The organism is Ruegeria sp. AF7, from assembly GCF_056541885.1.
Genome location: NZ_JBQFYX010000011.1, coordinates 1 through 93,241, shown reverse-complemented (window position 1 = coordinate 93,241; position 93,241 = coordinate 1). Strand labels below are relative to the sequence as shown.

General features: G+C 56.8%; 89 protein-coding genes. 36 read left to right on the top strand and 53 right to left on the bottom strand.

Annotated elements, in window-relative coordinates; translation table 11 throughout:
- Window positions 1-254: 254 nt before the first annotated feature.
- Window positions 255-1,103: an HTH-type transcriptional regulator BhcR gene (gene bhcR, locus ACR0AP_RS15850; RefSeq protein WP_480507721.1), complete on the bottom strand. Its 849-nt coding sequence runs from the start codon at window positions 1,101-1,103 to the stop codon at window positions 255-257.
- Window positions 1,104-1,272: 169 nt separating this feature from the next.
- Here bhcR and bhcA point away from each other — a divergent pair, with 169 nt between their 5' ends.
- The 4 genes from bhcA (at window position 1,273) to bhcD (ending at window position 5,716) form a co-directional block, all read left to right on the top strand.
- Entirely contained in the window at window positions 1,273-2,463 is a 1,191-nt protein-coding gene (gene bhcA / locus ACR0AP_RS15845) for an L-aspartate--glyoxylate aminotransferase BhcA (protein WP_480507719.1), read from the top strand.
- A complete protein-coding gene (bhcB, locus tag ACR0AP_RS15840) occupies window positions 2,463-3,431 on the top strand; it encodes a beta-hydroxyaspartate dehydratase BhcB (RefSeq protein ID WP_480507727.1) in 969 nt (322 codons plus the stop codon). Before bhcA ends, bhcB begins: the two co-directional genes overlap by 1 nt.
- Window positions 3,432-3,473: 42 nt before the next feature.
- Window positions 3,474-4,637, top strand: a complete 1,164-nt coding sequence (bhcC, locus tag ACR0AP_RS15835; RefSeq protein WP_480507717.1) for a 3-hydroxy-D-aspartate aldolase BhcC — start codon at window positions 3,474-3,476, stop codon at window positions 4,635-4,637.
- Window positions 4,638-4,750: 113 nt separating this feature from the next.
- On the top strand, window positions 4,751-5,716 hold the full coding sequence (bhcD, locus tag ACR0AP_RS15830) for an iminosuccinate reductase BhcD (protein WP_480507715.1): 966 nt from the start codon (window positions 4,751-4,753) through the stop codon (window positions 5,714-5,716).
- A gap of 141 nt (window positions 5,717-5,857) precedes the next feature.
- On the opposite strand, the gene ACR0AP_RS15825 is transcribed toward bhcD, so the two are convergent.
- Genes ACR0AP_RS15825 through puuE form a run of 3 tightly spaced genes read right to left on the bottom strand, consistent with a single transcriptional unit; the run spans window position 5,858 to window position 9,233 of the window.
- Window positions 5,858-7,282 (bottom strand): uracil-xanthine permease family protein, encoded by a 1,425-nt coding sequence (locus ACR0AP_RS15825; protein WP_480507713.1) that lies wholly within the window; start codon window positions 7,280-7,282, stop codon window positions 5,858-5,860.
- Between the two features lie 56 nt (window positions 7,283-7,338).
- The gene (locus tag ACR0AP_RS15820; RefSeq protein ID WP_209507567.1) at window positions 7,339-7,824 is read right to left on the bottom strand and encodes an ureidoglycolate lyase; all 486 of its coding nucleotides are present in this window, start codon (window positions 7,822-7,824) and stop codon (window positions 7,339-7,341) included.
- Window positions 7,821-9,233: an allantoinase PuuE gene (puuE, locus tag ACR0AP_RS15815; protein ID WP_480507710.1), complete on the bottom strand. Its 1,413-nt coding sequence runs from the start codon at window positions 9,231-9,233 to the stop codon at window positions 7,821-7,823. Before puuE ends, ACR0AP_RS15820 begins: the two co-directional genes overlap by 4 nt.
- Before the next feature lie 147 nt (window positions 9,234-9,380).
- On the opposite strand from puuE, the gene uraH reads away from it, so the two are divergent.
- Entirely contained in the window at window positions 9,381-9,734 is a 354-nt protein-coding gene (gene uraH / locus ACR0AP_RS15810; RefSeq protein ID WP_480489200.1) for a hydroxyisourate hydrolase, read from the top strand.
- Window positions 9,735-9,867: 133 nt separating this feature from the next.
- Complete coding sequence (locus ACR0AP_RS15805) at window positions 9,868-11,100, top strand: urate hydroxylase PuuD (RefSeq protein WP_480507708.1); 1,233 nt, start codon at window positions 9,868-9,870, stop codon at window positions 11,098-11,100.
- A 112-nt stretch (window positions 11,101-11,212) separates the two neighbouring features.
- Here ACR0AP_RS15805 and ACR0AP_RS15800 read toward each other — a convergent pair whose 3' ends face one another.
- The 15 genes from ACR0AP_RS15800 to ACR0AP_RS15730 all read right to left on the bottom strand — a co-directional run bounded on the left by ACR0AP_RS15800 (window position 11,213) and on the right by ACR0AP_RS15730 (window position 27,858).
- Window positions 11,213-12,454, bottom strand: coding sequence for an acyl-CoA dehydrogenase family protein (locus ACR0AP_RS15800; RefSeq protein ID WP_480507706.1), 1,242 nt, complete (start codon window positions 12,452-12,454; stop codon window positions 11,213-11,215).
- 373 nt (window positions 12,455-12,827) lie between these two features.
- Complete coding sequence (locus ACR0AP_RS15795; RefSeq protein ID WP_480507704.1) at window positions 12,828-13,589, bottom strand: Phenylacetic acid catabolic protein; 762 nt, start codon at window positions 13,587-13,589, stop codon at window positions 12,828-12,830.
- 13 nt (window positions 13,590-13,602) lie between these two features.
- Window positions 13,603-14,676: a 2Fe-2S iron-sulfur cluster-binding protein gene (locus ACR0AP_RS15790; protein WP_209597434.1), complete on the bottom strand. Its 1,074-nt coding sequence runs from the start codon at window positions 14,674-14,676 to the stop codon at window positions 13,603-13,605.
- Between the two features lie 13 nt (window positions 14,677-14,689).
- On the bottom strand, window positions 14,690-15,148 hold the full coding sequence (gene paaD, locus ACR0AP_RS15785; RefSeq protein WP_480507702.1) for a 1,2-phenylacetyl-CoA epoxidase subunit PaaD: 459 nt from the start codon (window positions 15,146-15,148) through the stop codon (window positions 14,690-14,692).
- 6 nt (window positions 15,149-15,154) lie between these two features.
- Window positions 15,155-15,913: a 1,2-phenylacetyl-CoA epoxidase subunit PaaC gene (gene paaC, locus ACR0AP_RS15780; RefSeq protein WP_480507700.1), complete on the bottom strand. Its 759-nt coding sequence runs from the start codon at window positions 15,911-15,913 to the stop codon at window positions 15,155-15,157.
- On the bottom strand, window positions 15,913-16,197 hold the full coding sequence (paaB, locus tag ACR0AP_RS15775) for a 1,2-phenylacetyl-CoA epoxidase subunit PaaB (RefSeq protein ID WP_209507558.1): 285 nt from the start codon (window positions 16,195-16,197) through the stop codon (window positions 15,913-15,915). The genes paaC and paaB overlap by 1 nt, the downstream gene beginning before the upstream one ends.
- A gap of 23 nt (window positions 16,198-16,220) precedes the next feature.
- Window positions 16,221-17,198, bottom strand: a complete 978-nt coding sequence (paaA, locus tag ACR0AP_RS15770; protein WP_480507698.1) for a 1,2-phenylacetyl-CoA epoxidase subunit PaaA — start codon at window positions 17,196-17,198, stop codon at window positions 16,221-16,223.
- 15 nt (window positions 17,199-17,213) lie between these two features.
- Window positions 17,214-18,416 (bottom strand): 3-oxoadipyl-CoA thiolase, encoded by a 1,203-nt coding sequence (gene pcaF, locus ACR0AP_RS15765; protein ID WP_480507696.1) that lies wholly within the window; start codon window positions 18,414-18,416, stop codon window positions 17,214-17,216.
- A gap of 190 nt (window positions 18,417-18,606) precedes the next feature.
- The gene (locus ACR0AP_RS15760) at window positions 18,607-19,422 is read right to left on the bottom strand and encodes a PaaX family transcriptional regulator C-terminal domain-containing protein (protein ID WP_480507694.1); all 816 of its coding nucleotides are present in this window, start codon (window positions 19,420-19,422) and stop codon (window positions 18,607-18,609) included.
- A gap of 62 nt (window positions 19,423-19,484) precedes the next feature.
- Window positions 19,485-21,515: a phenylacetic acid degradation bifunctional protein PaaZ gene (gene paaZ / locus ACR0AP_RS15755; protein ID WP_480507692.1), complete on the bottom strand. Its 2,031-nt coding sequence runs from the start codon at window positions 21,513-21,515 to the stop codon at window positions 19,485-19,487.
- A gap of 119 nt (window positions 21,516-21,634) precedes the next feature.
- A complete protein-coding gene (locus tag ACR0AP_RS15750; RefSeq protein WP_480507690.1) occupies window positions 21,635-22,822 on the bottom strand; it encodes a cytochrome P450 in 1,188 nt (395 codons plus the stop codon).
- Complete coding sequence (locus ACR0AP_RS15745) at window positions 22,822-24,174, bottom strand: TRAP transporter large permease (RefSeq protein ID WP_480478172.1); 1,353 nt, start codon at window positions 24,172-24,174, stop codon at window positions 22,822-22,824. The genes ACR0AP_RS15750 and ACR0AP_RS15745 overlap by 1 nt, the downstream gene beginning before the upstream one ends.
- Window positions 24,171-24,677 carry a TRAP transporter small permease gene (locus tag ACR0AP_RS15740; protein WP_480507688.1) on the bottom strand — a complete coding sequence of 169 codons (507 nt, stop codon included), beginning with the start codon at window positions 24,675-24,677 and terminating at the stop codon, window positions 24,171-24,173. Before ACR0AP_RS15740 ends, ACR0AP_RS15745 begins: the two co-directional genes overlap by 4 nt.
- Before the next feature lie 57 nt (window positions 24,678-24,734).
- Entirely contained in the window at window positions 24,735-25,754 is a 1,020-nt protein-coding gene (locus tag ACR0AP_RS15735) for a TRAP transporter substrate-binding protein (RefSeq protein WP_480507686.1), read from the bottom strand.
- Window positions 25,755-25,824: 70 nt separating this feature from the next.
- Window positions 25,825-27,858, bottom strand: coding sequence for an FAD-dependent oxidoreductase (locus ACR0AP_RS15730; protein WP_480507684.1), 2,034 nt, complete (start codon window positions 27,856-27,858; stop codon window positions 25,825-25,827).
- A gap of 103 nt (window positions 27,859-27,961) precedes the next feature.
- On the opposite strand from ACR0AP_RS15730, the gene paaG reads away from it, so the two are divergent.
- The 4 genes from paaG to ACR0AP_RS15710 are packed head-to-tail and all read left to right on the top strand — an operon-like array spanning window position 27,962 to window position 31,113.
- Window positions 27,962-28,747: a 2-(1,2-epoxy-1,2-dihydrophenyl)acetyl-CoA isomerase PaaG gene (paaG, locus tag ACR0AP_RS15725; RefSeq protein WP_480507682.1), complete on the top strand. Its 786-nt coding sequence runs from the start codon at window positions 27,962-27,964 to the stop codon at window positions 28,745-28,747.
- A gap of 5 nt (window positions 28,748-28,752) precedes the next feature.
- Window positions 28,753-29,178 (top strand): hydroxyphenylacetyl-CoA thioesterase PaaI, encoded by a 426-nt coding sequence (paaI, locus tag ACR0AP_RS15720; RefSeq protein WP_480507725.1) that lies wholly within the window; start codon window positions 28,753-28,755, stop codon window positions 29,176-29,178.
- Window positions 29,179-29,202: 24 nt separating this feature from the next.
- Window positions 29,203-30,513: a phenylacetate--CoA ligase PaaK gene (gene paaK / locus ACR0AP_RS15715; RefSeq protein WP_480507680.1), complete on the top strand. Its 1,311-nt coding sequence runs from the start codon at window positions 29,203-29,205 to the stop codon at window positions 30,511-30,513.
- A gap of 3 nt (window positions 30,514-30,516) precedes the next feature.
- Complete coding sequence (locus ACR0AP_RS15710) at window positions 30,517-31,113, top strand: TetR/AcrR family transcriptional regulator (RefSeq protein WP_480507678.1); 597 nt, start codon at window positions 30,517-30,519, stop codon at window positions 31,111-31,113.
- Between the two features lie 145 nt (window positions 31,114-31,258).
- Here ACR0AP_RS15710 and hpaH read toward each other — a convergent pair whose 3' ends face one another.
- From hpaH to ACR0AP_RS15680, 6 genes are read right to left on the bottom strand one after another with little or no spacing between them, the layout of a single operon-like run.
- Window positions 31,259-32,059, bottom strand: coding sequence for a 2-oxo-hept-4-ene-1,7-dioate hydratase (gene hpaH, locus ACR0AP_RS15705; RefSeq protein WP_480507675.1), 801 nt, complete (start codon window positions 32,057-32,059; stop codon window positions 31,259-31,261).
- The gene (locus tag ACR0AP_RS15700) at window positions 32,056-32,910 is read right to left on the bottom strand and encodes a fumarylacetoacetate hydrolase family protein (RefSeq protein WP_480507673.1); all 855 of its coding nucleotides are present in this window, start codon (window positions 32,908-32,910) and stop codon (window positions 32,056-32,058) included. Before ACR0AP_RS15700 ends, hpaH begins: the two co-directional genes overlap by 4 nt.
- Window positions 32,907-34,304, bottom strand: a complete 1,398-nt coding sequence (locus ACR0AP_RS15695; RefSeq protein ID WP_480507671.1) for a pyridoxal phosphate-dependent decarboxylase family protein — start codon at window positions 34,302-34,304, stop codon at window positions 32,907-32,909. The genes ACR0AP_RS15700 and ACR0AP_RS15695 overlap by 4 nt, the downstream gene beginning before the upstream one ends.
- 58 nt (window positions 34,305-34,362) lie before the next feature.
- Entirely contained in the window at window positions 34,363-35,205 is an 843-nt protein-coding gene (hpaD, locus tag ACR0AP_RS15690; protein WP_209507542.1) for a 3,4-dihydroxyphenylacetate 2,3-dioxygenase, read from the bottom strand.
- A 54-nt stretch (window positions 35,206-35,259) separates the two neighbouring features.
- Window positions 35,260-36,768 carry a 5-carboxymethyl-2-hydroxymuconate semialdehyde dehydrogenase gene (gene hpaE / locus ACR0AP_RS15685; protein ID WP_480507669.1) on the bottom strand — a complete coding sequence of 503 codons (1,509 nt, stop codon included), beginning with the start codon at window positions 36,766-36,768 and terminating at the stop codon, window positions 35,260-35,262.
- Window positions 36,769-36,771: 3 nt separating this feature from the next.
- On the bottom strand, window positions 36,772-37,170 hold the full coding sequence (locus ACR0AP_RS15680; RefSeq protein ID WP_480507667.1) for a 5-carboxymethyl-2-hydroxymuconate Delta-isomerase: 399 nt from the start codon (window positions 37,168-37,170) through the stop codon (window positions 36,772-36,774).
- Window positions 37,171-37,282: 112 nt separating this feature from the next.
- Here ACR0AP_RS15680 and hpaR point away from each other — a divergent pair, with 112 nt between their 5' ends.
- The 14 genes from hpaR to ACR0AP_RS15610 all read left to right on the top strand — a co-directional run bounded on the left by hpaR (window position 37,283) and on the right by ACR0AP_RS15610 (window position 52,412).
- A complete protein-coding gene (gene hpaR, locus ACR0AP_RS15675; RefSeq protein WP_209507539.1) occupies window positions 37,283-37,723 on the top strand; it encodes a homoprotocatechuate degradation operon regulator HpaR in 441 nt (146 codons plus the stop codon).
- 276 nt (window positions 37,724-37,999) lie between these two features.
- Window positions 38,000-38,800 carry a transporter substrate-binding domain-containing protein gene (locus ACR0AP_RS15670; protein ID WP_480507665.1) on the top strand — a complete coding sequence of 267 codons (801 nt, stop codon included), beginning with the start codon at window positions 38,000-38,002 and terminating at the stop codon, window positions 38,798-38,800.
- A gap of 105 nt (window positions 38,801-38,905) precedes the next feature.
- Window positions 38,906-39,535 (top strand): amino acid ABC transporter permease, encoded by a 630-nt coding sequence (locus tag ACR0AP_RS15665; protein WP_480507723.1) that lies wholly within the window; start codon window positions 38,906-38,908, stop codon window positions 39,533-39,535.
- 11 nt (window positions 39,536-39,546) lie between these two features.
- A complete protein-coding gene (locus ACR0AP_RS15660) occupies window positions 39,547-40,209 on the top strand; it encodes an amino acid ABC transporter permease (RefSeq protein WP_209507536.1) in 663 nt (220 codons plus the stop codon).
- Window positions 40,206-40,928, top strand: coding sequence for an amino acid ABC transporter ATP-binding protein (locus ACR0AP_RS15655; RefSeq protein WP_480507663.1), 723 nt, complete (start codon window positions 40,206-40,208; stop codon window positions 40,926-40,928). Before ACR0AP_RS15660 ends, ACR0AP_RS15655 begins: the two co-directional genes overlap by 4 nt.
- 37 nt (window positions 40,929-40,965) lie before the next feature.
- Window positions 40,966-41,925, top strand: a complete 960-nt coding sequence (locus tag ACR0AP_RS15650) for a dihydrodipicolinate synthase family protein (protein ID WP_480507661.1) — start codon at window positions 40,966-40,968, stop codon at window positions 41,923-41,925.
- Window positions 41,916-42,848 (top strand): 4-hydroxyproline epimerase, encoded by a 933-nt coding sequence (locus ACR0AP_RS15645; RefSeq protein WP_480507659.1) that lies wholly within the window; start codon window positions 41,916-41,918, stop codon window positions 42,846-42,848. Before ACR0AP_RS15650 ends, ACR0AP_RS15645 begins: the two co-directional genes overlap by 10 nt.
- A 66-nt stretch (window positions 42,849-42,914) precedes the next feature.
- Window positions 42,915-44,165 carry an NAD(P)/FAD-dependent oxidoreductase gene (locus ACR0AP_RS15640; RefSeq protein WP_480507657.1) on the top strand — a complete coding sequence of 417 codons (1,251 nt, stop codon included), beginning with the start codon at window positions 42,915-42,917 and terminating at the stop codon, window positions 44,163-44,165.
- A gap of 15 nt (window positions 44,166-44,180) precedes the next feature.
- Window positions 44,181-45,281 carry a cis-3-hydroxy-L-proline dehydratase gene (locus tag ACR0AP_RS15635; RefSeq protein ID WP_480507655.1) on the top strand — a complete coding sequence of 367 codons (1,101 nt, stop codon included), beginning with the start codon at window positions 44,181-44,183 and terminating at the stop codon, window positions 45,279-45,281.
- A gap of 8 nt (window positions 45,282-45,289) precedes the next feature.
- Entirely contained in the window at window positions 45,290-46,315 is a 1,026-nt protein-coding gene (locus tag ACR0AP_RS15630; RefSeq protein ID WP_480507653.1) for a trans-3-hydroxy-L-proline dehydratase, read from the top strand.
- A 226-nt stretch (window positions 46,316-46,541) separates the two neighbouring features.
- Window positions 46,542-47,222 (top strand): GntR family transcriptional regulator, encoded by a 681-nt coding sequence (locus tag ACR0AP_RS15625; RefSeq protein WP_480488054.1) that lies wholly within the window; start codon window positions 46,542-46,544, stop codon window positions 47,220-47,222.
- 71 nt (window positions 47,223-47,293) lie between these two features.
- A complete protein-coding gene (locus ACR0AP_RS15620) occupies window positions 47,294-48,808 on the top strand; it encodes an aldehyde dehydrogenase (NADP(+)) (RefSeq protein WP_480507651.1) in 1,515 nt (504 codons plus the stop codon).
- Between the two features lie 397 nt (window positions 48,809-49,205).
- Window positions 49,206-50,147, top strand: a complete 942-nt coding sequence (locus ACR0AP_RS15615) for a FecR family protein (protein ID WP_480507649.1) — start codon at window positions 49,206-49,208, stop codon at window positions 50,145-50,147.
- A gap of 45 nt (window positions 50,148-50,192) precedes the next feature.
- Entirely contained in the window at window positions 50,193-52,412 is a 2,220-nt protein-coding gene (locus ACR0AP_RS15610; RefSeq protein ID WP_480507647.1) for a CHASE2 domain-containing protein, read from the top strand.
- A gap of 85 nt (window positions 52,413-52,497) precedes the next feature.
- Here the strand turns inward: ACR0AP_RS15610 and ACR0AP_RS15605 are convergent, their stop codons facing one another.
- The 6 genes from ACR0AP_RS15605 to ACR0AP_RS15580 all read right to left on the bottom strand — a co-directional run bounded on the left by ACR0AP_RS15605 (window position 52,498) and on the right by ACR0AP_RS15580 (window position 58,519).
- A complete protein-coding gene (locus ACR0AP_RS15605; protein WP_480507645.1) occupies window positions 52,498-53,493 on the bottom strand; it encodes an ABC transporter ATP-binding protein in 996 nt (331 codons plus the stop codon).
- Complete coding sequence (locus ACR0AP_RS15600; protein ID WP_480507643.1) at window positions 53,490-54,524, bottom strand: Gfo/Idh/MocA family protein; 1,035 nt, start codon at window positions 54,522-54,524, stop codon at window positions 53,490-53,492. Before ACR0AP_RS15600 ends, ACR0AP_RS15605 begins: the two co-directional genes overlap by 4 nt.
- Entirely contained in the window at window positions 54,521-55,360 is an 840-nt protein-coding gene (locus ACR0AP_RS15595; protein WP_267366204.1) for a carbohydrate ABC transporter permease, read from the bottom strand. Before ACR0AP_RS15595 ends, ACR0AP_RS15600 begins: the two co-directional genes overlap by 4 nt.
- Before the next feature lie 12 nt (window positions 55,361-55,372).
- Window positions 55,373-56,287 (bottom strand): carbohydrate ABC transporter permease, encoded by a 915-nt coding sequence (locus ACR0AP_RS15590; RefSeq protein ID WP_267366203.1) that lies wholly within the window; start codon window positions 56,285-56,287, stop codon window positions 55,373-55,375.
- Window positions 56,288-56,353: 66 nt separating this feature from the next.
- The gene (locus ACR0AP_RS15585; protein ID WP_267366202.1) at window positions 56,354-57,607 is read right to left on the bottom strand and encodes an ABC transporter substrate-binding protein; all 1,254 of its coding nucleotides are present in this window, start codon (window positions 57,605-57,607) and stop codon (window positions 56,354-56,356) included.
- Window positions 57,608-57,631: 24 nt separating this feature from the next.
- On the bottom strand, window positions 57,632-58,519 hold the full coding sequence (locus ACR0AP_RS15580; RefSeq protein WP_348540386.1) for an N-acetylmuramic acid 6-phosphate etherase: 888 nt from the start codon (window positions 58,517-58,519) through the stop codon (window positions 57,632-57,634).
- A 166-nt stretch (window positions 58,520-58,685) separates the two neighbouring features.
- Between ACR0AP_RS15580 and ACR0AP_RS15575 the strand changes: the two genes are divergently transcribed.
- The 4 genes from ACR0AP_RS15575 to nagA are packed head-to-tail and all read left to right on the top strand — an operon-like array spanning window position 58,686 to window position 62,504.
- On the top strand, window positions 58,686-59,564 hold the full coding sequence (locus ACR0AP_RS15575; protein WP_480507640.1) for a glucosamine kinase nucleotide-binding domain-containing protein: 879 nt from the start codon (window positions 58,686-58,688) through the stop codon (window positions 59,562-59,564).
- Window positions 59,561-60,316, top strand: coding sequence for a GntR family transcriptional regulator (locus ACR0AP_RS15570; protein WP_209507520.1), 756 nt, complete (start codon window positions 59,561-59,563; stop codon window positions 60,314-60,316). The genes ACR0AP_RS15575 and ACR0AP_RS15570 overlap by 4 nt, the downstream gene beginning before the upstream one ends.
- Before the next feature lie 29 nt (window positions 60,317-60,345).
- Window positions 60,346-61,374, top strand: coding sequence for an SIS domain-containing protein (locus ACR0AP_RS15565; protein WP_209507519.1), 1,029 nt, complete (start codon window positions 60,346-60,348; stop codon window positions 61,372-61,374).
- On the top strand, window positions 61,371-62,504 hold the full coding sequence (nagA, locus tag ACR0AP_RS15560; RefSeq protein WP_480507638.1) for an N-acetylglucosamine-6-phosphate deacetylase: 1,134 nt from the start codon (window positions 61,371-61,373) through the stop codon (window positions 62,502-62,504). The genes ACR0AP_RS15565 and nagA overlap by 4 nt, the downstream gene beginning before the upstream one ends.
- A 58-nt stretch (window positions 62,505-62,562) precedes the next feature.
- Here the strand turns inward: nagA and ACR0AP_RS15555 are convergent, their stop codons facing one another.
- Together ACR0AP_RS15555 and ACR0AP_RS15550 are read right to left on the bottom strand one after the other, a co-directional pair.
- Complete coding sequence (locus tag ACR0AP_RS15555; RefSeq protein WP_480483415.1) at window positions 62,563-63,450, bottom strand: c-type cytochrome; 888 nt, start codon at window positions 63,448-63,450, stop codon at window positions 62,563-62,565.
- A 14-nt stretch (window positions 63,451-63,464) separates the two neighbouring features.
- The gene (locus ACR0AP_RS15550; protein ID WP_209597499.1) at window positions 63,465-63,932 is read right to left on the bottom strand and encodes a c-type cytochrome; all 468 of its coding nucleotides are present in this window, start codon (window positions 63,930-63,932) and stop codon (window positions 63,465-63,467) included.
- Window positions 63,933-64,018: 86 nt separating this feature from the next.
- Here ACR0AP_RS15550 and ACR0AP_RS15545 point away from each other — a divergent pair, with 86 nt between their 5' ends.
- The 3 genes from ACR0AP_RS15545 to ACR0AP_RS15535 all read left to right on the top strand — a co-directional run bounded on the left by ACR0AP_RS15545 (window position 64,019) and on the right by ACR0AP_RS15535 (window position 67,035).
- A complete protein-coding gene (locus ACR0AP_RS15545; protein WP_480507636.1) occupies window positions 64,019-64,864 on the top strand; it encodes a LysR family transcriptional regulator in 846 nt (281 codons plus the stop codon).
- Window positions 64,865-65,164: 300 nt separating this feature from the next.
- A complete protein-coding gene (locus ACR0AP_RS15540; RefSeq protein WP_480507634.1) occupies window positions 65,165-66,094 on the top strand; it encodes an MBL fold metallo-hydrolase in 930 nt (309 codons plus the stop codon).
- Window positions 66,091-67,035 carry an MBL fold metallo-hydrolase gene (locus ACR0AP_RS15535; protein WP_480507631.1) on the top strand — a complete coding sequence of 315 codons (945 nt, stop codon included), beginning with the start codon at window positions 66,091-66,093 and terminating at the stop codon, window positions 67,033-67,035. The genes ACR0AP_RS15540 and ACR0AP_RS15535 overlap by 4 nt, the downstream gene beginning before the upstream one ends.
- Before the next feature lies 1 nt (window position 67,036).
- Here the strand turns inward: ACR0AP_RS15535 and ACR0AP_RS15530 are convergent, their stop codons facing one another.
- The 14 genes from ACR0AP_RS15530 to ACR0AP_RS15465 form a co-directional block, all read right to left on the bottom strand.
- On the bottom strand, window positions 67,037-68,095 hold the full coding sequence (locus ACR0AP_RS15530) for a YeeE/YedE family protein (protein WP_480507629.1): 1,059 nt from the start codon (window positions 68,093-68,095) through the stop codon (window positions 67,037-67,039).
- A gap of 52 nt (window positions 68,096-68,147) precedes the next feature.
- Window positions 68,148-69,371, bottom strand: a complete 1,224-nt coding sequence (gene hemA, locus ACR0AP_RS15525) for a 5-aminolevulinate synthase (RefSeq protein ID WP_480507627.1) — start codon at window positions 69,369-69,371, stop codon at window positions 68,148-68,150.
- A gap of 1 nt (window position 69,372) precedes the next feature.
- A complete protein-coding gene (locus tag ACR0AP_RS15520; protein WP_480507625.1) occupies window positions 69,373-69,807 on the bottom strand; it encodes a DUF302 domain-containing protein in 435 nt (144 codons plus the stop codon).
- 80 nt (window positions 69,808-69,887) lie between these two features.
- On the bottom strand, window positions 69,888-71,150 hold the full coding sequence (locus ACR0AP_RS15515; RefSeq protein ID WP_480507623.1) for an FCSD flavin-binding domain-containing protein: 1,263 nt from the start codon (window positions 71,148-71,150) through the stop codon (window positions 69,888-69,890).
- A 24-nt stretch (window positions 71,151-71,174) separates the two neighbouring features.
- Window positions 71,175-71,882: a c-type cytochrome gene (locus ACR0AP_RS15510; RefSeq protein ID WP_209507508.1), complete on the bottom strand. Its 708-nt coding sequence runs from the start codon at window positions 71,880-71,882 to the stop codon at window positions 71,175-71,177.
- Window positions 71,883-71,884: 2 nt separating this feature from the next.
- On the bottom strand, window positions 71,885-72,925 hold the full coding sequence (locus ACR0AP_RS15505; protein WP_480507621.1) for a c-type cytochrome: 1,041 nt from the start codon (window positions 72,923-72,925) through the stop codon (window positions 71,885-71,887).
- On the bottom strand, window positions 72,909-74,180 hold the full coding sequence (soxC, locus tag ACR0AP_RS15500; RefSeq protein WP_209507506.1) for a sulfite dehydrogenase: 1,272 nt from the start codon (window positions 74,178-74,180) through the stop codon (window positions 72,909-72,911). The genes ACR0AP_RS15505 and soxC overlap by 17 nt, the downstream gene beginning before the upstream one ends.
- 65 nt (window positions 74,181-74,245) lie before the next feature.
- A complete protein-coding gene (soxB, locus tag ACR0AP_RS15495; protein ID WP_480507619.1) occupies window positions 74,246-75,943 on the bottom strand; it encodes a thiosulfohydrolase SoxB in 1,698 nt (565 codons plus the stop codon).
- Window positions 75,944-76,030: 87 nt separating this feature from the next.
- Window positions 76,031-76,876, bottom strand: a complete 846-nt coding sequence (soxA, locus tag ACR0AP_RS15490) for a sulfur oxidation c-type cytochrome SoxA (RefSeq protein WP_209507504.1) — start codon at window positions 76,874-76,876, stop codon at window positions 76,031-76,033.
- Window positions 76,877-76,946: 70 nt separating this feature from the next.
- Entirely contained in the window at window positions 76,947-77,276 is a 330-nt protein-coding gene (gene soxZ, locus ACR0AP_RS15485; protein ID WP_209507503.1) for a thiosulfate oxidation carrier complex protein SoxZ, read from the bottom strand.
- A gap of 34 nt (window positions 77,277-77,310) precedes the next feature.
- Window positions 77,311-77,727 (bottom strand): thiosulfate oxidation carrier protein SoxY, encoded by a 417-nt coding sequence (soxY, locus tag ACR0AP_RS15480; RefSeq protein WP_480507616.1) that lies wholly within the window; start codon window positions 77,725-77,727, stop codon window positions 77,311-77,313.
- Between the two features lie 46 nt (window positions 77,728-77,773).
- Window positions 77,774-78,250: a sulfur oxidation c-type cytochrome SoxX gene (gene soxX / locus ACR0AP_RS15475; RefSeq protein WP_209507501.1), complete on the bottom strand. Its 477-nt coding sequence runs from the start codon at window positions 78,248-78,250 to the stop codon at window positions 77,774-77,776.
- A gap of 131 nt (window positions 78,251-78,381) precedes the next feature.
- Entirely contained in the window at window positions 78,382-78,960 is a 579-nt protein-coding gene (locus ACR0AP_RS15470) for a thioredoxin family protein (protein WP_480478083.1), read from the bottom strand.
- A gap of 14 nt (window positions 78,961-78,974) precedes the next feature.
- On the bottom strand, window positions 78,975-79,715 hold the full coding sequence (locus tag ACR0AP_RS15465) for a cytochrome c biogenesis CcdA family protein (protein ID WP_267366182.1): 741 nt from the start codon (window positions 79,713-79,715) through the stop codon (window positions 78,975-78,977).
- A gap of 80 nt (window positions 79,716-79,795) precedes the next feature.
- On the opposite strand from ACR0AP_RS15465, the gene ACR0AP_RS15460 reads away from it, so the two are divergent.
- The 3 genes from ACR0AP_RS15460 to ACR0AP_RS15450 are packed head-to-tail and all read left to right on the top strand — an operon-like array spanning window position 79,796 to window position 81,683.
- Window positions 79,796-80,170, top strand: a complete 375-nt coding sequence (locus ACR0AP_RS15460) for a thioredoxin domain-containing protein (protein ID WP_209507498.1) — start codon at window positions 79,796-79,798, stop codon at window positions 80,168-80,170.
- A gap of 52 nt (window positions 80,171-80,222) precedes the next feature.
- Window positions 80,223-80,579, top strand: a complete 357-nt coding sequence (locus ACR0AP_RS15455; protein ID WP_480483447.1) for a metalloregulator ArsR/SmtB family transcription factor — start codon at window positions 80,223-80,225, stop codon at window positions 80,577-80,579.
- Between the two features lie 42 nt (window positions 80,580-80,621).
- Window positions 80,622-81,683, top strand: coding sequence for a YeeE/YedE family protein (locus ACR0AP_RS15450; protein ID WP_480507614.1), 1,062 nt, complete (start codon window positions 80,622-80,624; stop codon window positions 81,681-81,683).
- 92 nt (window positions 81,684-81,775) lie between these two features.
- On the opposite strand, the gene ACR0AP_RS15445 is transcribed toward ACR0AP_RS15450, so the two are convergent.
- The 6 genes from ACR0AP_RS15445 to ACR0AP_RS15420 all read right to left on the bottom strand — a co-directional run bounded on the left by ACR0AP_RS15445 (window position 81,776) and on the right by ACR0AP_RS15420 (window position 89,531).
- Entirely contained in the window at window positions 81,776-83,581 is a 1,806-nt protein-coding gene (locus tag ACR0AP_RS15445) for an ABC transporter ATP-binding protein (RefSeq protein WP_480507612.1), read from the bottom strand.
- A gap of 1 nt (window position 83,582) precedes the next feature.
- Entirely contained in the window at window positions 83,583-84,512 is a 930-nt protein-coding gene (locus tag ACR0AP_RS15440; RefSeq protein WP_480507610.1) for an ABC transporter permease subunit, read from the bottom strand.
- A 10-nt stretch (window positions 84,513-84,522) separates the two neighbouring features.
- Window positions 84,523-85,446 carry an oligopeptide ABC transporter permease OppB gene (oppB, locus tag ACR0AP_RS15435; protein WP_209507493.1) on the bottom strand — a complete coding sequence of 308 codons (924 nt, stop codon included), beginning with the start codon at window positions 85,444-85,446 and terminating at the stop codon, window positions 84,523-84,525.
- A gap of 66 nt (window positions 85,447-85,512) precedes the next feature.
- Window positions 85,513-87,141: a peptide ABC transporter substrate-binding protein gene (locus ACR0AP_RS15430; RefSeq protein ID WP_480507608.1), complete on the bottom strand. Its 1,629-nt coding sequence runs from the start codon at window positions 87,139-87,141 to the stop codon at window positions 85,513-85,515.
- Window positions 87,142-87,586: 445 nt separating this feature from the next.
- A complete protein-coding gene (locus ACR0AP_RS15425; RefSeq protein WP_480507606.1) occupies window positions 87,587-88,726 on the bottom strand; it encodes an aminotransferase class I/II-fold pyridoxal phosphate-dependent enzyme in 1,140 nt (379 codons plus the stop codon).
- A gap of 121 nt (window positions 88,727-88,847) precedes the next feature.
- Window positions 88,848-89,531, bottom strand: coding sequence for a DnaA N-terminal domain-containing protein (locus ACR0AP_RS15420; protein ID WP_480507604.1), 684 nt, complete (start codon window positions 89,529-89,531; stop codon window positions 88,848-88,850).
- A 469-nt stretch (window positions 89,532-90,000) separates the two neighbouring features.
- Between ACR0AP_RS15420 and ACR0AP_RS15415 the strand changes: the two genes are divergently transcribed.
- Together ACR0AP_RS15415 and ACR0AP_RS15410 are read left to right on the top strand one after the other, a co-directional pair.
- Window positions 90,001-91,308: an AAA family ATPase gene (locus ACR0AP_RS15415; protein WP_480507602.1), complete on the top strand. Its 1,308-nt coding sequence runs from the start codon at window positions 90,001-90,003 to the stop codon at window positions 91,306-91,308.
- Entirely contained in the window at window positions 91,305-92,414 is a 1,110-nt protein-coding gene (locus ACR0AP_RS15410; RefSeq protein ID WP_480507600.1) for a ParB/RepB/Spo0J family partition protein, read from the top strand. Before ACR0AP_RS15415 ends, ACR0AP_RS15410 begins: the two co-directional genes overlap by 4 nt.
- The last annotated feature ends 827 nt before the right edge of the window (window positions 92,415-93,241 follow it).

The following is a 93,241-nucleotide window of genomic DNA, read 5'->3' as shown; positions in this document are numbered from 1 at the left end:
AACAGGGAAACCTCGACCAACTCATGCAGAAAAACGGCCCCTTCAAAAACCTCTTCGACCAACAGTTCAATAAACACAAACAAAAACAAAATGTCGCAGAATAATGTGGGGGATTGGAAGGCAGGCGGCCGGAATGGGTCACGCCTGTTCTGCTATTGAGCTTGTCTGTGCACAAGGCACGTCACTACGCGTTGGTGTTGTGGCGTGGCAGACGGACACGGGATCAGCATTCGCCGCAATTTGGCGGCAAAACCTTAGGGTTGCGGAGACACCACTGTCCCACCAATAGCCAGCGTCAACTGGCGCGCGGCTTCCATCACCGGGCGGCTCAGCCGTTCGATTTCGGTTACTCCGACGCGGCTGGTTGGCCCAGACACGGAAAGCCCTGCGACCGCCTCTCTGTTGATATCGAAAACGGGTGCTGCAATGCATCGCATACCCATAGTCTTTTCTTCATTATCCACGGAAAAACCCCGCAATCTGATGGTTGTAAGATCTTTTTTCAACGCCTCAGGGCTGGTAATCGACTGATCTGTAAAAGCCTGTAAATTCGCTGAGGCCAACCTTCGGTTCAATCTGTCTTCGTCCATATGGGCCAACAACGCTTTTCCGATGCCCGACGCGTGCATGGGTGACAATGTACCGGGGGGGAAAAACGCCCGGATACTCTCATGTGTTTCCACCTGACTCAGGAACAGCACCAGACCTTCTTTCTCAATTCCCAAATTGGCGGTCTCGCCTGTGGTTTCCATCAGCTTGCGCATGATCGGCCGTGCCCGCTCCACCAGACTGGTTCGGCGCAGAAACCGCGAGCCGATGACAAATGCCTGCGGGCCAATGTGCCAAACCTGTTCTTCATGGTCGAACTCGACCAGGCCCCTGCCCTGCAACGTCACGAGGATGCGATAAACGGTGGCTGGTGCCTGCCGCATTTCATCTGAAAGTTCAGTAAGAGCTTTGCCTTGCGCCTGGCTCAGATACTCGAAAACCTCCATCGCCCGATCCAGTGATTTGATCGTATTCTGCGCGGTTTTGTCGTACCACCCCCGCGGTCTTCCCCGGGCTTTGCGACGGAGTTTCGAGTCATTGTCTTGCGATTCCATAAAAACCCTCTGATCATTTATGAAAGACTATTTCAGGATATGAAAAATATAACTCACTGACAACTATAAGTTAAATCTCATTAAACAAATTCTGAAATGCGTTTTCAAAAAAATTTCCAATCGGGTTGATGAAACTTATTGTGCTGGCAAGGACGGAAGGAGACCATCCATGAGCTTTCAAAACCCCGTTTTCATCCCGGGCCCGACGAACATCCCGGAAAGCCTGCGCAAGGCGTGCGATATGCCCACGATCGACCACCGTTCGCCATTGTTCGGGCAAATCCTGCATCCTGCGCGCGCGGGCGTTCGGAAAATTCTGAAAGGCGACAGTGCCGAAGTCTTCATTTTCCCGTCGACCGGCACCGGGGGCTGGGAAACCGCCCTGACCAATACGCTGTCCGCAGGTGACAAGGTTCTGGCGGCCCGCAACGGCATGTTCAGCCATCGCTGGATCGATATGTGCCAACGCCATGGGCTGAATGTTGAGATCGTCGAAACCCCGTGGGGCGATGGGCTGCCGGCTGACCGGTACGAAGAAATCCTTGCCGCCGACAAAAGCCATGAGATCAAGGCGGTTCTAGCCACGCATAATGAAACGGCAACTGGCGTGAAGTCGGATATCGCTGCTGTGCGCAAGGCGCTGACCGCCGCGCAACACCCCGCCCTGCTGTTTGTTGATGGCGTTTCATCAATCGCGTCGATGGATTTCCGGTTTGATGAATGGGGCGTGGATGTTGCCGTTACAGGGTCGCAGAAGGGTTTCATGTTGCCCGCTGGCCTTGCCATCGTCGGTTTCAGCCAGAAAGCGATGGAAGCAACCAAAACCGGCACCCTGCCCCGCACATTTTTTGACGTCCGGGACATGACCAAGGGATACGCCAACAATGCTTACCCCTATACACCCGCTGTCGGGTTGATGAATGGCCTCAATCAAGCCTGCTCGATGCTGTTGAGTGAAGGTCTGGAGAACGTTTTCGCCCGACACCACCGGATTGCCGAAGGGGTCCGTGCCGCTGTGGGGGCGTGGGGGCTGGAGCTTTGTGCCAGCAGCCCGGCGGTCTATTCCGATACCGTAAGCGCAATCCGCACGCCGAACGGCTTCAACGCGACGGATATTGTCACGCACGCAGCTGAAAAATACGGCGTTGCCTTTGGCGTGGGCCTTGGTGAGGTCGCGGGCAAGGTGTTCCGGATCGGGCATCTGGGCAGCCTGACGGATGTCATGGCTCTGTCCGGGATCGCCACTGCGGAGATGTGCATGGTTGACCTGGGCCTGAACATCGACCTGGGGTCCGGAGTTGCTGCCGCACAGGAATACTATCGTGGCCATCCCGGTTCCGTTCAGAAGAACGCGGCATGATGAAGGATTGCACAATGTATATCCCAACCTATGAAGACATGCTTGCGGCACATGACCGGATCAAACCCCATATCCGCCGCACCCCGGTGCGAACCTCGGACTTTCTCAACGAACTGTCAGGCGCGCAGCTGTTCTTCAAATGCGAGAACTTTCAGGAACCGGGTGCTTTCAAAGTACGAGGTGCCACCAATGCGGTTTTTGGGCTGGATGAGAAACAGGCCGAAAAAGGTGTCGCCACCCATTCTTCGGGCAATCACGCCTCGTGCCTGTCTTATGCGGCGATGAAACGGGGCATTCCCTGCAACGTGGTCATGCCGCGGACAGCGCCGCAAGCAAAGAAGGACACGGTCCGCCGTTATGGAGGGAAGATTACAGAATGCGAACCTTCCACCTCGTCGCGCGAAGCGACATTTGCCGAGGTTCAGGCGGCTACGGGCGGTGACTTTGTTCACCCCTACAACGATCCTCGGGTCATCGCCGGGCAAGGCACCTGTTCGCGCGAGTTTATCGAGCAGACCGACGGTCTGGATGCAGTCGTCGCGCCAATCGGCGGCGGTGGCATGGTATCCGGAACCTGTTTGACCCTGTCGACGCTCGCCCCGGAAACCGCGATCATCGCGGCGGAACCGGAACAGGCCGACGATGCCTATCGTAGCTTCAAGGCCGGTCATATCATCGCGGATGATGCGCCAAAGACGATTGCTGACGGGTTGCTGGTGCCGCTGAAGGATCTCACCTGGCATTTCGTATCGAACCACGTCTCAGAGATTTACACAGCCTCCGAGCAAGAGATCATCGATGCGATGAAACTGACGTGGAAGCACCTGCGGATTGTAATGGAGCCATCTTCGGCCGTTCCGCTGGCCACGGTTCTCAAAAACCCGGACGCCTTCAAGGGCAAGCGTGTCGGACTGATTGTTACAGGTGGCAATGTCGATCTGGACCGGCTGCCCTGGATGAATGTCTGAATACACCCCAACAAAAAACTATCCCGGTATAGGATTACGGAGATGAAAGATATGAGCACTCTCGACCAGTTCGAAGTAGGTTACGACATTCCGGCCAAGCCCGGCATGGACGAAGCAGACATCCAGACACCCAGCCTGATTTTGGATCTCGACGCGCTTGAACGCAATATCAGGAAGATGGGCGATTATGCCAAGGCGCACGGGATGCGTCACCGCGTGCATGGTAAAATGCACAAGTCGGTCGACGTGGCCAAGCTGCAAGAGACAATCGGTGGTGCCGTCGGTGTCTGCTGCCAGAAAGTTTCCGAGGCCGAAGTTTTCGTTCGTGGTGGGATCAAGGACGTTCTGGTTTCAAACCAAGTGCGCGACCCGGCCAAAATTGACCGCCTCGCGCGCCTGCCAAAGCTGGGCAGCCGCATTATCGTGTGTGTCGACGATCTGGAAAATGTCGCCGACCTTTCGGCGGCGGCAGTCCGGCATGGAACACAGCTGGAAGTCTTCGTGGAAATCGATTGCGGCGCAGGGCGGTGCGGGGTCACAACGACGCCCGAAGTGATTGAAATCGCCAAGGCGGTTGAGGCTGCAGACAACTTGAAATTCAGCGGAATTCAGGCCTATCAGGGCGCCATGCAACACCTCGACAGCTATGAGGCACGCAAGGAAAAACTGGATACCGCCATCGCGATGGTCAAAGACGCGGTAGACGGCCTTAAAGCCGAGGGTATCGAGTGTGAGCTGGTTTCGGGCGGCGGTACGGGGTCTTACTACTTCGAATCCAACTCGGGCGTGTATAATGAGCTGCAATGCGGGTCTTATGCGTTCATGGATGCCGATTACGGTCGCATCCTGGATGAGAACGGCAACCGGATCGACCAGGGCGAGTGGGAGAACGCATTCTTCATCCTGACCAGCGTCATGAGCCATGCCAAGGCGGACAAGGCGATTGTCGATGCGGGTCTGAAGGCGCAGTCGGTGGATAGCGGTCTGCCTGTTGTTTTCGGGCGTGACGATGTCGAATACATCAAATGCTCGGATGAACATGGCGTCGTGATGGATCCGAGCGGGGCGCTCAAGGTCAATGACAAGCTGAAACTGGTGCCAGGGCACTGTGACCCAACTGCAAACGTGCACGATTGGTATGTGGGCGTCCGGAATGGCAAGGTCGAATGCGTTTGGCCGGTGTCAGCCCGCGGCCGCGCGTACTGAGCTTGAATGCTCAAAGAACAAACCGCCGGCCAAACATGGCCGGACAGTCGCCCGTGCGCGCCCGCTTTTGTCGGTGAATCGCACGGGCGCACGAATTCCAAGTGGAGAATGACATGCTGATCGTACCCGAGCGCGAAATCGCCAACCTCATGACCCGCGACGCGGCCTTTGAAGCCGTCGAACAGGTCTTTGCCTCTATGGCCGCAGGGGACGCCTATAACTTTCCTGTCGTGCGCGAAGCCATCGGACATGAGGACGCCCTGTACGGCTTTAAAGGCGGGTTTGACCGCGCCGGGCTGACACTGGGCCTGAAGGCCGGCGGGTATTGGCCAAATAACCTGGAAAAGCGCGGATTGATCAATCACCAGTCCACTGTTTTTCTTTTTGACCCTGACACCGGAAAACCGTCAGCGATGATTGGCGGCAACCTTTTGACGGCCTTGCGCACTGCGGCGGCCTCTTCTGTATCCATCAAGCACCTTGCCCGTGCGGACGCGCGGGTGCTCGGTATGATCGGGGCCGGGCATCAGGCAACCTTTCAGCTTCGGTCAGCGCTGGAGACCCACACCTTTGAAAAGGTCCTTGGCTGGAACTACCATCCCGAGATGTTGCCGAACATTGAAAAGGTCGCCAATGAAGCCGGTGTTCCGTTTGAAGCGGTCGAACTTGATGGCATGACCGAGGCGGATGTCATAATCTCGATCACCTCGGCTTTTGCACCATCGCTGATGGCAAACCATGTGAGCCCCGGAACGCATATCGCGTGCATGGGAACGGACACCAAGGGCAAGCAGGAAGTCGAGGCGGCGTTGTTGGCCAAAGCATCCGTATTCACAGATGAAATCGCACAGTCAATTTCGATTGGCGAGGCGCAACACGCCGTGGCACAGGGCCTGATCAGAGAAAGTGACCTGATCCAGTTGGGTGCGGTCATCAACGGAACGAATCCGGGCCGAACATCAGACGATCAGATCACCTTGTTCGATGGCACAGGCGTCGGTCTTCAGGATCTGGCGGTTGCTGCATCTGTTGTCGAGCTGGCCGTACAGAAAGGCATCGCGATTGAGGTCGATTTCTGACGACATCCCCTTGTGGTCGCCAAGGCGGGCGTCGAGTAACGCGTTACATATGTGAGCGATGGGCAAGCCTGCCAGACCTGAAATCAAAAAGCGGCGCGCTCAGTGCGCCGCTTATTCATTTACAAGTCCGGGCCGAACCGGTCAGACGTGATCGTCCTGTTCGATAGAGCCCAGCCCGTGGCCTGCCATTCCACCGGACACCTCTTCCGTCGCTTCATCCGAAAGCTCTTCGGGCAGAACCAGATTCAGGACAATGGCAATGATCGCAGCAGGCAAGATCCCGGATGTCGCCAGAACTTTGAGAGTTCCGGGCAGATGCTGTAAAGCGCCGGGCTCTAACTGCAAGCCCAGACCAAGGCTGAGTGAAATCGCAAAGATCACCATGTTGCGGCGATTCCACGTCACGTCCGACAGCATCGAGACACCGGCTGCAACCACCATACCGAACATCACGATCACACCACCGCCCAGAACCTCGATCGGAACGGATGAGATCACCGCGCCGATCTTGGGGATAAGCCCGCATATGATCAGGAACAGGGCACCTATGGTTACGACCGTGCGGCTCATGACACCGGTCATGGCGATCAGGCCAACGTTCTGACTGAACGACGTGTTCGGCAGGGCCCCAAAGACGCCTGATACCGCAGTTCCAAGACCATCGGCAAAAGTCGCGCCCTGAATTTCCTTGTCGGTTGCCTCGCGTCCCGCGCCCCCCTTGGTGATACCGGACACATCCCCGACCGTTTCTACAGCCGATACAAAGGACATCGCACAAAACCCGATGATCGCCGCGAATGAAAACTCGATACCGAAGTGAAATGGGTTCGGCATTGCAAACGGAGCCGCGCGCCCAACATTGCCCAAATTTACCTGACCCAGTGCGAATGCCACAACATATCCGACCAACAGGCCAATCAGAACCGCCGACACCGACAACATACCGCGGGCGAAAAACTTCAGGCCCAGCGTAACAACAATCACAGTTCCGGCCATGAGCCAGTTCAGACCAGAGCCGTATTCTTCGGTACCGATGGCGGGTACACCCCCTGCGGCGTACTGGACGCCGACCTTGACAAGCGCAAGCCCGATCATGGTCACGACAAGACCGGTAACCAAGGGCGGAAGCGCAAAGCGAATTCGGCCAATGAACAACCCAAGGCTGGCATGAAACAGGCCGCCTACGACTATACCACCCATCAATACAGCAATCGCGTCAACGCCCTTTCCAACCACCAACGGGATCATGATCGGAATAAAGGCAAACGACGTTCCCTGCACGATTGGCAGGCGGGCGCCAACAGGCCCCAGCCCAATGGTCTGGAACAGTGTCGCAACGCCCGCAAAGAACATCGACATCTGGATCATGTAAATCATCTGCGGGAAATCGGGGCTGTTTGAACCAAACCCGAAACCCGCCGCACCGCAAACGATGATGGCTGGCGTGACGTTGGAAACGAACATCGCCAGCACGTGTTGAATTCCCAAAGGGACCGCCTTCAGAATTGGCGGGGTGTAGTTCGGGTCGCGGAGCTGCTCCGGCGTCCCTAAAGTTGCATCTGACATCGCGTTTTTCCTCCCAAAAAAACTGCGTGGGCCGGCCCCTCTTCCGGCAATATCCCTTATTCAGTGATCGTGTAGGCGTTCTGGAACCAGTATTCCTCAAGGTTGGGCCCGTTTCCTATTCGGTCGACCACGGCGAACAACCCGGGGGGATGAAGCGGTGTCAGCACCCCGTGCCAGGTGTTCCGGTGATAATTCACGCCCTGTCCGGGCGCGGTAATGAATGCAACAGGTTCACCAGGCACACCCGCGTTGTCGGGCGCGACGACAACGACAAAGGGTTTATCTGAAAGCGGCAGAAAGGCTTGACTGCCGTCGGGATGACGCTCGACCATTTCAAGTTTGATGGGCAAGTCGAAGGCCTGGGATTGGAATATGCTGATCCCTACGCGCCCCTCATGGAAATCCAACTGGGCGCGATCATGGTAGCGCGCGCATTTTCCCTGATTGATGTATTTGTCCACCGCGCCAGACACTTCGATAACATCGCCGAACGGCGCAAAGGCCTCGGCGGTCAGTGGCCGGAGTTTCAGCGTGGATGTCATTGAGCGAATTTCTCGATCAGCCGCAACTCGGCAATCCGTTCGACCTGACGGCAGGCCTCGGTGAATTCGGTGTCTCGGTCACTGTCTATCCGACGGTGAAAAGCCTCAAGAATGCTTGCTTTGGTATTGTCCATGACCGCAATGATGAAAGGAAAACCGAACTTGGTCGTGTAAGCGTCGTTCAAGGCCGTGAAGGTCGCACGCTCATCATCCGTCAGCATGTCCAGACCTGCCCCGGCCTGTTCTGCCGTGCTTTCCTTGGTCAGACGACCCGCAGCAGCAAGTTTGCCTGCCAAATCCGGGTGGGCTGTCAGGACGCCAAGCCGCTGGTCGGCTGTGGCAGAACGGAATACGCGCGCCAGTGCATTGTGAACCCCTGCGGCATTGTCATGTGTGGGGCCCAGCTCCAGATCAAAGGCCGCTTGGGCAATCCACGGGCTGTGTTCGAACACGCCGCCAAACTCGGCGACAAAGGTTGGCTCGTCCATTTCCGACGGTGTCAGCCGTTGACTTGGCGGATGCATTTGCGCCCAGTGATCAGCGATTTGTTCACGCGTGGCAAACCAGACCCCGTCATGTTTCTTGAAGTGGTCGAGTGCGCGTTTCAGGGCCATGGCACGACCAGGGCGGCCGATGAGGCGGCAATGCAGTCCGATCGAAAGCATCTTCGGCTCGCCCGCTTGGCCTTCGGCATAAAGCATGTCGAAGCTGTCCTTGAGATAGCTTTCAAACTGTTCGCCATTGGTATAGCCCGCCTGAATAGCAAACCGCATATCGTTGCAATCCATCGTGTAGGGCACGATCAACTGGTCCTTGCCACCGGCCTTGACCCAATAGGGCAAGTCGTCGGCATAGCTGTCGGCAATATAGGCCAGCTCGCCTTCGGCGGCGGCCAGATCGACCGTGTTCATCGAACAGCGACCCGTGTACCAGCCACGCGGGGGCTTGCCGACAACCTCGGTATGAAGCCGGATCGCTTCACGGATCTGGGCGCGTTCTTCTTCCGCGTCCATGTCCTTGTGCTCAACCCATTTCAGGCCATGGCTGGCAATCTCCCAGCCTGCGGCCTTCATCGCCGCAACCTGCGCCGGTGCACGGGCCAATGCTGTGGCAACGCCATAAACCGTGACAGGAAGGTCCTGCAAAAGCCGATGCACCCGCCAGAACCCTGTGCGGCTGCCGTATTCGTAAATGGATTCCATGTTCCAGTGCCTTTGCCCCGGCCAAGGGGCCGCACCGGTGATTTCGGAAAGAAACGCCTCGGATGCGGCATCCCCGTGCAAAACGTTGTTCTCGCCGCCTTCCTCATAGTTCAGGACAATCTGAACTGCGATTTTGGCCCCGTTTGGCCAGTTTGCGTTTGGCACTTGCCGGCCATAGCCGGTCATGTCTCGTGGATACCGCGTCACATCAATTTCCCTCTTGCTGAAAAGACGAATAACCCAAACAATCACCTATGTTTTTCAAAAAATACTGTAAGCAGTCTTTTGACAGACTGCCTTTGCCTGCCGCGAAGGTATTGCAATAGTAACAGCAATGCTTAGCGAGAGGTGCAAATGGCCGGTTACCTTACAACACATGTCCTGGATACGGCGCGGGGCTGCCCTGCCAGTGGGATGAAGATCGAGTTGTTCCGGATCAACGGAACAGACCGCACGTTGCTGAAAACTCTGCTCACCAACGAGGACGGCCGCACCAATGAACAAATTCTTCCCGAGGCCGAGTTCTCGACGGGCGAATACGAGTTGATGTTTCATGCGGGCGAATACCTCGACACCACTGGCGTGCCACCTGAAAGCCCGCGTTTTCTGGACTTGATCCCGATCCGGTTCGGGATGTCCGAACACGCCCACTATCATGTTCCGCTGCTACTTTCGCCTTTCAGCTACGCGACCTATCGCGGCAGCTGAGCGTTGCACCGCGTGATCCTGTAGACTGACATTGTATTGTTATTTTTGATACTGCTTGATCTTTCGTAGCAATACCCGATGAAACCTCTGTCGCCTAGAGTGCCAAAGAACTTGGATATGTAGGAGCAACGCCATGTATGACCTGGCTGTTTTGTGGGAGTGGATGGCCTTTTCCGTCCGCTGGCTGCATGTGATCACGGCGATGGCGTGGATCGGCGCGTCATTCTATTTTATCGCGCTCGACCTGATGCTTAAGCCGAACCCTGCCTTGCCAGAAGGGGCCTATGGCGAAGAGTGGGAGGTGCACGGGGGCGGGTTCTATCACACCGTCAAATATCTTGTCGCACCCGCGCGTATGCCCGAGCACCTGACCTGGCACAAATGGCAGAGCTATACGACGTGGCTTTCGGGTGCGGCCTTGCTCATGATCGTATATTGGGTCGGGGGCGAGTTGTTCCTGCTTGATCCGACCAAAGCGGATCTGGCGTTGTGGCAGGGGATATTGATTTCAGGCGGGTCACTGACCATCGGCTGGCTGCTTTACGACCAGATGTGCAAGTCGCGCCTGAGTGAGCAACCCACCGCGCTGATGCTGTTGTTGTTCTTGATTCTGGTGGCCATGTCCTGGGGTTACAATCAGATTTTTACCGGTCGTGCCGCGCTTTTGCACCTGGGTGCGTTCACCGCAACCATCATGACGGCCAACGTGTTCTTCCAGATCATGCCCAACCAGCGGATCGTGGTGGAAGACCTCAAGGCCGGTCGGACGCCGGATGCCAAATATGGGAAAATCGCCAAGGTGCGTTCGACGCACAACAACTACCTGACCTTGCCTGTCGTGTTCCTGATGCTGTCGAACCACTATCCTCTGGCCTTTGGCACCCAGTATTCATGGATCATCGCCAGCCTGATCTTTCTGACCGGCGTGACCATCCGTCACTACTTCAACACGATGCACGCAACCGGGAAAGGGCCGCACTGGACCTGGGGTGTTACTGTCATCCTCATGATCGTGATCGCATGGCTGTCTTCTGTCAGAACCGGCGAGACATGGGAGGACGCCGAAGCAAGGGCATTGACACCTTACGAAGAAAAATTTGCGTCGGCTGCTGGGTTTGAAGAAGCCTATGACACCGTGCTGGGCAATTGTTCGATGTGTCATGCCCGCGAGCCGGTTTATGGCACCATGAAATGGGCCCCGAAGAAAGTTTATTTGGAAACGCCGGGCGATGTAGCCCGGCACGCCGACCAGATTTACCTGCAGGCCGGGATCAGCCATGCCATGCCACCGCCTTCAGCGGTTCAAATGGACGTGGAAGCGCGCCAAACCATCATCGCATGGGTGCGCGAGGTCAGAGGGCAGTAGGATTTTCGCAGGACGTCCTGTCCTTCGCTTCCTACCCCCTGCCGCGGGACAAATACCCAGTTTCTAACGCTCAAACAAAGCAGGTCGCGCAAGACCTGATGCCGCCCCGGGCCTAGCGCGATGGCGGGGTCAGCCATTGGGCCGACATGCCAAAATTCGAGTTCTTCAACTCTTGCTTGGCAATCGCCTGCAAATGCACCTCGTCCGGACCATCCGCATATCGCAGCGCGCGTGCCCAGGTATAGCTGTCGGCCAGCGGTGTATCCGGGGTCATGCCCATCGCCCCAAAGACCTGCATCGCACGATCCGTGACAGCAGCATGCACATTGGGTGCCACCACCTTGATCAATGAAATCTCTCGGAACGCTTCTTTGGCGCCCACCTGATCAATCTTCCAGGCTGCTTTCAGGGTCAGCAACCGCGCCTGTTCGATCTCTAACCGGGATTTGGCGATCCACTCGCGGATCACGCCCTGTTCTGCAAGCTGCTTGCCAAACGCTTTCCGTTCCTGCGCGCGTTCGACCATCAGGTTAAGCGCCATTTCCGCCGCACCGATCGAACGCATGCAATGGTGGATGCGACCGGGACCAAGCCGGGCCTGCGCCAGAGCGAACCCGCTGCCTTCCTCGCCCAAAAGATTGCTGACCGGAACGCGCACATCCTTGAAGACCAGCTCGGCATGGCCTTCGGGGTCGTGCATGTTCAGAATGGTGGGGTTGCGAACAATCTCAAAACCGGGCGTGTCCTTCGGGACAATGACCATGCTTTGTTGTTTGTGCCGATCCGCATTGGGATCCGTTTTACCCATGACGATAAACAATCTGGTGTTCGGGTGACAGGCGTTCGTGATGAACCACTTGCGGCCATTGATGACGTATTCGTCCCCCTCACGCCGTATCGAAGTGGTAATATTGGTCGCGTCCGAACTGGCCACATCCGGTTCAGTCATCGCAAAAGAGGATCGGATTTCACCGTTCAACAGCGGCACCAGCCATGTCTCGCGCTGTTCCGGGGTGGCGAACATGTGCAACAGTTCCATATTGCCGGTATCCGGCGCACTGCAATTGAACACTTCCGAAGACCAGGCCACCTGCCCCATAAGTTCGGCCAGCGGCGCGTATTCCAGATTGCTCAGCCGGGTGCCGGGTTCATCGTCGCGCAGGCTGGGCAGGAACAAGTTCCACAACCCTTCGGCCCGGGCCAACGCCTTGAGATCTTCCATAAACGAAACCGGGAAACCGCCTGCCGCCATTTCTTCTTTGTGATCGCGTATGCGCGGGTAGATATGCGCCTCCATAAACGCTTTCAGGTGGTCATACATTTCCGTGGCGCGCGGCGATGGGGCAAAATCCATGGCGGTTCCTTCCGGTGCGTTGTGGCGGTGATGTCCTCAAACTCTGCTCGCGCCAGAACGGCCGCCAAGGCACTATCTTCTGGTGAGTTTTATCTGGCGCTTGATTACGCTCAGTTTGCGCAATCAATCCGATATGAAAAGAGGAAAAAACCAATACCGCAGTCTGCCGGCGTGAAACGTCAGGTCATTGCACGTCAGCCTTATGACCCGGGCTCAGTCATAAGGCTCATTTGTCTTTGCTCTCAGAACCGGGTGGACCAACAAAACGCAAGGGCTTGATCGAGCCCCACTCGGAGATTTGCTCCGCGGGGCGAAATTCACATCGCCCGCCCCCGAAAGCGCCTCTCAACCTGCCTTTGGCGTTCACACAGAACTAGGCCGGTGGTTTCAGGCCCAGCTGTTTCACGGCGGTGCCTGCTGTCTGAACCCAACGCTCTTTTAGGGCGTTGTTACCATTGTGGCGCAAGCCCAGCGATTCCAGAAGCTCAAACCGTTTCAAATCATCGCCACCAAAGGACACAGCGACACGCGGCCACCAATAGTTAACCGCATCCTGCATCTGCTCTGTCTCTCCGCTCTTGGCAAGCTTCACAGCACCTTCCAGCGCCAACGCACCATGATGGGCTTCGACCGGGGCGATGCTGCGGAACGCTTCGGCCAACGGTTGATAGGAAACCATTGAAAACTCGGCCAGTTGTTCCATGACCGCACGGCTCATCAGCAGGTTCATGATGACGGCGTCGGTCCAGCCCGAGATCGGATAATTGAATACGGCAAGGCGCATGTCATGCGCGCTGCGGGTCGCGCCGATATCTGCGTCTCGATCCAGGCGCGCCGTCCACGGATGATGTGTGGCATATCTCTCGGTATCGGCCCCGAACTCACCCATTATCCTGAGAACCTGATCGGCGTGATCCGTTTTCTCAAGAACAATCCTGGCGGCTGCGATCCGTTCCTTGATGCCCGGACCCTGATTGATGATGTCCGCAAAACCGGCGGCACCGGCAAGTTCGCTGTCCACGAACGTGGCCATCAGCTTCATGAGTTCGGCGCGGTAGCGCGGCGGAACATTGGTCGGGTTGGTCAGCACACCGCCTGCGGCCAGATAGCTGTCGAGTGTCATGGTGTCAGTCATCGGTCTTCTCCCTTTACTGGTCGTAGTCCACGACCACACGGTCGGTGACCGGATAGGCCTGACAGCTCAGCACATAGCCTTTTTCAACCTCGTAATCCTCAAGCGCGTGATTGGCGAGCATTTCAACTTCGCCTTCCAGAACGCGGCAGCGGCAGGTTGAACAGACACCGGCCTTGCAGGCGTAAGGGGCGTCCATGGCATTTTCCAAGGCTGCGTCCAGAATGGATTGGTCCTTGGGCAGAGTTATCGTCTGAGTGGACCCATCAAGAGTGATTGATGCGCTGGTTTGGTTCGCCTGCGTACCCGCATCTGCCGCACCTTCCTTGCGTTTGGCCCGGCCCGGCTGAGCGCTGGCAAAGAGTTCAAACTTGATCTGCCTGTCGTCAAGACCATGCGCGCGCAGCGCGGCAGCAATCCCCAGCATCATCGGCTCGGGGCCGCAGATAAAGGCTGTGTCCACGTTCTGGATATCGACCCAATGTTCGAACAGGTCAGCGCATTTTTCCTGCGTCACCAGACCGGTGAACAGGTCTATCTCCTGCGCATCCGCCTCAAGAATATGGATTACGTTCAGGCGGCCCATATAGAGGTTCTTCAGGTCTTCCAGCTCCTCGCGGAACATGATCGTGTTGATGCCCTTGTTGGCGTAGATCAGCGTAAAGCGGGATTTGGGTTCGCGGGTCAGTGTCGTCTTCAGGATCGACAGAACCGGCGTGATGCCAGAGCCGCCAGCGAAACCGAGATACTGCTTTTCCGCATCAGCATCGATCGGAGTGTGAAAGCTGCCCATCGGTGGCATCGCCTGCACAACGTCCCCGACGTTAAGCTCGGAATTGGCCCAACTGGAGAACGCGCCGCCGTCGACACGTTTGATCCCGACTTGCAGTACCCCGTCATCCTTGCCCGCACAAATGGAGTAGGACCGGCGCAGCTCTTCTCCGTCAAAGTCGCGGCGAAACGTCAGGTACTGGCCTGCGGTGAAATCGAATTGATCCGCCGCGCCGTTGACGGGTTCAAGCGTCACGACAACCGCATCGCGGATGGTTTTGTGGATGTCGGTGACTTTCAGGTCATGAAAACGTGCCATCCGGTGCTCCTCCTCAGATGCACTTGAAATAGTCAAAGGGTTCCAGGCAGTCAGTGCAGCGCCAATGGGCCTTGCACGGGGTCGAGCCGAATTGGCTGACCTTTTCAACCGCTTTACTGCCGCAATGTGGGCAACGCTCTGGCCCACCCGCCGGTTGTGGCGGGGCGATGCCAAACTCTTCCAGCTTGGCGCGACCTTTTTCGCTCAGCCAATCGGTTGTCCAGGCTGGTGAGATGCAGGTTTCTATGCGCAGATCTCCGATGCCGTGATCGCGCAGGGCGGTTTCGATATCCATACTGATGATGGATGTCGCCGGGCAACCGGAATAGGTTGGCGTGACGGTTACGACCAGAGTGTCAGCGTCCCAGCGCACATCGCGCACAATGCCCAAATCCACGACGGAAATAACCGGGATTTCGGGATCGGGCACGGTATCCAGCCAGCTCCATATCTGGTCAGTCGAGACCCGCATCCGCTTTTACCAACTTGCACCGGGATAGGCGCGCTGCAGCCACTGCATCTGCGACAGCAGATGGCCCAGATGTTCGGTATGCATGCGCCCGTCCCGCCCGCCTTTATGGGCAAATCGGCTTTCCGGAAGGATCAATGTCGCCTTGGCCAGAACCCGTTTGACCAACGCATCATATTCGTCGCGCAGGTCGGCTGGGTTCGGCGCAATCCCGGCCGCAGCAATCTGAGCGTCGATGTCGTCGCTGACAAACATCTCGCCTACATATGGCCAGAGGTAATCCAGCGCCGCCTGCATCCGGGTGTGACTTTCTTCGGTTCCATCACCCAGACCTACGACCGTTTCTGCCGAACGCTCCAGATGATAGGCGACTTCCTTGCTGGCTTTGGCAGCAATCGCGGCGACACGATCATCAGAAGATGTCAGAAGACGACCGAGCATGATCGAATGCCAGGCATCGAACAGGAACTGGCGCATCAGGGTGCGGCCGAAATCACCGTTCGGAACCTCGACCAACAACACATTGCGGAAATCCCACGCGTCGCGCAGAAATGCCAGATCATCGGCGGTTTTGCCGCCGCCTATCTCTCCGGCAAGGCCAAGCCACATCTGGGTCTGCCCAATCAGGTCCAGCGCCGTGTTGGCCAGTGCAATATCCTCCTCCAACACTGGCGCGTGGCCGCACCATTCGCTGACGCGATGGCCCAGGATCAGGGTATTGTCCCCCATCCGCAGCAGGAACTGCTGAAACGCTTCGTCGCGGGTCATCACATCGCCCCCACTTCTTCGGGGATGTCGAAAAAGGTCGGGTGTCGGTACACTTTGCTTTCGCTGGGCTCATACAACGGACCTTTGTCACTGGGCGACGAGGCCGAGATGTTGTTGGCTTCTACCACCCAAATCGAGACGCCTTCGTTGCGGCGGGTATAGACGTCGCGTGCGTTCTTGATCGCCATTTCCGCGTCCGGGGCATGCAGCGAGCCGACATGTCGGTGGCTCATCCCATGTTGACCGCGGATGAAGATTTCCCACAGGGGCCATTCGGTATTCATCGGGTTTCCTCCTCAGGGTAAGCTTATTCGGCAGCCAGATTGCCGGCCTGTTTCTTGCGGGCGTGGGCCAACAGCCCGTCACGCACCCATTTGCCGTCATCCCAAGCCTTGTTGCGCGCCGCCAGACGGTCGACGTTGCAGGGGCCGTTTCCCTTGATCACATCGAAGAATTCCGACCAATCCGGCTCTGAGAAATCGTAATGCCCACGCTCTTCGTTCCACTTCAGGTTCGGGTCAGGGATTGTCAGACCCAGATATTTGGCTTGTGGGACGGTCTGGTCGACGAATTTCTGGCGCAGCTCATCATTGGTGTTGATCTTGATCTTCCAGGCCATCGACTGCGCGGAGTGGACAGAATCCTTATCGGACGGTCCAAACATCATCAGAGACGGGTACCAGAAGCGATTCATCGCGTCCTGCGCCATCTTGCGCTGCTCGGGCGTGCCTTCGGCCATCTTGCGGATCGCGTCATAGCCTTGGCGCTGATGGAAGCTTTCTTCCTTGCAGATGCGGATCATGGCGCGCGAATACGGCCCGTAAGACGTTCTTTGCAGCGGCACCTGATTCATGATTGCAGCGCCATCGACCAGCCATCCGACCGCGCCGATATCCGCCCAGTTCAGCGTCGGGTAATTGAAGATCGACGAGTATTTCATGCGACCGTCCAGTAGCATCTCGGTGATCTCATCGCGGCTGACACCCAGTGTTTCGGCCGCACAATACAGGTAGAGCCCATGGCCGGCTTCATCCTGCACCTTGGCCAGAAGGATCGCCTTGCGTTGCAGCGTCGGTGCACGTGTGATCCAGTTCCCTTCGGGCAATTGCCCGACGATCTCGGAATGCGCGTGCTGTCCGATCTGGCGGATCAGCGTCTTGCGATACCCCTGAGGCATCCAGTCCTTGGGTTCAATCTTTATATCCGCGTCGATCCGCGCCTGAAATTCAGCAAGCTTTTCAGGATCATCGTTTGACGCCTCGGATTCTACCATCTGAGCATACATGTCCCGCCTCCTCCGTTACACGCGTTCAAGAATAAGTGCAGCGCCTTGCCCGACGCCGACGCACATTGTGCAAAGCGCATAGCGCCCTTTGGTGCGTTTCAGTTGGTACGCTGCGGTCAACACAAGTCGAGCGCCGCTCATTCCCAATGGATGACCAAGGGCGATTGCACCGCCATTCGGGTTCACATGGGCGGCGTCATCGGGCAGGCCCAACTCTCGCAGTGTAGCCAGACCTTGCGACGCGAAAGCTTCGTTCAACTCGATCACATCCATCTGGTCGATGCTCAGCCCGGCGCGTGCCAAAACCTTTCGGCTGGCAGGAACCGGACCAATACCCATGACCCGCGGCTCGACGCCCGCGAGGGACATGCCAACCACACGGGCAATCGGGGTCAGGCCGTTTTTTGTCGCTGCCGCTTCGTTCGCCATCAGGATCGCGGCTGCACCATCATTCACACCCGAGGCGTTCCCTGCGGTCACTGTTTTCTCCGGCCCGTTCACACCCACGAGGCCCGAGAGTTTTTCCGCTGTGGTTCCCGGGCGAGGATGTTCATCCGTATCGACAACAATCGGATCGCCCTTGCGCTGTGGAATCGTAACCGGTGTGATTTCCTCGTGGAACACGCCTGCCGCGTGGGCCGCAGCCCATCTCGCCTGGCTGCGCGCGGCAAAGGCGTCCTGGTCTTCACGGCTGATCCCAAAATCTTCGGCGACATTGTCAGCAGTTTGCGGCATGGAGTCGACGCCATACTGCTGCTTTAGCTTTGGGTTCACAAAGCGCCAGCCAATCGTGGTGTCGTAAACCGCATTGCTGCGCGTAAACGCCGCCGTCGCTTTGGGCATCACAAACGGTGCGCGCGACATGCTTTCCACGCCACCTGCGACAGCAAGATCATAATCGCCTGCCTTGATGCCCCGCGCCGCCATTCCGACAGCATCCATGCCACTGGCACACAATCGGTTTATCGTTGTTCCCGGCACGTCCGTCGGCAATCCGGCCAGCAGGGCTGCCATCCGGGCAACGTTGCGATTGCTCTCTCCTGCCTGGTTGGCATCGCCAAAAATGACGTCATCCACACTGGTCCAGTCGACTTGCGGGTTGCGCGCCATCAGGGCCGCTAGCGGGATAGCCGCCAGATCATCCGTGCGAACCGATGAAAGCGCACCACCATACCGCCCAATCGGGGTGCGGGTTGCGTCGCAGATGAAGGCATCCATCAATTGGGTCTCCCATTGGAACACAAGTCATTAACCGTCTGGTCGGTTAATAAATGTTCAATCGATTCGGCGCAAGCATTATGTTACCATGTAATCGCTCAAATAAGTTTTCTGTAACATAAAATGGCACTTCTTTCACATCCGTCTTCCAATCCCCAACAGCGCCATCCCGGACACGGCAAGAAAAGAGCTAACCACCCACCGCAGATTCCAGCGTCGCAAGATCTGGTTTGGGCAATTGCCCCAGCAGTCGGGACACCGCCGCGCGACACTCCGCGCCTTTCCAATCAGCTGGCAAAAAGGCCGGAGGCAGGGATGGATGGCGTAGAACCAAACGACGCCACCCATGCACAATCAATACGCGCAGCACCGCTATTTTCAGCGGATCGCCGACGCCATCAACAGGCAACAGTTGCTCGGTGATCTGAATGGAGTGCAAGAACTGATCATAGGCAGACTTCAGCGGTTCAGGGCCACAAAGGTCGCGCAGCCAGCCTGGAACCGAAATGGCGCTGCTTTCAACACCCAGCAGTTCTTCAAGGTTCTCGGGGACGGGGCCTGCCGACATGGCTGTTGTGAGGTTAACTGAAATATAATCTCCGGTCAGCATCAGATCTGCCAGCTCTTTTCGCGAACATTCCGAGTTGCTGGCGATAAGCATATGCCAGATTTCTGGCGTATTCGTCTCGCGGGAATAGATGCGCGGGGCGGCGGCTGCGCTTTGACGGCGGCCATATTCGGTCAGTCTGTGAACGCTGTTTCGCCCGACCCGCGTACTTTCGATCCAGCCTTCCTTGCGCAGCCTGTGCAGCGCAACACGCGTGGCTTCGGCCTTGATCCCCGCAAGGTTGGTCAGTGCTGTGATCAACGCGCCGCTAACCTGGTCAGACCCGCTCTGGGCCAGATCACCGAATATCGTGACCAGAACTGACCACACACGTTGCGTGCCAGTTGTGGTCAACTGGCTGACGCAGGTTTCGAACCATTCTGGAGCCGTATCTTTCATAAGCACAGTATAATCGGGCCGGAGGGAAATGCCATCCAGCCCCTGCGCACCTGCACTTGTGCCTAGTAGGCAACCATGGTCAGCAACTCGTATTCTGCGACCAGCTCATCATCCTGCTGTGTCAGGGTAACGTGCCAGCGAACCTCGCCGTAGTCATCATTGCGCTTGGTCTTGTGCTTGACCGTCAAACGCACCTTGATGGTGTCACCTGCCTCGACCGGTTTCATGAAACGCAGCCCGTCAAGACCGGTATTTGCCAAAACCGGCCCCTCGTTCGGTTCGACGAACAATCCGGCTGCGAAAGACAACAGCAAGTATCCATGTGCAACGCGACCCGGGAAGAACGGGTTACGTTCCGCCGCCGCCTGATCCATATGCGCATAGAAGGTATCACCGGTGAAGTTGGCGAAGTGTTCAATGTCCTCCATGGTGATGGTTCTTGGCGCCGTGTAAAGGGTCTCACCAATCGACAGATCGTGAAACCGGCGGGTAAAGGGATGAGCAGGAACTTCGATTTCGGTCGCGCCAGGCACCCATTTCCGGCCAATCGCTGTCAGCAGATCGGGCGAACCCTGAATGGCGGTGCGCTGCATATAGTGTTTCACACCCCGTACCCCGCCCATTTCTTCGCCGCCACCGGCGCGTCCCGGACCGCCATGAACCATGTGCGGCAGAGGTGAGCCATGACCGGTGGATTCCTTCATCGAGTCGCGGTTGTTGAAATACAGACGCCCGTGATAAGCCCCTGATCCCATGGCAACCTGTCGCGCAACCTCGGGATCATGGGTGATCACCGACGCCACCAAAGAGCCCTGCCCACGGTTCGCCAGCTCGATGGCATGGTCAAGATCGCGATACCCCATCACTGTGCTGACCGGACCAAAGGCTTCGGTGTCGTGCACGCGCTGCGCCGCGTCAGGATTGGCGCAGTGGAAGAGCATGGGCGGCAGGAACGCCCCCTTTTCGGCATCAGCGCCCTCAACCGCGAAATCATCGGGGTTGCCGAAGACACACTCGGCCTCTTGCCCGAGGATAGCAGCCTTTTCCAGAACATCACGCTTCTGACCGTTCGAAACCAACGCACCCATACGGGTGGCTTCCAGCTTTGGGTCGCCAATGGTCGTTTTCGCCAGTCGCGCCGACAACGCGTCAATTACCGCCTGTACCTGCGGTTCGGGCGCGATGATCCGACGGATTGCGGTGCATTTCTGCCCTGCCTTCGTGGTCATCTCGCGCTGGACTTCCTTCACGAAGAGGTCAAATTCCGGCGTGCCCGGCGCGGCATCGGGGCCAAGGATCGAACAGTTCAGGCTGTCCTGTTCCGCAACAAACCGTACCGAGTTCTCAAGGATCACCGGGTTGGAGCGCAGTTTCAGGGCCGTATCGGCGGATCCGGTAAAGCTGACCACGTCCTGCATGGTCAGACGGTCCAGCATGTCACCCAAACCACCCGAGACCAACTGCAATGCACCCGCTGGCAAGATGCCGGACTCAAGCATCAACCGAACACACAGCTCGGTCACATAACACGAGCTCGTGGCGGGTTTTACAATCGCCGGAACGCCCGCCAGAAGGGTTGGGGCAAGCTTTTCCAGCATCCCCCAAACCGGAAAATTGAACGCGTTGATGTGAATTGCCACGCCTTGTAGCGGGATGCAGATGTGCTGCCCCAGGAAAGTACCGTTGCGCGAAAGCTGCTCGACATCGCCATCCAGATAGACATGACCGTCCGGCATTTCACGACGGCCTTTTGCGGCAAAGACAAACATCGTTCCGATGCCGCCGTCGATATCAATCATATGATCCGATTGCGTGGCACCGGTGTTGAAAGACAAGTCATACATCGCCTGCTTGTGCTGACCCAAATGGACGGACAGCGCCTTGAGCATTTTGGCCCGTTCATGGAACGTCATATTGCGCAGTGCCGGCCCCCCGACATTGCGCGCATAGTCCAACATCCCCTGTACATCCAAAGCATTGTTACCCGCTGTGGCGATAACCTCGCCGGTCACAGCGCTAGCTATCGCGCGGGCACCCTCGCCGGGCAAAACCCACTCACCGGCTGCAAAGCTGGAAATCTGTTGGATAGTCATGAGTGTCTCCTCATCTAAGTCGCGATCCCCGCGCTGCCACAAGCCGGTCTCGTGAAATCATATTTTAAACCGTACGGTCGGTCAATAAATTACCGAGCAAATTTCCCTCGCCGGATTTCTCAGACCCGCGCGGGTAAACGTGCAAACCCCCGAAACCGGATGCGCCCGCCCCGTTCGGCGCCGTCGGTGATGCGATAGTCTGGAAAACGGGCCAGAAACCGGCCCACGGCCACCCGGCCCTCCAGACGCGCGAGGGTCAGACCAACGCAGGTATGAGGCCCTCCGGCAAAGGCGTGATGCTTGTTGGGGCGTCTGTCCAAGATCATCTCGTCGTGCCGGTCAAACTGCCGTGGGTCACGGTTGGCCGCACCGATACACAGATGAACATCAGTACCTGCCGGAATGGTCTGACCGTGGATCGTTACATCAACGGTGGTCAGGCGATTGCCGAACTGGTTCGGGCTTTCCAGCCGCAGAAACTCGTCCACGGCCGAACCGATCAGATCCGGGTCGGCCAGCAACTCCGCCCGCTTGTCGCGGTGCCGGTCCAACAACTCCAATGCGTTGCCGATCAGGTTCGTTGTGGTCTCATGCCCAGCATTCAGGATGAAAATGCAGTTCTGATACAGCTCGACCTCGGTCAGGCCACCATCCGTGTCGTCCTGGATCAGCCGGGTCAGGACATCCGTTGCCGGATCTCCGGGGTTGGCGCGACGATCCTCGATGATATGCCGCAGGAAGTCTTTGAAGTCCGAGACCGATCTGTTACCCCACTCTTCCTGCTCCGGCGTCAATTGCGGCTCCAACGCACCAAGAATGGCCAGAGACCAATCGCGCAATGGCCCGCGTTCGGATCGTGATATACCCAGCAGATTGCCGATGATCTCGATCGGGATTGCCCCGGCAAAATCCTCGATCAGTTCGACGTTGCCCTTGACCTGCATCTCGTCCAGCAGCCCATCGACAAGCTGGATCAGACCCGGTTCCATTTGCGCCAACGCGCGCGGGTTCATCGCGCCGACCATTACCTTGCGAACACGGGTATGCAGCGGCGGGTCATTAAACACCAAACTGGTGGTGTGGTGTTCATACAAGGGGCTGTCGACCCCGTATTTGGGGCCAAATACCGCTTTCTTGTCCGATATGAATCGCGAGGTGTCCCGGTAAACAAGGTCCAGATCCTCGTATCGGGACAGGATAACCGATCCGTCACGTTGCCAGCAGACGGGCGTATCTTCGCGCATAACGGCGTAGGCAGGATAGGGGTCTGTGTGAAACCCGTCCGGAAGCGCGGTCAGAGAGAACATCAGTGCCCCATCGCCCCCATTTGTTCAGGCAGAACCAACACTAACCATGGCACCAGAACGATCAGGGCCAGCCGGAAGATATCCGCTACCCAGAACGGAGTAACACCCTTGAAGATTGTTCCTGTTGACACATCTCCGACCACGCCTTTCAGAATGAAAACGTTCAATCCGACGGGTGGAGTGATCAGGCTGATTTCGGTCACGACAACCACAACAATGCCGAACCAGATCGGGTCATACCCCAACGACGTGACCAGCGGGAAAAAGATCGGCACTGTCAGCAGCAGCATCGACAGGGATTCAAAGACGCAACCCAAAATGATGTAGATCCCAAGGATCATCAGGATCACCACAAAAGGTTCAACGTCATAGGCCGTAACCAACGCGATGAGCGCTTCGGGCAGACCGGCAAGGTTGATGAAATTCGAAAAGATCTGTGCCCCGATCAGAACCGAGAACAATGCCGCGGCGGTATAGGTGGTTTCCTTCAGCACCTCAAAAGTCGACCCCAAAGTAAGCCCGCCTCGTGACAGCGCGATCAGGAAAGCGCCCATTGCGCCCATGCCTGCCGCCTCGGTCGGGCTGAAGGTCAGGTTCAGTGGATGAAAATCGAATGCACCGTACAATCCGCCAATCACCAGAAAGAACAGCAGCAATACGGCCCAGACTGAGCGCACCGCCGACAGACGCTCGGCCCAGCCGTGACGTTCACCCGCCGGTCCCGACTCGGGCTTGCGTGCGACGGTCCAGCGCACGGCGAGCAGGTAGAACAGAATGCCAAGCAGGCCGGGAATGATACCCGCAACGAAAAGTTTCCCAATCGAGGTTTCGGTCAGTAGTCCGTAGATAACCAGGATCACCGACGGCGGAATAAGGATACCAAGTGTGCCGCCCGCTGCAATCGATGCCGTCGACAGCTCGTCGGAATAGCCATAGCGGCGCATTTCCGGCATTGCGACCTTGGACATGGTGGCCGCCGTTGCCAGAGACGAGCCGCAAATGGCTGAAAAGCCTCCGCATGCCGCAACCGTCGCCATGGCGATACCGCCCCGGAAATGGCCCAGAAAAGCGTTTGAAACTGCGTAAAGCTCGCGCGCAAGCCCACCTTTATTCACGAACAAGCCCATGAGGATAAACAGCGGGACGACCGACAGGCCGTAATCCTGCGCGGTGTCGGTGATCTGACGACCCACCATCGACATCGCGGCCTTCAACCCACGCTCGGACAGGATGCTGCCGCCGCGTTCATAGGCAAAGCCAAGAGTTCCGACCAATCCCATTGCAAACACGATGGGCAAGCGCACCAGCACAAGAACAAGAACAAGAACAAAACCGATCAGCGCAGCGGTCATTGGGGGTGCTCCGACAATGTGTGGGGGGCAAAGAAGTGCAAGATGCCGGTGATGATCATTGCAACAGCGGTGATCGCTATGAACCCCGAGATGAACCAGCCTACATAGAAGACTGGGATCGAAAGATATTCCGTGACGTCCCCGTAGTCCCGCGCACGTTCAGCCAATACCCAGACACGCTGAATTGGCCAAAAAAGCATGATGCCAGAGAACAGATATACAATCGCATCACGTACCCGACTTAACCGCAGGCGTGAAAACAGCCCATCCGTCAGATCCACAGCGATTTGACCCTTGCCTGCTGAGATCATCGGCAAGACCGAGAACACGAGGACGGCCATCAGGATCCGGGTCAGTTCCGTGGCCGCCTCGATCGGGGCATTGAAAACAGATCGCAGGATGACATCAAAGAAGGTCATCACCATCAGGATGAACAGCGCGGCACAGGCCAGCAGCGTAGGCACGATACTGACGCGACGCGCAAAGGTCACGAGAGATTGCATAACGGGTCCCCAGCGAGTGAAATCGGCTGGCGGATCGCGTCCGCCAGCCAGACTGCGTTATTGCGCAGCCATTTCATTTACGATCATGTCATAGGCTGCTTGGGCGTCGATGCCTGTGCCATTGACTTCGTCGATAACTTTGGCACGTACATCCGCAGCAATCGCATTGAACTTTTCCAGATCTTCAGCGGATGCGGCATGGATCGCGTTGCCTTCGGTGCCTTCGGTTTCTTCCCGGCCGATCGCATCGATCTCATCCCAGATCTTGCCAATCTCGCGGCTCAGCGGTTCTCCGAAAACGTTTTCTTCCAGCGCTGCCTGCAGATCGGCGTGCAAGTCAGCGAAGGTGTCCTCGTTCATGATAAAGGCAAAAGAACCGCGATACAGGCCGCCAGGGACCTCATAAACGTTCTGGGCCACTTCCGTCAGCTTGAAACCTTTGCGGGATTCAAAGGGCATGACGACGCCGTCTGCGGCCTTGGAGGCCAGAGTTTCATACACTTTCGGTGCAGGAACCTGGATACCGGTTGCACCCAACGCCGTGCCCACGTCACCGCCAACACCGCCGGGGATGCGAACCTTGAGGCCCGAGACTTCGTCCAGCGACGTCACCGGGCTGCTGGAATGCAGCTGAGCCGGACCATGCGTGTGCAAGGCGATCACTTTCACACCACGGTGTTCGTCCGCCGCCTTCAAATGTGCGTCATATGCGCGCCAATATGCGACCGACGCAGCCTCGGCCGAGCCTTCATATCCGGGCAGTTCGATCATCTTGGTGGTGACAAACCGACCCGGCTGATAGCCGTGGAATATGATCGAGGCATCTGCAGCACCATCCATAATCAAGTCCATCTGCGCGGGGGGCGGGGCAAGGCCCAACTTCAGCTCGGCGGTGACCTGACCACCGGTGGCCTCTTCGATCATCTCGACGAATTTCGGCCACATCTTGGCATTGATGCCATGGGTCGGCGGGGCCCAGCTGGAAATGGTCAGCGTATAGTCTGCTGCAAGCGCCACTGTACCTGAAACGGCCAGTGCAGCTGAGGCAAGAAGTGTGCTCAACCTTGTGAATTTCATAGTTCTGTCTCCTCCCTGTGAAACATGAGTCAAGAATGCGTTAATGGTCACTTTTGTAACCATCAACTTGTTAATTGTCTCCAAGACAGCCCGCGACGCGCCATGAACCGGGGCTTTCCTTGGCTACGGTTTCCATCATTGCGTGCGACGTGTTGGCTCCGATTTCCTTGCAATAGTTCATCGGCCCGCCGCGCCAGCGCGGAAAGCCGTAGCCGTGAATTTGAACCATATCGACTGCTTCCGCGGACTCGGCGATCCCCTGCTGAATGATCAACGCGCCCTCGTTGGCCAGCACCGCCAAGATGCGCGACACGATTTCGTCCTGCGCGTATGCCCGCCGCGTTATGCCCTGTTCAGCCGAGTAGGACTCGATCAACGCCTCCACTTCGGGATCGCGGATCGGTTCGCGATGATCCACTTCATAGCGATACCATCCTTTGCCTGTGCGTTGGCCAAGACGACCCATCTCGCAAAGTTGGTCAGCGATCGTCACATAGCGTTCGTTCGGGTCGCGGGTTGCGGCATTGCGTTTTCGGTTGGCCCAGGCGATTTGGAGGCCTGTCAGATCTTGCAGCTCGTAAGGCCCCATGGGCATCCCGAAAGCTCGCATTGCCTGGTCCACCTGATAAGGCAACGCCCCATCCGCCAGCAAATAATCAGCCTCGCGCCGATACGCAGCCAACATCCGGTTGCCAATAAAACCATCGCAGATGCCCGACAGGACAGAAACCTTGCGAAGCCTTTTTCCAAGCGCAAATCCGGTGGCGACAACTTCGGGCGAAGTTTGCGGTGTATGCACGACTTCCAACAGCTTCATGACATGGGCAGGGCTGAAGAAGTGCAGACCAATGCACCGCGATTGATTTTCGATACCTGCGAAGATCTCGACCGGGCTCAAGTACGACGTGTTCGTGGCCAGAATCGCGTCACGCTGCATATGGCTGGCCAATTCTGCAAAAACCTGTTGCTTGACCGACAAGTCTTCAAACACAGCCTCGATAGCCAGCTGAGCGTTCGCAGCTTCGGAGTAGCTGTCCACGGCGCAAAACGCGGCAAGGCGTTCCTGCAGCTGTGCTTCGGACATCTTGCCCCGCTTGACTGCCCCCTTTAACAGCCCCTCAACCCGATCATGGGCTGCGGCCGCTGCTTCCATATCCCTCTCGATCAGAGTGACCGAAAGACCGCCATTCAGGGCAGCGGTCGCGATCCCTGCCCCCATCAACCCGCCACCGACAACTGCGATCCGGCTGATATCGCGCGGGGTGACACCTGCGATCATCGAAGGTCTGACCACCTGGCGCTCGGCAAAAAAGGCGTATCGCAGGGCGCGGCTTTCAGGGCTTTGACGCAGTGCCAGATGGCGCGCACGCTCTTTCGGCTGTGCGACAGCAAAGGGTTCGGACGACCAGCTGAGCGCAGTTAGGTTTTCCAGCGGTGATTGCTGACCCCTGGCGCGTTTTTTCAAAACCTGAAGGCTCGTCTCCAGAAGGTCAGACGCGACTTCACCGACGGGCCATTGACTGACAGGTGCCGGGCGCTTTGGCAGGTTGGCGACAAAATCCAGAACAGCCGACATTGGGTTATCGGCAATCAGGTCAATTCCCCCGAGAATGGCCATTTCTTCGGCTTTCAGGATTTTACCCGAACAGGCGATGTCGACCGCCGCTTCCATTCCAACAAGGCGCGGCAATCGCTGCGTGCCCCCCGCCCCCGGGATCAGGCCCACATTGACTTCCGGCAGCCCAAAGCAGGTGCCCGGCGCTGCGATCCGCCACGCGCAGGCCATGGCAATTTCAAACCCGCCACCCAACACGTTGCCGCGCATACAGGCGATAAACGGCACATTACTGTCTTCGATTTTCTGAACAACATCAGGCAAATGCGGCTCAACCGGAGCCGCGTCAAACTCGGACATATCACCGCCCGCGATGAATGTCCGACCGGCGCAGCACAGGACGGCAACCCGAGCTTTCTGAACTGCATCGACCGCGTCGGCCAGACCCTGCCGAACGCCCGTCGAGGTTGCGTTCACCGGCGGGTTGTCGACCGTGACCCAAGCCACGTCGCCCTTAAAGTCAACACTCACCAGCGACGGTTGCGGCATTTGCAATCCCTTTGATCAGTCCAGATTCGGTTCGGGTTTATATATTGACCAACCGTTCGGTTAATGCAATGATTAAGTTGTCACGGGAACAGATGAGACTGCCATGAGCGATACGATCCTTGTACATGATCACGGAAACTGGGTTGAAATAACCCTGAACCGCCCCGACAAGCTGAACTCGTTCAATGAGGAGATGCATCTTGCCCTTCACGACGCGCTGAAGAGCGCGCGCGAAAATGGTGCCCGCGCGATTTTGCTGACCGGCGCAGGGCGCGGTTTTTGTGCGGGTCAGGACCTTGGAGACCGCGATCCCTCGAAAATGGATGGCCCGCCCGACCTGGGCAAAACTGTACGCACTTTCTATGCCCCTTTGGTTCGACTGATCCGGTCTTTGAATTTCCCGGTCGTTTGTGCCGTCAACGGCGTGGCCGCGGGCGCGGGTGCGAACCTTGCACTGGCCTGCGACATGGTTCTGGCCGGGGAAAGCGCGAAGTTCATCCAGAGTTTTTCCAAGGTCGGGTTGATTCCGGACACAGGCGGCAGCTGGCACCTGCCCCGATTGTTGGGCGAGGCGCGCGCAAAGGGGCTGGCCCTGACAGCATTGCCCCTAACCGCCAAGCAGGCCGAAGACTGGGGGTTGATCTGGAAGGCGTTGCCCGATGATCAGCTGATGACCGAAGCACGCGCTCTTGCCGCGCAACTTGCCAACGGCCCCACCCTTGGGTTGGGCCTGACCAAGCAGTGCATTCAAACAGCAGCCACCACATCCTTGTCCGATCAGCTTGAAATTGAAGCGGACGCAATGAAAACCTGCGGGGAAAGTGCTGATTACGCCGAAGGCGTGTCCAGTTTCCTCGAAAAACGCGTACCGCATTTTCAGGGAAGATGATGATGATGACCCCAAAAGAACGCGCCCAAAAATCCGCAGCGGCGATGTGGGCCAGTGACGAAGCCAGTAAATGGTTCGGGATGGAGCTTGTCGAGGTCGATGAAGGGCACGCAGTCCTGTCCCTGACTGTTGCGCCGCATCACTGCAACGGACATGGTATTTGCCATGGCGGAGTCACGCACGCTCTTGCTGACAGTGCTTTCGCCTTTGCCTGCAACAGCCGGAATGTTGCAACTGTAGCGCAGCATACGATGGTCAGCTATCTTGCACCGGGACGGAAAGATGACTGCCTGACTGCTACCGCGACAGAAGTCAACCTGTCCGGTCGCAGCGGCATCTACGACGTCCGCGTCATCAATCAAGACAATACTCTGATCGCTGAGTTTCGCGGCATGTCCCGCACCATTGGCGGCCAGAATTTTCAAGAATAGTTTCGTGACTGGAGGAGTTACGCGATGAAAGACCTTTCCCCCAACAAAGCGGACCTTGACCCGATCGAAATCGCCTCGATCGACGAAATTCGCGCCACACAGCTTGAGCGTCTGAAGTGGTCCTTGCGTCATGCTTATGAAAACGTTCCGATGTACAAACAGCGCTTTGACGAGGCTGGCGTGCATCCTGACGATCTTCAGCAGCTTTCAGATCTGTCGAAATTTCCGTTCACGTACAAAAACGATCTGCGCGACAACTATCCGTTTGGCTTGTTTGCAGTCCCGCGCAGCGAGATAATTCGTCTGCATGCTTCCTCCGGCACGACAGGCAAACCGACGGTGGTTGGCTACACAAAGAATGACATCGACAATTGGGCTGATCTTGGCGCGCGGTCTCTTCGCGCGTCTGGGCTGCGCAAGGGCGACATGGTGCACAATGCCTACGGCTATGGGCTGTTCACCGGTGGGCTAGGTGCCCATTACGGGATCGAACGCCTTGGCGCGACCGTCGTCCCGATGTCGGGCGGGCAAACCGAAAAGCAGGTCAACCTGATCAACGATTTCCGGCCTGACGGGATCATGGTTACACCCTCCTACATGCTCAATATCCTTGAACAGTTCCACAAGGCGGGTCTCGACCCACGTGAGAGCTCGTTGAAGGTTGGCGTTTTTGGTGCGGAACCCTGGACTGACGCGATGAGGGCCGAGGTCGAGGCAGCCTTCGACATGCACGCCGTCGATATCTATGGCCTGTCCGAGATCATGGGCCCCGGAGTAGCCAATGAATGCGTTGAAACCAAAGACGGGCCTGTAATCTGGGAGGATCACTTCCTGCCGGAAATCATCGACCCGGCGACCGGAGAAGTCCTGCCCGATGGCGAAACCGGAGAATTGGTGTTCACGACACTGACCAAAGAAGGGCTGCCGATGATCCGCTACCGCACACGCGATCTGACATGCCTGCTGCCAGGGACGGCCCGGTCCATGCGCCGGATGGCAAAGATCACCGGTCGCAGTGACGACATGATGATCCTGCGCGGCGTCAACGTTTTCCCCAGCCAGATCGAGGAACAGGTCATGGCAACGGGCGGTCTTGCCCCCTATTACCAGATCGAGCTCTACAAATCCGGTCGCATGGATGCCATGCGGGTCTTTGTTGAATCCTCCCCCGATTCCACCGACGAGCTGTCAAAAACGGCCGCTGCACGGATGCTGACCAAACGCATCAAGGACGTCGTTGGCGTTTCAACCGAAATTGTAGTAGGTGACCCCGGCGACGTCGAACGCTCTCAGGGCAAGGCGAAGCGCGTTGTAGACAATCGCGATAAGGACTGAGCCGTGGCCCGGACAATTGCCAAAGACCACGACCAAAAGCGGGAACAGATCCTGAAGATGGCGGCAAAAGTATTTGCCGACCAGGGGTTTGACCGTGCTTCGATGACCCTTTTGGCCAAAGAATGCGGCATCTCGAAAGCAAACATATACCACTACTATGACAGCAAGGATGCCATCCTGTATGACATCCTTGAAACGTACCTGCGTGAGTTGCGGGACCGGATTTGCAATGTTGATCTGGACGGCCTTAACCCCGAACAAAAATTGCGCAAAGCAGTGCGCGAGATCCTTTTTGCCTATCAAGGTGCAGATGACGAGCACCGGGTTCAGATCAGCGGCATGAGCGCATTGACCGAAGAACAGCAAAAACGTCTGCGGGGCTATCAGCTTGATCTGGTGAACTTTGTACGCGACATACTTCTGGAAATGTCGCCCGGATCCTTTGACGGCGCCAAGGACAAGCTTCGCGGCGCGACGATGTCAGTCTTTGGCATGTTGAACTGGTATTACATGTGGAACACCGGCGCAGGCGCCAAAGCCCGCGAGGATTATGCCGATCTGGTGTGCACCCTGACCATGCATGGTGTGCAAAAGCTTTAGGTTGTCCCTTCTGGCAAAACGACACCCGGGCTTTGTCAGGCGCGATATTCAAGATCTCGGGACAGGCCGGCAGGGTCACACAACATCCGACCAGCAGGCTTCCAGCCTTCAATGCTGCCCTGATGGCTTTCCCAGAGACAGCCTTTCAGGCAAAGTTGATATCGACCGCGCCGAACGGCCCGAAATCCGTGTGAATTTCTGTGCCCGGGGGGCACTCGACAGGGCGGATAAAACTGCCGGACAAAATAACCTGCCCCGGTTCTACGCTTTGTCCATATTGCGCCATGCGCCGGGCCAGCCAGACAACACTTTCGACAGGATCATTTAATACGCCGGCCCCTAGGCCGGTTTCCTCAATCTCACCGTTGCGGAAGGTCAAGGCGCCAACCCAGCGCAGGTCGAACGCGTCGATCGCATGACGCTCGGAGCCCAGCACAATGCCCGCATTGGCGGCATTGTCGCTGATCGTGTCAAAGACGGTTCGGACCTTGCCAGTCTCGGGGTCCTGACGCTGAATACGTGTGTCCAGAATTTCAATCGCTGGCGCGACGTAATCGGTGGCGGATATGATAACGTCGCGGCTCACATTCTCGCCACCGACGGCGGATTTCATGACAAAGGCGATTTCAGCCTCGATCCGGGGCTGGATGAATCGGCCCGCAGGGACCGTACCACCGTTTTCAAACGCCATATCATCAAACAGGATGCCGCTGTCGGGAATATCGATGTTCAGCGCATATTGCATCGCTTTCGATGTCAGACCGATTTTCCACCCGATGACCCTGCGACCCTCAGCCAGCTTCTGGCGATAGATGGCGTTCTGCACCTCATAGGCGTCGTCCATACCCATCTGGGGGTGGCGCAGGCTCAGCAGACCGATCTGGTCGCCGGTGCGTTCGGCCTGAAGCAGGTCGGCTGCTGCGCGGGCATGCTCTTCGGGTGTCATGCCTTCTCATCCTCGACTGTGTTGCGCAGGGTGCCGATACCTCCGACAGAAACCTCGACCACGTCACCCGGTGCAAGATATTTTGGCGGGTCAAAGCGCGCGCCCGCACCGGTGGGGGTGCCGGTTACGATAACGTCACCCGGCTTCAGGGTCATGAAGGTCGAGATATACTCGATCTCGCGCCGGATCGGGAACATCATGCGGTCGAGGGTGTCGTCCTGACGCAACTCACCATTGACGTGGGTTTGAATGCGGGCGTCATCCAATTGCGCCGGGTCGGTGAAGGGCACCAGCCAAGGGCCGATCGACCCTGAATTGTCCCAGTTCTTGCCCTGAGTTACGTTGAACTTGGCATGGCGCACCCAATCGCGGATCGTGCCTTCGTTGCACAGCGTCAACGCGGCGATGTGCTCATAGGCTTCGTCCTGCGATATCCGGCGACCCGCCTTGCCGATTACAATGGCCACTTCGCCCTCGTAATCCAGCGTGTGGTTTTCCGGCGGACGGATCAGCGGGCGGTTGTGGCCGGTAAAGCCGCTGGCAAAGCGGGGGAACAGCGACATATATTCCGGTTGCGCGCTGCCATCCTTGTATTCCGCATTTCTGTCCGGAAAGTTCACGCCGACGCACAGAATGCGACGTGCATCCGGCATCACCATTTCATAGGTGAAATCGGAATGGGTCACAGGCTTACCCTCGGCCGCCGCAGCCAACCGGCCAAACGCACCAGCAGCGATGACCTCATACAGGCTGGAAAACTCGGGGAAATCACCATTCAGAGCGATCGCGCCATCATCGGTGATCGCGCCAAAGAAGGTATCCCCTGCAGCACTGAACGTCGCGAACTTCATAGCAGGCTCTCCCAGACATCTCGGATGACATCCGCCGCCATCAGCACGTCATCGCGCGTTGTATCGAATTGCCCGACCTGAAAGCGGATGATCTTGCGGCCATCGAACATGCCTTGCGTCAGGTAAATTCGGCCATCGTCATTCAACGCATCCACCAGCCGCTGCTGCGCGGCGTCATCCCCCGGACAGCGAAAGGAAAACAGGCTTAGGATCGGGCCGGTGGTGATCTCAAACCCCTCGATCGCACCGATCTTTTCTGCAACTTCATTGGCCCAAAGTACATGGTTGCGAATACGGTCCCGCAACCCGTCGAGACCATAAGAGCGCAACAAGAACCAGATCTTTAGTGCCCGGAACCGTCGACCCAAGGGGATGGTCCATTCCGAATAATTCGTCACCTCTGCCCCGGTGGTCTTGAGGTATTCCGGTTCGATCTTAAGCGTGTTGAGCTGTGGCGCGGCGTCCCGCAGAAACTGGATCGCGCAATCGAACTGCGCCCCCATCCATTTATGTGGGTTGAAGACAATGCTGTCGTAAAGGTTGGCACCCGGCCAATGGGCCTCTCTAAATTCAGGGCAGATCATCGCCGACCCCGCCCAGGCCGCGTCAAGATGTGTGTAGAGGTCATATTTTTGCGCAATCTCAGCGACCGCTACCAGATCATCGCAGGCCCCGACACCAGTACCGCCCGTGATTGCAATGATACCGGCGGGAATATGTCCGGCGGCGATGTCACCCTGAATTGCGGTATCAAGAGCCCCAGTATCAATCGCAAAGGTCGGACCACCTGTAGGAAGTTTCACCAGATTGTCCTGACCGATCCCCGCAACCCAGCAAGCCCGATCAATCGATGAATGCACCTGATCCGAGCAGTAGATGCGCAGTGCGCCCTTGGCGTTCAGGCCTTCGCGGTTACCGGTAAACCCTGTGGCCCGTTCCCGCATGGTCAGAACGGCCGACAACGTGGCGGATGATGCACTGTCCTGAAAAACTCCGGTCATACCTTCGGGCAACCCAAGCGCCTGCCGCAGCCAATCGACCATGACACCTTCGACCTCGGTCGCAGCTGGCGAGGTCTGCCACAACATGCATTGCGCCGCGATTGTGGTCACCAGCATTTCAGCCAGCATCGACGGGGGCGCTGCGTTGGCCGGAAAATAGGCAAAGAACCGGGGATGTTGCCAATGTGTAATACCCGGCATCACAATCCGTTCGAAATCGGCCATGATGGCTTCCATCGGCTCGCCACTCTCGGGGGGCGATACCATTAGCTGGGCAGCGATTTGTCCTGGTTTTGTCTGTGCGCGAACAGGGCGCTCGGCAAGAGTTCTGTGATAGTCGGCCGCCCATTTCGAGATGTGCTGACCCCAATGCGAAAACGCGTCCCAGTTCATTTATTGACTTTCCTTTGTGACGGGATCGCCACTGAATCTTAGTGTTCGATTGTCCGGTTCAAACCGAAAAGCTGACATTTGCTTGACCAGTGCCAGAGCTGCCGAAATACGGGGTGTAGATGTCGATCTCACCCTTGTAGCTGCCCCAACCCAGTGCTCCAAACAGCAAAGCAGTGTCATTCATTGCACATTCGCCTGTACATTTCTTTGCATAGTCCGGAAGCATCTCAAGAAATTCTTCAAACCTTCCCTGTTCCCAAAGCTCCAGAACACGCATATCCATCTGGCGATTAAATTCACCGTTCACCGCATTGAGCCCTTCAACTGAGCGTTCATTCGGTGTGAAATCATGGCTGAGTGAGCCGGATGCCAGTATGGAAACGTTCCGGTCGGAACGCCGGATACCTTCGGCAATGGCCTCACCCCAGACGCGGTTTTCCTGGATCGACGAGAACTGGTTGACTGCAACGGGCAAAACCCTGGCATTCAATCCATCGTTAATGAAATGCATAGGCAGAAGTGTGCCGTACTCCATTCCCATATCGGGGTGCGAATGGCCAAGTGCCCGCTCGCCGCGCTCGCGCAAAACATCAAGAATGGTTTCGCCCAAAGCATGATCGCCGCGATAATCAAACTCCATATCCGCCAGCATGTGCGGCAGTTCATGACTGATGAAGCGACCTTTGTGGTGCTCTTTGGTATTCAGGTGAAATCCCTGATTAGTGATCCAATGGGTGTCGAACACAAGAAAGGTCTCGACCTCGCGATCTATCGCGTCCTGGCGCAGGCGCGCATACCCATCAATGGCAGACTGCCGGATGCCCTTATATTTCGGCATCGTGTGGGACATCCAGATACTTGGCACATGCGTGATCTTTGCGGCTTGTACGATCTTTCCCATGACAGTTCCTCCTCGTGTGTACCGACTTCAGCGTACCGCGGCCTCCTTCCGGTTTCACTTGCCCAATTGCATGATTTTGTGTTGGCCAGTTGCGAAGCCGACGTGTTTTTGTTCCATGTAGAACTCGAAACTCCAATCGCCGCCGTCGCGGCCGATACCGGATGCCTTGACGCCACCGAACGGCGTGGGCAGGTGGCGGACGTTTTCCGAGTTCACCCAGATCATCCCGGCTTCAAGCTTGTCGGTGAACCGCAAGGCGCGGGTCAGGTCATTGGTCCAGACATAGCCGGTCAGACCGTATGGTGTGTCGTTGGCGATCTGCAGCGCCTCGTCCTCGGTCGAGAACGGGATCGAAGTCAGAACCGGGCCGAATATCTCTTCGCGCGCGATACGCATCTGGTTATTGGCATCGGTAAACAGGGTTGGGCGAATGAAATACCCTGTGTCGCCGACCTTGACACCTCCGGCGGCGACAGTCGCACCGTCTTCTTTGGCGATGTCAAAATAGGAAGTCACTTTGTTATAATGCTCCTCGGTCACCAGTGGCCCGATCTCGGTCTCAGGATCCAGCGGATGGCCGACCTTGATGGTGTTGACCCGTTCGATCAGCTTTGCCTCGAACGCGTCCTTGATGGTGTCCTGCACCAGCAGGCGCGAGGATGACGTGCAGCGCTCGCCATTGATCGAGTAGATCATGAAGATCACCGCATCCAGCGCCCGGTCGAGATCGGCGTCGTCGAACACAACAACCGGGTTCTTGCCGCCCAGTTCCAGATGCATCCGCTTGAGCGTATCGGCACCTTGTTTGGTGATGATGCTGCCGGTGCGGCTTTCACCGACAAAGGCGATCGCCTTGATCAACGGATGCTCCGTCAACGCCTTACCCGCATCGGGGCCGAACCCGTTCACGGTGTTCAGCACACCCTTGGGCAGCCCGGCCTCTTCGGCGATCTCCACCAGCAGGCGAGCGGACAGCGGAGAATCTTCGGCCGGTTTGTGAACCACAGTGCACCCGGCAGCCAAAGCAGGTGCGATCTTCCATGTCGACAGCATGAACGGCGTGTTCCACGGCGTGATCACCCCCACCGGACCAATCGGAACGCGCGTGGTGATGTTCATCAGGGTCGGCGACTTAAGGTGCTGACCGTCCCGCGCCTGGACCACCTGATCCGCGAAATACCGGAAATTCTCGGCCCCCCGCAGCGCGGCCTTGGACATAAAGCGCAGGGTCTGGCCGGTGTCCCAGCATTCACACAGCGCAATTTCCTCGGCACGGGCCTCGATCGCATCGGCAACGTTCAGCAAGATGCGGCGCCGCTCGGTGGCAGGCATGTCGCGCCAATCGGCAAATGCGGCGTGGGCGGCATTGGCGGCAGCGTCGATATCATCGGCTGTGCCATGGGCGACATCGCAGATCACCGACCTGTCAACCGGGGAGGTGGATTGGAACACCCCTGCGGAACCGTCGCGATCTTCGCCCGCGATCCGGTTCTTGATGCCGGTTTCCTTAAACCGGGCCAGAAAGCCCGCCAGCTTCTCGATATTCGTATCCAGTGCGCTCATGGATCAGGTCTCCTGGTTGGTCGCGCCCAAATGGTCCCGGATCGTGCCGGTCTTGGGCGAAAGGTCTGGGTCAATGTCACGCATCTCAAGCGAGAGCGCGATGGAATGTCCGGCGAAGGCGGGGGACAGATAGGCCTCAACCGCCTCAAAAATGCGTTGCGTGGCGTCCCGTTTGACATTCTTAGGCCGGCCCGCTCTCAGGCGGATCGAGATATCGACAAACCCGTGCGCCGGGTTGCCGTCAGCGATGGCATAGTGATCAACCCGCGTAGCCCGAACACGAATTCCGGCCATAGGAAACGCCTCAACCCCTGCAGCGGCGGCCCGTATGCATTCGCACAGACCGTCCATGTCGATCTTGTCTTCCAGATTGCCGGAATACTCGACGTGGAAATGCGGCATAGCCTTCCCTTTCTGCGTATTTAGTTAACATGTTTATTATTTTCAAAGCCGCACGTCAAGAGATTGCCTTGTTAATCTTTGCAATTGCCATTGCAGCATTCTAGAAAACCGCATGACCACGCAAAGCCATATCAAAAGCACCGCCCGCTCCCTTCCAATCGCACTGTTGCGCGCGCGGGAAACCGTCATGTCCCCGATCCGGGATATGCTGCAAAGCATTCATCTGACCGAACAGAAATGGCGCGTCTTGCGTGTGCTAGATGAGCTTGGTGAAGTGGAGCAAAGCACAATCGCTCACGAGGCATGTCTGCTTCTTCCTAGTGTGACGCGCATCCTGCGAACGATGGAGGCCGAAGGTCAGATTTCACGCCGTCGGGATAGTGATGACAAACGTCGCACCATGGTCACGATCACCAATGCAGGCCGATCTATTCTTACGGACAACCTAGCGGCTTCGCTTGCGATCACCGGCAACATCGAGGCACAAATGGGACAGGAAAAGTTGGATCAACTTCTGGATCTGCTCGAAGAATTGCAGGCCGTCAGAACCTGAACCAGCGCACTTGACCTCAGTGGTTGCCAATGCGGTTCTCTGTAGGGAACCCAATTACCGCTTGATTGGAAGTGTCAGGCGGTCTTACTGGCTGAAATTCGCCTCACGACGATAACGCACCCCTTACGGGCGCGGTAAGTCAGTCTTTTCAACCCCATCACCACTCCAAGATGTCCTTGTCACCACAAGAAGGTTGTCGAGGTCAAAACAAAATACTGGATGTTGGATACATTATCCGTTACTTCTCCGCGTATCGATTGATTCAGGGAGGATCACATGCTCAACAAACTCGCCACACTGGCGGCCCTCACCACTATCTCCACGGTTCCTGCGATGGCGGACACGCTGGACGATGTCGTAGATCGCGGGACATTGCGCTGCGGTGTAGTGTTGGACTTTCCGCCGATCGGCTATCGCGACGCCAACAACGAACCGGCGGGTTTTGACGTGGAATATTGCAATGATCTGGCCGCCGCCCTTGAAGTTGACGCCGAAATCCTGCCGCTGACCTGGGCAGAACGCCTGCCAGTGATCGTCACCGGACGCGCAGACGTTGTATTCGGAGCAACCTCGGACAGCCTCGAACGGGCGCGGACCGTGGGCTTTACCATTCCTTACGCCATCTATTATGCGCAGGGTGTGGTGAACGCGGAAAGCGGCATTGAAACCTTCGAGGATATCCGCGGCAAGCGCGTGGCTGCCGCAATCGGCACGGTACCCGAGCAGGAATGGCTGAAGATCGCCGCCGAATGGGGTGAAGAAGGCAATTACCAGGGCTATCAATCCGAGAATGAGGTGTTCCTGGCGGTGGCTCAGGGCAAGGCCGATATCGGCATTACCACAAATACTGCCGTGCTGCCGATTACCCAGCAATATGACACTGTTGTTGCCGGTCCTCGTATGCCATGGACCACCGACTACACTTCGGTTGTCGGCAAGCGTGAAGATGTCACCTGGCTGAACTTCCTGAACCTGTTCGTGACCCACCAGGTGCGTTCGGGCCGCTATCAGGAGCATTGGGGTAAATATGTCGGTGGCGAAGCCCCCGAGCTGCGCATTCCCGGCGTAATGTACTGATCCTTTACCCTACCAACCTTTCGCCCGGTTCTCTTCGGGCGAAAGGACCGGTAGATTGTGCGAGGAACACCCGTGTTCGACTATAACTTCCATTGGCGGCCGGTGATGAAAAGCCTGCCGGACCTGCTTGAAGCATCGCTGCTGACGATACAGGTTGCCGTGCTGGCAATGGTCCTCGGCATTGTCATCGGGCTTTGTCTGGCGCTGACGCGGCTACACGTGAAAGGACCGCTTTACTGGTTCGCCTCAGCCTGGGTCGAACTGGCGCGTAATACTCCGGCGTTGTTCCAGCTATTTTTTTTCGGCTTCGGGCTTGGTGCCTTTGGCCTGCATCTGTCGCCGTACTTCATCGTGCTGGCCGGACTGACATTCAATTGCGCCGGTTATCTGGCTGAAAACTTTCGCGGCGGCTTTCAGGCCGTCCCCGAGACACAGTTACGCGCGTCGCGATCGCTGGGCATGACCGCGTGGCAGGCCTACACACGCGTCGTGATCCCACAGGTGTTTCGCATTGTCTATCATCCGATCACGAACCAGATGGTCTGGGCTGTTTTGATGTCCTCGCTGGGCATGCTGGTCGGCTTCCGGGAGCTGTCGGGCGAGACGCAGTTCTTTGCCTCGCGCACTTTCCGCATCTTTGAATATTTTGCCGTCACCGCGTTCATTTATTACGTGATCGTCAAAATCATCCTGCTTGCCTCGCGCCTGCTGGCGTCCCGGCTTTTCCGCTATTGAAGGAGGCACAGATGCAACCCACTGTCAGCTTTTTCAGCGGCTTCAACATCAACGATCTGTGGTTTCTGGGCGAAGCCGCGCTACGAACGCTCTGGATTTCAGTACTTTCGATTTCCATAGGAACGGTCATTGGCGTGGTGTGCGGATGGCTTCTGTACGAGGGCAAACTGGCAGCGACCCTGACGTTGGCTCCGGTTCTGGATATTTTCCGGTCGGTCCCTCTGATCATCCAACTGGTGCTGTTTTACAACTTTGCACCAATTGTCGGACTCAATCTGGACCCGTTCGCCTCGGGCGTGGTGATCCTATCCATCTACACAGCAGCACTGGTTGCGAATGTGGCGCGCGGCGGGATTGAGGCCGTCGGCGATCCGATGCGCCGCGCGGCGCGCAGTCTGGGCATGACCTATTGGCAGGATCTGCGCTATGTCGTCTTCCCGATCGGTGGGCGCGCGGTGTTCCCGGCATGGGTCGGGGTCGCGCTGGGTGTGATGAAAGACAGCGCGCTGGTCTCGGTTCTGGGCTATGTTGAACTGCTGAAAGCCAGCCAGATCCTGATCACCCGCACGCAGGAACCATTCCTGATTCTGACAATCGCTGGCGCGTTCTATTTCGCGCTCAGCTATCCGATTTCGCGGTATTCCGCGTCGCTAGAAAAAAGGTGGGCCCAATGATCGAAATACGCGACCTGCACAAGTATTTTGGATCGCTGCATGTGCTGAAAGGCATTGATCTGGATGTGCAGAAAGGAGAAGTTTTGTCGGTGATTGGCGCGTCAGGCTCCGGAAAATCGACCCTTCTCTATTGCATCAACGGGCTGGAACCGATCCAGCAGGGATCGGTCCGGGTTGATGGCATTGATGTTCATGCAAGAGGCACCGACATCAACAAGCTGCGCACAAAGCTGGGGATGGTGTTCCAGCAATGGAACAGCTTTCCGCATCTGACAGCACTGGAAAACGTTGCATTGGCCCCGAAGATTGTCAAAGGCAAGTCGAGGGACGAGGCGCGTGACATTGCCGCAAAGCAGTTGACCCATGTAGGCTTGGGCGAGAAGCTGAACGTCTTCCCCTCGTCCTTATCGGGTGGTCAGCAGCAGCGACTTGCCATTGCCCGCGCGCTGGCGATGGAGCCGGAATACATGCTGTTTGACGAAGCAACCTCGGCGCTGGATCCTGAACTGGTGGGCGAAGTTCTCGACACGATGCGGCTTTTGGCCGAAGAAGGGATGACGATGATTTGTGTCACGCATGAGATGGGTTTCGCTCGTGATGTATCAGACCGGGTTGCTTTTTTTCATCAGGGCGTGATGGAAGAGATCGGCCCGCCCGCCCAGATTTTTAGCGAAGCCCAATCCGAACACACCCGCAAATTCCTGGCGAATGTGCGATAAAAGCCCCCGCCCCAAAACAACTAGGAAGGTCACCTTCATGTCCCAGAATATCTTCACCGGCACCATGCCAGCCCTGATGACCCCCTGCAAACCGGACCGGACACCGGATTTCGACGCGCTGGTGAAAAAGGGCAAGGAAATGATCGCAGCGGGTATGTCTGCCGTGGTCTATTGCGGCTCGATGGGCGACTGGCCTCTCTTGTCGGATGCCGAACGGATGGAAGGTGTCGAACGTCTGATCACGGCCGGACTGCCCGTTGTCGTCGGCACCGGTGCTATTAATTCGAAATCAGCCGTGGCGCTTGCCGCGCATGCGCAAAAGGTTGGTGCGGCAGGGCTTATGGTGATCCCACGTGTATTGTCGCGTGGATCGTCCATCGCGGCGCAGCGTAACCATTTCAAAGCGATCCTGTCGGCTGCACCTGATATCCCGGCAATCATCTATAACAGCCCGGTTTACGGCTTTGCGACGCGCGCCGATCTGTTCCTGGAATTGCGTGCAGATCATCCGAACCTTGTTGGGTTCAAGGAATTCGGCGGCAAAAGCGATCTGCGCTATGCGGCGGAACACATTACCTCGAAAGATGATCAGGTTACACTGATGGTTGGTGTGGACACCGAGGTCTACCATGGTTTCGTCAATTGCGGCGCCACCGGCTCGATCACAGGGATCGGCACTGCCCTGCCTAAGGAGGCACTTCTGCTGGCGGCCCTGTGTCAGAAAGCAGCTGCCGGTCATGCCGAGGCCCGCCTTCGCGCGCGGGAACTGGAAGAAGCCTTTGGTGTGCTGGCCAGCTTTGACGAGGGCACCGATCTGGTACTGTATTACAAACACCTGCTGGTCCTGAACGGCGAAGAGGAATACCGTTTGCACTTCAACGAAACCGACGAGTTGACGGATGCCCAGCGCAACTATTGCGAACAGCAATACCACCTGTTCCGCACTTGGTTTACCGATTGGTCCGGCCAGGGCGGGGTCATTGCTGAATGCATGTGATTGACAGTCACACCGGAGGAATGCCTACGCGGGTGATCCTCGACGGCGGCCCCGATCTGGGGTCCGGCCCACTGGCCGAGCGTGCACGACGCTTGGCCACCGAGCATGAGGCGTTCTACAAATCCATCTTGTTGGAACCGCGTGGGCAGCCCGGTATGGTGGGGGCGCTTCTGGTCGCGCCCGAAGATTCTGGATGTGAGACTGGCGTGATCTATTTCGATGCGGATACCGTTCTGGGCATGTGCGGGCATGGCACCATCGGTTTGAGTGTCACTCTGGCCCATATGGGTCGGATCCGGCCCGGCACGCACCGGGTGGAAACGCCGGTCGGGGTCATCTCGGTGGAGTTGCTGGACGCCAATACCGTGCGCGTCACAAATGTCGAGAGCCGTCGCGTGCGGGCAGCTGTGCAGATTGAGGTTGACGGCCATGGGTCAATCACCGGCGATCTTGCCTACGGTGGGAATTGGTTCTTCATTGTCGACCCCAGCCCGATCCCGGTGAACCCGGGAAACATTCGTGCGTTGACCGATTTGACCATCGCCATACGTGAAGCCTGCATCGCACAGGGGGTGCGTGGTGAAAACGGGGAACTGGTCGACCACGTGATCCTACAGGATCAATCCCCCAACAAGGATGTTCACAGCCGTAACTTTGTACTGTGCCCGGACAATCAATATGACCGGTCGCCCTGCGGTACCGGCAGTTCGGCGCGCCTCGCCTGTCTGGCGGCAAACAGGGCGCTGGCCGCCGGGGAAAAGATTGTGCAGGAAAGCGTGATCGGCAGCCCCTATGTGCTGAGCTACCAACCCGGCCCGAACGGAGGTGTCATTCCCACCCTGACCGGGCAGGCGCATATCATGTCGGAAGCCAGGTTGATTTTCGCGCCGAATGATCCGTTCCGAGATGGCATCGCGTTTTGAAATCAAGTTCGGGGACAGACGCTGTTCGATCCCCGACCCCGCACCACGATTTGAGAACCTGTAACCATGCAGCATGATACCAAGACGGACATAGTTGTGATCGGTGCTGGCATCATTGGCATCAGCGCTGCGCTGGAACTGCAAAAGCGCGGCAGGAACGTGCTGGTGCTGGACCGTGAAGGCGTCGCAGCCGGGGCGTCAAAGGGCAATGCCGGGGCCTTTGCCTTTACAGATATCGTGCCGCTTGCAACCCCGGGGATCATGCGCAAAGCGCCGAAATGGCTGCTTGATCCGCTGGGGCCTTTGTCGATCCCGCCCGCTTATGCGCTGAGTATTGCGCCGTGGATGCTCCGGTTCTGGCGGGCCAGTTGGCGGGATCGTTATGCTACCTCACTGTCCGCACAGGCCGCGCTGATGAACCACAGCCGCGCCGCGCTAGAGCGCCAGATCGCGTATGTTGACGGCGAGGCGCTGATGCAGCGCCAAGGCCAATTGCAGTTGTTCGAGAGTGAGGGAGAATTCCGTGCCAGCCTGCCCACCTGGAACTTGCGCAAGGACCATGGCATCCCGTTTTATCTTCTGGACAGTCCGGATGCTATTGCCGAGATTCAACCCGGACTGAACCGGCGATTTACCCATGCGGGTTTTACCCCGACATGGATGAATACCGTCGACCCTGCCGGCTGGACCGAGCATCTGGCGGCACAGTTCATCGCGCGCGGTGGGCAGATAAAGATCGCAGGGATCACAGCACTGAATCCAACCGATGACGGCGTGCGCCTTGACACGGACAACGGCGACATTTCGGCAGGTCAGGTGATTGTTGCCGCCGGAGCCTGGTCACACCAACTGGCCAAGACCCTGGGGGATCATATCCCGCTTGAGACCGAGCGGGGTTATAACACGACCCTTCCCGAAGGCGCTTTTGACCTGCGCACTCATCTGACCTTTGGGGGGCATGGGTTTGTGGTAACCCGGATCAACGGCGGCGTGCGCATCGGCGGTGCAGTCGAACTGGGTGGATTGAAGCTGGCCCCGAATTACCGGCGCGCTGACACGTTGCTGGCCAAGGCCGGGCGCTTCATGCCAGACCTGAACCTGGAAGGCGGCACGCAATGGATGGGCTTTCGCCCTTCACTGCCTGACAGCCTGCCAGTGATTGACCGATCTTCGCGCGCACCACAGGTACTTTATGCCTTTGGCCATGGTCATCTGGGGCTGACCCAATCCGCAGGCACGGCCGAACTGGTGGCCGATCTGGTCACTGACGCCAAGCCGGTGCTCGATATGTCACCTTTCGCATCCACACGCTTCTAATCTGGAGAACACCTTATGAAAATCACCGGGCTGAACGTATATCAGGTGAATCTGCCGCTGAAAGAAGGCCGCTATAGCTGGTCCAACGGCAATTTTGTCGAAGTGTTTGACAGCACCGTTTTGGAAATCATCACGGATGAGGGGTTGAAAGGCTATGCCGAATGCTGCCCGCTTGGCTCGGCCTATCTGCCGTCTTTCGCGCTCGGCGTCCGGGCCGGGCTGGCAGAGCTGGCCCCGCATTTGATCGGGCAGGACCCACTGAATATCGGTCAGATCAACCGCACGATGGATGCGGCCTTGCGGGGTCATCCTTATGCCAAGGCCCCGGTGGATATTGCCTGCTGGGATCTGCTGGGCAAGGCCACGGAACAGCCGCTTTACACCTTGCTGGGGGGCGCGGCGCAGGACGATGTGGTGCTTTATCGCGCGATCAGTCAGGAAGCACCCGAGATCATGGCCAAAAAGATCGAAGGCTATGCCGCCGAAGGCTACACCAAGTTTCAGCTCAAGGTGGGTGGCGAGGCCAATGACGACATCGACCGTATCCACGCCACCCGCGCCGTTCTGAAAAAGTCGGACCTGCTTGTAGCAGACGCCAATACCGGCTGGACCCGGCACGAGGCCGCACGCGTGGTGGGCGCGATTTCGGGTCTGGATGTCTATGTGGAACAGCCTTGCCTGACCTATGAGGAATGCGTGTCGATCCGCCGCCGCACCGCGTTGCCCTTCGTGATGGACGAGGTGATCGACACCCCCAACACGCTGGTCCGCGGCATTGCCGAAGACGCGATGGATGTGATCAACCTGAAGATCTCGAAAGTCGGAGGGTTGACCAAAGCCCGTCTTATGCGTGACCTCTGCGTGGCGCACGGCATCCCCATGACGATCGAAGACACCTGGGGCGGTGACATCACCACGGCGGCCATCGCACATCTGGCCCGTTCAACGCCGTCCGAGTTCACATTCTCTGCCACGGATTTCAACTCTTACGGCACGGTGGACATTGCCGAGGGTGCGCCAAAGCGTGTCAACGGCCGGATGACCGCACCCGCCCATCCGGGTCTGGGCGTTACACCGATTTTTGACGCTCTGGGCGAGCCTGTCGCACAATATTGAGAGATCCGATGCGGAGCAGCAAAACCGTTCATATCATTTCAGCCCATGCAGAAGGCGAAGTAGGGGATGTTATCGTTGGGGGCGTCGCCCCGCCACCGGGCGACACCTTGTGGGAACAGCGCAGCTTTGTCGCGGGCGACCAGACGCTGCGCAACTTCGTTCTGAACGAACCCCGGGGCGGTGTTTTCCGTCATGTCAATCTTCTGGTGCCCCCAAAACACCCCAAGGCCGACGCGGCCTTTATCATTATGGAACCCGAAGACACACCGCCGATGTCAGGTTCGAACTCGATCTGTGTTTCAACCGTATTGCTGGATGGCGGGATCATTCCGATGCAGGAACCCGAAACTCATATGGTGCTTGAGGCCCCGGGCGGGCTGGTTCATGTCCGGGCAGAATGCAGCGGTGGCAAAGCGCAACGCATTTTCGTGCAGAACCTGCCCAGCTTTGCCGACAAACTGTCCGTCCCGCTTGAGGTGCCCGGATTGGATACGATCATGGTTGATACTGCTTATGGGGGTGACAGTTTTGTCGTGGTCGATGCAAAGGCATTGGGATTCGAAATTGTCGAACATGAGGCCCGTGACATTGCCCGATTGGGGGTGAAGATTACCAATGCAGCCAATGAACAGCTTGGGTTTTCGCATCCTGAAAACCCGGATTGGGACCATATCTCATTCTGTGCTTTCTGCGGCCCGCTGAGCCAGACCGAAACCGGATTGACCGGAAAATCTGCCGTGGCGATCCAGCCCGGCAAGGTTGATCGGTCGCCTACGGGTACAGCGGTTTCCGCACGCATGGCGCTGATGGCTGCAAAAGGGTTGATGTCGCCGGGTCAGACATTCGAGGCAGTCTCGATCATCGGATCACGGTTCACCGGTCGGATTGTCGATACCACCGAAGTGGCGGGCCGTGCCGCGATTGTCCCCGAAATCAGTGGGCGCGGCTGGATCACCGGAATTCACCAACACATGCTTGACCCGGATGACCCCTGGCCTGGCGGGTATCGCTTGTCGGACACCTGGGGTGTCTGACTAAACAGTGCATTGGCCGCGCCCGCTCTCAGGGAAAGGCAGTTACAGAAGGTTCCATTCGCTCTTGGTCTTACCTCGCTGTCTCAGCAGGGTTGAATCACCATGGATATTGGATGCATTATCAAGCGGAGTGTCCTTAATCAGCTTTCTGGGTGGCCGAGTCGCGGCTCAGCTTGGAATAACGCCGGTAACCGGTAGCTGTACCCAAACAAGTGGCAGGAAAGAAATGGCAGGAAAGCGCGCGATAACCAAGCAAAGCCTACCAGATGTCATCGCGAACGATCTTCGTGAACGTATTCTGAACGGTGAACTTGCCGAAGGTGAAGCTATTCGCCAGGAAGCTCTGGCCGAAGAATACGACGTATCTCGGATGCCCATCCGCGAAGCCCTAAAGCGTCTGAACGCTGAAGGCCTGATTCAATGGGCCAATAATCGGGGCGGATCAGTTACCAAACACTCATTGAACGAGATTGGAGAAATATTCGACCTTCGAATGCTTATTGAAGTCGATCTTTTCCGCAGAGCCATTCCGCAGATGACATCTGCCGACTATGCACGATGCAACGAGATATTGACACAGATGGAAGCGTCTTATGACGAGAATGACGTCAGCAAGTGGGGGATCCTGAACTACCAATACCACTCCGCCCTTTACGCGGCGTCGCAGAGGAAACTGACGAATGAATTGCTGGACCGCGTCAATCTGCAATCAGACCGCTATGTCCGAATGCATTTGAGCGTGATGAAGCAGCGGGAACCCGCGAAAAAAGAGCATCGAGAGCTGTTGAAACTGGCGCAAGCAGGGAACGTTGACGAAGCCTGTAACATGCTGATGCGGCACATCCGGCGAACAAAGGAACAGCTGCTGGAGATGATCGTAGCAAAACGCGCCATGGAGGAGACCTAACAGGGTGCTTGATTGCCTCTCTTAATTGGATACATTATCCATAGCTTCAGAATCGTAATTATGGAACCTTAATGACCTGCTCCCCCCATGGTAAGCACCTCATCGCTGGAAATTGGCTTTCAGGTGACACGTTTTTTCAGTCACAGCCCGCTTTTGGACCGTCACACAGTTTTTCGGTGGGGCGCCTTCAGGATGTTGACGCGGCTGCGGAAGCTGCCGAAGAAGCGTTCTGGAGCTATGGTTTTTCGACCCGGGAAGACCGCGCGGCATTTCTGAATGCCATCGCAGATGAGATCGAAGCCCGCGCCGAGGCGATTACTGAAATCGGTACGCAGGAAACCGGCCTGCCCGAGGCCCGTCTGCAAGGAGAGCGGGGTCGCACATCGGGCCAACTTCGCTTGTTTGCCACACATATTCTGAGTGGTGAGTATCTGGATCGGCGACACGACGGCCCGTTGCCAGACCGCTCGCCGCTGCCGCGCCCGGATCTGAAAATGATCCAGCGCCCAATTGGCCCTGTCGCCGTATTCGGTGCTTCGAATTTCCCTTTGGCCTTTTCAACCGCAGGCGGCGACACCGCGGCCGCCTTGGCTGCTGGGTGCCCCGTTGTCGTAAAAGGGCACAGCGCCCACCCGGGTACCGGTGAGATCATAGCCGAGGCTATACATGCTGCCATCGAACGCTGCAAAATTCATCCCGGTGTCTTCAGTCTTATTCAGGGGGGTGACCGGACCGTGGGTTCCGCTTTGGTACAGCACCCGCTGATCAGGGCTGTCGGGTTCACTGGCTCATTGGCTGGTGGTCGGGCACTGTTCGATCTATGTGCCGCACGTCCTGAACCAATCCCGTTTTTCGGTGAACTTGGCTCGGTCAACCCGATGTTCATTCTCGATGCTGCGCTGACGAACCGGGGCGACAACATTTCTCAGAACTGGGCTGGGTCGCTGACCATGGGCGCAGGTCAGTTCTGTACCAACCCCGGGGTAGCCGTTTTGCTGGCGGGTGCAGCAGCGGACCGCTTCGCCGAGACCGCGCGAACCGCCTTGTCAGAAACACCCACGCAGACCATGCTGACCGACGGCATCGCCGACGCTTATCGAGCCGGTCAGGCAAGGATCGCCAATACAGCAGGTGTGCAGGAGGTTCTGACCTCGATGTGTGATCAACGCACCGCGTCCCCGTACCTGTATCGCACCAATGCTGTGAACTGGCTGGCAAACGAAACCCTTGGTGAAGAGGTTTTTGGCCCGCTGGGCGTAATAGTGACCGCTGAAACGCCTGACGAAATGCGGGCCGTCGCACACAGTCTGCAAGGTCAGCTGACCTGTACCCTGCATATGGATGATGCGGACATGGACACCGCGCGTTCCCTGATGCCGATCCTCGAGCGCAAGGCCGGGCGTGTACTGGCCAATGGCTTTCCCACGGGCGTCGACGTCTGCGACAGCATGGTGCATGGCGGCCCCTACCCCGCTTCGACCAATTTCGGTGCTACTTCTGTCGGCACATTGTCGATCCGGCGGTTCTTGAGACCCGTGTGTTACCAGAACATGCCGGACGCATTGTTGCCCGAACAATTCCTCTGATCCTTCAACAACACGCTGCAAGAGCGTCAAGGCTCATCGCAAGGATAGCGATGAGCCACGTGTCCTATGCTCGAATTTACCGAAGGCTGTGCTTCGGCCTGTTCAGTTAACTTGCTAAGCGCCTACCAGTTTGCTCGACTTACGGCTCTCAGATCCATAGGTGTAAGCCTGTTGTTCACACGTTCTGACCATGTCGGAGACAATCGCCCGCATACCCGTGTGTGCCCAAGCTAGAAAACGTGGGCCAAAAAACAACTTGCTACAAATACACACCATAATGCATAAATATTGCTAGCATTTTAGAGTATTTGAATAAGAATAACACATTTCTGGGGGCAAAAATCGAGCTTGGCGCGCTTCGCGCTTACTTAGACCCGTTGGGGGAAGGGGCTCTGGTTTGGCTTGGTTAAAGATTGTGTTGGTTGTATTTGTTGTCGCGCTCATGCCGGCGCAGGCCCTTGCCAACATCGGAACAGTTATCAGCGCCAAACAAGGCGCTCAGATCATTCGCGCCGGAAACGCGCAGCCTGTCATTTCAGGAATGGATGTGGTGTCGGGCGATACGATTTCTACAGATCACAGCGGTTTGGTTCAGATCGTTTTTGTGGATGAAACCAAAATTGCAGTTGGCCCCAATGCGCATATGGTGTTGGACGTGACCATGCTGCGCGGCAACCGAAAGGCCAAAAGCTTTGCCGTGCAAGCACTTGGTGGCAGCTTTCGATTCATTTCCGGCAAGAGCAGAAAAAGAGCCTATTCGATCAAGACCCCGACTGCGACAATGGCAGTTCGTGGCACAACCTTCGACATGTGGGTCGTATCACAAACCCAAAGCGCAATGCTTGTCCTGCACGGAACTGTTCAAATGTGCAGTGCACAAGGGTCTTGCAGGTCCACAGGCCGCGTGTGCAGCATGTATGCCACCGGTGGAGGCGGAACAGTCGGGCGGCCCGCTGATCAGGCACAGTACGATCAAGCACTGAAAGAGGGATTCCCATTTATTCAGTCGCAGGAAGGCCTTCTGCCTCCTTTGCAGGTACGGGTTGAGGGATGTTCTGGCGAAGGCGCGCCCGTGCAGCAGGCCAAAGTCGACAGGGCCGATTTTCGCAGAACTGCGCCCCAGCCGCGCCCAGTCAGCGTCGCAGCGCCGCCAGCACCTCCGTCAAACCCAGAGCCAGAAGTAGAACCAGAACCGGAGCTGGAAGAACCAGAACCGGAACCGGAACCGGAAGAGCCTGAACCGGAAGAGCCTGAACCGGAACCCGAAGAACCTGATCGAGAGGAACCAGGTCAGGAAGATCCAGAGCAGCAAGAATCAAATAGTGAGCTGTTCCGGTAGCGATGTCGAAAAAGCGGAAATGGACTCACTTGTCCGGGGAACGACATGAGCGACGAAAAGCGCAAAACCAGGACAGGGAAATGGGCGTTCCGCCTTGTCGGATTGTGTCTGATCCTGGTGGGTTGTTTCATCCGAGTCATGGATCCTTATCCTGTGCGAATGACCCGTCTGATCTATTTCGACGTTCTGCAAAGGTCGTCTCCGCGAGAGTTCAATCCTGACCTCCCCATCCGGGTTGTAGATATCGACGAAGCCTCTCTGGCCAATTGGGGGCAATGGCCCTGGCCCCGAACACTGGTGGCGCAGATGGTTCAAAATCTGGGTGAATACGGTGCTGCGGCCATCGCGTTTGATATGTTGTTCGCTGAACCTGACCGGTTTTCGCCCTCGCGTCTTCTGAACGATCCATCTTTGGCAGGGGTCCTCACAGTGGAACGCCACGCTCAGAAGCTCGATAACGATGTCTTGCTTGGGATGGAAATCGCCTATTGGCCAGTCGTTCTTGGGACTGCCGCACGATTGTCGGCGGAAGGAAACCCCATCACTGCAAAAGCAGGTATCATTGAGTTCGGGGAAAATCCCGCCGCGGGTCTAATTTCAGTTCCTCATTGGACGCCAATCGCGCCCCCTTTGGACCGGACCGCTGCGGGTATTGGTGGGGTCAACGTCTCGCCCATCGGCGGAACCGGCATCATGCGCCGTGTGCCGGTTCTTTGGCGCGGGCCGGACGGGCTGTTGCCGGGTCTGTCAATTGAAGCCCTGAGAGTTGCCTTGGGTGAAACCAATATCGTAGCCGAAGGTGCGCAGGACGAAACAGGCATCATGTTGGCGGTTGAGGTCGGGGGATACCGTATACCAACGACAGAAAACGGCGAGATTTGGCTGAGATACCGGCGGGATGCGCCCGAACTGTACATCTCGGCCAGCGATATCCTCAAAAGCTCGGATGATGCGGATGTTCGGGCGGAAGTTGAGGGGCGGATCATCCTGATCGGAACGTCGGCCGCCGGTTTATTCGATATGCATCAGACAGCGCTTGGAGAGAGCGTTCCCGGCGTTTCAATTCATGCTCAGGTGCTGGAACAGGTCCTGACCAACGAAATGTTAAGCCGCTCGGACGTAACTGCAGCGCAGGAAATGCTTGCCTTCGCCTTTCTCGGGCTTGTCGTGATTGCCGTCATGTCTAGTTTTGGTGCGGTTGCATCTTTCATTGCAGGCGGTGTCGCCGCTGCCGCCGTTCTGATATTGAGTTGGCTGGTCTTTCAAAACCAGTCGGTTTTGTTCGACGCCACATTTCCGCTTATCGGTGGCATGGCCAATTTCGGGCTGCTGGCAGGGTATCTTTTCCTGTCCAGCGAACGGGAAAAGCGCAAAATCCGGAAAGTCTTTTCTCATTACGTCGCCCCGGAAATCCTTGATGAGATGGAAGCCACTGGGCATCAGCTACAATTGGGAGGCGAGACGCAGGATATCACAGTGATGTTTTCCGACATCCGGGGTTTTACACCTCTGTCTGAATCCGCATCTGCCACCGAACTGGTCTCGCTGCTGAATGCGCTTTTTTCCAGTATCGGTGACCAGATACTGGCGGAACGGGGAACCATCGACAAGTTTATCGGCGACGCCGTTATGGCGTTCTGGAATGCGCCTTTGCCTGTCGCTGACCACCCGTGCCGGGCAGCACTTGCTGCACTGAAAATGCGGCGCGCTTTGACAGAGTTCAATGCATCCGACATCATGCGAAACCGCCCCCCTATCGCGCTGGCAACGGGGCTTGCCACCGGGCAGGCCTGCGTCGGCAATATCGGCTCGCAGAAACGGTTCAACTATACGGTCATCGGCGACGTCGTGAATGTCTCAGCGCGGATCGAACAATGCTGCCGAACGGTCGACTATGACATCGTCGTTTCAAACGGTGTCCATGAAATCACGCAGGGGGATCTGGCCATGTTAGAGGCCGGGCATGTTGATCTGAAAGGCAAAGCCAACCCGGAACCCGTCTTTGTTTTGGTGGGCGATCAGACCCTGTTGCAAACAGCGGCATTCCAGGATCTCAGGGCTGCACATGCAGAGCTGATTTTGGCGATCACAAATCGACATCCAAACAGCCTGGTCAAGACCTTGTGCCAACAGTGCGAAAATCTGGCTGAAGACATCGAGCCCGGCTTGCGTCAGTTCTACAGGGCGCTGCCCGGTCGTGCCGCTGACTTCCGGTCGAACCTACCATCCGGGCAATTCATGTTCACACGCCACAGTCTTGGATAACCAGTCTCGTTTTCCGGCGTTTACGCTCTTTGGATCACGCTCACACCGGACCAAACTGGCACAGAACGGGCTAGAAAAACTACCGTTACTGTAATCTTTGCCCGTCATTCCCGAAGTAATATGCGCGGTTGGGATCAAACCCGAATTGTACATCGTCACCCGGGGCAATTGCATGCTGGCCAAACAAACGGACTGTAATTGGCACGTTGCTGGTTTGCAGAATGACATTGGTGTCACCGCCCAATTGCTCAACATGCGAAACGGTGCCGGCGATCGGCCCACCGCTTTCCAGGCGGATGTCTTCCGGGCGCAGCCCCAGTTCGCGCGGATCGCCCGGGGTCAGATTGTCCGCCGGAAGAAAATTCATGGACGGTGCACCAAGAAAACCCGCAACAAAGCGGTTTGCCGGGTTGTTGTACAGCTCCATGGGGCTGCCGACCTGTTCCACCCGTCCGTCGCGCAGCACCACAATCTTGTCGGCCAGTGTCATCGCTTCTGTCTGATCGTGTGTGACGTAGATCATCGAGGCCGAAAGTTGCCTGTGCAGATTTGCGATCTCGATCCGGGTGTTCATGCGCAAAGCAGCATCAAGATTGGACAGCGGTTCGTCGAACAGAAACAGCTTGGGTTGGCGCACGATGGCACGTCCGATTGCAACACGCTGGCGCTGCCCCCCCGACAGTTCGGATGGATAGCGGTCAAGATAGGGCTCCAACCCCAGCATCCGGCTCGCCTCGGCGACGCGCTCGTCGATCACGGCTTTCGGCTGGCGTTCCTGTTTCAGGGCAAGGGTCAGGTTGCCGCGTACATTCAGGTGCGGATAAAGCGCGTAGCTCTGGAACACCATGGCGATGCCACGTTTCGAGGGCGGGGTCAGATTGACCTGCTCGCCAGCAATTCTGATCTCACCCGATGTCGCGTCTTCAAGCCCTGCAATAACGCGCAGAAGAGTGGACTTGCCGCATCCGGAGGGACCGACAAAAACCACAAACTCGCCGTCCTCAACCTCAAGATTGATGTCCTTCAGGACCTCTACATTGCCAAAGGATTTGTGAATGTTTTTCAGTGAAAGGGCGGTCATTGGCGGGTCTCCTCAAGAGAAACGGGTTGGCCAGTGCGGATGCTTTGATCAGCGGCCAGGCAGATGGAAAGGGATTGTACGGCGTCGGACATATGGCGGGTCAGGTCGATATCCTCGGCGATGGCGTGCAGCATATAGGCTTGTTCAGCATCGCACAGTTCCTGATGGCCGGGTTCATCAGGCATGTCGATAATCCTGTCGCCCTGCGGCGTGTGAACCAGAAGACCACCAACCTTGGTGTGACCATCGATGTCTGCGGACGCGCCCTTGTTTCCGTCGGTGATCGAAACAGACCCGTTGGGCGAGACAATGTCCTTCACAAAAAACGCGGTTTCGGACATCATCGGACCCCAGCCAGCCTCGTACCACCCGACCGATCCGTCGTCGAACACGACCTGAAACTGGCCGTAATTGTACATGTCAGGCGCGATTTCATCCGACAGGCGCAGACCCATGCCATGGACGCGAACGGGTTTTGCGTCGGTGATCTGGCACATCACATCGACATAATGCACACCACAATCCACGATGGGGGAAGTGGTCTGCATCAGGGCCTTGTGCGTCTCCCACTCAGGACCTGAGGATTGTTGATTCAGGTTCAGACGGAACACATAGGGGCCACCCAGAGTGCGAGCCTCGGCGATCAGACGCATCCAGGATGGGTGGTGGCGCAGGATGTAGCCCACGACCAGCTTACGGTTCAGACGCGCCGCTGTTTCGACCACACGCCGCGCATCGGCAACGTTGGTGGCGAGCGGTTTTTCGACAAACACATGCGCACCCGCCTCCATCGCGGCGCAGGCGTAATCCGCGTGACTGTCCGAATAGGTCGCAACCACAACCAGATCCGGTTTGGTTTCGGTCAGAGCGGCCTCAAAACTTGAATACACCGAATAGCGCGTCAGATCAGGGTGATCCACGCGGCCGGATCGGTTCACCAGCCCGACAATCTGTGCGTCCGGGTGGTGGTGATGTGCCAGCGCATGGCTCAGCCCCATATTTCCAAGGCCTGCGATCAGGACGCGGGTCATTTCACCGCTCCTGACGTGATGCCGCGGATAAGCTGTCGCGAGAAGATCACATAGAGGATCAGCACCGGCAGGATCGCCATTGAAAGGGCTGACAAGACCGCATTCCAGTCTGTCACAAACTGACCGATGAAGACCTGGCTGCCCAGCGTCAGTGTCTTGGTCTCTTCCGCAGGGGCGAGGATCAGCGGGAACCATAGATCGTTCCAGATCGGGATCATGTTGAACACGGCAACCGTTGCCATTGCCGGACGCACCAGCGGCAACACAAGCCGAAAGAAGATTGTGTATTCGCTTAGCCCGTCAATGCGGCCCGCATTCTTGAGGTCGTCACTCACCTGTTTCATGAACTCGCTGAGGATGAACACCGCCAAGGGCAGGCCCTGCGCCGTATAGACAAGGATCAGCGCCCACAGGGTGTTCACCAGCCCGGTCGCCACCATCATTTCCAGGATGGCCACAGTGCCGATGCGGATCGGGATCATGATTCCAAGCGCCAGGTACAGACCCATAAGCATGTTGCCCTTGAACCGGTACTCACTCAGCGCATAAGCCGCCATTGCGCCAAACAGCAGGACCAAAGTCAGGGATGCAACGGTCACAATCAGAGAGTTTTGGAAATAAAGGAAGAAATCCCCCTGTTTCATCACTGTCTGATACCCGATCATCGAAAAACTGTCGGCATCGGGCAGCGCCAGCGGTTCGCGAAAGATCGCCTTGCGGGTCTTGAAGCTGTTGATCAGGATCACGAAAACCGGAAACAGTGCGATCAGCGTATAGAAGATCAGTGCACCATGCATCGCGAAGGTGTTTAGCGGGTTGGAGCGGGCCTTGTTCATGTCATCTGCTCCTTACAGCTGGTACCGGCGCATCCGGGTCTGGATGCCGAAAAGGTAGACACAGACACCCAGCAGGATGATTGCAAACATCGCACCAGCGATGGCCGAACCCATATGCGGATCACCCAATTGCAGCTGGAAGCCAAAGAATGTGCGATACATGAAGGTGCCAAGAATATCGGTCGAGAAGTCAGGCCCCGCCAGAGCGCCCTGTGCAGCATAGATCAGATCGAAGGCGTTGAAATTGCCGACAAATGTCAGAATTGAGATGATCCCGATCGAGGGCAGGATCAGCGGCAGCTTGATTTTCCAAAAGGCACTTGTACCGGTGATGCCATCCACTTCCCCGGCTTCCAGGATTTCCTCAGGGATCGATAGCAAGGCCGCGTAAATCAGCATCATTGGGATACCGACAAACTGCCAGACCGAAATCAGCGCCAGAGTGGTCAAAGCGTATTCCTCCTTTCCCAACCACGGGGCAAAGAGGGATTTCAACCCAACCGCATCCAGCATCGAAGGAGCGATGCCCCAGATGGGCGACAGGATCAGTTTCCATGCAAATCCGACGATCACAAAGCTCAGGATTGTTGGAATGAAGATCGCCGACCGATAGAGCACCGCAAATCGCAGGCGCGGATGGCTGAGCAGCGCTGCCAGCGCGATGCCGATGGGGTTCTGCACCAGCATGTGAATCAGAAAGAACCAGAAATTGTTGCCCAGCGCATTCCAGAACTGTTCCGACCAGATCGGATCGAAAAACAGCGTTTGAAAGTTCTGCAGTCCAACAAAAACGCGGCTCTGGTCGACCTCAGAGTAAAGGGCCAGACGGAGCGTGTTGAACAGGGGAAAGATCATCACCGCTGTGTAGACAAGCACGGCTGGTGCCAGAAACACGACGATATGCCAGCGGATGCGGGGGCGGGTCATGGGGAGCGCTTTCAATGGAATGCCGGGCGTACCCGGGCAACTCATGCTGCCCGGGTATGGTTCAGCTTACTGATGTGGTGCGTACCACGAGGCGAGGCCCGCCTGTAGTTCTGCACCCAGCTCTTCAGGCGACTTGGCACCTTTGATCGCGGCAACGGATGCGCCCCAGGTCTCGTTCTCGAGGTTTGGTGTGCCGCGCGACAGGATTTGATAAGTCGAGCGGATGGTCGATTCACATTCTTCACGCCAACCGACGATTTCCTTGGCCAGCGGGTCCTGCAACTCGACCGGAGTGCTCGACAGCGGGAAGAAGCCGGGCAGAGCGTTGCCGAAGATTTCAGCAAACTCGGGGCTTGCGACCCAGGTCAGGAATGTTTCAGCGGCTTCAGGATTCTTTGTGGCCGCGTTCATGCCGATGCCGATATCCGTATGGTCCGAGATATAGCAGGTGTCACCTGCATTCTGAACCGGCGGCTTGAAAGCACCCATCTCGAAATCGGCTTGTGCGTTGAAGCCGGAAATCTCCCATGATCCCGCAGGATAGATGGCTGCGCGGCCCAAAGTGAAGATGTTCTGGCTGTCGGGATAGGTCTGTGCTTCGTACCCGTCACCCAGATACGCACCCCAGCGGGCCAGCGTTGCGTACGGGGCTGTCCAGGCTTCATCCGTCAGCTTCTGTTCGCCTGCGATCAACGCCTGACGACCTTCTTCACCCTTCCAGTAGTTCGGCCCGATGTTATTGTAACCCATCGTGGCAGCTTCCCATTGGTCGTTGGTACCCATCGCCATTGGGATGTAAGTGCCGTCTTCTTTGATCTTGTCCAAAGCGGCAAAGAACTCGTCTTCTGTGGTCGGCACTTCGAGGCCCAACTCGGCAAAAGCGTCCTTGTTGTAGATGAAGCCGTGAATAACCGATGCCATCGGCACGCAGAAGCTGGCCGAACCGTCATCCGTCTGCCAGGCAGACTTTGCAACGTCCGAGAAGTTGTTCATCGCCTCGACCGAGGACAGATCGGTCAGGTGACCGGCCTCATAAAGCGCCAGCGAAGCATCGAAGGGGCGGCAGGTAATCAGGTCACCGGCAGACCCCGCATCAAGTTTCGAGTTCAAAACCGCGTTGTATTCTGCCGGGGCAGACGGCGTGAACTGGACTTTGATGCCAGGATGTTTTGCTTCAAAGGCCGGGATGATCTGGTCCTGCCACAGGGTCAGGTCATCGTTACGCCAGCTTTCGATGGTCAGCGTGACGTCCTCGGCATAGGCGGCAGAGGCTAACAGCGTCCCACCAAGCAAGGCCAGTTTCAGGCTATTACGTTTCATTGTACTCTCCCATTTGGTTTGCAGTTATTTATCAGGTGTCAGTGCCGCGCTCAGAACTCCGCCCGTTTCTTTCAGGCGCACATTGGCTGCCGCCAGTGAAACGCCGCGAGCGGCGATGAGAATGGCGGATTTGGTGTCTCCTTGCGCTTCAGCCAGGGCGTTTTGGGCGGTGCTTGCATCAACTCCGGCGATCCGGGCGACGATGCCGGTCGCACGCGCGCGCAGCTTTGCATTGTCTGCTCTCAGGTTGACCATCATCCCCTCGTGAACATGACCCAACTTGATTGCCATAAGGCTGGACAGCATGTTCAGCGCAATTTTCTGGGCCGTACCAGCGCCCATTCGGGTTGAGCCTGAAATCAGCTCAGGCGGGGTGGCAAGCAGAATCGCGTGATCGCATTGCGTCAACAGTGGGCTGCCCGGGTTGTTGGCTATCCCGATCGTGCTGGCACCCGCAGCACGCGCAAGTCGCGCGGCCTCAAGTGTATAAGGGGTGCTGCCGCTGGCAGAGACAGCAATGACCGTGTCGTTGCAGGTAAGCCCGGCCAGCCCTTCAACCAGCCCGTCGGTGTCATCCTCGGTTCCACCGGGCATATGCGCGGATTGCGGCAACCCTCCGGCCATCAGGATATGGATTCGGTTTTCGTCGATGCCGAAAGTGCCGCCCAGTTCCATTGCATCAGCCGCAGCCATCAGCCCCGAAGACCCCGCCGCCGCGTAATATAATGAACCACCTGATGCCAGACTGCGGGCCATGGCGTCGGCACCGTCGCATATCCCACGCAGGGCGCCCTGCGGGGCACCGGCCGCTTCCTGCTGACCCCTGGACAGGGCCAGCGCCGCCTCTTCCAGCGGTCGGTTACCCAAATCGTATGCGTCCGGGTGGAGTTGTTCGGTGATGTGTGGCAGCACGTGTTTCTCCTCGTTGCCAGAAAGCATACCTATACAATACCATTTGTCCACTAATTTTTTTTCAGCCGCTATTGGCCTTATAATTCAACGTATTTTCGATCTTTCCGCCCATATTGGATTTACTTTGGCATTTACAGCTCAACATAGGCATTATATAGGTATCATCATGCTTAGGTCGAAAAATAATCCAATCATCGCAGCAGACGGCGGCGGAACGAACTGTCGGATCGCCTATGACGATGGCCAGCAGCGACAGGTGGTCGAGGTTGGCCCCGCCAACGTCGCCAGCGATTATGATGGCGCGATTGTACGGCTGAAAGACGGCCTGAAGATGCTTGCGACTAAGCTCAGTGTTCAGCCCGGCACCCTGAAGCCGATACCGGCGTATTTTGGACTTGCGGGAGTTACAGGTGATCAGATCGCCCAGCGGGTGGCGGCGGATTTGCCGTTGGACAGTATACTGGTCGAGGATGATCGCCACCCTGCGCTGGCGGGCGCGCATCAAGCAACCGACGGTGCAATCGCCCATTGCGGAACGGGTTCGTTTCTGGCCCTGCAATCGCAAGCCGGCCGACGCTTTGCCGGTGGCTGGGGCTCTGTGCTGGGGGATGAGGCCTCTGCTCAGTGGATTGGGCGCAGAGCGCTTTCGGTGACGCTGGATGCATGGGACGGGCTGGTGCCAAAATCCAACCTGACTGAGGGCTTGCTGAACGCATTTGGCAGTACAAGCGGTATTGTCGCTTTCGCGGCCGCGGCACGACCACATGAATTCGGCCAGATCGCGCGACAGGTGACAGCGGCGGCGAGGTCAGGGGATGAGCGGGCGGTTTCGCTTATGCACGAAGGTGCTGCGCATCTTTTGCAAGCACTGGAAGCAATGGGCTGGACCCCGGCCATGCCATTATGCCTGACCGGGGGTATTGGCCCTCACTATGAGGCGTATCTGCCGGATCGTGCGCGTGGCGCAGTAACAGAGCCCAAAGGTGCGCCTATCGACGGGGCCATCGCGTTGGCCCGGGCTTTCCAAGTGGAGCATTCGGCATGAACGCAGCATCTTTTCTGGCTTCTGACGACTGGCTCGAGAACGGTGGCGGGCCGCGCTATGTCCGGCTGCGCCAGCGGCTGGAAGAAGGCATCGACGCTGGAGTCCTTCCCCCGAATTCCTCATTACCGCCCGAGCGCGAGATCGCCGAGATCACCGGCCTGTCCAGGGTCACCGTGCGCAAGGCCATTCAGGAACTGGTGAAACAGGGCGCAATCGTACAGCGGCAGGGTTCCGGGTCTTTCGTACGGAACGCCGCGCCGAAATTGGAACAATCGCTTTCGCATCTGACGTCTTTCAGTGAGGACATGCGCCTGCGCGGTATGGAATCAACCTCCAAGTGGTTGGAACGGGGCGTTTTTCTACCATCACCCGAGGAAACGGCGGTGCTCGGGCTGCCCGCTGACGGACAGGTGGCGCGCATTTGCCGCCTGCGAGAGGCTGGCGGGCGTCCCATGGCAGTCGAACGTGCCTCTTTGCCATTGGACATTCTGCCAAACCCGCTTGCCGTGCGCGACTCACTCTATGATCTTCTGGAAGAAAACGGCTGCCGACCTGTTCGCGCCATCCAGAAGATTTCCGCCGTTAATCTAGAGGCTGAAGATGCAGCTCTGCTTGGTGTCGCCGAAGGCGCGGCAGGGTTGAGCATCCAGCGGATTTCCCATCTGGAAGGCGGGCGCGTCGCCGAATTCACAAAATCCAACTATCGCGGCGATGCCTATGACTTTGTGGCTGAGCTGCGACTTACTCCATGATCTGCGATTCTGATGGAAAGGCTGCCCCGATGACCCCGAAAACGACCCTGATGCGTCAGGAAATCGAAGAGATTCCTGTTGCCGTCGAGCGATTGCTTAGCAATGGCGGAGATGCCCTGAGCACAGCCGCGGACGTCGCCCGGAACGGAGGGCTGAAGTTCATGATTTCGGCGGCGCGCGGCTCTTCCGACCACGCCTGCACCTTTCTGAAATACGCAAGCGAATTGCTTCTTGGCTTGCCTATGGCATCCGTCGGCCCATCGGTCGCGTCAGTGTATGGCGCTGACCTGCATGTGGCCGGGGCGCTTTGCCTTTCTGTTTCACAATCAGGAAAAAGCCCGGATATCGTGCAGCTTACGAAAAATGCCCGAAAGGCCGGGGCCAGCACCGTAGCAATCACAAATGACCCATCTTCCCCCCTTGCACTGGCGGCTGAGGCGGCTTTGCCGCTGCACGCAGGCCCCGAGCTTAGTGTAGCAGCGACAAAAACCTTCGTGACCTCGCTGGTTGCCGGGCTTTGGCTACTGGCGGAACTGAAAGGCGACAAAGATCTTCTGGCTGCGCTGCGTGGCCTGCCAAAGCACCTTGATGCCGCCACACGGTGTGACTGGGGCAGAGCGGCGGCTGCCGTCACCCAAAGCTCGCTTTATACGCTCGGTCGCGGACCAAGCGTAGCGATCTCGAACGAGGCCGCGCTGAAATTCAAGGAAACCTGCCAGATCCATGCCGAAAGCTATTCCTCGGCCGAGGTGCTGCACGGCCCGGTCTCGATCGTGGAAGGCGGATTTCCGGTTATTGCCTTTGCCGCCAATGATCCGGCAGAGCCGCTGTTGGCCGAGGTTGCCGACACGCTCGCGGCCAAAGGGGCACAGGTATTTGCCACCAGCCCATTGGTCACAAAGGCCGAGGTGCTGCCTCATGTCCGCACGGATCATTGGCTAACGGACCCGGTGGCAGCTATCGTGTCCTTTTATTCAATGGTCGAGCAGGTCGCAGTACAGCGCGGGATCAACCCGGATGCGCCACGTCACCTGCGGAAAGTGACGGAAACGGTATGAGCGTCCAGGCGACCATCTACCACGGCGGGCTTGTTTATGACGGCACCAGTTTGCGTGACGGTGCCGCACTGCGGCTGGAGGCTGGCCGCATCACCGATATTGGCTTTGACGTAAAGACAAGCGCTGGCAAGCTTGTCGATCTGCAAGGCGACATACTGGCCCCCGGCTATGTTGACCTGCAAGTGAATGGCGGCGGCGGAGTGATGTTCAACGCCGCCCCGTCTGTCGAAACACTGGCACGCATCGCCAAGGCGCACCGGACGCTTGGGGCAACCTCGATTCTTCCCACCCTGATCACGGATACCGCAGCCAAGACCCGCGCCGCCATCGAAGCGGCCAAGGCGGCGGTAGCTGCGGGTGTTCCGGGGATCGCTGGCCTGCATCTGGAAGGGCCACACCTTTCGGTGGCTCGGAAAGGTGCCCATGATGCAGCCCTGATCCGCCCCATGGATGACGAGGACCTGACAACGCTTGTCGCGGCAGCACAAGCGCTACCCGCATTGATGCTGACGGTTGCGCCAGAAAACGTGTCAATTGCGCAGGTGAAAGCGCTGGTCTCAGCAGGTGCCGTTGTTTCGCTGGGCCACAGTGACGCGGATTATGATACCTGCCTGTCTTATGCCGAGGCCGGTGCGTCCTGTGCCACGCATCTGTTCAACGCCATGAGTCAACTGGGCAATCGATCTCCCGGGCTTGTCGGGGCGGTTCTGGCCGCGGGTCGATTAAACGCCGGGCTAATCGCCGACGGTATTCACGTTCACCCTGAAGCCATGCGCACAGCCTGGGCCGCCAAGCGGGGCCCAGGCCGGATATTTCTGGTCAGCGATGCGATGGCGCCGGCTGGCACGGACCAGCGCATGTTCGAACTGGAAGGCCGCCGCATTTCCCGCAAAGACGGGCGTTTGACACTGGCCGATGGTACTTTGGCAGGGGCTGATCTAGATTTGACCACAGCGCTGCGTGTTCTGACCACGCAAGCCGAAGTGCCGCTGGAAGTCGCATTGGCATCCGCGACGCGTATACCCGCCGAAGTAATGGGATTATCCGACGCGGGGCGCTTAACCATAGGAAAACAATGCCCGCTGATCCGCATTGCCAGAGATCTGAGCAACGTAGACGTGCTGGTTTGAACCAGCGTCATAAGACCTGCGCTGACAAAATCCTGAGTTTCTGCAACCATTAGTCAATTCACTGAACGGGAACGGATTTCAGGTAAGCAGCAATGGCCAATCGGTCTTCATCGCTTAGTTTCGAGGTGTTCTCGATGACTTCGACCATTTCGCCACCAGCGCTGTCATAATCCGGTGTGAAACCGGATTTCAGATATTCAGCGATGTCAGCCTCGGACCAGTCAAGCTGGGCGGTGGTCAAACCGGGGATGCGCCCCTTTCCATTCGGATTTGGCGCTCCGGTCAGCCATAGACCCCGCTTCAACCCTCCCAGTCCGTTTCGTGGTGTATGGCATTCTGCGCAGTGCCCCAAAGCTTCCACCAAATACCGGCCTCGGATTTGCTGGTCGGTCAGATCACCTTCAACCACCCAGCCCGAGTCTGAAAACAGAAGTTTCCACAACCCCAGCCCGCGCCGGATATTGAAAGGGAACCCAATGTCATGCGGGATATTTGCCGCGTCAGACGCAGGCAGGGTGTTCAAAAACGCATGAAGCGCCGCAACATCCTCGACCGTCATCTTGGCATAAGACGTATAGGGGAAGGCCGGGTAATAATGCTGTCCCTTGGGGCCTGTTCCGTGTTTCAGGGCATTGGCCAGATCCAGCGCGGACCATGATCCAATTCCGGCGTCTGGATCACTGGAGATGTTTGGAGCTACAAACGTACCAAAATCCGTTTCGAACCGCCGCCCGCCGGAAAGAATAAGCTTTCCTTCCTCGCTGGCATCCGGGGCCGAGTGGCATGAGGCGCATCCTGCTGAATAGAAGACAGACGCCCCTCTGGTCACGTCGGGGGTCAGACCCGCCAACCGGGCTGGATCAACCCTTTGCGGTCGGGTCAACAGCAAACCGGCCAACCCGACCATAAGCATGACCAGAACGGCGAAAAGTAGAATGCGCCGCACTGATCAATTCTCCTTTAATTTTCCGGTGCTCTGTAAGCTTTGTGACAGGCAGAGCAGGTTCCGCCAAGCTGACCCATCGCCCCTTTCAGGGCTTCAACATCCTGACCTGCCGCAGCCTGCATCGCAACAGCGGCGTCGGCCAGTGCCTGCCCTTTGGCCCCAACATCTGCGAAGTTTTCCCAAATTGCAGGCAAGGCACGGGTAGACGGGTCTGACACATTATCCGATCCGGCTGGCCACATCGCAGACTGGTCGATCTGCGACACGACAACAATATTATTTGCGGCCCGTGTAGCCGCTTCGGCATCATATTCTGCCTCTCCCTTGGCCATGGCGCCCAGCGTTCCAAGGTTGAAAGCGTAAAGCTGCATAATCGAAGTCCGCGCTTTTACAGCCGGGTTTTCGCTATCCTGAGCAATTGCAGTTCCAACTACGGCCAAGGACAAAAGACCTGCCGCAAAGATCGAAGACTTCTTCATCATGGTGTGGCTCCCTGTTTAATGTGCCATATGATAGCTTGAACGATTTTTCTTGTAATTGTTTGTTATTCGGCCTCACTTGTTCATTTATGAACAACGACAACTGGGACGATATTCGATATGCCCTCGCCGTCAGCAAACACGGCTCGTTGAATGCGGCGGCGACAGCCCTGGGCGTTGCACATGCAACCGTCCTGCGCAGAGTTGCCGCCTTCGAACACCGATATGGCTGTGTTGTTTTTCGGAAAGACCCGTCAGGGTATTCGGTTCTACCCGAAGCCAGAACAATTCTGTCCGCAATGGAAAGCGTTGAAGAGGCCGTGCTTTCGGTCGAACGCGCCGTTGTGGGCGCAAATCGTTCGCCTACGGGTCATGTGCGTATCGCGTCCACGGACAGCCTTTGCCAGTTTGTCCTGCCACAGATACTAAACTCAATTTCCGCTCTCTATCCCAGCCTCGAACTGACGATCCTCAGCGGAAACAGCCACCATGATCTGACCAGGTTAACCGCGGACATAGTTGTCCGCCCTTCGGTTCAACTAGGTGAAGGCTTGACTGGAGAGCGCGCAGGAACTTTGCACTTTGGGGTTTATTGTAACGGTACCCATGACCAAAAATGGATGCGGCTTGATGGGGCACTCAGCCGTTCACTTCCGGCGAAATGGTTGGCTGAACATGTGCGTGCCAATGAAATGACGAACGGAGCAGACAGTTTTCTGGTGCTTCAGCAGATGGTTGCATCCGGTGTGGGGAGAGCTTTTTTACCTGCGTTTATTGGCGACGCTGATCCCCGGCTTCACAGGTTGAACGACATTGATCCCGGGATCGAGGTTCCGCTTTGGGTCGCGACACTTGAGGAAATCGCACACACGCCAAGGTTTGCGGTCGTGCAACGGGCTTTGGTTGAACACCTGCCGCACGCACTGGCTGGATGACGTCACAATTTTAGCGTCTTGGTAGGTCGCTTTGCGTTGAAATCTCCGGCAAGTCGTGGCGGTTGCCCTATACCTGCAACTGGACGTCCTGCGCCGCGATGGTCAGGTTTTCACCGCCGCTCCAGGTAGTTCTTTCCGGATCTGTTTCGCCAAGACGTGTCGAAGGTACTTTGGGATGGGCCAGATATGCGACACCTCGCTTCGAACGTTTCAACGCAGGTGGTGAAAAGCCCCAGATAGAATGTGCCGACCGCGCCATTCATCATTTACAAATATAAACATTCATCTTAATGATTATGTATGAGCAGAGACCCAAATTTCTCCCGGCGCACCTTCCTGTCCCAAGGCGCATGTCTGGCGGCACTCTGCCTGCGACCCAGCTTTGCGATTGCGGAAATGACACTTGGTCAATCGGCAAGGATTTCAACTTTGTCGGATGGCTACTTGTCATTGCCACCCGAAATGGTCTTTGGGGCAATGCCCGAGGCAGAGCTGACAGAACTTCTGAACCGCCATCAAACAGATCTGACCAGATACGAGCCCGAGTGCAACATTGTGCTCTACCGCGATGACCAGAATACCATACTGTTCGACGTTGGGGCCGGGCCGGATTTCATGCAAACCGCTGGCAAACTTCCGGAAACTCTGGACGCCGTCGGGTTATATCCGGATGAGGTCACGCAGGTGATATTCACCCATGCGCATCCGGATCACATCTGGGGTGTGCTGGACGACTTCGGAGATCCCCTCTTTCCCAATGCCAGATATCATTTTGGCCGCAAGGAATGGGACTTTTGGTGGAATCCCGCAACCGTTGACACGATAGGAGCCGACCGCACGGCATTCGCGGTGGGCGCAAAGCGGCGCATGGAAGCCATCGAAGACATGGTTGCGTTCTTTGATGACGGGCAGGAAATCCTTCCCGGTATCGCAGCACGCGCTAGTTTCGGGCACACGCCCGGACATATGGCGTTCGAAATTCGCAAAGGCAGTGACGCGGTGATGGTCGTCGGCGATGCGCTCGGCAATCCGCACGTCGCGTTCGAGCGTCCGGACTGGCGCAGCGGTACGGATCAGGACCCTGACGCCGCGGCAAGTGCCCGGAAATCGCTGCTGGATCAGATTTCTCATGCCCAAATGAAGGTTATTGGATTCCATTTGCCAAATGGCGGAATTGGCCGTGTCGAAAAGGCCGGTTCAACCTATCGATTTATTGGAGAGCCTGCATGATGCGCGCTTTGTTGATTGCCTGTACCTTGGCCACGCAAACCTGGGCCAGTGAGGATATTGCACACCAGTACCCGCAGAGCGTTCTTTACTCGAAACCTGTGGAATTTATTCCCGGCGTCTTTTCCGCCATCGGTGCAACCGCACCCCCGACCTATGAGAATTCAGGCCACAACAATAACCTCAGCTTCGTCGTGACCGGAGAGGGTGTTGTCGTCATCAACGGTGGCGCGGCCTATGTGCTTGCCGAAGCGCTTCACAAGGAAATTCAAGCGATCACGGATCAGCCCGTGAAGCTTGTCTTCAACGAAAACGGTCAGGGGCACGCCATGCTGGGGAACGCCTACTGGTCGGAACTTGGGGTGCCCATCGTCGCTCATTCAGATGCGGCGGCTGAATTCGAAGAATATGGACCGCAAATCCTTGCAGGGATGCAGGCATATAACAAGGACAAGGCAGAAGGAACGGTTTTAACCGGTCCGACCGAAACGTTTGACGATGAATACGTCGTCGAACTCGGTGATTTTCGTATCGAAGCCAAACATCTTGGACCTGCGCACAGTCCCGGCGACATTTCGATCTGGTTGCCCAATCAAAGCCTTGTCATCGCCGGTGACATGGCATTTCACGAACGTATGCTGCCGATCTTTCAGGACACCTACACCGCAGATTGGCTTGAGACCTGGGACAATGAGTTCGAAGCACTGGAAGCCACATATGTGATCCCCGGGCACGGTCATCCTACGAACATGGATCAGGTGCGCCGGTATACACGCGACTACCTGATCTACCTGCGCGCGAAGATACAGGAACATATGGATGCTGGCGGCGATCTGGCCGAGGCCTATTACGTCGACCAATCCCCTTACGCCCATTTGGACACGTTCGAAGAACTGGCTACAAAAAACGCCGGTCGTGTCTACGAACAGATGGAATTCGAATAAGTCAGGACCGCCGAAGAACGGGCATTCGCATCATCATCCGATGGGTGGCCACGGCCCCGACCCACATCGAGAAGACGGCAAGCCACGCAGTCAGCGACAAGGCCGATCCCCCGGACAATCCGGCACCAACGGCGCAGCCACCCGCCAACATTGCACCAAAACCCATCAAGACAGCCCCGACAAGGTAACGCTCCATCGGAGTATCCGGACCGAACTGTTCGATCTTCCACTCGCCGGAAAGAACGGCAGAAAAAGCGGCGCCAATTGCAACGCCCGGAACCAGACCAATGCCAAAGGACAGCGCAACGTTCCGCTCGGCCACCAGCGCCATCAAAGTATCCGTTGCCGGGCCAGTGAACGTGACCGAAGACACCGGCACGACTTCGAAAGAGGCTTGTGCAATCGCAAATGTCATCAACCAGCCAAGCGCCACGGCGACACCAACTCCGGCTGCCGTGACAATCCTTGTCATTGTCACCTGCTGGCGCACTGCAAAGGCAACGGCCAGAACAAATGTCCCTGCGGCAAAGACTGTGTATGCGATAGGCGAAAACCCAAGTAGTGCCGAAAGGTCGCGCGCATTGCCACCAGTGATCGTCCAAAGACCGGACAGCGCCTCGCGCGCGGGGCTGAGCACACCTGTGTAAGCCGCTTGCGCGACCAACGTCAGAACCAACCCCGTCACCATTGCCCGCAGATTGCCGCATGAGGCCAACACCAACAGGCGCGACGCGCATCCGCGCGCCAAAATCATTCCGACGCCAAACATAAGACCGCCGATCACCGCCCCGCTCAGGCTGCCTGTTGACGCAATCGAACGCGCCCCGGACAAATCCAGCCATTCAATCGAAACGAACCCCTGAACCAGGGTCAGCGCCGACGTGAATGCGATCAGCCAGACGGCCAGACGGGGCCCAAGTTCGCCCTCGGCGACTTCAACAGTGGATGCCCGCAAACAGAAATGAGATTTCTGAGCGGTAACTCCGAACAGGATGCCAACAAGCAAACCGGCGACAGCCAATGTGCCCGAATCTCCCAGCAGTTCGATGAGGCGTTCCATAGACAAAAACTCTCACCTTTTTACGTGCCCGTCTTTGCCTTTCGTCAAGTTCTCACTGTGCAGCCATTGGCTTGCGCGCAAGCTGACACTGTGTCCACAACGCACCCAATGCCTCGACCAACCGGGTCACATCTTCTGACGAATGTACAGGCGACGGTGTGATCCGAAGACGTTCGGTGCCTTTCGGGACAGTGGGATAGTTTATCGGCTGGATATAAATCCCATAGTCGCGCATCAGAACATCCGAGATGAAGCGGCACTTGACCGGGTCACCGACCACGACCGGGATAATATGGCTTGGGTTGGGCGTGTGCGGAATGCCCAAAGCGTCCAGCCTGCCTCGAACCTCGCTTACGCGTTGCTGATGCAAACACCGTTCCGCATTGCTTTGCTTTAGGTGCCGAACGGATGCTGCTGCGCCGGCGGCGACGGCCGGTGGCAACGCGGTAGTAAAGATAAACCCGCTGGCAAAGGAACGGACAAAGTCGACAAGTTCCTTTGACGCCGCGATATACCCACCAACCACGCCGAACGCTTTGCCCAACGTGCCTTCGATGACTGTCAGGCGATCCATCAACCCTTCGCGTTCGGCAATGCCGCCACCGCGCGGGCCGTAAAGCCCTACTGCATGAACTTCGTCCAGATAGGTCATCGCGCCGTACCGATCCGCCAGATCGCAGATTTCGGCAATCGGTGCGATATCGCCATCCATCGAATACACACTTTCAAACGCGATCAGTTTTGGCGCGTTGAACGGCAGTTCCATGAGATGTCGCTCAAGGTCCTTCAAATCGTTATGCTTCCAGACCCGCTTTGCGCAACGACTGTGGCGGATACCCTCGATCATCGATGCGTGGTTCAATTCGTCGGACAGAACCGTGATACCGGGAATTCGCGAGGCCAGAGTTCCCAATGCAGCCCAATTTGAAACATACCCGGACGTAAAAAGCAGCGCTGCTTCCTTGCCATGCAGATCTGCAAGCTCCTGCTCGAGCAGAACATGTTCATGGGTGGTCCCCGAAATATTCCGGGTCCCGCCAGCCCCTGCGCCACAGCCATCAATCGCCCGGTGCATGGCTGCCAGAACCTTTGGATGCTGACCCATTCCCAGATAATCGTTCGAGCACCAGACCGTAACTTTCTCAGGTCCGTTTTCTGCATGATTGTGTGCAGTTGGAAAGGCGCCGCAATGACGCTCAAGCTCAGCGAAGACCCGGTAGTTTCCTTCGTCCTGCAATTGCCTCAGCTGGTCACGAAAATACTCTTGGTAGTTCATTTCAGTTTCCAACGGCTTCTTCGACGATACCGGCCAACAGGGCTTCGACTTTCTCCATCGGTCCGTCAGGATAGCTTCGGTAACCCACTTTGACACCGCCTTCGTCCTCGGCCACAAAGATCCCGTAGGGGCAATATCCGATATTCATCGGGTCGGCCTCCATCATCTCGCGCGAGAGCTTTGCGGAACAGAAGATAAATATTTCAGCGGCTGCGAAGATCTGCTTGTCGCTGCCGACATCCGCCCCCGTCCGGTTCAGCATATCGCCAACATGGCTCACATAATCGATAACCAGCCCCTGCCCAACAATTGCTGATTCAACGGCAAAGGTTGCATCATCAAAGCTACCGTCAAAGGGAACCGCAATGACTTCCTCAGCAAAAGCCTGGCTTGCCAATACAACTGAAAATGCGGCTGATGCGATAAAGTGTTTCATGATGATGTTCCTCCTCCTGAACCACATTTCTTCAGATTTCACCGCCAAGACTTTGACACCGGTCAAAGCCTTGGCGTTTCTTAGCCGAACATGTCCGATGTGATACCAGCATACCAACCCAGCGACTCTTGGTAGGTTGCTTTTCTCAGGTCGGAATCTTCGCCGGTCTGGCTGATAAACCCATCCACCTTGGCAATCTTTTCAGGCGTCGCCTCATAAGTCGCACCGACCTTGACCCCGTCATCCGTATCAATGAGCGACCAGCACGTGTTCGAGAACTTGGCCGGGAAGATCTTTGATCCGGTCAATGCGCCACGAACGGCGTTGGCACAGACTTTCGCCTGGCTGTTGGCCGAGAAACCGGATTTCGGCATGTCGCCTTGCTGGCTGGCATCACCAAGGACATAGATGTCAGGATCAACTTTCGATGACATGTCCGCCGCGTTCACCGGTGCCCAGTTGCCATCGGTTACACCGGCCATTTCCGCAATACGCCCGGCTTTCATGGCCGGGATCACGTTGCAGACGTCGACCTTGGTTTCTTCACCGTCGATGGTCACCGTCATGGCATCCGGATTGACCGAGACATTGCCGCCGCCAAAATCCTCTCCGACCCAGTCGATCATGCCTTCGTAGTGGTCGGCCCACCCCTCCTGGAACAAAGACATCTTGGAGAATTTGGCTTTCGGATCGGCAATGATGATTTTCGCTGTCGGATTGTTCGCCTTCAGAACATGCGCAACCATCGAAACCCGCTCATAAGGTCCGGGCGGGCAACGGTACGGGTTCGGCGGTGCGACCATCGCAAAGGTTCCACCTTCGGGCATCGCCAGAACCTGCGCCTTCAACAGCTCGGTTTGAGAGCCCGCCTTATACGCATGCGGCATCTTGTTCTGTGCAGTTACACCCCACCCCTCGACCGCGCCATCGACAAAGTCGATACCCGGGCTCAGGATCAATTTGTCATAAGGAATGGATCCGCCACCCGCCAATGAGACAGTTTTGGCGTCGCGGTCGACGCCCACGACCCAATCGTGAACAACGTTGATACCGTATTTTGCAGCAAGCGTGCCATAGCTGTGCGCAATGTCCGAAAGCTCTTGAAACCCGCCCAGATACAGGTTCGAGAAAAAACAGGTGTAATATGTTCTGGACGGCTCGATCAGGGTGACGTCAATCTCACCCTTGCTGTCTTTGGCGATATAGCGGGCCGCGGTTGCGCCGCCTGCCCCGCCCCCGACCACCACGACACGGGGCTTGCCCTGCGCCAGCACCATCGGGGCCGACAGCCCGGCGGCAAGTACCCCTGCGGTTCCCAGAAATGTCCGTCTGTTGAGTGTCATCGCGTTTCCTCCCCTTAGGCATTGTCACTGTGGATTGTTGAAGTAAGCGGCCAGTGCCGCGATCTCATCGTTGCTCAGGCGGCCCGCGATCATTTGCATGACGGGATGAGGCCGCTGCTTATCCTTGTAGGCGTGCATGGCGACAACAAAATCCTGGTCGGGCCAGTAAACGATCGAAGGAATCCCATCATCGCCACCCTCTATCTGGTGGCACGTCGTGCATTCGCTGCTCAGGTATTCGCCATATTCGGGATCACCTTGGATCGCGAGGATTTCGGGATTGACGGAATGGTCCGTTCCCTTTGCCGTTGGGTCGGCTTCGGGGATGTCTTGCGGGTTGTCGGAAAACACACGCAAGTAGGCAATTACATTGGCCCGGTCTTCCGCGTTCTCGAGCCCGCGAAAGCTCATTCTGGTGCCGGATGCGAAGGCGCGGGGGTTTTCAATGTAAGCCGACAATGTATCGGCGTGCCATTCCAGCCCCGAAGTCCCGGCACGGATCAGGCTTTTGGAATAGTTGAACTCCTCAAGCCCGGCAGCCCGGCGGCCAAATACACCATTCAGGTGCGGACCGATCCTGTTTTCAGCGCCCGCGCCGACCTGATGGCATCCTTCGCATTGGGCAAACACAAGCTTGCCAGCTGCTGCATCGCCCAAGTCCTCGGTCGCGGCAGCAGCTGTTGCCAGAATACTCGCAGCAAATATGACACCTGTTGCCCCCCGCCACCGCATGATCAGCTGCCGAAAGATTTCAGGTAAACGATGACCGCGTCGATATCATCCTGTTTCTTGAGCCCGGCAAAGGACATACGTGTCCCCTTCATGTAGGCTTTAGGCTTAGCCAGAAACGCGGCCATCTCTTCATCCGTCCAGATCAAGCCATCCTCGGCGGCAGCTTTCATGGCCTTGGAGTACTTAAAGCCTTCGACGGCGGCCGCATTGGCACCGACAACGCCGTTCAATGCCGGACCCGTGCGATGCTTGGCCCCTTCGCCGACCTGATGGCATGACTTGCACTTCTTGAAAACTTTTTCGCCATTTTCGATCATTTCGGGATCAAGTGCCGCTGTGTCGTCAGCGGCTTCTACGACCTCGACGGGTGCTTCCTCGGAAACAGATGCCGGGTCCGCGCTTTCAACCCCGGCTTCGTCAGGCGTTACATCCAGAACGGCGGCGCGCATGGTGATTTCCACGCCTTCTTTGCAATCCGTCATGCATGGCTCATCCGTCCAGAAATGCGCCTCGGCCGTTTCGCGGTCATCCACGATGAAACCCCCGGCATTCGGCATTTCCACTTCAAGGATATTTTCGTGCGACAGCGTGAACTCATCATCGACGATGTCATTGGAATACAGGATATAGGCGACAATCGCGTAAACATCGTCAGGCTGCAGCGATTGTGCATCTCCAAACGGCATCGAACGGTTCACATAGTCCCATACCGTCGAAAGGTGCGGCCAGTAGGAGCCCACTGTTTTCAGCGGGTCCTTATCTGCAAGCGTGCCCTCGCCGCCCGCCAGTTTCGGCCAGTTGTCCACACCTTCAGCAAAATCGCCATGACAGATCGCGCACCTTTCGGCAAAGACCTCTTCACCGGTGAACACGTCGCCGGAACCTTCGGGCAATCCGGTTCCGTCAGGTGCAACGTCGTGGTCCCATGCCGCGATTTCTTCGGGCAACGCAGGGCGCCCAAGCCCTAGCTTGTCTGCATGGGCCGGAACCGCTACGCACAACCCAAGGGCCGAGGCGGCCAATAGCTTACGATACTTCGACATTTTCCGCCTCTCCATTTTCCTTGATCCACCAGGTCTGGATACAATTGTTGTGGTAGATCGAGTTCTCGCCTCGCACATCCCGCAGCTGAGCTTTGCTGGGTTGGACGTAACCGGTCGAATCCTTGGCGCGGGCCTGCAACAGCATCTCTGAACCGTCCCAGTTATGGTCCAGATAAAACCGGGTCAGCGCCTTGTCTGTTCCGGGCGCCGCCAGACGGGCCGGAACCCAGTTCTTGCCACCATCCACCGACACGTCGACGCCGGTAATCGAGCCCCGCCCGGACCAGGCCAACCCGGTGATCACCAACGGCCCGGGTCCATGGGTTATCGGCGCTTGCGGGCTGGGCGATGTGACGACCGATTTGGCGTCCATGACCCATGTCCACTTGCGTGATGTTCCGTCTTCGAGAGTATCCGTATACTTGGATGTCTCTTCGCGGCTTTCGATAGCCATCTCGGTGACCTCGACCCGGCGCAGCCACTTGACCCACATGTTGCCTTCCCAGCCGGGAACGACAAGACGAACGGGATATCCGTGTTCTTTACGCAAAGCCTCACCATTGGCTTTGAATGCTACAAGTACGTCATCCATCGCCTTTTCCAGCGGGATCGAGCGACCATTCGAGGAAGCATCCGCGCCTTCGACGTAAACCCATTTGCCTTCGGGCTTTACCCCGGCCTCTTCCAGCAGAGTGCGCAGCGGAACACCGGAATATTCCATGTTGTGGATCATTCCGTGCGTGAACTGCGCGCCGTTGAGCTGCGCACCGGCCCATTCCATACCCGTATTGGCAGCGCATTCGCAGAAATAGATACGGTTCTCGCGCGGGAAACGTTCCAGATCTTCATATGTGAAAATCAGCGGAGTTTCGACCAGACCGTTGATCATCAGACGGTAGTCCGCCTTGCTCAGTTCGATCGCACCCGAATGGTGCCGCTCGAATGCGCATCCCTGCGGGGTGATCGTGCCGTCCAGCGCGTGGATCGGCGTGAAATTGATCGAACTGATTGTGTCTGCGGTCAACCACTCGACGTTGCGCCGTACGACATCACTCTCGAATTGGATTGGCAGGCCGTAGGGGGTTGCATCTACACCTTCGCCCGTTGCCTGTGCCCATTCCTGAACCTGAGTGATCAGCGGGTCAGGGCCTGCGGCGCGCGCCGCTGAGGCACCGACCGCACCTACGCCAACCGCGGCAGCACCGCTTAGAAACTGGCGACGCGATGGGGCTTTTGCCCTTGGATTCTCGCTCATTTTGTTTGCCTCCGTCATTCGATCAGCAAATCTTGTATTCAATGTTTGACATTCGGTTCGCGCTGTCAGGCTCCGATCACCTCGACCGATGTATTCGGCTCGACGGTGACGGTGCCCTGATTACGAATGTGGTTTTCGACGACATCCCAGATGGGCGGGCCTTCGGTGCCCTCGTTGACGCTGGCCCAACCGGCCACAACATAGGATTTCGCCGGATCAATCGCCTCACCTGTCTTGAGCAGGGTCATGTCGCTGATCCGCTGCCCTTGCGGTTTGGTGACATCGATACGGTATCCAAGGCCGCCGACACGCACCATGTCGCCACCCTGCTGGTAATAGGGATCGGGGTTGAACAGGTTGTCGCCAACATCCTCGAGGATCACGTGAATGAATTCACCCGTCATTTCCGTACGATACGCATTCGGATAGGACATCGAAGTAACATTCCAGATATCCTCACGCGTGATCTCCTGACCGGGTAGGATCGACGGACCCCAGCGCACACCCGGCGACATGGCAATATCCGCCTCGCGCTCGCTGATCAGTGCATCGCAGATCAGATCGTCCCACGTGCCATTGAAGTTTCCGCGCCGATACAGCAGCGAGTCCGTCTTGCCGATCACTTCGCTTAGTGCCGCATCATATGGTGCGCGCTGTTCGTTGATCAGGGCAGTGATTGCCGGATCAGGCGCGATGACGTCTGAAAAGATCGGGATCAGCTTGTGCTTCAGCCCCATCATCTGGCCATCCCGCACGTCCAGATCAACGCGGCTGACGAATTTGCCGTTCGAGCCAGACGCGATGATATGCGTCTTTTCGACTAGAACCGGTTCAGGCAAAGCGTCATGGGTGTGACCGCTCAGGATTACATCAATCCCCTGAACGCGGCTCGCCATCTTTTTGTCCACGTCAAAGCCGTTATGGCTGAGGACGACGACAACATCGGCACCTGCGTCGCGCACCTCGTCCACCATGGCCTGCATGTTCTCATCCCGGATCCCGAACGAGTATTCCGGGAACATCCAACTGGGGTTGGCAATTGGCATATACGGGAAAGCCTGTCCGATGACGGCAACCTTGGCCCCGCCGCGTTCGAAGAACTTGTAGGGTTTGAAAAGCTCCGCAGGTTCATCCCATTCCGCGTCAAAAATATTCTGACCCAGCGCCGCAAAAGGCAAACCTTCAACGATCTCGTTGACCCGCTCGCTGCCCAACGTGAACTCCCAATGGAATGTCATCGCATCGGGCTTGAGTGCATTCATCACGTTGACCATGTCCTGACCCGCTGTCTGATAGCAGGTATACGAGCCATGCCAGGTGTCGCCCCCATCCAGCAACAACGCATCTGGCCGGTCGGCACGGATGGCGTTGATAACGGTCGAGACCCGGTCAAGCCCTCCGACGCGGCCATAGGTCTTCGCCAATGCAGCAAAGTCATTGTAAGTCAGCGCATAGGCGGACGGGCTGCCATCTTCGATCCCGTAAGCCTTGCGAAATGCGGCCCCCGTCACATGCGGCATTTGCCCGCGCGCGTCTCCGATGCCCAGGTTGACCTCGGGCTCGCGGAAGTAAATCGGTTTGAGCTGCGCGTGGATATCCGTGATGTGAATCAGGCTGATATTTCCGAAGGTCTCAAATTCCAGCAACTGGTCCTGGGTCAGGCTTTGCTGGGCCGCCAGCCTTGCCCAGTTCCCGAAACCGGATGCCCCGTACAGCGCTGAGGCCGCCATGGAGACCTGTAGAAAATCACGTCGCGATATCATTTGTCGGCTTTCCTGTTTCACATATAAATGTGTGAATGTAGTAGAAATGAAAAACCCGCGCCCGGAAATCCCGGCGCTGGTTCTTTGTTACTGACGCACGGCCGGCGTTTCGACCGAAAGGCCGTTGCCGCGCGATGCTACGTAAAGCTCCAGCGCCCGGAATTCGTCGGAACCTTCGGCAAAGGTTTCAGCGCGTGTATCACGAATACAGCCGCGGAAGCGGTTGTGACGCGAGATCAGCTTGGCCTGCTTCAGACGATAAGTCGGGAAACCGTTGATCATCCCCTGGCTCAGATGGTCGGCCCGGATCATGTTGCCCCAATTGTCTTCGTGACAGTTGGCGCAACTCAACTCCAGCTGACCATATCGGGTGTAGTACATTTCCTTGCCCTGCTCCCAATAAGGAGCAGCATCGCCGTCAATGGCGACATTCATGGGCAGCCCTCGTGACTGAAAGGCAATCAGCGCGACCATGCCCTGCATATCGGCACCAGACCATTTCCACGCATCTGCTTCCATGCGTTCCGTACGGCACTTGTTGATCAGATCTTCCATCACAACCAGCTTGCCGGTTTCCGCATCGACCTTCGGCATGGACGCTTGCAGCCCTTTGAAGCTTTCCACATCATCGTGGCACGAAGAGCAACTTTTGCCAGCCGCGCCATCTACAGCCTCATAAAGATCAGCGGCCTGGTCGACAAAAATCATAGCCGGGTTGTCGAAATCGTCGATCTGCAACGCCTGCGTTTCATCGGTCCTGAAATGCCACCCCGAATAGATCGTATCGAAGTTCTCGACATGGGCCGGGGCCTCGGTCACCGAAACCATTTCCAGTTCTTCGTTGATCACCAGCTTGTCTTCGTCAGGTCCAGCTGCCACTGAAACCGGGAAAGCCAGAACTGCCGCGATCGCCGTGAGTGCTTTTTTATTCATTGCGTTCCTCCCTTGGGTGATCAGCGCAGGTTTTTACCACCGGCGCTGATCTGCCGTTACGGTCGAGCCGTCAGGCGATCTCGATCGGTTTTTTTGTGTCGTAAACGGACCCGTCATCGTCATACCAGGTGAAAACGAATTCCCCGGCTTCAGGCACGGTTGCATCGAACTGAAAATACGGGTTTGTCGAAATCGCCGGCTCCATCGTCACGTCTATCACCAGTTCTCCGTTAAATTCGCAGGTGAACCGATTGATGATCGAACGCGGAATGACGTTGCCTTCCTTATCCTTACGCTGGCCACTTTCCATATTGTGGCTGATCAGCGTTTTGATCGTGATTGCTTCGCCAGCAGCGGCTGTTTTTGGAACCTTGACGCGGGGTTTTACACCGGATGCCATTGGTTTTTCTCCTGTTCTTCAGGGCGCGTGGCGATCAGCCGCCGCAGCCGCCAATTGTCACTTTTACGGTTGCCGAAGCCTTGGCAAAGCTACCATCAGCCATTTTGGCCACAGCAATGACATCTTGCGTTCCTGCAAGACGAATGCGGGTCGAAGCCGCCTGCGCAGCAGCCAGCGGGCCAAAGTTGAACGTGGCAACGCCGGGCTCGGGGTTTCCAGCCGCTACGATCAGAATTGCTGCCGCACCCGGCGCGCTGACTTCGATCGGAACGGTATTTCCGTTCTCGGCAATTTCCGGCGCCGTCAGCGTCACACCGCCGTCAGCCACGTCTGCACCGCCAGTAAACGCGGCTATCGCGTCTTCCGCAGCCGCATTTGCGCGGAACGGCATCAGGGTCAGGACCGCAGCGCCCAGACCAAGAGCCAGAGTCTCGCGACGAGAAAATTCCATTTTCAATCTCCTTTGGATCCTCACGAATTCACGCCTGAAAGCGTGATTATTGTTCTTTAAGGGTTGCGAGGAACGCGACGACGTCCTCGATTTCCTGTGCAGTCAGGATTGACGTCAAAGGCCCTGACGGGGCTTTGCCCGTATAGGCGTCGCCCGGACGGATATAGCCGTCATCCTTGTAGAAAGCCGGCATGACCGTTCCGTCAAACGTCATCTTGGCATTTGCGACCAGTCCTCGAAGCTCCGCCTCGGACCACCGATCCCCGGCCCCATCCAGCAGCGGACCGACTTCGCCATGGAACGGAATATCCGCCAAAGCCGTGACCTGATGACAGGCCACACAGTTGCCCTTGGATTTCTCGCCCACGATGACCGCACCGTTTGCCGCATCGCCGGCGACGCCGGTCAATGAAGCCTCGATCGCACCATAATCGTCGAACTGTACGTCTTTTGGTCCTGTTTCTGCCGCGATGGCGGCACTGCCTGTTATGATACAAGCCAAAGTCAAGTGTCTCAGCTTCATGATCCCTCCCATTTGCTACCGCGCCGATGGCGCTTTGCGACCCAAAGCCTCTGTGTACCGTAGTCGACGGGCAGGGTTCATCGCAACATTAAATTCATCTTAATGAATTTTTTTATTTATATTGCAACACGTCAATCTTGCGAAACATTGTTTCTCTCTTGAATGCGGCGCGCGTGATACCGTTGAAAATCTTCCCCGTTATCAAGCTCGTACCGTTTTTCATTGACCCAGGTAAAAAGATCGAGGGTCGTTCCCTTCGAGAACGCCCCGGGCATGACCGCAACGGCCGCTTCGATTGCTGTGGCATCCTCTGACACGTCCTCAGGTAAGAAAACCAATGTAGGGGTGAACAGAATCCCCCATTTGCGCATCAGTGATCTTTGCTCGGCTTCTTCTCCGTCAAAATCGGTGGCCATCGTACTTCCGTGTAGGTCCAGCTGAACGACAAAGAAGTTTTCTTCGATATACGCAGACAGGTCGGGTTGCGGGAAAACCTCTTCATGCATCTTTTTGCAGTAGATGCAGCCCTGTTGTTCAATGAACAGAACCAGCCGCTTGCCTTCCCCCCTCGCTTCTTCAAGGTCTTCACGAAGGTCTTTGAACGTGTCTCGCATCCACGGCGTTTTATGCAGACCGTCATCCCCCAGTTCAGCTGCGTAAACCGCCCCAGCAAACAGCCCTGCAATCAAGAACAATACTATCCGTTTCATGGTGTTCTCCCGAATTAGCCAATGGCCGCCAGCCAAGGCATGTGATCCAGCATCCATTGTGCGATTAGATTTATGGAATTGGTCGCGATCAGGATGCCAAAAAGAATCAGCAAGACACCCATCGCCTTTTCAATCATTCCCAGATGTTTCCGGAAACGTGCCATCCATTGCATGAAGGGCCGAACCAGAAAGGCTGCCAGAACAAACGGCGCTGTCATGCCAACCCCATAGACGAACAAAAGCACGGCACCGCGCCAAGCGGTCTCGGTTCCAGCCGCCGTGAACAGGATCGCCGCCAAAACCGGCCCGACGCAAGGCGTCCAGCCAAAGGCAAAAGCCAGCCCCAGAACATATGCCCCGATCACGCTTACATTTGTCGTCTCACCGATGTCTGCGCGAAACTGCCGATACAGGAAGCCGATACGGAAAAGACCCAGAAAATGCAGGCCCATCGCGATGATGATGAGCGCAGCGATCCATCGCAGAATGTCGAAATAAGCACGAACCAGCTGACCGAAGATCGACGCCGTGGCGCCAAGCGCCATGAAGACCGTGATGATCCCGGCGGCAAAAGCTATCGCTGACAGGGTCGCCCGGCGGCGAACATCCGGGGTGATCGTCGAACCGGCCGAAATCTGCTCCATCCCGACGCCCGCCAGATAGCTGAGGTAGAACGGGACAATGGGCAGAATGCAGGGGGACAGGAAAGACAAAAGCCCCGCGATCAAAGCCCCTGCAAACGTGATGTCGAGCATGGTCAAATCCGTCCAGACAGGTTACTATTCACACATTCAAAATAGTAAAGATGTGTCACCCAGGTCAATCGGAGCTTTTGATGCGTCACGTGTTGCAGACATTATTCGTAGTCACACTGCTGGCCTGGCCTGCTGCGTCGCGGGCCGAAATGGTATTGCTGATGGCCGAAGAAGACGGGTGCATGTGGTGCGCCCGCTGGGACGCCGAAATATCCGGGATCTACCCGCTGACAGCCGAAGGTAAAGCTGCCCCATTGCAACGAACGGATATCCACGCAACCACGCCCGAAGGGATTACCCTGGATCGGCCCCTTTTCTATACGCCGACCTTTGTATTGCTGGAGGACGGTCAAGAAATCGGCCGGATCGAAGGTTATCCTGGCGAAGACTTTTTCTGGGGGCTATTGGGTGTTTTACTACGCGACGCCGGAGTTAAGATCGAGAGCTCTGGTTAAATCCTCGGGATTTACATATACTGTTTTGAATACGTGAAGCCACGAAAGCGAGATGATCGTGTTGGACAAACCGTCGAAACTGCCCGTGTTCACCAAGGACATGTGCAACGAGGACTTGGACAGGATGATGGATAACGCCCAGACGGCGTCCAATTTCCTCAAGGCAATCAGCCATGAGGGGCGGCTGATGATTCTGTGCTATTTGTCATCTGGAGAAAAATCCGTCACGCAGATGGAGGAAATGCTGTCGGCCAGGCAGGCTGCCGTTTCCCAACAATTGTCCCGCTTGCGCTTTGAGGGGCTGGTCAAGACACGGCGCGAAGGCAAAACGATCTATTACAGATTGGCGGACGACCGGTCGACTCAGATCCTGGAAGTCGTCTACAATCTTTTCTGTCGGGACAAGTAGAAGCCCGAAATAAACACCGCCAGCTTTGGGAGGAGACTGGCCATGTTCGAACTTCTGGGAGACGCCAATACAGTTGCGCTGATCGGTCTGGTCGGCGGCATTGTACTTGGTCTTGCTGCGCGCATCGGGCGGTTCTGCACCTTGGGTGCAATAGAAGATTATCTTTATGCAAATGACGACCGGCGCCTGCGTATGTGGGCCGTTGCGATTGGTGTTGCGATTGTCGGCAGCCATTTGGGGATGGCGTTGGGTGGGATTGACCCGCTCAGCACGACCTATATTGCGCAGACATGGAATCCGATCGGATCGGTCATTGGCGGATTGATGTTCGGATATGGCATGGCCATCAGCGGAAACTGCGGCTATGGCGCGCTTGCACGCCTTGGCGGCGGCGACCTTCGGTCATTCGTCATTGTCCTGATCGTGGGCCTTTCCGCATATGTGGTCATGTCCGGCCCTCTGGCCTACGTCAGGATCTGGCTTTTCCCCGAAGCCATGGATCTCGGTAATCCTCAAAGCGTCAGCTTCCTTGCCGAACGGCTGACGTCGACACCGGCATGGGTTACAGGAACGCTTGTCGGCTCTGCCATAGTAGTATTTGCCCTGACAAATGATCGGTTTCGCAAATCACCTGCGCAGGTTTTATGGGGTGCGGCGGTCGGATTGGCAGTCGTTTCAGGCTGGCTTGGCACCAATTGGGTGGCCACACACGGGTTTGAAGGTGAGACCTTGCAAACACACACGTTTGCCGCGCCTTTGGGTGATACCGTGTTCTATCTCATGACCGCCTCAGGCAACACGCTCTCGTTTGCGGTCGGTTCGGTTTCAGGGGTTCTGATTGGTGCTTTCCTCGGGTCATGGTCAAAAGGTCATTTCCGCTGGGAAGCCTGCGAAGATCCACGTGAGCTTAAGCGGCAGATGCTGGGGGCGGCGATAATGGGGCCCGGAGCAATAATTGCGGTTGGATGCAGTGTCGGACAAGGCATCTCCGCTTTTTCTCTGCTGGCCTATAGTGCGCCCATAACCTTTGCGGCGATCTTTGCCGGAGCGGCCCTTGGCCTGCGACAGCTTGTATCAGGATTGTCTTTCATTCCAGAACGTTAAGCCCCGCCATAGGCTGCGGTTTCTTCGAACAGACCCTGCGCAGGTTTTCGGGGCATTCATCAAGCCCCGAAAACCTGCAACAGACCTTTCGATCAGCCATTGGCCATGATGGAATCCAGTGTGTCATGTTCCGCTACAAAATGGTCTGGTGCGACCTCCTGCAGCTTTGGAACATAATCACTGTGACCGTTGACCAGCCGACTGGGCAAGAAACGCAACGCGGCTTTGGGATCCAGCGGCGATGGCAGCTCACCCGGCAGTTTGAGGCGCTGCCGCGTCCGCTCCACATCCGGGTCCGGTATCGGCACGGCCGAAATCAGCGATTGAGTATAAGGGTGGATCGGTTCCGAGCAGATCACCTCACCGTCACCCATTTCCACAATTCGCCCGAGATACAGAACCATGATCCGGTTCGATACCGCACGCACAACCGACAAGTCATGGCTGATGAAAATCATCGACAGGCCAAATTCCTGCTGAAGTTCCTTTAGCAGCTCGACAATCTGCGCCTGAATGGAAACGTCGAGCGCTGAAACGGCCTCGTCGCAGATAATCAGCCTGGGCTTGTTGATCATCGCCCGCGCAATGCCGACGCGCTGGTTCTGCCCTCCGGACAGCTCGTGCGGGTAACGGTTGATCATGTTGGCCTGCAGACCAACCCGTTCCATCATCGCGGCGACCATCTGCTTGCGTTCCCGGTCCGTCAGATCGGGGCGGTAGGTTTTCAGCGGCTCAGCAATCGACGCTGAAATCGTCATGCGTGGATCAAGACTGGCCAACGGGTCTTGGAACACGATCTGCAGGTCCTTGCGGTACTTGTTCAGCTCGGATCGCTTCAAGCCGACGATCGGATGGCCCAACCAGCTGACCCCCCCCGCGCTGGGTTCGATCAGTTGCAAAACCGCGCGCGCCAGTGTCGATTTTCCGCAACCGGATTCGCCCACGACACCCAGAGTTTCGCCCTTGCGAATATCAAAGCTGACACCATCGACAGCTTTCAGCGGAACCTTGCGCCCGAACAACCCGCCAGAGACATGAATGGGGAAATGAACCTTGACGTCATCGACCTTGAGAAGGGGTTCTTCGGCCTTTTCCAAAGCGCGCGGCGCGTCACCGGCATCAATCCGGGGCATCGCCTCCAGCAGGGCCCGCGTGTATTCGTGTTGCGGATTTCGGAACAGCGCGCGTGTTTCGCCGGCTTCGACGAATTGACCCATGCGCATGACCTGAACCCGGTCGCACATGCGCGCAACAACGCCCATGTCATGCGTGATCAGTGCAATCGCGGTTCCCTCATCCTTCTGCAGATGAACCATCAGATCAAGGATGTCTGCCTGAACAGTGACATCCAGCGCCGTCGTCGGCTCGTCCGCAATAAGCAGTTTGGGACTGCACAGCATCGACATCGCAATCATCACACGCTGTCGCATTCCACCGGATAATTCGTGCGGGAACTGGTCCAGACGGCGGCCCGCTTCGGGAATGCGCACCCTGTCCAACCACTCCAGACAGCGCGCGCGCGCGGCTGACCCCTTCAGGCCCTCGTGGACCTGCAGCACTTCACGCATCTGTTGCCCAATCTTCAGATGCGGCGTTAATGCAGTCAGAGGATCCTGAAAGATCATGCCGACATCGTCGCCGCGGATCTGGTTCAGCTTGTTCACCGGCAGGTTCAAAATCTCCTGACCGTTCAGCTTGGCTGACCCGCTGGCATGTCCGGCGGGGGGCAGCAAACCCATTGCCGCCATGAAGGTCTGGCTTTTGCCAGATCCACTTTCGCCGACAATACCAAGGCATTCGCCCGGATTGATATCAAAACTGATGTCTTTGACCGCCTCAACGACACCATCGGGGGTGTCAAACCGGACGCTCAGGTTCTTTACTGAAAACAGACTCATATCAGCGGTCCTTCGGGTCCAAAGCGTCACGCAAACCATCGCCGATGAAGAACATCGTGATGATAATGGCGACATAGAATGTCAGCGGGAACATCAATTGCCACAGCGTTCCATAGCCCATGGTTCCCGCCCCTTCTGCGATCAGCCTTCCCAGCGACGTGTAAGGTTCGGAGATCCCCAGTCCCAGGAATGAGATGAAGCTTTCGGTCAGGATCATCTCGGGCACCAGAAGCGACGCATAGACGATCACGACACCCAGCAGATTGGGCAAAATATGGCGGTACATGATCGTGAATTCACTGACGCCTGCGGCGCGAGCAGCCTCGATGAATTCGCGGTTCTTCAGGGCAAGCGTCTGCCCGCGCACAATGCGTGACATGGTCAGCCATCCAACCGCGCCCAGTGCGATGAAAAGCGTGAAGAAGGATCGCCCGGCAACAACCAGCAGAAGGATGATGATCAGAGTTGTCGGGATAGCCAGAAGGATGTCGACGAAACGCATCATCGCGCCATCCGTCCGCCCGCCAAAGTACCCGGCAGTAATGCCATAACACGTTCCAACGATCAGAGCGGTCGCCGCCCCGATCAACCCAACAAGCAAGGACGTCGTGGTTGCCTGAATGGCGCGGCTGTACAAATCGCGCCCCAGATCGTCGACACCGAAATAGTGACCCGTTTCCATCGACGGCATTCCCATGCCCCGGACATCGCCCATGACATTCCAGTCGATCTCTTCATTGCTCCAGACGGCAAAATACGGGCCTATGATCGTGAACAACACGATAAGCAGCAGAATGAACACACTGGCCATTGCCGCTTTGTTTCGTACAAAGCGCATACGCGCGTCCTGCCAGAGAGAACGTCCCTGAACGGCTGTATAATCGGTGATTTCTTCGGCCAGATGCGCGGCTTTTTGTGATTTTCCTAGCATATCCAGCCCCTCAATAGCGGATCTTCGGATCGAACCAGGCATAGGCCAGATCGGTCAGCAGGTTTACCAGAACGGTCAGAACGCCATAGAGGATCGTAACCCCAAGCAGCACAGCATAGTCGCGTGACAAGGCCGAGCCGACATAAGCCTGCCCCAGACCACCGGTCGAGAAGTAGATGTCAACAAAGACGGATCCGGTCAGCACATACACAAACACCGGCCCCAGATAAGATACGACCGGCAGCAAGGTCGGCTTCATCGCATGGCGCCAGATCACGGTTCTTGTCGGCAGGCCCTTGGCACGGGCGGTTCTGATGAAGTTCGAATTCAGAACCTCCAGCATTGAAGACCGGGTGATCCGTGCAATCGATCCCATGTAAGATGTCGCAAGGGCGATAACCGGCATGATCAGATAGGGCCATTGACCACCATTCCACCCACCGCCGGGCAACCATCCCAGCCACAGGGTGAAGGTCAGGATCAGGATCGGACCCATGATGAAGTTGGGCAGCGCCTGCGCTGCAATCCCCAGCCCAACCGCAAAGTAGTCGATCCAGCTGTTGTGCCGGATTGCGGCGGCAATCCCCAGTCCGATGCCCACCACCGTAGCGACCAGAAAGGACAGCGACCCATAGGTCAGCGAGATCGGAAAGCCCTGCGCGATGATGTCGTTCACATCGCGGTCCTTGAACTTGAAGGACGGTCCAAAATCGAAATGCACAACGATATTGTACAGATAGTCCCAGAGTTGCTTCCACAACGGCTGGTCCAGACCATACCGCGCCTCGATATTGGCCAAAACCTGCGGCGGCAACGTCCGTTCCGAGGTAAAGGGCCCACCGGGCGCATAGTGCATCAAGAAGAAACAGGCGACGATCAGCAGCAGGATCGTCGGTATGGCGGTCAGGACCCGCCGAATGACATAGGCAAGCATTCAATGCCCCCAATAGATGGCGCTGCCCCGAAGAAAACTTCGGGGCAGGTCATGGTCAGAAGATGATTACTCGGCGATTTTGTAGAGGTTCTTGGAGTACCAGTTTTGCTCTACGTTTTTGACTGGCCAGTTTCCGACATCGCTATCCATCATGTAGACACCAGCATAGTGATAGATCGGGATAACGGGGGTTTCCTGAGCGATAATACGCTCGACCTCGGTGTACAGCGGTGCCGGATCGTCCGAAGTTTTGGCTTCGGCCAGCAACTCGTCCACGCGGGCATTGTTATACTTGCCGTCGTTGTAGCCCGAATCCGACTGCAACAGGTCAAGGAAGGTTGAGGCTTCGTTATAGTCACCACACCACGCGCCGCGGGCCAGATCAAAGTTCTGGTTGCCCCGCTCTTCCAGGAAGACTTTCCATTCCATGTTGGCCAGTTCAACATTGGCGCCCAGTTTTTGCTTCCACATCTGGCTCAGCGCGACGGCAACTTTCTTGTGGGCTTCCGAAGTGTTGTAGACCATCGAGAAGGTCAGAGGGTTATCCGCGCCAAAGCCGGCCTCGGCCAGCAGTTCCTTGGCCAGCTCATCGCGCTCGGCCTGGCTCATCGATGCCATTTCAACGACCGGGACAGTAAAACCTGCGGTTGCTTCTGGCACGAATGTATACGCGGGCGGCTCGCCACCGGCCTTGATATTCTTGGTGATGATGTCCCGGTCAACGGCTAGCGACAGGGCCTGACGAACTTTGGGATCCTTGAATTCTTCAGGGCCGCTGTCCGACACGTTAAACGTGTAGTAGTAGTTGCACAGGCGCGGGAAGCTGATGGCCTCTCCCGGATGCTCTTCCTGCAGACGCGGGAATTGACCGGCGGGAACTTCGGTCCGGTCCAGTTCACCGGCCAGATAGCGGGTCAGGGCTACGTTTTCATCATTGATGACCAGTGCCACAACCTTGTCGATGATGGTGTTGTCATTGTCCCAGTACATCTCGTTGCGCTCACGGACGGAACGTTCCTGTGGCAAGTGCTCGGTCAGAACATACGCGCCATTGGACACGATGTTTCCGGGTTTGGTCCACTCATCGCCAAATTCCGCGATCACCTTCTGAGGTGCCGGGAAGGTTGTCGAATGCGTTGTCATCTGCGGGAAATACGGCAGAGGCGCGCTCAGCGTGACTTCCAGGGTTGTGTCATCGATGGCTTTAACGCCCAGATCATCAATCGGTTTTTCGCCTGCGATGATCGCTGATGCGTTTTCGATCGACATCAGTTCCATGAACCACGCGTAGGGAGAGGACAGTGCCGGATCAACCGCGCGTTTCCAGGCGAAAACGAAATCTCCGGCGGTTACCGGGTCGCCATTCGACCATTTAGCATCGCCGCGCAGTGTGAAGGTATAGACTTTCTTGCTGTCATCGACGGTGTAACCTGTGGCAACGCCCGGAACCAGATTGCCATCCTCATCCTGGTTCATCAGCCCTTCAAACAGGTCGCGTACAATTTCAGCACCGGAAACGTCTTCGACAACCTGCGGATCGACCGAGCTGTGCTCGTCCAGAATGCGGTAGGTAAAGGTTTGATCGTCCGCCAGCGCTTCGCCGGTTTCAGGATGCGTGCCAGCGGCAAACGCGGCACCTGTGATCATGGTCGACGACAAAAGCCCCGCCATTGAGTTCCGAATGTATCTGTTCATGATTTCTCTCCCATATGTTCGTCGCCGCGCGGCCCCACTTGATCGGGGTCGCACGCAGCAGCCGGATTAGACCGACGCCCGCTGGGACTTCGTTCATTTCGATTTTGGTTTTGCCAATTCGCAAGGAACACTGCGTCGCAGCTTTCTTGGTTTCTGTCGGTAAAGAAGTTGCGAAAGTTGTCTTTCACTGCGTTGAACCGTGACATCTTTTGGCTCTGGGATAAAGCCTTGATGAATTTTCAAGCAACCATAAGCAGAAATATCTCCAACGACTTGGTGCCGGCAATTTTCTAAGGATTGGACCAGTCTTCGTGACATTTTTGTGAAGCCACGCGGATTCCGAACCATCCTCCATGCCCGGTTGGCGACTGCATTGCGGTCTCAGACAAGCCAAAACGGCGCGAATCAGCGGCGCCGTTTTAACGATCCTGCGATCCGTTAACCGTCACGCGTGGTTTAGAATATCACCGGTCAGATCGTTGAGCCTTGCCAGCCCCTCTCGCAAGTGGTCTTCCGGCAGGGCGGAGCTGAACCGAAAGTGGTTTTCGACCCCGAACCGTGAGCCGGGAATGACCAGCACATCTTTCTCGCGCAACAGACGCAAACCCAGTTCTTCCGATGCGATGGGAAGGTTGAACCGGACAAAAGACATGGCTGAGGCCTGAGGCGGTACAACAGAAAACACACCTTGGTGTCGCGCCAATTCCTGTGTCAGCACATCGAACCCGGTGCGTATCAGACGCCGCGCACGGGCTTTCAGCTTGGACCGTGCCGGTTCGGCAAGTGCCTTATCCGCCAGTTCCATTGACAGCATCGACGCCGCGATCGACGCGTATTCATGCCGCCGCCAGCATTCTTGAATGATGTCTTCTGGACCAACCAGCCAACCCAGCCGTAAGCCCGGCAAGCCATAGGCCTTTGACATGGAGTTCACCACCAGCACCCGATCTGTGCTGCCCCAGAATGACGGTGTTTCAATGTCCCCTTCCCGCTCGGTCCCGGCATAGACCTCATCGACGACGATCCAGGCACCAACACGATTGGCGGCCGCTATGATGTGCGCTCGATCGATGTCGCTCAACACCCGGCCCGTCGGGTTGTTGGGATTGACCACATGAATGATACGCGTCTTGTCATCGACAGCACGGTCCAGCGCTTCGGCATCGATGCCCCAACCGTTGGCCTCAACCAGATTGACCCAACGCACCTCGTTCCCACGATTGACGGCATTTCCCGAAATCTGCTCGTATGTCGGGCGAAAACACACAACGTTTTCCCCGGCCCCCAGTACGGTATTGGCTACCAGCGTATTGGCTTCCGTTGCTCCGACCGTAACCATGACTCCATCGGACGACGCGCCCGGATAAAACCCGGCAATGGTTTCGCGCAAGGATTGCTTTCCGTTGACTTGCGGATAGTCGATCATGGTCGCCAGTAGTTGATCCAGATCGATTTCGGCCAGATCCACCAACCCCTTCAACGACATGGGGTGCACGCCACTTTCCGAAAAATTGTAAACCACGCCATGTTCCATGTCAGACAAGAATTGTTCGACCTCAAAGGGAAGAAAATTCTCGGATACCATGATGCGTCCTTTACGTGGGCCGGGCTGGTCAATACCGGCGTACCGGCTTCGGTTGGGTACTCGTATCTATTTCCCCGGTCAATTGAACGAGGAGATCCCACTGGTTACACAGCGAAGACAGTTATTCGGCAGCGTCCACGCGAACCGTCCTGATGCCCGGATCAATACGGCTGTAGGCAGCCAACAGTCGCGCCGACCACTTTTGCGAAATATAATCGGCCATGAATCGTGACGGTGCGACAAGAACAACACGCCCCCCTGCCCTTTCAGCTTCGGACAGATGTTGAAACCAGCTTGCCCACAACTCCGGGTCACGCCCGTGAAGAATCGCCTGAACCTGGGACCACACATCCCCTTCGGTACTTTCCGGGGCATTTGGTTTGGTCGCGAAAGGTATGACATTCGTTTCGGGTTCTGGCACGTCAGACATCCGGGCTTGAAAGTCCGATCCGATAACAGGCCACACCTCTTCGGTGTCAATCAGGATTTGCTTCAGATCGATCTCGTAAACGGCAACACGACCCCGCGCAGCGGGCCGTTTTACTGCTACCCAACCTAATGTGCGAAATCTGGCCATTTCGCGCTTTACGGTTCTTTCGTTTACTGTCCACAGGCGCGCAATTTCTTCCCGCCCAATGGATAATTCGTTGTTGCGCCAGTTATAGCGGGTTGTAATCAACGCAATGATACGCAGAATACTTCGTTGCCGGTGCTTGTCGCCTGACAGCGCATGAACGGTCAGTGCAGACAGTATATCATATTTCAAAGCCGGCGCATTTCGCCCGACCGGTTTCGCAAGCTGCATACCCGTTCTCACCGCTCTGTCTGCCTCTGGCGGGTGTATCCCACCGATCTTGCGCCGTTTGCCAACGCTTTTCGTCATCTTGGGATAATTAGCGTCCAAAGCTTCGATTCTGTCAAGCAAAGACTGGAACGTCGTGCGATCTTACGCAGATCAAACCCAAATAAGGAAAAGAAATTTGGTGAAGTAATGGTGATGGGGGACATTCTGTATGACCCCTTATTGGGTCGTTGTGTCCCCCTATATGTGGTTATTTGCTCCGAACCGTCCCCCTAAATACTCGCCTGATAAGGCTGTCCTAGACTTTTTGCACCGACTGGGCCCGACGAATCGCTGAGGGTGTTTTCAGGCCTTGTTTTCTTACCCGTGGGTAAGATCGTAGTCTCATCATAATTTGTTTTGCTAAAAGCGCAAATCAAGCGTAAATAAAAAACGAGCAGAAATTTACGTTCCAAAATACGAGACCCGAGGCATGTACACGCACGAAGACCTGAACGCATTGCGCAATCAGTCCCTCAAATTGCAGGGGTGGATTCGCCAGCAGACCTTTAGCCCTGAGATGGAGAAAACGCTCCGCCGGTTTTCCAGCTGGGAAGTGTCCGAACTGATCTTCCGGGTTAACCAGTCGACCTTTCGCGGAAAGCTTGCAGCCGACCCATCCCTGCCCGGCGGCGAGGTTGAGCCCGACGGGCGTCAGCGCTGGTTCAGCCTGGAAGAGGTGAATGAGCTGCGGCGACGGCTCAAGATTAATCGCAAGTCCCTGATGCCCCCTCGCCCAGAAGGCAAGCGTGCTATTCGTGCGGCTGTCGCAAACTTCAAGGGTGGCGCGGGAAAGTCGACCGTGGCCCTGCATCTTGCCCATGCGGCCGCCCTGGATGGATACAGGGTCCTCGTGGTGGATTTCGACCCTCAGGCAACATTAAGCCATTCGATGGGCCTGACAGACGTGACCGAGGACTATACGGTTTGGGGGATCATGGCGCGCGATCTCATTCGTGAGACAGAGCGTATGAACAACCGCCCCGCTGCTGCAGAATCAGGAACCGCCCTGCCCCGCCGGGAATTGCCGCCCGCGATAACGGACATGGGCCTTGGTGACCTGCGAATTGGTGATTTCATCAAGAAGACCTCGTGGTCGACGATCGATGCGATACCTTCCTGTGCGAACGCAGCCTTTGTTGAATTTGCGTCGGCCCAGTACAGGCACCTGAATCCTGAATGGTCCTTCTTTGCGGCTGTGTCCCGTTATCTGGATCAGATTCCGGATGACGCCTTTGACCTCATCCTGTTCGATTGCCCGCCGGCAATCGGATACCAGTCCATGAACGCGGTCTTTGCCGCTGACATGCTTTATATCCCTTCTGGGCCCGGATATTGGGAATATGACTCGACCACGTCGTTCATCGGCCAGTTGGCCGAAGCGTTGGAAGATCTGGCGTATGGGTTCGACAAAACCTTACCCACGGGTAAGATTGGGTTGCCCAAAGCCTTCTGTGAGTTGCGGTTCCTGTTGACGCGGTATGAACCGGGCAACGCGCTGCATCTGGCGATGTTTGATGCCTTTAAGAAGGTTTTTGGCGAGCATGTCGCACAGCACCCGGTGGAAATGACCCGTGCGGTGGAGCAGTCGGGACGATTCCTGAGTTCGGTTTACGAAATGGATTACCGTGAGATGACCCGCGAAACCTGGCGGCGCGCCCGCTCGACTTTCGACAATGTGTATGAGGAATTCCGGGGCGTAATGTTGTCGGCCTGGGACAAGGTGGAGGATGACGCATGAGCCGCAAGCGGAGAATGTTCGATATCGACATACCGGCTATGGATGAAATTCCTGTTGGAAAGGTGCCGGATAAGGTTTTTGAAAAACGGCGCGGTCCAATGGCCGCAGCAATTTCGGAAAATGCCGACGCTTTGCGTGATCAGCAATCGACGGAACAATCCATCCGCGCAGAAAACGATCGTCTTGCCCATGAACTGGTGCGGCTGAGAGCCGAAGGTCTGGTGACAGAACGGGTGCTGCTTAAAGACGTTGTCACGGAAAAACTGACACGAGACCGCAAACCGGGTCCTGATCCGGAACTGGATGAACTCAAGGATTCGATCCGGGACATCGGTTTGTCCAACCCGATCCGCCTGGAGCGCAGGTCAGACGGGCTGTATGAATTGATCCAGGGTATGCGCCGCTTGTCCGCCTATCGTGCCTTGTACGATGAGACCGGTGACGAAACCTACGCCAGAATACCAGCAGGGATATCTGATGCGGGTGATCTGGATAACAGTTACCGGCGTATGGTCGACGAGAACCTGATCCGAAAGGATATCTCATTTGCGGAAATGGGCGCCCTTGCCCGGGCATATTCCGAGGACCCAGCAAATGACTGTCCAGATGTCGACAAAGCGGTCTCCACGCTGTTTAAGTCTGCCAGCTATACAAAGCGTAGCTATATCCGGTCTTTCGCCAGTTTGCTGCTGATGCTGGACAAAGTTTTGATCCACCCGAACGACATTCCACGAAACGTGGGTGTTGAGCTGAAGCGAAAATTTGACGCCACGCCAGGTCTGGTTCGGCAGGTAAGCGAGACACTGAAGAGCGAGCCTGATCGGGATGGCGCGCGTGAGGTTGCAATTCTCAGGTCATTCTTGGGTGAGCCGGAAACCACGTCTTCAAGAAAGTCGGATGCAGTCAGCACAGGTAAACCGCGCCGTGCAAAAACGACATTTCAAGTTTCGGGCAGGGCAGGGATCGCGAAATGCGCTGCCTCTAGTGGGAGGATCGAGGTGCGGTATGATCTGGATTTTACCCGCGTTGATCGCAGTAAGCTGGAAGCAGCAATTGCCGCTCTGATCGATGCGCTTCCCGAAGAAGATGATCTTACCCATGGGTAAGATCCAGTGGTGTGTTGCGGATTTTTATCTGGTTTAAGAAATGTCCAGGAACCAGCGTTTGGTTCCTGCGCACAGTTCTTTGGGGTGTTTCAGCTTGGTTCGCTCTGAAAGTCGGCCATGTCTCCAAGGATGCAGTATTCTACGCTGCGTGTCGCTATCTGCGTTGCGCACGTTGCATCGGGATTTGAAAGAGATCATAGCCGAATACCTCGTGCAGAAGGACCACGCATCTTTCAATATGCGTGTTGTGAAATACCCACTTATTATCGCAGCAAGAGCGGAAACGAAGAAGCGCGTTCACTAAGTTCCTGACGCGTGGACGAGACATATGTTCGTGGAAAATGGATGTATCTCGATCGGAGACCACCCGGATTACAAGACCCTTTGACTTTAGCTGTCTGAGCGCGAGAGGCGCTCAGCAGTAACCAGTTTCATTGCCAAGACACCTTCTTCAAACGAGGTTTTGGACAAGGTTGTGGGCAAGAGCAAAGCAGCCGCGGCAGATAATGGGGCGGTGAACAAGACACTGAGACGGATTGGTTGCTTAGCCAAATTACAACGAACAAGTCCAAGTTTATGAACAACATGATCAAACAGGATCAACAATGTATCGAACGCCGCATCCCGTAAACCTTCAGGTACAAATCGTTCAGACCCACTTTGACGACTCTGAATGGGGTCGAGTTTGCGAACATATCCAGAAGCTGCAACGCTCTAGGGTCAGGATGCATTGATTTTCGCCGCGCCGCGTGATTCACGGCTTCGAAAAAGGAGCGGTGACATGAGTGATCTTTTCTGGCTGAGCGACGCACAGATGGCGCGTCTTA

Coding starts and splice junctions, on each gene's coding strand:
- bhcR (WP_480507721.1), bottom strand. CDS start 1,103: ATGGAATCGCAAGACAATGACTCGAAACTCCGTCGCAAAGCCCGGGGA.
- bhcA (WP_480507719.1), top strand. CDS start 1,273: ATGAGCTTTCAAAACCCCGTTTTCATCCCGGGCCCGACGAACATCCCG.
- bhcB (WP_480507727.1), top strand. CDS start 2,463: ATGAAGGATTGCACAATGTATATCCCAACCTATGAAGACATGCTTGCG.
- bhcC (WP_480507717.1), top strand. CDS start 3,474: ATGAAAGATATGAGCACTCTCGACCAGTTCGAAGTAGGTTACGACATT.
- bhcD (WP_480507715.1), top strand. CDS start 4,751: ATGCTGATCGTACCCGAGCGCGAAATCGCCAACCTCATGACCCGCGAC.
- ACR0AP_RS15825 (WP_480507713.1), bottom strand. CDS start 7,282: ATGTCAGATGCAACTTTAGGGACGCCGGAGCAGCTCCGCGACCCGAAC.
- ACR0AP_RS15820 (WP_209507567.1), bottom strand. CDS start 7,824: ATGACATCCACGCTGAAACTCCGGCCACTGACCGCCGAGGCCTTTGCG.
- uraH (WP_480489200.1), top strand. CDS start 9,381: ATGGCCGGTTACCTTACAACACATGTCCTGGATACGGCGCGGGGCTGC.
- ACR0AP_RS15805 (WP_480507708.1), top strand. CDS start 9,868: ATGTATGACCTGGCTGTTTTGTGGGAGTGGATGGCCTTTTCCGTCCGC.
- ACR0AP_RS15800 (WP_480507706.1), bottom strand. CDS start 12,454: ATGGATTTTGCCCCATCGCCGCGCGCCACGGAAATGTATGACCACCTG.
- ACR0AP_RS15795 (WP_480507704.1), bottom strand. CDS start 13,589: ATGACTGACACCATGACACTCGACAGCTATCTGGCCGCAGGCGGTGTG.
- ACR0AP_RS15790 (WP_209597434.1), bottom strand. CDS start 14,676: ATGGCACGTTTTCATGACCTGAAAGTCACCGACATCCACAAAACCATC.
- paaD (WP_480507702.1), bottom strand. CDS start 15,148: ATGCGGGTCTCGACTGACCAGATATGGAGCTGGCTGGATACCGTGCCC.
- paaC (WP_480507700.1), bottom strand. CDS start 15,913: ATGACCCGCGACGAAGCGTTTCAGCAGTTCCTGCTGCGGATGGGGGAC.
- paaB (WP_209507558.1), bottom strand. CDS start 16,197: ATGAATACCGAATGGCCCCTGTGGGAAATCTTCATCCGCGGTCAACAT.
- paaA (WP_480507698.1), bottom strand. CDS start 17,198: ATGTATGCTCAGATGGTAGAATCCGAGGCGTCAAACGATGATCCTGAA.
- pcaF (WP_480507696.1), bottom strand. CDS start 18,416: ATGGATGCCTTCATCTGCGACGCAACCCGCACCCCGATTGGGCGGTAT.
- ACR0AP_RS15760 (WP_480507694.1), bottom strand. CDS start 19,422: ATGAAAGATACGGCTCCAGAATGGTTCGAAACCTGCGTCAGCCAGTTG.
- paaZ (WP_480507692.1), bottom strand. CDS start 21,515: ATGACTATCCAACAGATTTCCAGCTTTGCAGCCGGTGAGTGGGTTTTG.
- ACR0AP_RS15750 (WP_480507690.1), bottom strand. CDS start 22,822: ATGTTCTCTCTGACCGCGCTTCCGGACGGGTTTCACACAGACCCCTAT.
- ACR0AP_RS15745 (WP_480478172.1), bottom strand. CDS start 24,174: ATGACCGCTGCGCTGATCGGTTTTGTTCTTGTTCTTGTTCTTGTGCTG.
- ACR0AP_RS15740 (WP_480507688.1), bottom strand. CDS start 24,677: ATGCAATCTCTCGTGACCTTTGCGCGTCGCGTCAGTATCGTGCCTACG.
- ACR0AP_RS15735 (WP_480507686.1), bottom strand. CDS start 25,754: ATGAAATTCACAAGGTTGAGCACACTTCTTGCCTCAGCTGCACTGGCC.
- ACR0AP_RS15730 (WP_480507684.1), bottom strand. CDS start 27,858: ATGCCGCAACCGTCGCTGGTGAGTGTTGACTTTAAGGGCGACGTGGCT.
- paaG (WP_480507682.1), top strand. CDS start 27,962: ATGAGCGATACGATCCTTGTACATGATCACGGAAACTGGGTTGAAATA.
- paaI (WP_480507725.1), top strand. CDS start 28,753: ATGACCCCAAAAGAACGCGCCCAAAAATCCGCAGCGGCGATGTGGGCC.
- paaK (WP_480507680.1), top strand. CDS start 29,203: ATGAAAGACCTTTCCCCCAACAAAGCGGACCTTGACCCGATCGAAATC.
- hpaH (WP_480507675.1), bottom strand. CDS start 32,059: ATGACACCCGAAGAGCATGCCCGCGCAGCAGCCGACCTGCTTCAGGCC.
- ACR0AP_RS15700 (WP_480507673.1), bottom strand. CDS start 32,910: ATGAAGTTCGCGACGTTCAGTGCTGCAGGGGATACCTTCTTTGGCGCG.
- ACR0AP_RS15695 (WP_480507671.1), bottom strand. CDS start 34,304: ATGAACTGGGACGCGTTTTCGCATTGGGGTCAGCACATCTCGAAATGG.
- hpaD (WP_209507542.1), bottom strand. CDS start 35,205: ATGGGAAAGATCGTACAAGCCGCAAAGATCACGCATGTGCCAAGTATC.
- hpaE (WP_480507669.1), bottom strand. CDS start 36,768: ATGAGCGCACTGGATACGAATATCGAGAAGCTGGCGGGCTTTCTGGCC.
- ACR0AP_RS15680 (WP_480507667.1), bottom strand. CDS start 37,170: ATGCCGCATTTCCACGTCGAGTATTCCGGCAATCTGGAAGACAAGATC.
- hpaR (WP_209507539.1), top strand. CDS start 37,283: ATGACCACGCAAAGCCATATCAAAAGCACCGCCCGCTCCCTTCCAATC.
- ACR0AP_RS15670 (WP_480507665.1), top strand. CDS start 38,000: ATGCTCAACAAACTCGCCACACTGGCGGCCCTCACCACTATCTCCACG.
- ACR0AP_RS15665 (WP_480507723.1), top strand. CDS start 38,906: ATGAAAAGCCTGCCGGACCTGCTTGAAGCATCGCTGCTGACGATACAG.
- ACR0AP_RS15660 (WP_209507536.1), top strand. CDS start 39,547: ATGCAACCCACTGTCAGCTTTTTCAGCGGCTTCAACATCAACGATCTG.
- ACR0AP_RS15655 (WP_480507663.1), top strand. CDS start 40,206: ATGATCGAAATACGCGACCTGCACAAGTATTTTGGATCGCTGCATGTG.
- ACR0AP_RS15650 (WP_480507661.1), top strand. CDS start 40,966: ATGTCCCAGAATATCTTCACCGGCACCATGCCAGCCCTGATGACCCCC.
- ACR0AP_RS15645 (WP_480507659.1), top strand. CDS start 41,916: ATGCATGTGATTGACAGTCACACCGGAGGAATGCCTACGCGGGTGATC.
- ACR0AP_RS15640 (WP_480507657.1), top strand. CDS start 42,915: ATGCAGCATGATACCAAGACGGACATAGTTGTGATCGGTGCTGGCATC.
- ACR0AP_RS15635 (WP_480507655.1), top strand. CDS start 44,181: ATGAAAATCACCGGGCTGAACGTATATCAGGTGAATCTGCCGCTGAAA.
- ACR0AP_RS15630 (WP_480507653.1), top strand. CDS start 45,290: ATGCGGAGCAGCAAAACCGTTCATATCATTTCAGCCCATGCAGAAGGC.
- ACR0AP_RS15625 (WP_480488054.1), top strand. CDS start 46,542: ATGGCAGGAAAGCGCGCGATAACCAAGCAAAGCCTACCAGATGTCATC.
- ACR0AP_RS15620 (WP_480507651.1), top strand. CDS start 47,294: ATGACCTGCTCCCCCCATGGTAAGCACCTCATCGCTGGAAATTGGCTT.
- ACR0AP_RS15610 (WP_480507647.1), top strand. CDS start 50,193: ATGAGCGACGAAAAGCGCAAAACCAGGACAGGGAAATGGGCGTTCCGC.
- ACR0AP_RS15605 (WP_480507645.1), bottom strand. CDS start 53,493: ATGACCGCCCTTTCACTGAAAAACATTCACAAATCCTTTGGCAATGTA.
- ACR0AP_RS15600 (WP_480507643.1), bottom strand. CDS start 54,524: ATGACCCGCGTCCTGATCGCAGGCCTTGGAAATATGGGGCTGAGCCAT.
- ACR0AP_RS15595 (WP_267366204.1), bottom strand. CDS start 55,360: ATGAACAAGGCCCGCTCCAACCCGCTAAACACCTTCGCGATGCATGGT.
- ACR0AP_RS15590 (WP_267366203.1), bottom strand. CDS start 56,287: ATGACCCGCCCCCGCATCCGCTGGCATATCGTCGTGTTTCTGGCACCA.
- ACR0AP_RS15585 (WP_267366202.1), bottom strand. CDS start 57,607: ATGAAACGTAATAGCCTGAAACTGGCCTTGCTTGGTGGGACGCTGTTA.
- ACR0AP_RS15575 (WP_480507640.1), top strand. CDS start 58,686: ATGCTTAGGTCGAAAAATAATCCAATCATCGCAGCAGACGGCGGCGGA.
- ACR0AP_RS15570 (WP_209507520.1), top strand. CDS start 59,561: ATGAACGCAGCATCTTTTCTGGCTTCTGACGACTGGCTCGAGAACGGT.
- ACR0AP_RS15565 (WP_209507519.1), top strand. CDS start 60,346: ATGACCCCGAAAACGACCCTGATGCGTCAGGAAATCGAAGAGATTCCT.
- nagA (WP_480507638.1), top strand. CDS start 61,371: ATGAGCGTCCAGGCGACCATCTACCACGGCGGGCTTGTTTATGACGGC.
- ACR0AP_RS15550 (WP_209597499.1), bottom strand. CDS start 63,932: ATGATGAAGAAGTCTTCGATCTTTGCGGCAGGTCTTTTGTCCTTGGCC.
- ACR0AP_RS15545 (WP_480507636.1), top strand. CDS start 64,019: ATGAACAACGACAACTGGGACGATATTCGATATGCCCTCGCCGTCAGC.
- ACR0AP_RS15540 (WP_480507634.1), top strand. CDS start 65,165: ATGAGCAGAGACCCAAATTTCTCCCGGCGCACCTTCCTGTCCCAAGGC.
- ACR0AP_RS15535 (WP_480507631.1), top strand. CDS start 66,091: ATGATGCGCGCTTTGTTGATTGCCTGTACCTTGGCCACGCAAACCTGG.
- ACR0AP_RS15530 (WP_480507629.1), bottom strand. CDS start 68,095: ATGGAACGCCTCATCGAACTGCTGGGAGATTCGGGCACATTGGCTGTC.
- hemA (WP_480507627.1), bottom strand. CDS start 69,371: ATGAACTACCAAGAGTATTTTCGTGACCAGCTGAGGCAATTGCAGGAC.
- ACR0AP_RS15520 (WP_480507625.1), bottom strand. CDS start 69,807: ATGAAACACTTTATCGCATCAGCCGCATTTTCAGTTGTATTGGCAAGC.
- ACR0AP_RS15515 (WP_480507623.1), bottom strand. CDS start 71,150: ATGACACTCAACAGACGGACATTTCTGGGAACCGCAGGGGTACTTGCC.
- ACR0AP_RS15510 (WP_209507508.1), bottom strand. CDS start 71,882: ATGCGGTGGCGGGGGGCAACAGGTGTCATATTTGCTGCGAGTATTCTG.
- ACR0AP_RS15505 (WP_480507621.1), bottom strand. CDS start 72,925: ATGTCGAAGTATCGTAAGCTATTGGCCGCCTCGGCCCTTGGGTTGTGC.
- soxC (WP_209507506.1), bottom strand. CDS start 74,180: ATGAGCGAGAATCCAAGGGCAAAAGCCCCATCGCGTCGCCAGTTTCTA.
- soxB (WP_480507619.1), bottom strand. CDS start 75,943: ATGATATCGCGACGTGATTTTCTACAGGTCTCCATGGCGGCCTCAGCG.
- soxA (WP_209507504.1), bottom strand. CDS start 76,876: ATGAATAAAAAAGCACTCACGGCGATCGCGGCAGTTCTGGCTTTCCCG.
- soxZ (WP_209507503.1), bottom strand. CDS start 77,276: ATGGCATCCGGTGTAAAACCCCGCGTCAAGGTTCCAAAAACAGCCGCT.
- soxY (WP_480507616.1), bottom strand. CDS start 77,727: ATGGAATTTTCTCGTCGCGAGACTCTGGCTCTTGGTCTGGGCGCTGCG.
- soxX (WP_209507501.1), bottom strand. CDS start 78,250: ATGAAGCTGAGACACTTGACTTTGGCTTGTATCATAACAGGCAGTGCC.
- ACR0AP_RS15470 (WP_480478083.1), bottom strand. CDS start 78,960: ATGAAACGGATAGTATTGTTCTTGATTGCAGGGCTGTTTGCTGGGGCG.
- ACR0AP_RS15465 (WP_267366182.1), bottom strand. CDS start 79,715: ATGCTCGACATCACGTTTGCAGGGGCTTTGATCGCGGGGCTTTTGTCT.
- ACR0AP_RS15460 (WP_209507498.1), top strand. CDS start 79,796: ATGCGTCACGTGTTGCAGACATTATTCGTAGTCACACTGCTGGCCTGG.
- ACR0AP_RS15455 (WP_480483447.1), top strand. CDS start 80,223: ATGATCGTGTTGGACAAACCGTCGAAACTGCCCGTGTTCACCAAGGAC.
- ACR0AP_RS15450 (WP_480507614.1), top strand. CDS start 80,622: ATGTTCGAACTTCTGGGAGACGCCAATACAGTTGCGCTGATCGGTCTG.
- ACR0AP_RS15445 (WP_480507612.1), bottom strand. CDS start 83,581: ATGAGTCTGTTTTCAGTAAAGAACCTGAGCGTCCGGTTTGACACCCCC.
- ACR0AP_RS15440 (WP_480507610.1), bottom strand. CDS start 84,512: ATGCTAGGAAAATCACAAAAAGCCGCGCATCTGGCCGAAGAAATCACC.
- oppB (WP_209507493.1), bottom strand. CDS start 85,446: ATGCTTGCCTATGTCATTCGGCGGGTCCTGACCGCCATACCGACGATC.
- ACR0AP_RS15430 (WP_480507608.1), bottom strand. CDS start 87,141: ATGAACAGATACATTCGGAACTCAATGGCGGGGCTTTTGTCGTCGACC.
- ACR0AP_RS15425 (WP_480507606.1), bottom strand. CDS start 88,726: ATGGTATCCGAGAATTTTCTTCCCTTTGAGGTCGAACAATTCTTGTCT.
- ACR0AP_RS15420 (WP_480507604.1), bottom strand. CDS start 89,531: ATGCAGCTTGCGAAACCGGTCGGGCGAAATGCGCCGGCTTTGAAATAT.
- ACR0AP_RS15415 (WP_480507602.1), top strand. CDS start 90,001: ATGTACACGCACGAAGACCTGAACGCATTGCGCAATCAGTCCCTCAAA.
- ACR0AP_RS15410 (WP_480507600.1), top strand. CDS start 91,305: ATGAGCCGCAAGCGGAGAATGTTCGATATCGACATACCGGCTATGGAT.